General features: G+C 65.2%; 102 protein-coding genes, 5 tRNA genes, 1 pseudogene and 1 riboswitch (1 of these 109 only partly in view). Of the genes and pseudogenes, 29 read left to right on the forward strand and 79 right to left on the reverse strand.

Annotation, left to right across the window (positions count from 1 at the left end; translation table 11 throughout):
• The first annotated feature begins 207 nt into the window (after positions 1-207).
• Positions 208-663, forward strand: a complete 456-nt coding sequence (locus tag WMN78_RS18280; protein WP_340535157.1) for a DUF5956 family protein — start codon at positions 208-210, stop codon at positions 661-663.
• A gap of 751 nt (positions 664-1414) precedes the next feature.
• Here WMN78_RS18280 and WMN78_RS18285 read toward each other — a convergent pair.
• A complete protein-coding gene (locus WMN78_RS18285) occupies positions 1415-2125 on the reverse strand; it encodes a DUF998 domain-containing protein (RefSeq protein ID WP_340535158.1) in 711 nt (236 codons plus the stop codon).
• 237 nt (positions 2126-2362) lie between these two features.
• On the opposite strand from WMN78_RS18285, the gene WMN78_RS18290 reads away from it, so the two are divergent.
• Positions 2363-2770 (forward strand): VOC family protein, encoded by a 408-nt coding sequence (locus tag WMN78_RS18290; RefSeq protein ID WP_340535304.1) that lies wholly within the window; start codon positions 2363-2365, stop codon positions 2768-2770.
• 75 nt (positions 2771-2845) lie between these two features.
• On the opposite strand, the gene WMN78_RS18295 is transcribed toward WMN78_RS18290, so the two are convergent.
• Together WMN78_RS18295 and WMN78_RS18300 are read right to left on the reverse strand one after the other, a co-directional pair.
• The gene (locus tag WMN78_RS18295; protein WP_340535159.1) at positions 2846-3850 is read right to left on the reverse strand and encodes a CU044_5270 family protein; all 1005 of its coding nucleotides are present in this window, start codon (positions 3848-3850) and stop codon (positions 2846-2848) included.
• A complete protein-coding gene (locus tag WMN78_RS18300; RefSeq protein ID WP_340535160.1) occupies positions 3847-4458 on the reverse strand; it encodes an RNA polymerase sigma factor in 612 nt (203 codons plus the stop codon). The genes WMN78_RS18295 and WMN78_RS18300 overlap by 4 nt, the downstream gene beginning before the upstream one ends.
• A 96-nt stretch (positions 4459-4554) precedes the next feature.
• Here WMN78_RS18300 and WMN78_RS18305 point away from each other — a divergent pair, with 96 nt between their 5' ends.
• The 3 genes from WMN78_RS18305 to WMN78_RS18315 all read left to right on the forward strand — a co-directional run bounded on the left by WMN78_RS18305 (position 4555) and on the right by WMN78_RS18315 (position 7254).
• The gene (locus WMN78_RS18305) at positions 4555-4953 is read left to right on the forward strand and encodes a nuclear transport factor 2 family protein (RefSeq protein ID WP_340535161.1); all 399 of its coding nucleotides are present in this window, start codon (positions 4555-4557) and stop codon (positions 4951-4953) included.
• 60 nt (positions 4954-5013) lie between these two features.
• Positions 5014-5538: a DUF2087 domain-containing protein gene (locus WMN78_RS18310; protein ID WP_340535162.1), complete on the forward strand. Its 525-nt coding sequence runs from the start codon at positions 5014-5016 to the stop codon at positions 5536-5538.
• Positions 5539-5616: 78 nt separating this feature from the next.
• Entirely contained in the window at positions 5617-7254 is a 1638-nt protein-coding gene (locus tag WMN78_RS18315) for an HNH endonuclease signature motif containing protein (RefSeq protein WP_340535163.1), read from the forward strand.
• A gap of 179 nt (positions 7255-7433) precedes the next feature.
• On the opposite strand, the gene nrdF is transcribed toward WMN78_RS18315, so the two are convergent.
• From nrdF to WMN78_RS18350, 7 genes are all read right to left on the reverse strand, one after another.
• The gene (gene nrdF, locus WMN78_RS18320; RefSeq protein ID WP_340535164.1) at positions 7434-8408 is read right to left on the reverse strand and encodes a class 1b ribonucleoside-diphosphate reductase subunit beta; all 975 of its coding nucleotides are present in this window, start codon (positions 8406-8408) and stop codon (positions 7434-7436) included.
• Positions 8409-8499: 91 nt separating this feature from the next.
• Positions 8500-10656, reverse strand: a complete 2157-nt coding sequence (gene nrdE / locus WMN78_RS18325; RefSeq protein ID WP_340535305.1) for a class 1b ribonucleoside-diphosphate reductase subunit alpha — start codon at positions 10654-10656, stop codon at positions 8500-8502.
• A 2-nt stretch (positions 10657-10658) separates the two neighbouring features.
• Positions 10659-11087, reverse strand: a complete 429-nt coding sequence (gene nrdI, locus WMN78_RS18330) for a class Ib ribonucleoside-diphosphate reductase assembly flavoprotein NrdI (RefSeq protein ID WP_340535307.1) — start codon at positions 11085-11087, stop codon at positions 10659-10661.
• Between the two features lie 111 nt (positions 11088-11198).
• The gene (nrdH, locus tag WMN78_RS18335) at positions 11199-11444 is read right to left on the reverse strand and encodes a glutaredoxin-like protein NrdH (RefSeq protein ID WP_340535165.1); all 246 of its coding nucleotides are present in this window, start codon (positions 11442-11444) and stop codon (positions 11199-11201) included.
• A 405-nt stretch (positions 11445-11849) separates the two neighbouring features.
• Positions 11850-13286 carry a class I SAM-dependent methyltransferase gene (locus tag WMN78_RS18340; protein WP_425341170.1) on the reverse strand — a complete coding sequence of 479 codons (1437 nt, stop codon included), beginning with the start codon at positions 13284-13286 and terminating at the stop codon, positions 11850-11852.
• Positions 13283-14014, reverse strand: a complete 732-nt coding sequence (locus tag WMN78_RS18345) for a DUF1365 domain-containing protein (protein WP_340535166.1) — start codon at positions 14012-14014, stop codon at positions 13283-13285. Before WMN78_RS18345 ends, WMN78_RS18340 begins: the two co-directional genes overlap by 4 nt.
• Positions 14011-15396, reverse strand: a complete 1386-nt coding sequence (locus WMN78_RS18350) for an NAD(P)/FAD-dependent oxidoreductase (RefSeq protein WP_340535167.1) — start codon at positions 15394-15396, stop codon at positions 14011-14013. The genes WMN78_RS18345 and WMN78_RS18350 overlap by 4 nt, the downstream gene beginning before the upstream one ends.
• Before the next feature lie 210 nt (positions 15397-15606).
• On the opposite strand from WMN78_RS18350, the gene WMN78_RS18355 reads away from it, so the two are divergent.
• Complete coding sequence (locus WMN78_RS18355) at positions 15607-16527, forward strand: LysR family transcriptional regulator (protein WP_340535169.1); 921 nt, start codon at positions 15607-15609, stop codon at positions 16525-16527.
• Here WMN78_RS18355 and WMN78_RS18360 read toward each other — a convergent pair.
• Both WMN78_RS18360 and WMN78_RS18365 read right to left on the reverse strand, forming a co-directional pair.
• Positions 16524-17957, reverse strand: coding sequence for an aldehyde dehydrogenase family protein (locus WMN78_RS18360; RefSeq protein ID WP_340535170.1), 1434 nt, complete (start codon positions 17955-17957; stop codon positions 16524-16526). The genes WMN78_RS18355 and WMN78_RS18360 overlap by 4 nt on opposite strands.
• A gap of 188 nt (positions 17958-18145) precedes the next feature.
• Positions 18146-19525: a glycosyltransferase gene (locus tag WMN78_RS18365; protein ID WP_340535171.1), complete on the reverse strand. Its 1380-nt coding sequence runs from the start codon at positions 19523-19525 to the stop codon at positions 18146-18148.
• 503 nt (positions 19526-20028) lie between these two features.
• Here WMN78_RS18365 and WMN78_RS18370 point away from each other — a divergent pair.
• The gene (locus WMN78_RS18370; protein ID WP_340535172.1) at positions 20029-21039 is read left to right on the forward strand and encodes a beta-1,6-N-acetylglucosaminyltransferase; all 1011 of its coding nucleotides are present in this window, start codon (positions 20029-20031) and stop codon (positions 21037-21039) included.
• A 94-nt stretch (positions 21040-21133) separates the two neighbouring features.
• Here WMN78_RS18370 and WMN78_RS18375 read toward each other — a convergent pair whose 3' ends face one another.
• From WMN78_RS18375 to WMN78_RS18405, 7 genes are all read right to left on the reverse strand, one after another.
• Complete coding sequence (locus WMN78_RS18375) at positions 21134-21919, reverse strand: glycoside hydrolase family 16 protein (protein ID WP_340535173.1); 786 nt, start codon at positions 21917-21919, stop codon at positions 21134-21136.
• Between the two features lie 149 nt (positions 21920-22068).
• Positions 22069-24261, reverse strand: coding sequence for a hypothetical protein (locus WMN78_RS18380; protein WP_340535174.1), 2193 nt, complete (start codon positions 24259-24261; stop codon positions 22069-22071).
• Positions 24258-25769: an oligosaccharide flippase family protein gene (locus WMN78_RS18385; protein WP_340535175.1), complete on the reverse strand. Its 1512-nt coding sequence runs from the start codon at positions 25767-25769 to the stop codon at positions 24258-24260. The genes WMN78_RS18380 and WMN78_RS18385 overlap by 4 nt, the downstream gene beginning before the upstream one ends.
• Complete coding sequence (locus WMN78_RS18390) at positions 25766-26689, reverse strand: beta-1,6-N-acetylglucosaminyltransferase (RefSeq protein ID WP_340535176.1); 924 nt, start codon at positions 26687-26689, stop codon at positions 25766-25768. Before WMN78_RS18390 ends, WMN78_RS18385 begins: the two co-directional genes overlap by 4 nt.
• Complete coding sequence (locus tag WMN78_RS18395) at positions 26686-27981, reverse strand: glycosyltransferase family 2 protein (RefSeq protein ID WP_340535177.1); 1296 nt, start codon at positions 27979-27981, stop codon at positions 26686-26688. The genes WMN78_RS18390 and WMN78_RS18395 overlap by 4 nt, the downstream gene beginning before the upstream one ends.
• Positions 27982-28006: 25 nt before the next feature.
• On the reverse strand, positions 28007-28987 hold the full coding sequence (locus WMN78_RS18400; RefSeq protein ID WP_340535178.1) for a glycosyltransferase family 2 protein: 981 nt from the start codon (positions 28985-28987) through the stop codon (positions 28007-28009).
• A 1-nt stretch (position 28988) separates the two neighbouring features.
• Complete coding sequence (locus WMN78_RS18405; protein WP_340535179.1) at positions 28989-29966, reverse strand: glycosyltransferase family 2 protein; 978 nt, start codon at positions 29964-29966, stop codon at positions 28989-28991.
• A 558-nt stretch (positions 29967-30524) separates the two neighbouring features.
• Here WMN78_RS18405 and WMN78_RS18410 point away from each other — a divergent pair.
• Both WMN78_RS18410 and WMN78_RS18415 read left to right on the forward strand, forming a co-directional pair.
• Positions 30525-31289, forward strand: a complete 765-nt coding sequence (locus tag WMN78_RS18410) for a hypothetical protein (RefSeq protein WP_340535181.1) — start codon at positions 30525-30527, stop codon at positions 31287-31289.
• 476 nt (positions 31290-31765) lie between these two features.
• Complete coding sequence (locus tag WMN78_RS18415) at positions 31766-32272, forward strand: DUF2004 domain-containing protein (protein WP_340535309.1); 507 nt, start codon at positions 31766-31768, stop codon at positions 32270-32272.
• 84 nt (positions 32273-32356) lie between these two features.
• Here the strand turns inward: WMN78_RS18415 and metE are convergent, their stop codons facing one another.
• The 9 genes from metE to WMN78_RS18460 form a co-directional block, all read right to left on the reverse strand.
• Entirely contained in the window at positions 32357-34702 is a 2346-nt protein-coding gene (metE, locus tag WMN78_RS18420; protein WP_340535182.1) for a 5-methyltetrahydropteroyltriglutamate--homocysteine S-methyltransferase, read from the reverse strand.
• A 138-nt stretch (positions 34703-34840) separates the two neighbouring features.
• Positions 34841-35812 (reverse strand): methylenetetrahydrofolate reductase, encoded by a 972-nt coding sequence (locus WMN78_RS18425; RefSeq protein ID WP_340535183.1) that lies wholly within the window; start codon positions 35810-35812, stop codon positions 34841-34843.
• 362 nt (positions 35813-36174) lie between these two features.
• The gene (locus WMN78_RS18430; RefSeq protein ID WP_340535184.1) at positions 36175-37068 is read right to left on the reverse strand and encodes a CPBP family intramembrane glutamic endopeptidase; all 894 of its coding nucleotides are present in this window, start codon (positions 37066-37068) and stop codon (positions 36175-36177) included.
• Between the two features lie 128 nt (positions 37069-37196).
• On the reverse strand, positions 37197-37919 hold the full coding sequence (locus tag WMN78_RS18435) for a hypothetical protein (RefSeq protein ID WP_340535185.1): 723 nt from the start codon (positions 37917-37919) through the stop codon (positions 37197-37199).
• 65 nt (positions 37920-37984) lie between these two features.
• Positions 37985-38995 carry a vWA domain-containing protein gene (locus tag WMN78_RS18440; RefSeq protein WP_340535186.1) on the reverse strand — a complete coding sequence of 337 codons (1011 nt, stop codon included), beginning with the start codon at positions 38993-38995 and terminating at the stop codon, positions 37985-37987.
• The gene (locus WMN78_RS18445; RefSeq protein WP_340535187.1) at positions 38992-40035 is read right to left on the reverse strand and encodes a vWA domain-containing protein; all 1044 of its coding nucleotides are present in this window, start codon (positions 40033-40035) and stop codon (positions 38992-38994) included. Before WMN78_RS18445 ends, WMN78_RS18440 begins: the two co-directional genes overlap by 4 nt.
• Positions 40026-40586 (reverse strand): hypothetical protein, encoded by a 561-nt coding sequence (locus tag WMN78_RS18450; protein WP_340535188.1) that lies wholly within the window; start codon positions 40584-40586, stop codon positions 40026-40028. Before WMN78_RS18450 ends, WMN78_RS18445 begins: the two co-directional genes overlap by 10 nt.
• Positions 40576-41484, reverse strand: a complete 909-nt coding sequence (locus tag WMN78_RS18455; protein WP_340535190.1) for a DUF58 domain-containing protein — start codon at positions 41482-41484, stop codon at positions 40576-40578. The genes WMN78_RS18450 and WMN78_RS18455 overlap by 11 nt, the downstream gene beginning before the upstream one ends.
• Before the next feature lie 8 nt (positions 41485-41492).
• A complete protein-coding gene (locus WMN78_RS18460; protein ID WP_340535192.1) occupies positions 41493-42500 on the reverse strand; it encodes a MoxR family ATPase in 1008 nt (335 codons plus the stop codon).
• A 162-nt stretch (positions 42501-42662) separates the two neighbouring features.
• Between WMN78_RS18460 and WMN78_RS18465 the strand changes: the two genes are divergently transcribed.
• The gene (locus WMN78_RS18465) at positions 42663-42860 is read left to right on the forward strand and encodes a hypothetical protein (RefSeq protein WP_340535194.1); all 198 of its coding nucleotides are present in this window, start codon (positions 42663-42665) and stop codon (positions 42858-42860) included.
• An 8-nt stretch (positions 42861-42868) separates the two neighbouring features.
• On the opposite strand, the gene WMN78_RS18470 is transcribed toward WMN78_RS18465, so the two are convergent.
• From WMN78_RS18470 to WMN78_RS18565, 20 genes are all read right to left on the reverse strand, one after another.
• Complete coding sequence (locus WMN78_RS18470; RefSeq protein ID WP_340535195.1) at positions 42869-43759, reverse strand: carbohydrate ABC transporter permease; 891 nt, start codon at positions 43757-43759, stop codon at positions 42869-42871.
• Positions 43756-44634: a sugar ABC transporter permease gene (locus tag WMN78_RS18475; protein WP_340535196.1), complete on the reverse strand. Its 879-nt coding sequence runs from the start codon at positions 44632-44634 to the stop codon at positions 43756-43758. The genes WMN78_RS18470 and WMN78_RS18475 overlap by 4 nt, the downstream gene beginning before the upstream one ends.
• 3 nt (positions 44635-44637) lie before the next feature.
• Positions 44638-45993 (reverse strand): extracellular solute-binding protein, encoded by a 1356-nt coding sequence (locus WMN78_RS18480; protein ID WP_340535197.1) that lies wholly within the window; start codon positions 45991-45993, stop codon positions 44638-44640.
• A 115-nt stretch (positions 45994-46108) separates the two neighbouring features.
• Positions 46109-47311: an ROK family transcriptional regulator gene (locus tag WMN78_RS18485; protein ID WP_340535198.1), complete on the reverse strand. Its 1203-nt coding sequence runs from the start codon at positions 47309-47311 to the stop codon at positions 46109-46111.
• Between the two features lie 138 nt (positions 47312-47449).
• Positions 47450-48625, reverse strand: coding sequence for a class I SAM-dependent methyltransferase (locus tag WMN78_RS18490; RefSeq protein WP_340535199.1), 1176 nt, complete (start codon positions 48623-48625; stop codon positions 47450-47452).
• Positions 48626-48717: 92 nt separating this feature from the next.
• Positions 48718-49887, reverse strand: coding sequence for an NAD(P)-binding domain-containing protein (locus tag WMN78_RS18495; RefSeq protein WP_340535310.1), 1170 nt, complete (start codon positions 49885-49887; stop codon positions 48718-48720).
• A gap of 9 nt (positions 49888-49896) precedes the next feature.
• Positions 49897-50247 (reverse strand): zinc ribbon domain-containing protein YjdM, encoded by a 351-nt coding sequence (locus WMN78_RS18500; protein WP_340535200.1) that lies wholly within the window; start codon positions 50245-50247, stop codon positions 49897-49899.
• 83 nt (positions 50248-50330) lie between these two features.
• Positions 50331-50403: transfer RNA gene (locus WMN78_RS18505), tRNA-Ala, on the reverse strand.
• A gap of 186 nt (positions 50404-50589) precedes the next feature.
• Positions 50590-50662: transfer RNA gene (locus tag WMN78_RS18510), tRNA-Ala, on the reverse strand.
• Between the two features lie 138 nt (positions 50663-50800).
• On the reverse strand, positions 50801-51202 hold the full coding sequence (gene rsfS, locus WMN78_RS18515; RefSeq protein ID WP_340535201.1) for a ribosome silencing factor: 402 nt from the start codon (positions 51200-51202) through the stop codon (positions 50801-50803).
• A gap of 105 nt (positions 51203-51307) precedes the next feature.
• A complete protein-coding gene (locus tag WMN78_RS18520; protein ID WP_340535203.1) occupies positions 51308-52627 on the reverse strand; it encodes a hypothetical protein in 1320 nt (439 codons plus the stop codon).
• 8 nt (positions 52628-52635) lie between these two features.
• The gene (nadD, locus tag WMN78_RS18525) at positions 52636-53253 is read right to left on the reverse strand and encodes a nicotinate-nucleotide adenylyltransferase (RefSeq protein ID WP_425341179.1); all 618 of its coding nucleotides are present in this window, start codon (positions 53251-53253) and stop codon (positions 52636-52638) included.
• Positions 53254-53308: 55 nt separating this feature from the next.
• Entirely contained in the window at positions 53309-53533 is a 225-nt protein-coding gene (locus tag WMN78_RS18530; RefSeq protein WP_305941291.1) for a hypothetical protein, read from the reverse strand.
• An 80-nt stretch (positions 53534-53613) separates the two neighbouring features.
• Positions 53614-54963, reverse strand: coding sequence for a glutamate-5-semialdehyde dehydrogenase (locus WMN78_RS18535; RefSeq protein ID WP_340535204.1), 1350 nt, complete (start codon positions 54961-54963; stop codon positions 53614-53616).
• 26 nt (positions 54964-54989) lie between these two features.
• Complete coding sequence (gene proB, locus WMN78_RS18540; protein ID WP_340535312.1) at positions 54990-56087, reverse strand: glutamate 5-kinase; 1098 nt, start codon at positions 56085-56087, stop codon at positions 54990-54992.
• Positions 56088-56151: 64 nt separating this feature from the next.
• Positions 56152-57741 (reverse strand): GTPase ObgE, encoded by a 1590-nt coding sequence (gene obgE / locus WMN78_RS18545; RefSeq protein ID WP_340535205.1) that lies wholly within the window; start codon positions 57739-57741, stop codon positions 56152-56154.
• Between the two features lie 116 nt (positions 57742-57857).
• Positions 57858-58121, reverse strand: a complete 264-nt coding sequence (gene rpmA, locus WMN78_RS18550) for a 50S ribosomal protein L27 (protein WP_009372867.1) — start codon at positions 58119-58121, stop codon at positions 57858-57860.
• Positions 58122-58182: 61 nt separating this feature from the next.
• Positions 58183-58491: a 50S ribosomal protein L21 gene (gene rplU / locus WMN78_RS18555; RefSeq protein WP_011692233.1), complete on the reverse strand. Its 309-nt coding sequence runs from the start codon at positions 58489-58491 to the stop codon at positions 58183-58185.
• Between the two features lie 321 nt (positions 58492-58812).
• Positions 58813-60405, reverse strand: a complete 1593-nt coding sequence (locus WMN78_RS18560) for a bifunctional hydroxymethylpyrimidine kinase/phosphomethylpyrimidine kinase (protein WP_340535213.1) — start codon at positions 60403-60405, stop codon at positions 58813-58815.
• Positions 60388-60485, reverse strand: a riboswitch (TPP riboswitch). It overlaps the preceding gene by 18 nt.
• A 112-nt stretch (positions 60486-60597) precedes the next feature.
• Positions 60598-64020 carry an Rne/Rng family ribonuclease gene (locus tag WMN78_RS18565; protein ID WP_340535214.1) on the reverse strand — a complete coding sequence of 1141 codons (3423 nt, stop codon included), beginning with the start codon at positions 64018-64020 and terminating at the stop codon, positions 60598-60600.
• A 471-nt stretch (positions 64021-64491) separates the two neighbouring features.
• Here WMN78_RS18565 and WMN78_RS18570 point away from each other — a divergent pair, with 471 nt between their 5' ends.
• Positions 64492-65163 carry a vitamin K epoxide reductase family protein gene (locus WMN78_RS18570; protein WP_425341171.1) on the forward strand — a complete coding sequence of 224 codons (672 nt, stop codon included), beginning with the start codon at positions 64492-64494 and terminating at the stop codon, positions 65161-65163.
• A 123-nt stretch (positions 65164-65286) separates the two neighbouring features.
• On the opposite strand, the gene ndk is transcribed toward WMN78_RS18570, so the two are convergent.
• The 4 genes from ndk to ileS are packed head-to-tail and all read right to left on the reverse strand — an operon-like array spanning position 65287 to position 70976.
• Entirely contained in the window at positions 65287-65706 is a 420-nt protein-coding gene (gene ndk / locus WMN78_RS18575; protein WP_137323025.1) for a nucleoside-diphosphate kinase, read from the reverse strand.
• A gap of 39 nt (positions 65707-65745) precedes the next feature.
• On the reverse strand, positions 65746-66189 hold the full coding sequence (locus WMN78_RS18580) for a DUF4233 domain-containing protein (protein ID WP_340535215.1): 444 nt from the start codon (positions 66187-66189) through the stop codon (positions 65746-65748).
• Between the two features lie 2 nt (positions 66190-66191).
• The gene (locus tag WMN78_RS18585; protein ID WP_340535216.1) at positions 66192-67550 is read right to left on the reverse strand and encodes a folylpolyglutamate synthase/dihydrofolate synthase family protein; all 1359 of its coding nucleotides are present in this window, start codon (positions 67548-67550) and stop codon (positions 66192-66194) included.
• 3 nt (positions 67551-67553) lie between these two features.
• On the reverse strand, positions 67554-70976 hold the full coding sequence (gene ileS, locus WMN78_RS18590) for an isoleucine--tRNA ligase (RefSeq protein ID WP_340535217.1): 3423 nt from the start codon (positions 70974-70976) through the stop codon (positions 67554-67556).
• A 339-nt stretch (positions 70977-71315) separates the two neighbouring features.
• Between ileS and WMN78_RS18595 the strand changes: the two genes are divergently transcribed.
• A complete protein-coding gene (locus tag WMN78_RS18595; protein ID WP_340535219.1) occupies positions 71316-72359 on the forward strand; it encodes an endonuclease/exonuclease/phosphatase family protein in 1044 nt (347 codons plus the stop codon).
• On the opposite strand, the gene WMN78_RS18600 is transcribed toward WMN78_RS18595, so the two are convergent.
• Positions 72356-73429: a glycerophosphodiester phosphodiesterase gene (locus WMN78_RS18600; protein WP_340535221.1), complete on the reverse strand. Its 1074-nt coding sequence runs from the start codon at positions 73427-73429 to the stop codon at positions 72356-72358. The two genes, WMN78_RS18595 and WMN78_RS18600, sit on opposite strands and share 4 nt — an antisense overlap.
• 215 nt (positions 73430-73644) lie before the next feature.
• The gene (locus WMN78_RS18605) at positions 73645-74406 is read right to left on the reverse strand and encodes an SDR family oxidoreductase (RefSeq protein WP_340535222.1); all 762 of its coding nucleotides are present in this window, start codon (positions 74404-74406) and stop codon (positions 73645-73647) included.
• 105 nt (positions 74407-74511) lie between these two features.
• On the opposite strand from WMN78_RS18605, the gene valS reads away from it, so the two are divergent.
• On the forward strand, positions 74512-77133 hold the full coding sequence (gene valS / locus WMN78_RS18610) for a valine--tRNA ligase (protein ID WP_340535223.1): 2622 nt from the start codon (positions 74512-74514) through the stop codon (positions 77131-77133).
• A gap of 306 nt (positions 77134-77439) precedes the next feature.
• Here the strand turns inward: valS and WMN78_RS18615 are convergent, their stop codons facing one another.
• From WMN78_RS18615 to WMN78_RS18640, 6 genes are all read right to left on the reverse strand, one after another.
• Positions 77440-78054 carry a DsbA family protein gene (locus tag WMN78_RS18615; RefSeq protein WP_340535224.1) on the reverse strand — a complete coding sequence of 205 codons (615 nt, stop codon included), beginning with the start codon at positions 78052-78054 and terminating at the stop codon, positions 77440-77442.
• Between the two features lie 67 nt (positions 78055-78121).
• Complete coding sequence (clpX, locus tag WMN78_RS18620) at positions 78122-79411, reverse strand: ATP-dependent Clp protease ATP-binding subunit ClpX (protein WP_340535225.1); 1290 nt, start codon at positions 79409-79411, stop codon at positions 78122-78124.
• A gap of 197 nt (positions 79412-79608) precedes the next feature.
• Entirely contained in the window at positions 79609-80268 is a 660-nt protein-coding gene (locus WMN78_RS18625; protein WP_309980128.1) for an ATP-dependent Clp protease proteolytic subunit, read from the reverse strand.
• 36 nt (positions 80269-80304) lie between these two features.
• Complete coding sequence (locus WMN78_RS18630) at positions 80305-80916, reverse strand: ATP-dependent Clp protease proteolytic subunit (RefSeq protein ID WP_340535228.1); 612 nt, start codon at positions 80914-80916, stop codon at positions 80305-80307.
• A gap of 284 nt (positions 80917-81200) precedes the next feature.
• Positions 81201-82613, reverse strand: a complete 1413-nt coding sequence (gene tig, locus WMN78_RS18635; RefSeq protein WP_340535229.1) for a trigger factor — start codon at positions 82611-82613, stop codon at positions 81201-81203.
• A gap of 66 nt (positions 82614-82679) precedes the next feature.
• Positions 82680-82754: transfer RNA gene (locus tag WMN78_RS18640), tRNA-Pro, on the reverse strand.
• Between the two features lie 130 nt (positions 82755-82884).
• Here WMN78_RS18640 and WMN78_RS18645 point away from each other — a divergent pair.
• Positions 82885-82958 (forward strand) — tRNA-Gly (locus tag WMN78_RS18645).
• Between the two features lie 80 nt (positions 82959-83038).
• Here WMN78_RS18645 and WMN78_RS18650 read toward each other — a convergent pair.
• From WMN78_RS18650 to WMN78_RS18660, 3 genes are all read right to left on the reverse strand, one after another.
• The gene (locus WMN78_RS18650; protein ID WP_340535230.1) at positions 83039-83983 is read right to left on the reverse strand and encodes an Fpg/Nei family DNA glycosylase; all 945 of its coding nucleotides are present in this window, start codon (positions 83981-83983) and stop codon (positions 83039-83041) included.
• The gene (locus tag WMN78_RS18655; RefSeq protein WP_305941307.1) at positions 83983-84477 is read right to left on the reverse strand and encodes a ribose-5-phosphate isomerase; all 495 of its coding nucleotides are present in this window, start codon (positions 84475-84477) and stop codon (positions 83983-83985) included. Before WMN78_RS18655 ends, WMN78_RS18650 begins: the two co-directional genes overlap by 1 nt.
• 125 nt (positions 84478-84602) lie before the next feature.
• Positions 84603-85604 carry a hypothetical protein gene (locus WMN78_RS18660; RefSeq protein ID WP_340535231.1) on the reverse strand — a complete coding sequence of 334 codons (1002 nt, stop codon included), beginning with the start codon at positions 85602-85604 and terminating at the stop codon, positions 84603-84605.
• 145 nt (positions 85605-85749) lie between these two features.
• Between WMN78_RS18660 and pepN the strand changes: the two genes are divergently transcribed.
• Together pepN and WMN78_RS18670 are read left to right on the forward strand one after the other, a co-directional pair.
• On the forward strand, positions 85750-88302 hold the full coding sequence (pepN, locus tag WMN78_RS18665; protein ID WP_340535232.1) for an aminopeptidase N: 2553 nt from the start codon (positions 85750-85752) through the stop codon (positions 88300-88302).
• A gap of 11 nt (positions 88303-88313) precedes the next feature.
• Positions 88314-88793, forward strand: a complete 480-nt coding sequence (locus WMN78_RS18670; RefSeq protein ID WP_340535233.1) for an OsmC family protein — start codon at positions 88314-88316, stop codon at positions 88791-88793.
• Here the strand turns inward: WMN78_RS18670 and WMN78_RS18675 are convergent.
• Positions 88790-89797, reverse strand: a complete 1008-nt coding sequence (locus WMN78_RS18675) for an NAD-dependent epimerase/dehydratase family protein (protein ID WP_340535234.1) — start codon at positions 89795-89797, stop codon at positions 88790-88792. The two genes, WMN78_RS18670 and WMN78_RS18675, sit on opposite strands and share 4 nt — an antisense overlap.
• Positions 89798-89911: 114 nt before the next feature.
• On the opposite strand from WMN78_RS18675, the gene WMN78_RS18680 reads away from it, so the two are divergent.
• Together WMN78_RS18680 and WMN78_RS18685 are read left to right on the forward strand one after the other, a co-directional pair.
• On the forward strand, positions 89912-90580 hold the full coding sequence (locus tag WMN78_RS18680; protein ID WP_340535235.1) for a mechanosensitive ion channel family protein: 669 nt from the start codon (positions 89912-89914) through the stop codon (positions 90578-90580).
• Positions 90581-90582: 2 nt separating this feature from the next.
• Positions 90583-91038: a globin gene (locus tag WMN78_RS18685; protein ID WP_340535237.1), complete on the forward strand. Its 456-nt coding sequence runs from the start codon at positions 90583-90585 to the stop codon at positions 91036-91038.
• Between the two features lie 13 nt (positions 91039-91051).
• On the opposite strand, the gene WMN78_RS18690 is transcribed toward WMN78_RS18685, so the two are convergent.
• Together WMN78_RS18690 and WMN78_RS18695 are read right to left on the reverse strand one after the other, a co-directional pair.
• Positions 91052-91759, reverse strand: coding sequence for a Pr6Pr family membrane protein (locus tag WMN78_RS18690; protein ID WP_340535238.1), 708 nt, complete (start codon positions 91757-91759; stop codon positions 91052-91054).
• A 39-nt stretch (positions 91760-91798) separates the two neighbouring features.
• Complete coding sequence (locus WMN78_RS18695) at positions 91799-92458, reverse strand: hypothetical protein (protein ID WP_340535240.1); 660 nt, start codon at positions 92456-92458, stop codon at positions 91799-91801.
• A gap of 63 nt (positions 92459-92521) precedes the next feature.
• On the opposite strand from WMN78_RS18695, the gene WMN78_RS18700 reads away from it, so the two are divergent.
• Positions 92522-93502, forward strand: a complete 981-nt coding sequence (locus WMN78_RS18700) for an acyl-CoA thioesterase II (protein ID WP_340535242.1) — start codon at positions 92522-92524, stop codon at positions 93500-93502.
• 241 nt (positions 93503-93743) lie between these two features.
• The gene (locus WMN78_RS18705) at positions 93744-94445 is read left to right on the forward strand and encodes an alpha/beta hydrolase (RefSeq protein WP_340535244.1); all 702 of its coding nucleotides are present in this window, start codon (positions 93744-93746) and stop codon (positions 94443-94445) included.
• Positions 94446-94480: 35 nt separating this feature from the next.
• Here WMN78_RS18705 and WMN78_RS18710 read toward each other — a convergent pair whose 3' ends face one another.
• The 5 genes from WMN78_RS18710 to WMN78_RS18730 all read right to left on the reverse strand — a co-directional run bounded on the left by WMN78_RS18710 (position 94481) and on the right by WMN78_RS18730 (position 98249).
• Positions 94481-94843, reverse strand: coding sequence for a hypothetical protein (locus WMN78_RS18710; protein ID WP_340535246.1), 363 nt, complete (start codon positions 94841-94843; stop codon positions 94481-94483).
• Positions 94840-95151 (reverse strand): hypothetical protein, encoded by a 312-nt coding sequence (locus WMN78_RS18715; protein WP_340535248.1) that lies wholly within the window; start codon positions 95149-95151, stop codon positions 94840-94842. Before WMN78_RS18715 ends, WMN78_RS18710 begins: the two co-directional genes overlap by 4 nt.
• 138 nt (positions 95152-95289) lie before the next feature.
• A complete protein-coding gene (ettA, locus tag WMN78_RS18720; protein ID WP_305941317.1) occupies positions 95290-96972 on the reverse strand; it encodes an energy-dependent translational throttle protein EttA in 1683 nt (560 codons plus the stop codon).
• Between the two features lie 73 nt (positions 96973-97045).
• Positions 97046-97606: a DUF6993 domain-containing protein gene (locus WMN78_RS18725; RefSeq protein ID WP_340535249.1), complete on the reverse strand. Its 561-nt coding sequence runs from the start codon at positions 97604-97606 to the stop codon at positions 97046-97048.
• A gap of 64 nt (positions 97607-97670) precedes the next feature.
• A complete protein-coding gene (locus WMN78_RS18730) occupies positions 97671-98249 on the reverse strand; it encodes a single-stranded DNA-binding protein (RefSeq protein ID WP_340535251.1) in 579 nt (192 codons plus the stop codon).
• 223 nt (positions 98250-98472) lie between these two features.
• Between WMN78_RS18730 and WMN78_RS18735 the strand changes: the two genes are divergently transcribed.
• Both WMN78_RS18735 and WMN78_RS18740 read left to right on the forward strand, forming a co-directional pair.
• Positions 98473-98545: transfer RNA gene (locus tag WMN78_RS18735), tRNA-Arg, on the forward strand.
• Positions 98546-98841: 296 nt separating this feature from the next.
• A complete protein-coding gene (locus WMN78_RS18740; protein ID WP_340535252.1) occupies positions 98842-99273 on the forward strand; it encodes a LapA family protein in 432 nt (143 codons plus the stop codon).
• A gap of 41 nt (positions 99274-99314) precedes the next feature.
• On the opposite strand, the gene WMN78_RS18745 is transcribed toward WMN78_RS18740, so the two are convergent.
• The 5 genes from WMN78_RS18745 to WMN78_RS18765 form a co-directional block, all read right to left on the reverse strand.
• Entirely contained in the window at positions 99315-99491 is a 177-nt protein-coding gene (locus WMN78_RS18745; protein ID WP_340535253.1) for a hypothetical protein, read from the reverse strand.
• An 81-nt stretch (positions 99492-99572) separates the two neighbouring features.
• Positions 99573-100004 (reverse strand): SRPBCC domain-containing protein, encoded by a 432-nt coding sequence (locus tag WMN78_RS18750; RefSeq protein WP_340535254.1) that lies wholly within the window; start codon positions 100002-100004, stop codon positions 99573-99575.
• Positions 100005-100107: 103 nt separating this feature from the next.
• A complete protein-coding gene (locus tag WMN78_RS18755) occupies positions 100108-100950 on the reverse strand; it encodes a sugar phosphate isomerase/epimerase family protein (protein WP_340535256.1) in 843 nt (280 codons plus the stop codon).
• The gene (locus WMN78_RS18760; protein ID WP_340535257.1) at positions 100947-102161 is read right to left on the reverse strand and encodes a dihydrodipicolinate synthase family protein; all 1215 of its coding nucleotides are present in this window, start codon (positions 102159-102161) and stop codon (positions 100947-100949) included. Before WMN78_RS18760 ends, WMN78_RS18755 begins: the two co-directional genes overlap by 4 nt.
• Entirely contained in the window at positions 102161-103330 is a 1170-nt protein-coding gene (locus WMN78_RS18765; RefSeq protein WP_340535258.1) for a Gfo/Idh/MocA family oxidoreductase, read from the reverse strand. The genes WMN78_RS18760 and WMN78_RS18765 overlap by 1 nt, the downstream gene beginning before the upstream one ends.
• A gap of 162 nt (positions 103331-103492) precedes the next feature.
• Between WMN78_RS18765 and WMN78_RS18770 the strand changes: the two genes are divergently transcribed.
• From WMN78_RS18770 to WMN78_RS18780, 3 genes and pseudogenes are all read left to right on the forward strand, one after another.
• A complete protein-coding gene (locus WMN78_RS18770) occupies positions 103493-104590 on the forward strand; it encodes a LacI family DNA-binding transcriptional regulator (protein ID WP_340535259.1) in 1098 nt (365 codons plus the stop codon).
• Positions 104587-105357, forward strand: a complete 771-nt coding sequence (locus WMN78_RS18775; RefSeq protein WP_340535314.1) for an alpha/beta hydrolase — start codon at positions 104587-104589, stop codon at positions 105355-105357. Before WMN78_RS18770 ends, WMN78_RS18775 begins: the two co-directional genes overlap by 4 nt.
• Positions 105245-105592 (forward strand): annotated as a pseudogene (locus WMN78_RS18780) (hypothetical protein); the annotation flags it as partial. The gene WMN78_RS18775 and the pseudogene WMN78_RS18780, both read left to right, overlap by 113 nt.
• 237 nt (positions 105593-105829) lie before the next feature.
• On the opposite strand, the gene WMN78_RS18785 reads toward WMN78_RS18780, so the two are convergent.
• A complete protein-coding gene (locus tag WMN78_RS18785; RefSeq protein ID WP_340535260.1) occupies positions 105830-107068 on the reverse strand; it encodes an ROK family transcriptional regulator in 1239 nt (412 codons plus the stop codon).
• 126 nt (positions 107069-107194) lie between these two features.
• Here WMN78_RS18785 and xylA point away from each other — a divergent pair, with 126 nt between their 5' ends.
• Together xylA and xylB are read left to right on the forward strand one after the other, a co-directional pair.
• On the forward strand, positions 107195-108382 hold the full coding sequence (gene xylA, locus WMN78_RS18790; RefSeq protein ID WP_340535261.1) for a xylose isomerase: 1188 nt from the start codon (positions 107195-107197) through the stop codon (positions 108380-108382).
• A gap of 9 nt (positions 108383-108391) precedes the next feature.
• Positions 108392-109819 carry a xylulokinase gene (gene xylB / locus WMN78_RS18795; RefSeq protein WP_340535262.1) on the forward strand — a complete coding sequence of 476 codons (1428 nt, stop codon included), beginning with the start codon at positions 108392-108394 and terminating at the stop codon, positions 109817-109819.
• A 30-nt stretch (positions 109820-109849) separates the two neighbouring features.
• Here the strand turns inward: xylB and WMN78_RS18800 are convergent, their stop codons facing one another.
• Positions 109850-110755 carry an aldose 1-epimerase family protein gene (locus tag WMN78_RS18800; RefSeq protein WP_340535263.1) on the reverse strand — a complete coding sequence of 302 codons (906 nt, stop codon included), beginning with the start codon at positions 110753-110755 and terminating at the stop codon, positions 109850-109852.
• Positions 110756-110850: 95 nt separating this feature from the next.
• Between WMN78_RS18800 and WMN78_RS18805 the strand changes: the two genes are divergently transcribed.
• Entirely contained in the window at positions 110851-111537 is a 687-nt protein-coding gene (locus WMN78_RS18805) for a DNA alkylation repair protein (protein WP_340535264.1), read from the forward strand.
• On the opposite strand, the gene mptB is transcribed toward WMN78_RS18805, so the two are convergent.
• Positions 111530-113086: a polyprenol phosphomannose-dependent alpha 1,6 mannosyltransferase MptB gene (gene mptB / locus WMN78_RS18810; protein ID WP_340535265.1), complete on the reverse strand. Its 1557-nt coding sequence runs from the start codon at positions 113084-113086 to the stop codon at positions 111530-111532. The genes WMN78_RS18805 and mptB overlap by 8 nt on opposite strands.
• A gap of 157 nt (positions 113087-113243) precedes the next feature.
• On the opposite strand from mptB, the gene orn reads away from it, so the two are divergent.
• Positions 113244-113753 carry the 5' portion of an oligoribonuclease gene (orn, locus tag WMN78_RS18815; RefSeq protein WP_340535266.1) on the forward strand. It continues 126 nt past the right edge of the window, so the window shows 510 of its 636 coding nt (coding positions 1-510); the start codon lies at positions 113244-113246; the stop codon falls past the right edge of the window.

Consider the following 113753-nt stretch of genomic DNA (forward strand, 5'->3'; position numbering starts at 1 on the left):
CCCGTCGCGTTTCGGTGGCCTAACTACCCTAGCGGTTGCCGGAATATAGGCTCGCGCCATGGATGCCGGCCTTATAAACTCGATTATCTTGTCCCTCATTAACGCGGTCATGTTCTTTTATGCGCTCTACGGAGTCGTGCGTGCGGCCCGGTACAAGGCTTCCGGGTGGGATTTCCTGACTGCCTTCCGCGATGGAGAATGTCGGGTATGAACACGGACCCTTGGGCATCGCCGGAACTCACCGAAGCACCCGCCGGTTGGATCCTCGCAACAGAAAATGGTTGGGGCGCCCTGGTGCTGTGGGCAGCAGGGCAAGGCAACTTTGTGAGGGTCCCTCTCGCTGACCGTGATCGCCACGGCATCATCGTCCAGAAGTTTCCGGACGGCAGCGAACGCCGTGCCCCGTTCGTGCTCACGGAAGCCGACCTGCAGTCGATCGACGACGACATCGACACTTACCTCGCCGACGCCGAGCTCCCTCCCAGGCCCAGGGGCTATGACTGGTTCATCCGTCCCCCGGACACAGGGCTGGGAGCGGACGCCTTCTGGAGCTCTGTTTGGGCCGCTACCACCGCCGCAGTACCTGATGATGCAGTGCGTCCCTCAACAATGAAAGACCCCGTAAGAGAGGTACTGACCCGCATGTATGTCGGTGGATTTTGACCGAGGTTTGGAAAGCGGTGCTGTAAGAACAGCCCGCGAACACGTAGTGTTCGCTTCATGGCTGCGTCTGGGGGAATCACTCGTAATGGAGTTTGCAGCGGAGCGCTGCTTTCGGTGGCCTGCCTCGCCCTAGCCACCGTGACGGCGGCGTGTGGACCGGCGCCGTCCCCAACCGGAGCGGGCCAACCAATCGACGAACCGGCTGCCACCACAACCGCCTCCTCTTCGGCCGCCGTACTGTCGCCGGGTATGACTCTCGCGCCTGTTCCGACGGCGCCACCTGCCCCTGCCAGCCAGGGTGACGATGACTGTTTAGGTCAAGGGCCAAAGGACGCTCGGCCCAGCGGAGTGCTGGAGTGCCAGTACTTCACGTCGGGTTCCCTGATCCCCGCCACCGTGCCCAGGAGTCAGGGGGTGAGCTCTGGTGACTACGCCGTAAGGTTTGGCAGCGTGGGCGGCAGGCCCTGGATGACCGTACGGATCCCGTGCGCGTCCTATGCTCTCCGGGTCAACATTGTCGGCCAAACAATCACGCCTGATCCGGCGACCATGGAAAGTTCTGTCGGGACCTGCGCTTTCCCGTGGGACCAGGAACAGAAGCGGATGGCAAAGTATGTCCAAGAGCCGCTCCAGTTTGTGGAAAAGAATGCCGGCATCGCGCTGCACAACTCTGAGTGGGGAGTCACTCTCTTCCGGACGCCATATGAGACCCATTAGATCTGATCGGCATCAGAGGGGTGACGATCAGACGTCAGCTGCTACCAGCGTCAGCGGAACGCCGCCGATCGGCGTTGCGGCGCAGCAAGACGAGGGCCAGCACCACCATCCAGGCGAAGGTGACGTAGGCGTTGACGCGCTCGAACGCGCCGAGCCAGGGCGTGGGCAGGTTGTTCGCGAGGCCACTCATGAGGGGCCCCGTCAGCCCGCCAAACGTCATGATGACCGCCAGAGATGCGATCGCGTAGAGCCGGAACCACCCCCGGAGCGCGACGGCCGAGGTGGCCACCGCGGCGAACACGAGCAGGCCGAACACCATTGTCACGACGAGGTGCATCGTGTCGTTGAAGCCGGGCTCCATCCCGCGCGAGCTCATGGGGAAGAAGGGGTGCAGCGGTGCAGTGACCACGCCGTTGGCGAGCGACAGGCCCGCTGTCCACCGCAACGCCCTGTTTCCCTCTGCCGACCGCCAGATACCCCCGGCGAACGCGATCCCGAGCAGGTTGTGCAGGGCGATCCACGATACCGCCAGAGGCCGCACCGGCGAGCCGTAAGCGGACAACTCGCTGATCGCCTGGTCTCTGAAACTGTAGCCGTCGTAAAACAAACCCGACACCAGGTCGCCGATTGCGTAAACCATCACCGCGGCAATGCCGGAGACCACCAGCAGGTCCCGCAGCTTCTGCCCGTGCCAGGCTCGCTGGACGGCCTGCGCCCAGGGCCCTGCACGCATGCGTGTCGCCATGGCACACCTCCCCCTGTCCCGGAGATCAAGCTTCCCGCCGCTGACAGAGCCCGCACAAGGGACGAAGGTCCCACGGCGGCTCACTGTCGACCATCACTGTCAGAAGTTTGCAGGCGCCGTTCGGATTTGAGGGAATTGACTCACTTTGGGCTGCGCGGCCCGGGCGGCCAGTTTGAGTTCGGTGGCATAGTTGTTGCAGCCGAAACGAAAGGCGGCTCTGTGTCCTACTCGTTCCAAGTGACCTTTGACTGCCATGACATCCAGGCGATGACTCGGTTCTGGGCGGTGGCCCTGAACTACTGCCTCCAGCCGCCGCCGGAGGGATTTGCCAGCTGGCTGGAATTTGCCGTGGCACAAGGCATCCCGAAGGAGCTTTGGCATGGAGCTGTCATTGACCCTGCCGGGCTGGGACCCCGCCTGTTCTTTCAGCCGGTCCCCGAGGGGAAGACGGCAAAGAACCGCGTGCACTTGGACATCAATGTCACCGAGGGCGCCGAGTCGAAGGCGGACGGACGCCTCCTGGCCCTTGCCCACGTTGATCGCTGCGTTGAGGCCGGGGCCACGCTCGTCGGGGTATTCGACGGCCATGACGGCTGGCACATCTCGATGCTCGACCCCGAGGGGAACGAGTTCTGCATCCAGTGACGGCTCGGCTGCTGTCTCGTCTCGAGGTTGGTGCTGGGCGGTTCCTGGCCTCTAGGTGATGGGACCGAGAAAGTCTTATCGGGGTGCTGAGTCAACGATTCGGTAGTCGACGGCCGTGTGGCCGACCACTTCATTCGAGCCGAAGCCGAAGGCTGCGTAGGTCATGATGGTTCGTTCGCCGATGACCTGCCCGGTATCGGGATCGATGATCATTTCTGCCCTTTGGCCGGCGCGCAGGGGTTCTGTCCGTCCGATTGCAAGGCCGACCTTGCCGTCGAAGTTGGCTTGTTCGCTGGCGGTGACACCGGGAATCAGGGCCAGTGCCTCGTAGAGACCTGCACGCAGGTCAGCAGGTATGAGTCCCATCCTCAGGATGTCGGTGATGCGGACGAAGTTGTTCTCATCCCGTGAGGCTGATCCTCCCTGGTATTGGGAGTCGAAGTGGTCGTATAACGCCTGCCCGTCACGGGGCAGGGCGTCCAGCTCAGCGTCGGTCATCAGGGTCCATGGGCCGCCATAGAAGTATCCGTCCTTGGCACGGATGACCTCTATTTCCATGGGCACCGGGTGGGCGTCGCCCCAGTCGCGCTCGAGCACCCAGTCCTCGTCGGGATTGCCTGGACGGTAAACGTCGATGGTCTGGACGTTCATGCTGTTTTTCATATTTCCCGCTTGATCGACTCCGGAGACGAGCCAGTTGGCGTGCGTGTGGACCAGCAGGTATTGGCCCGGGGCTGGTACGGGATCGACGAAGCTCATGGACTGGTCCGCCACTGCACGCAGGACGCCTGCTGCGTGCGCGCTTTGCGCCGTGATGCCTATCTGACCCACAGCCAGCGCACCGACGGTTACGGCCGCTGCTGTGAGCAGGACCCGTCGGGTTGGGCGGGGGCGGGCCGGGGTGCCGGGTTTCAGTGCCACCAGGGAATCATTGTTGTGGCGGCTCCGGGGGCCGCGACCGTGCGTATTCTTCCCGGGCCGATACCTGACTGGATCCTCTGCGCCGGCCAGGGTTGGCAGCTCCACGAGCTGCCTGCGCAGAGCTTCACGCCTGTCGTCCTGGAACTGGGATGTGTTCATGATGTTCTCCGTCCAAGAATTGCCTGAGCGTCAGGCTCTTGTTCATGCACTACTCGGCTGTACAGGGTCCCGAGCCTGGATTTGGCCCGGTGCAGGCGTGATTTCACGGTTCCGTCCGCGACGCCGAGGGCCGCACCGGCCTCTTTGGCTCCCAAACCTTCGATGACGCACAAGGTCAACACATCGCGCTCTTGTGGCTTTAGTTGAGTGAACGCTTGCCGGAGGGCAGAGGTTTTGAAACGGGCTTCGTCGGCTTCGGCAATGTCGTCGGCAATGTCGGTTGCATCCGCGGGCGGCGGAAGTTGGCCAAGGAAGTGCCTGTAGCGGCGTTGCTGGCGGACGTGGTTTCGAAGGGTGTTGTTCGTCGTGACCAGCAGCCAGGGCAGTATCGAGTCATTCACCATCCGGACATTGGCCCGCCGGCGCCACGCTTCGAAGAATACGACGGCGGTGACGTCCTCAGCCACGTGCGGCAGGCCCAGCACTTTGAGTGCGTGGCGCCAGACCCGGTCATGGTGGCGGTCGAAAAGGATACCGAACGCGTCCCCGTCCCCGTTGACAACCTGGCACCACAACACCTCGTCCGAGACACCCGATTCTTCGCCCATACCTCATAGTGTCCGGTCCTCCGCACCGGTTCCATGATTCAGCCGACCAATTTCGGCGGCCCTGTGCAACGCTCTGAGCCAGAGCCATACTGAAGTATGAGCGACGCCGACGACTTCATAGCCTGGGTCAAGTCTTCGCTGCGCCAGGCGGAAGTCGCGCTTCATGACGGCGACTCGGCGCCGCGCCGGGCGCTTTGGTCCCGCCACGAGCCTGTGAGCATTCTGGGCGCGTGGCGGAATGCATTTGGGCAGCAGGAGGTCGACGAGGCCTTCGCTGTCCTCGAGAGGGCCTTCTCCAACTGCACGTCCTACATTTTCGAGCTGCAGGCCTATGACGTGGTCGGTGCCATGGCCTACACCGCCGGCCTGGAGCATATATCGACCTCCGTCGACGGTCAGCCGCGCAGCTACACCCTGCGCGCCACCCAGGTCTATCGCCGCGAAGACGGCGAATGGAAGGTGGCGCATCGGCACGCCGATACCGTGACCGATTGACGACGACGTGTTTCTTTGTTGCCTTGGACCGCTGCCTGCACACAGGGTGAGGAGAAGGCTGTGACCGGACGAACGAGGTATAGCGGCCCGCACTGGCGGCGAGTTATGGCTGCCCTCGCCAACAACGACACGCGGACCGCTTACGCCCGGATAGTGCTCGGTGCCAAACTCCCCGAAGCGGTCGCTGGTCTAAAGGATCACCGACGAAACCGTGCCGTCGACGCCCTACTGGAGTCCGGGCTCGTTGACCGGAACGCCGCCGGCGAACTGGTGGCGTCCGAGGCGGTCTTCCGTGATCTTCTCACGCAGCAACCCCGGCGGCAGCCGCAGGAGGGCGTGGCCCGGTTCATGCGCTTGGGCAGGATCGACAGGTATCCGGCCAACAAGACGGAGCGACGGGAGCTCCTGGCCTGGATCGTCAGTGATGCCATAAAAGCCGACGAGGACCTCACGGAAAAGCAGGTCAATGAACGGCTCCTCAGTTATACCGACGACGTCGTGTTACTTCGTCGCTACCTGGTCGACTTCGGCCTGCTGGAACGGACCCGCTCCGGATCCTCATATTCCCGGCCGAAAGAGACATAGTGCCCCATGCGGCCGGAGGAACCGCCGATTCCAGCAACTGCATCAAAGAATGTCAGAGCCCCCTGAGATGCTGTGGGTATGGACAGCAGCGCAGCTTGGAGTGCGGAGAGCAGGGAGGCCATGGCGGCCGTCTCCAAGTCCGCTGCCGTGCTGGCGGGGTTTCTCGGCGCCGGCGGGCACAACGCTGAAGTGCCCGACGGCGGCCTGCCGCCGGATGCCGATCCGCTGCGGGGTCTAGCGGATGACTGCCTGGACGCCCTGGCCGAATTGGCCCGGCACGAAGCCCGGACTGCCGCCCTGAAGGTGAGGCTAACTGCCGAATACGTGGAGGCAAGCAGGTCGTTGGCATCACCAGCGGCATCCCCGCAGGACTGCACCGCCCGGGAAATGGCCATAGTCGCCGAGGTCGCCTGTGTCTTGACCATAAGCGAACGCACCGCCGGTGCCCTGCTGTCCGATTCTCTGGCCCTGACCACGGCGCTGCCGCTCACCATGGCTGCCCTGCAGGCCGGGACGATCTCTTGGCAGCACGCCCGGATCGTGGTCGATGAAACCGCGGGCCTGGACCGGGCCGGGGCGGCCGCGCTGGAAGCGCACTTCCTGGACCCCGATGCCCCAAACCTTGCCCGCGGGTGCCCGGCCGGGGACCTCGCCCCGGGCCGCTTCCGTGCCAAAGCCCGCATTTGGCGGGAACGCCACCACCCGGTCAACATCGAAAAACGCCACCGCCGCAGCCTCGCGGACCGGCGCGTGGAGTACGCCCCGGACCGTGATGGCATGGCCTGGCTCTCCGCCTACCTCCCGGCCGACACCGCCGCAGGGATCTGGGAGCGGACCACCTCCGCCGCCCGCGCCCTCCAACACCCGGACGAAGCACGGACCCTCACCCAGCTCCGCGCCGATGTCGCCGCCACCTGGCTGCTCACCGACACCACCGGCGTCACAGGCACCTCCGGCAGGGCCGACGGCGGAACGGGCGCGGACGGGGATACAGCAGGAGGCGTCCCGTCGCCGCGGGCGCAGGTCCTGATCACCGTCCCGGTGCTGTCCCTCTTGGGTGCCACGGATGAACCAGCCATCCTGGACGGGTACGGGCCGATCCCAACGTCCATGGCCCGCCGGCTGATCGCCGACGGCGCCGACTCTTTCTACCGCGTCCTGGTTGACCCACGTGACGGGGCACCATTGGAAATCGGACGGACAAGCTACCGCGTCACCAAGGCCCAGCGGCAATGGCTTCGACTTCGCGACGGGAAATGCCCCTTCCCCGGCTGCAACAACCACTCACTGGACAACGAAGCAGACCACCTCCTGGCCTGGGCCGACGGAGGGACCACCGGCATCACCAATTTGGGGCAACCCTGCCCCAGACACCACCGCCTCAAACACAGGTCCGCCTGGACACCAACCGGAGCCAGCAAGGACCACCCGCCGGGGTGGACATCCCCGTCAGGCCGGCACTACCCCAGCGAGCACCAGGACTGGGAACCACCCCACCGGCCAGACCACATCGTGATCGAAGACGCATACCCGGACCTGGGACCGCCCGCAGATCCAGGGCCCTACCCCGAACCGGAGCTACCCCCGGACCCCTTCCCGGACTGGCACCATTTCTTACCGGGGCATCGATTTCCCTCCGCGGACGTTGACGGCCCGCCCTTGCAGGCACCCCTGGACGACTTCCTCCCGGAAGCGTTCATGCTTCAAAGCGTCTGATCAATATACGGATGTTCAAAAAAGGCTGGACGAAGGGCAAACGGGATGGCCACCGCAGGGCGAATCGATCGTGGTCGGGACCCATCCCTCAGCGCGATCCTGACACGATGATTAATCAACTCAACCCTCCCGCGCTCGTGCGTGAGAGGGGTGAGTTGACGACGGATGGCCTGAGAAGACTAGAAGTCCCAGTCCTCATCTTCAGTATTGACAGCCTTGCCAATGACATAAGACGAACCCGAACCCGAGAAGAAGTCGTGGTTCTCGTCAGCGTTTGGCGACAGGGCCGAGAGGATGGCCGGGTTCACGTCGGTGACGGAAGCCGGGAACATGGCCTCGTAGCCCAGGTTCATCAGCGCCTTGTTGGCGTTGTAGTGCAGGAACTTCTTGACGTCCTCGGCCAGGCCGACGGAGTCATAGAGGTCGTGCGTGTACTGGACTTCGTTCTCGTACAGCTCGAAGAGCAGCTCGAACGTGTAGTCCTTGATCTCCTGGCGCTTCTCTTCGGAGACCCTCTCCAGGCCCTTCTGGAACTTGTAGCCGATGTAGTAGCCGTGCACGGCCTCATCGCGGATGATGAGGCGGATCAGGTCGGCCGTGTTCGTCAGTTTGGCCCGTGAGGACCAGTACATCGGCAGGTAGAAGCCCGAGTAGAACAGGAAGCTCTCCAGCAGCGTGGAGGCCACCTTGCGCTTCAGCGGATCGTCGCCCTGGTAGTAGTCCATGACGATCTGGGCCTTCTTCTGAAGGTTCTCGTTCTCGGTGGACCAGCGGAACGCCTCGTCGATCTCCTTGGTGGAGGCCAGCGTGGAGAAAATGGAGGAGTAGCTCTTGGCGTGCACGGACTCCATGAACGCGATGTTCGTGTACACAGCCTCTTCATGCGGGGTGAGAGCGTCCGGAATCAAGGAAACCGCGCCGACGGTGCCCTGGATGGTGTCCAGCAGGGTCAGGCCGGTGAACACGCGCATGGTGAGCTGCTGCTCGTCCGGCGTCAGCGTCGCCCACGACTGCACGTCGTTGGACAGCGGCACCTTCTCCGGCAGCCAGAAGTTGTTGACCAGGCGGTTCCAGACATCCACGTCCTTGTCGTCCTGGATGCGGTTCCAGTTGATCGCCTCGACGTGGCTAAGCAGCTTGACCTTCTCGGTCATGTCATCCCCTAAACGTTGGGTGGTTTCTCTAAGTTAAAGCGTACGACGGCGGGCGGGCGCCCGCCGTCGTACTCTCACGATTTGGTTGAAGCTACAGCATGCAGCTGACGCAACCCTCAACCTCGGTCCCTTCCAGCGCGAGCTGGCGGAGACGGATGTAGTAGATGGTCTTGATGCCCTTCTTCCAGGCGTAGATCTGGGCCTTGTTGATGTCGCGCGTGGTGGCGGTGTCCTTGAAGAACAGCGTCAGGGACAGGCCCTGGTCCACGTGCTGCGTGGCAGCGGCGTAGGTGTCGATGACCTTCTCGTAGCCGATCTCGTACGCATCCTGGTAGTACTCCAGGTTGTCGTTCGTCAGGTACGGCGCCGGGTAGTACACGCGGCCCAGCTTGCCTTCCTTGCGGATCTCGATCTTGGACGCCACCGGGTGGATCGAGGAGGTGGAGTTGTTGATGTAGCTGATCGAGCCCGTCGGCGGTACGGCCTGCAGGTTCTGGTTGTAGATGCCGTGCTCCATGACGGAAGCCTTCAGCTCGCGCCAGTCATCCTGGGTGGGGATGTGGATGTTCTTGAACAGCTCCGCGACCTTCTCGGTCTGCGGCACCCACTCCTGCTCCGTGTACTTGTCGAAGAACTCGCCCGAGGCGTACTTGGACCTCTCGAAGCCCCCGAAGGTCTGCCCGGTCTGGATGGCCAGCTTATTGGAGGCGCGGACAGCGTGGTACACCACCGAGTAGAAGTAGATGTTGGTGAAGTCCAGGCCCTCTTCGGAACCGTAGTGGACCCGCTCGCGGGCCAGGTAGCCGTGCAGGTTCATCTGGCCAAGGCCAATGGCGTGGCTCTGGTCGTTGCCGCGTGCAATGGAGGGCACCGAGGTGATGTTGGACATGTCCGACACTGCCGACAGGGAGCGGATGGCCGTCTCGATGGTCAGGCCGAAGTCCGGCGAATCCATGGTCTTCGCGATGTTCAGCGAGCCCAGGTTGCAGGAGATGTCCTTGCCGGTCTGGTCGTAGGACAGGTCATCGTGGTAGGTCGTGGGCTGCGAAACCTGGAGGATCTCGGAGCACAGGTTGGACATGATGATCTTGCCGTCGATCGGGTTTTCCCGGTTTACGGTGTCCTCGAACATGATGTACGGGTAGCCGGACTCGAACTGGATCTCGGCGAGGGTCTGGAAGAACTCGCGCGCCTTGATCTTGGTCTTCTTGATCCGGGAATCGTCCACCATCTCGTAGTACTTCTCGGTGACCGAGACGTCGGAGAACGGCATGCCGTAGACGCGTTCGACGTCGTACGGGGAGAACAGGTACATGTCCTCGTCCCGCTTGGCCAGCTCAAAAGTGATGTCCGGGATCACGACGCCGAGTGAGAGGGTCTTGATGCGGATCTTTTCGTCCGCGTTTTCCCGCTTGGTGTCCAGGAACCGGTAGATGTCCGGGTGGTGGGCGTGCAGGTACACGGCGCCTGCACCCTGGCGGGCACCGAGCTGGTTGGCGTAGGAGAAGCTGTCCTCGAGGAGCTTCATCACGGGGATGACGCCGGAGGACTGATTTTCGATCTGCTTGATCGGCGCGCCGACTTCGCGGATGTTGGTCAGCGCGAACGCCACACCGCCGCCGCGCTTGGACAGCTGCAGGGCGGAGTTGATGGACCGGCCGATCGACTCCATGTTGTCTTCGATGCGAAGCAGGAAGCAGGAGACCAGCTCGCCGCGCTGCTTCTTGCCGGCGTTCAGGAACGTGGGCGTGGCCGGCTGGAAGCGGCCCTCGATGATCTCGTCCACCATCTGCAGGGCAAGCTGCTCGTCGCCGCGGGCCAGATGCAGGGCAACCATGCACACGCGGTCCTCGTAGCGCTCCAGGAACCGCTTGCCGTCAAAGGTCTTCAGCGTGTAGGACGTGTAGAACTTGAAGGCGCCCAGGAAGGTCTCGAAGCGGAACTTCTTCTTATACGCGCGGTTGAAGAGCTCGCGGATGAAGTTCATCGTGTACTGATCGAGGGTCTCGCGCTCGTAGTACTGGTTCTTCACCAGGTAGTCGAGCTTCTCTTCCAGGTCGTGGAAGAACACGGTGTTGTTGTTCACGTGCTGCAGGAAGTACTGGTGCGCGGCCTCGCGGTCCGCTTCGAACTGGATCTCGCCGTTCGGTCCGTACAGGTTCAGCATGGCGTTCAGCTCGTGGTAGCCCAGCCCCTTGTAGGCGGCCGGCAGTGCGGGCTTCTCTGCGGTCTTCTCGACGGCGGGCATGGTTACTTCTGTGTCTGCGACAGTAGTGTCCAAAACTTGTCCAATCCTTGATTTACCAGGCGGACGTCTTCCGGCGTCCCCATGAGTTCGAAGCGGTAGAGGTGGGGTATCTGGCATTTGAAGGCGATGATGTCTCCCGCCATGCAGTAGTTGTCCCCGAAATTCGTGTTTCCTGCGCCGATCACCCCGCGGATCAGATCCCTGTTCTGCGGGTTGTTGAGGAACCGGATCACCTGTTTCGGCACTGAGCCCTCTCCGCCGGTCCCGCCGTAGGTGGGAACCACCAGCACGAAGGGCTCGGAGGCCACGAGCTCAGCTTCACGCTGATGCACCGGAATCCTGGCCGCATCCCGGCCCAGCTTCTCAACGAAGCGCCGGGTGTTCTCGGAGGCCGAGGAAAAATAGATGAGGTGACTGGTGGTCCGGGTCATGGGCGTCGTCTTCGCAGCCTCCGCTGCGAGCGGCGCATCGGCAAGTGCCGGCGCTGCCATGTGAGTCACCTCATCTACGTAAAGTTCTTTGCCGGTAGCGGCGGATGCAGCCTAGGCCACGGAAACGGCCGCGCTCAGCGCCAGCTCTTCGATCTTGTCCGGGCGGAAGCCTGACCAGTGGTCCTGGTCCGTGACCACAACGGGGGCCTGCATGTAGCCGAGGGCCTTCAGGCGCTCAAGGGCGTCCGCGTCCTGGGAGATGTCGACGCTCTGGTAGGTGATGCCCTTCTTGTCCAGCGCGCGGTACGTTGCGTTGCACTGAACACAGGCCGGCTTCGTGTAAACCGTAACGGTCATGGTTCCTGTCCCCTTTTGTTGAAGTCACTGCTTTGAAGTCTCTGGTACATCGTTGCGGTAGACACTGCCCGGAACTGAAACCCCTCATCCGATGCCGGTCCTGCGTCCCGCTCAATCTGTATGTCGATACTACATGTAGTGCACGGCCCCGATGAGGACCCCAACATGATGTATTACAAGTATGTCATTTAATGCACTGTTAATCCACAGGCCGGCAGGTGAAAAATGTCCGTGTTTCAGCTGTTTTCACGGACGAAATCCACACCCTGTGGAGTAGTTAGCCACAATTAATCGCCCCGCGTGTCGCCTGGCAGACGGCGTGTCGCCGCTATACGACGGGCGTGTCGGAGGGCACACAAAAGGGGCCCTGAACACTGATTCAGGGCCCCGATGTGACGAACGGAACTATGCGGCTCCGCCAGCCGAACGCTTTGATGCCGCGTGGTCCAGGACAATCTGCTGGACGTCAAGGTAGCCCGTCTCAAAGCCTGCCCTGGAGTAGCAAAGGTAGAACAGCCACATCCGCTGGAAGACCGGGTCGAAGCCCATGGCCGCCACCTCGTCGGCGCGGGACATGAAGCGCTCCTCCCAGAGGCGCAGGGTCTGCGCATAATGTTCACCCATGGCGAGGCGTTCGCGGACCCGGAGCCCCGTCTGCTTCTCGGTGATTTCCTCGATGGCGCGGACAGACGGAATGACGCCGCCGGGGAAGATGTACTTGTGCACCCACGTGTAGCTGGTCCGGGTGGCGATCAGCCGGTCGTGCGCGATGGTGATGGCCTGGATGGCCACTTTGCCGCCGGGAGCCAGGACACGCTCGATCGTCTGGAAGTACGTGGCCCAGTATTCGTACCCGACGGCCTCGATCATTTCCACCGAGACCACGGCGTCGTACTCCCCTTCCACCGCGCGGTAGTCCTTGAGTTCAATGGTGACGGCGTCGGCGTAGCCGGCCTCGGCCACGCGCTGGCGGGCGAGCTCCTGCTGCTCGCTGGACAGGGTGACCGAGTAGACCGTGGCGCCCCTGGCAGCTGCACGCAGGGCAAGTTCGCCCCAGCCGGTGCCGATTTCCAGCACGCGCGTTCCCTCGCCGACGCCGGCTTTATCCAACAGACGGTCGATCTTTGCCTGCTGCGCGTCAGCGAGTCCGTCCCAGGCAACGGTCCGCAGCGCCTCGCCCCGCTCCGGGAAAAGCGCGCTGGAGTAGGTCATGGTGCTGTCCAGGAATGAGGAAAAGAGCTCGTTGGAGAGGTCGTAGTGCCGGGAGATGTTGGAACGGGTGTTCTGCTCGGTGTTGCGTTCCCGGCGCGGCTGGCGCGGGAGGTAGAGGGCGCGCAGTTTCTGCAGCGGCTCGGGCACGAGGCTCCCCACCCTGGCCGCGAAGACTTCCATGACGGCGGTGAGGTCGTCCGCGTCCCAGTCTCCGGCCATGTAGGACTCGCCCAGGCCGATCAGTCCGCCGTCACCGAGCCGGGCAGCGAAAGCCTCGGGGCGGTTCAGGGTCATCACCGGGTACGGATGGCCGGGCTCGGCTGCCGGGCCGGTCGCTGCCTTTCCAAGGACGGTGCCGTCCGGGTAGCGGACTTCAAGGGGAAGCGTGCGCACGGCGGCCTTGAAGATTGCGTCCGCAATGCGTCCCGCCACCCGGGCCTTGAGGCTGTCCGGCGTGGTGGCGATGCTGGGCCAGATGGTGGCATCGATCACGGCAGGGGGCCGCGGAACGCTGTAGGGAACGGTGCTGTAGGGAACGGCGCTGTCGACGGCGTGGCCGGTCCGGGCCGAGGTGGGACGCGAGTTCGCAGGCTGGCCCGCAGCGGATCCGGTAGCTTCGGTGATGGTCACTGTACTGCCTCCTGTGAGGGGTGGTGCGGTCTTTTGATGATGGGCAGCCTGCGTGCCCACAGCTTGATGCCCTGCCAGCGGATCTGCGCGGCGACACGCAGCGGCGCCAGGGGGACGGCGAGCGCGGCGGAGAGGATGGCCGGCACGGACGCCTCGTGGCGTTCGCCGTCGACGGTGGCGATGAATGGCTTCTGCCCTTCGCGCTCCAGCACGATCGATACGGCCAGCCGCTCCCCCGGTTCCGGGAGTTTCATCCGGTATTGGCCTTCGACGTCGTTGAACGGGGAAACATAGAACGCTTTGGGAACACTGGCCCGGCCGGCGTGATCCGTCTCGAGCAGATAGCAGTGCCGTTCACCGTAGGTGTTGTGCACCTCGGCGACAACGCAGCGCAGGCCGCCGTCGGCACCGTGGCACCAGAACAGGCTGAGCGGGTTGAATACGTGGCCCAACACCCGGGCACTGGCCAGCATGGTGATCCGCCCGCCGTCGAGCTCTATCCCCCGGGTCCGCAGGAACCGTTCCACGTTGCCGCGCAGCGAGCCTTCCGGGTCGCCGAGGTGGTCCGAAGCGCGGAAATCCGCGAACGGCCGGAGCAGCCGGGGCAGGGACGGCAACCGGTCGACGTCGACGTACCAGCTGTAGCTCCGGTACGTGAACGCGTTATGCAAGGGGGTACGCCGTACGTGTGCGATGGAGGTGCGGTAGATGGCAGCCTGCGTTTTCATCCGGCGCCCTCCGCGGCGGCGCTCTGCAGACCGGCACGCGACGGTGCGGCCTGTAGCTCCCAGTCCCGGCCAAGCCGGGCGGCCGCTTTGACTCCGGAGAGGGCCCCGTCCTCGTGGAACCCCCACCCGTGGTAGGCGCCGGCAAAGGCCAGGCGCCCGTCCCCCAGGCCCAGGATCAGCTGCTGGGCCCGGAGCGAACCGGGCGTGTACTGCGGATGCTCGTAGACCATCCGGTCCAGCACGGTTCCGTCGGCGATGAGTTCTGACTCCCCCAGGCTCACGATGTAGCGGCCGCCGTCGGCAGGCTTGAGGCGCTGCAGGCGTGTCATGTCGTAGCTGACAAGCACCGTGTCCGGGCGTGCGTCGCAGGACGGCAGGCGGTAGTTCCAGGACGCCTGCGCGTTGGCGCTGCGGGGCAGGACGGCGTCGTCGCGGTGGAACAGTGTCTGGTTGACCGAGTACGGCATCCCGCCGAGCGCCTCACGTTCCTCCGCGGAGGCATCGGCGAGCATGTGCAGCGCCTGTGCGGGGTGCGTGGCAATGACGACGGCGTCGAAGGTCTCCGTACCTTGCGGTGTGGTCAGTTCCACGCCGTCCGCACGGCGGCGCACCGCTGTGACCGGGCTGGACAGCCGGACGTCCGGCAGCGTCGCAGCGAGCTTATCCACGTAAGTGCGGGAACCCCCCTTGACCGTCCGCCACTGCGGCGAGCCGGACACTCCCAGCAGGCCGTGGTGGGCCAGGAAGGTGAACAGATAGCGGGCCGGGTAGGCAAGCGCCGTGGCGGGGTCGCAGGACCAGACGGCGCTCACGACGGGGGTCATGAAGTGCGAGATGAAGTAGCTGCTGAATTTCTCCCGGGCAAGGAACTCCCCCAGCGTCAGCTCGGGTTCGCCTACGCCGGCCACGTCCTGGGACCCCCCGGCAGGTGCAGCCGCGGCCAGCAGGGCGCGCGCCCGGCGGTGGAAGCGCGTCACTTCGAGCAGCATCAGAAGGTACCGGCCGCGCAGCAAGGTGGAGGGCCGGGGAATGATGCCGCGGCCTTTGGCACGGGCACCGGCATATTCGAGGCCGCAACCGTCGCAGCGGACCGACATGCTCATTTCGGAGTCCTGCGTCTCAACGCCCAGCTCCGCGAAGAGCCGCAGGAGCGTGGGGTAGGTGCGTTCGTTGTGCACGATGAATCCCGTGTCCACGCCAAGGGTCGGCCCCTCCGCCTGCGTCACGTCATGGGTGTGGGCATGTCCGCCCAGCCGGGAATCCGCCTCGAAGAGGGTGACGTTGTCCCGCTGGTTCAGGACATAGGCCGCGGTCAGTCCTGCCACGCCGCTGCCAATGACGGCTACCCGCCTGCCGTCCGGAATCGTTGCTGCTTGCGACACTGATCTGCTCCTGTTGGCTTCGCCTGAATCGTCCTGATGAATCGTCTTATGGGCAATTCGTCACCGAAGGGCACCCGGATGACTATGAATTCCAGCCGGGCGCCTTGACGCGATTCTCCTGCATGAGGGCGGCCCGTCCATGGCGACATTCCGGGGCCGCGCGGCGATATGCCACAATGAAGCGGGATTTTCCGAGGCGAAGGGCAACCATTGATCAACCCTGTTCATCTGCGGACGCTCGTGGAAGTCACCCGTTTGGGCTCATTCGCCGCGGCCGCCAACCGGCTGGGCTATACGGCCTCCGCCGTTTCCCAGCAGATGTCCGCGCTGGAGCGGGACACCGGCGTGGATCTCTTCCAGCGCTCGGCCCGGAGCATCCAGCCCACTGAAGCCGCCCTGGTGATGACCCGGCATGCCGCCAAGGTCCTCACGGACATCGAGGCCCTGATGGCCGCGGCCTCCCGGACGCACAACGCCACGCACCAGGAGCTCAGGCTGGGCATCTTTCCCAGCCTGGCCACGTATGTGCTGCCCCGGATCCTGCAGAACCCGAAGTGGAAAGAACTGGGCATCGACCTCAGGGTGTCCGTGGCGGAGCCGTCCCAGACCATTCAGGGGCTCCGCACCGGCGGCGAACTCGATGTGGCCCTGGTCTACCAGGTGGGCCAGTCCGGTCTGGCCTGGCCCCACACCGTCAACCGGCAATGGATCGGCGACGACGAATTCCGCGTGGTGCTGCCGGCGGCCTGGGGTTTCCGCGCCGAAGCCAAAGTGGCGGCGGACCACCTCTCCGACATGCCCTGGATCGTCCATCACCCGGGCACCAGCGACGCAACGGTTATTGAGCGGCTGTTCGCCAGCTGCAACCTCCACCCGCGGGTGGTGGCGTACAGCGACGACTTCCACGCGAGCCTCGAAATGGCCGCGGCGGGGCTTGGCGCCGCGCTGGTTCCCGAACTGGCCCTGCGGCACCGTCCTGCCGGCGTGGTGGTCCTTGATGTTCCGGAGATCAGGCTTGCCAGGAACGTGTTCGCCCTGCTGATCAATGACAAGCAGACGGCACAGGTTCAACTGTTCGTGGAGCTCCTGGCCGACACGCTCCACAGCCTGGGTACCACCCGCAAGAATTAGCTGGCTTCGGGTCGGGCCTTGCGGCGGCGGGCTTTGGAACGGCCAGGCGCCCGCCCGGCAAACGACAGGAGGGCGGCCACCAGGCCGTCCTTCGCCGTTCCGTACGGAGGATAGGCCAGGCGGAGGGTGTCAGGCCGCATCGGTTTGTCCAGGCTGGCCCGTTCGTGCGAAAACGTCCGCACTGAATGTTCGCCGTGGTAAGCCCCCATGCCGCTGCCGCCAACCCCGCCGAACGGGAGGCCCGGGACGGAGACGTGCGCCGCCGGCGCTCCGTACGCGAGGGCCCCTGAGGAGGTCTCCGCCGCAAAGGATCCGCGGACGCCGTCGTCTGCACTGAAGACATACACAGCCAGGGGCTTGCCGCCTGCGTTGATCATCCGGATCGCTTCGTCCGGTCCGGATACGGGGACCAGCGGGAGCAACGGGCCGAAGATTTCTTCATCCAGGACGGCATCTCCGGACGCCGGCCGCAGCAGGGTTGGTGCGAAGTACCGGCTTTCGGAATCCCGCTGGCCGCCATGGACCACGGTGCTGCCGTCCGCCAGTTCTGCCAGCCGCTCGAAGTGCCGGTCATCAACGATCCGGCCGTAGGAAGCGCTGCCTGCCGGGTCCTTGCCGAACATGGAGGTAGTGGCGTCCACGATCAGCGGTTGGAGGGCGTCCAGTATCTCTGGCGTTCCCAGCACATAGTCCGGTGCCACGCACGTCTGCCCGGCGTTCACGAACCGGCCCCACGCAATGCGACTGGCCGTGGTGGCCAGGTCCGCGGTTCCATCGACGTAGGCCGGGCATCTGCCTCCCAGCTCAAGGGTCACCGGCGTCAGGTGTTCGGCTGCCGCCCGCATCACCACGCGGGCGGCGTTTTGCCCGCCTGTGAAGAAGATGTGGTCGAACCGTTCCGCCAGCAGCGCCGTGGTCGCCGGGATGCCGCCGGCCACCACCTCGGCGGCGCCGCCCAGGTAGTCCGGCACCCAGCGGACAAGGGCCGCTGATGTGGCGGGCGCGTGCTCGCTCGGCTTGATGACCACGGTGTTTCCGGCCGCAAGGGCTCCGGCAAGCGGAGCGAGGGCCAGCTGCACCGGGTAGTTCCACGTGCCGATCACCAGCACCACTCCGAGCGGTGTCAGCTCGGTCCAGGCCCGGGCCGGCTGCACGGCAAGCGGAACATCCACCCGGCGGGGCCTCAGCCAGGCCTCCAGATGCCGCTCCAGGTGGGCCACTTCCGCGGTCACAAAGCCGATCTCGGTCAGCTGGGACTCGCTGCGGTGCTTGCCCAGATCGCTGAGCAGGGCAGCGGCAAAATCCTCCCGGTGTTCGGTGAGCATCCTGCGCAGATTGCCCAGCTGTTCGAGGCGCCAGGCCAGCGGGCGGCTCACCCCGCTGTCGAACAGTTCTCGGGATCGGGCGACGGCGGCAGCGGCAGTATGCATCCGATCAATGTACCGGCACCGGGCCTGGTATCCGTCAGGTATAGAGGTATTCGGTTGTGCCGCCTGGCTTCAGTGCGCAGCCAGAGGCGCCGCCACGCCCGGCGGGTCCACCAATCGAGCTGACCAGCGTGTAGTGGCCGGCCCGCTCCACGTCTTGGCGCAGCTGGGGGGCTTGTTGTCAGCTGCTGCTATCGATCGTCTTGTCCGCGCGTGGTCTCGTGGTGAAGGTTCTGCACAAGATCCCGTGGAACTTTCGGTGCCGGTGCAATCCATGCCTTCATCTGCTTGCGGCTGCGCAGATAAGCCAGTGGCCCCTTCGGGTAGCCGCTAAGCTCATTGACGACCAACCCGCGCGGGTACAAATCGGCACTCGCGTGGCCGGCTGTCCCGGCCGCCCCGACCTTCTGTCCGCGGATCCTCGCGAGGCTCTGCCGGAGCATCCGCCAGCCGGCGAGCGGCAATTGCGATCCCAGCCCCAGCAGATGCCGCCGGTCGGCCAGGATCAGCGAGGTGAGCATTGCGGTGAAGCCCAACCCGTTGCCGCGCAGCTGATGCAGCAGCTCTTCGACCTCGCGGCGGTGCCGATGGCGGGCGACTGCCGCCGGTTCGTATCCGATCGCGCCGCCGGTCCACAGGATCCGGATCAGCATGGCAAGGTCCTCTCCGCCGCGGGCCGGGGTGCCGGTTCCCAGGGCCAGATCGAAGCTGCCGAGCTTCAGTAGCGTCGATCGGCGGAACGACATGTTAGCGCCGGCGCCGTAGGCTCCCAAGCCGTAAACAGCAAACTCCCGCACATCGCTGCCCGCCGCGTCGCGGACGATGACCCGAGACCCGCGCAAGCATTTCGGGCCAAGCGCGGCCCTCAGCGTCAGCGGGGCGAACGAGCGCTCACCACTGAATCCACCGTAGTACCGCTCGTACCAGATCTGCGCCGAGGTCTCCATCTCGGTCGGCAGGACGAGACCGGTGACGGCGTCCAGCGTGGGATCAGTGGCGAACCGACTCCCGATGGCACGCAGCCATTCCGGCTCCACCAGGACGTCATCGTCCGTGAACGCTATGACATCACCGGAGGCCGCAGTGATTCCGGCGTTCCGGGCAGCAGAGATTCCCGGCCGGAGCTCCCGGACCACTCGGATCCGGCTGCGGCCAGCGATCAGGTCTGGGAGGGGATCGTCTTCGGGGAGCGTCCGGCGGTTGTCAACCAGGAGGAACTCGACATCCGGGTAATCGACGAGCGCAAAACCATCCAGCAGCAGCTGCAGGTCCTCGCTGCGCCCGACGATGGTGGGAACAACCACTGTGATGCTGGGCAGATCTGCGTCGGGTACTGCCACTGCCGCCAAGTCACCGACCGCCGCGGTGAAAAGGGGGGCCAGTTGGTCGGAGAATGCGGGCGCGGTCGGTCCGAGGTCCACGTCGACAGCGCCGCGAGGGACGCCGTCCCTGGTGCCGACGACCATCGCCGACTGATACCGATCGTCGCCCGTGAATTCGGGCAGCGGCTGGTCGAGATCGACCACCAGCACCTTAGTCGGACAGGGTTCTACCTTCGCGGTGCCTTTCAATGATTCTCCTAGGCTGGAAGAACGAATCGTTTGGGGCTGCATTTGTTCCTGACCGTACCCGATGGCTGCCGGTTCTGTAACACTTGGGAAAATAACATCTTGTTTCATCAGGATGTCGTTCCTGATGACCCCGGTGGCGGCGAGTGAGGCCGTGACGCTCCGGTAGTTAAAACAAGTAGGAGCTACTCGTTACACCCGTTGGGCTCGATCATAGGCTGAGTAACTCGTGGCAAAGTCAGGCACAAGAATGGGAACAGCCACGCGTGCGAGTAGTTTCCAGTGCCGCCTCATCATCCTTGCCGGCGCAGAATCATGCCTCCAGAATCCATAAAATTCAATGAAATGGAGAGACTTGTGTCCATTCCGAATCGAGTTTCAAGTTCCTCCTCCGGGACCCTGAACGCGACAGTGAGGGCATCGGTAAGCGTTGGTGTCCCGGCCCAGGGTATCCGCCAAGCGTCCGATCGGAGAGCGTCGATGTATGACCGGGACAGGAACATCAGGTGACTCCCCCAGCTGCTGATCTTCGGATCGCATACTTCATCACGTCATACGGCCCGGGAGACCAGTTGTTGCGCCTGGTTCAGACACTCCGTGCAGCGGAGCCGGCGTCACCGGTGGTTATCCATCATGACTCCTTCCAGCGGCCACTGGACCCTTCGTTGTTTGACGACATTCCCCACGTACATTTCCTCACCAGCGAGGAGCCCATTATTTGGGGCGACATGACCCTTGAAGCCGCCCGCTGGCGGGTATTCAGGTGGATCCTGAAAAACCTGGACGTCGACTGGGTGATGCTGCTGTCAGAGCAGGACTATCCTGTTGCTCCGCTACGTGACTTGCGCCTACGGCTGGCAGCGAGCGGGGCCGACGCCGTTATAAGGGGGCAGCGTATCGAAGAAATAGCAGACGCCCATCTCCGCCACGAATGCGACATTCGGTACAGGTACAAATATTATTCCGTGCCTAATCTCGGAATCGAACGGCGCCTGCCCGCAAAGTGGCAGGCCCGGATCGCTCACCGCCGCGGCCAATTCATCACGGTCCTAACGAGATATCAGCGCTGGCTCTCGATATACACGACGCCTGCCGTCCTGGCACTCCCAGCGCGAATTGGCATCAGGCAATGGAGGTCTCCCTTCTCGCACAGCTTTCCTTGCTGGTACAACGACTGTTGGTTCGCGCTTTCGAAGAACGCGATGCAGCACGTTGTGGATTACATCGACCAGCACCCGGGGTTCGCGCGCTACTACAGTCGCACCGTGATTCCCTTGGAATCGGCTACGGCCACGATCCTTTTTAATGATCAGAAAATCGTCGTGGAGAATTCCGCACTGCACGCCATCCGATGGTCGGACGCACAATCCGGCCGACCGGATGTCTTCACGTCTGCAGATTTGGACTACCTGACTTCCTCCGGCGCGGTGTTTGCCAGAAAGTTCGGCGCGCAGGACACCGATGTGTTGGACCAGTTGGACCCCATCATCATGAATGACACTGAGGAGAAAGTATGAAGCGGCACCAGTCCGTCCTGATCCCAGGCGGTGCAGGTTTCATAGGCTGAGAACTGGCCCCGGGGCTCACTCAACCGATTCACCCCAACTCTCGCTAACCCGTCGGCGTGTAGGCGTACTGAACAGCCCAATCGATCTGGAGGTGTCCTGCAGTCCGGGGATTCGGTACGGTGGCGCCTTCACCGATCTCGGTCTCGGCTTGCAAGGTCCACCGGAAATTGGTGGCGGGGACCCCGGACGCAACTGTGGTTTCGCCAACAAGCACGCCGTCCCAGAACCATTTGACTTTCCCTGGAGTCCATTCCGTTGTTGCCACGTGCCAGTCCGAGGAGTCAGTCGGCGAGTAGGCATGGGTCGGGGGGTCGAACGTCATCGCACCGTCATCGTAGGACCCCTTGATGGCAGAGGCTGGAAACATCTGCCCGTTTAGTCCGCCCTCCGGCCAGTCAATCTCTCCTTCGTTCCAATTTCCGCTGGATGGCCAGAGCATGAAGGCAATTTTGTAGCCGGGCAGGGGGTCGGATCGAAACCGGATGGAAAAGCGACCGTATGTCTGTCCCTTGTAGCCGAAAGGGACCGTGCTTGCCACTCTCGGTTCACCCCCGGCGGTATGGAGGAAATAGTCGAGTTTGCCCGCAGATACGGTGAGAACCGAATCTGGCGTGTAGGTACCGTTGCCCGATGTGTCCAGGAAACCGGAATAGCCGCGAATGTCTTCACCATAAACGCGGGCTATTTCACCTAGCCCGGCGGGGGTGTTGAAGTCCTGCGCGAATGTCTGCTTCCACCCAGGCAGGTCACCGGTCGGCATACTTGTTGTCGGCTCGTCCGAGGCGGCCATGAGGGCCGTTCCGATCGCACAGATTGCTACTACGGCCATAAAGTTTGAGTTCCTGCGGACCATGACTGACTCTCCTGACACTAGCCCCTCGCTCAACTTGCAACCAGTTGTTCAACTGGTCGGACTCTCGGCACCGCGAAGACAGCGGCCGTCAGGATCGCAGGTCATTCGGGGACGCAGGGCGTGGATCACATGCCTGTATTCACGAACTGATAGATGCGGGAAGACCCGTTGTCGAAGACCTTCTCCGTGATGCCCGTTGTAGCCAATTGACTTTCAATCCTGGGCAGAACGGTCGCTTCAGCCAATCCCGACTGGACTACATACTGCTCTTGTCCGTCCGAGAAAACCACGTAAATTTCACCGGTGTTCCCTACGCTGCGGATGCTATATTCGACGTCGCCGGCGGTTACGGTGTCCTGAAAATACCCCAGCAGCCCCTCCAGGGTGTTCAGTTTTCCGGCCCGGAGGTAGTAGGGATAGTTTGGACCGATTAAGCCAGGGAAAGCGCCGGCTGACAGGACGACCAGGTCAGCGTTTTCTACTCTTGAGTCCAGCCATTGAGCCGCAATCACATCACCCTCTGGAACTCGATATCTCGATTCAGCCTGGAAATAGGTCGCCGTGAAGAGCAGAGCCATCGCCAAGAGCGACGCGCTCGCCCCGAGAACCGCTTTACGCGTACGGAGTGGCCCCGACCCAAAGAGCCAAGCTACACCGATGGCTAACCACGGCAGTGCAAAGAGATAGACACGAAGACGCCCCTCCCCTCCGTACGATTGCCCGACTAAGGTGAACGCGGGCGCGAGACCGAGCCAGGCAACCAGCAGCGCCGTCCGCGCGTCACCTTTCAGAAACTGCCGCACGAACCCCATGCAGGCGAGTACGAGAGTCAAGCCGGAGAGAACCCTTACTCCAAATTCCTGCCACTGTACTGCCTCGGGGACGGGACCACTGGGCGATAGCTGGGCACTGGCGTTGCCAACTGGATCCAAATTAGTGAACAACCCATGAGTGCTTTCAACATAGGCCAGATTGGGAAGAAGGTAGGCGACAGCGATCCCCAGCAGGAGCGGGCCAACCCATCTGGGCCTGAAGAATCCACCAACAAACAGCGGGAGCAGTCCAAGCACAGCCATATAGGGCGACAGCTGGTGACTTACGACGATGACCGCTTGAAGCACAATGATGGCGATGGTGGCCACGATACGTACGGCATGGCCGGAAGGGCCACCACTCACGTCCTCGGCCAGCAGGGTCTGACTCGTCGGCCAGCGTTCAATGGACTTGACGTGCTTCACTGGCGTGCCGCGAAGGAATGTGAGTGCCGTGAGGCACATGGTCAGGTACAGCGTGAATGCGAATGCTTGTGGGGCAAAATAGTTCTGGCCCACCCAGTTGGTCAGGGCAAATACGAGCGCGGCCATCCAGTACACCCGCGGGTTTCTTGAGATTGCTCGGGCGATGGCCAGCACGATAAGCACATCGATCAGGGCGAAGCCGACCTCCGCCCACGACGCGTACTCCGCGGCGTCATGGTATCCCACGATCTCGCCCATGAAGGCGCTGCCGGCGAAGAACCCCGGCCACCTGTTATAAATGTCGATCGAAGGATCAATGCGACCCGCGGCGGCGATGAAGTCCGTCACTGCAATGTGTTTGTACACCCAGGGCAATCGGGGCACGCTCGTGAGTAGGCTCGCAGACGCGTAGAGCATTACCACTAGGACCGTGAGCGAGGCGCCCATAATCCACATTGAACTGGCCCGTCGGCTTACGACCCCCCAAATGCATTGTGCCAAGACGAGGCCGACGGCCACAAACCAGGCGAGAGGATACGCCGCAAGCAAACCCCAGTCACCGAGTGGCCCGGCATAGGTGGCCCTCAGAGCCGCACCCCACATCAGCACCGCGGAGAAAAGGATCAGCCACGGAACCAAGCCGATAAAACCACGCTGGCGTACCGACTCTATCCACGACCGCGCAGCGCCGGAACCTCGCCTTGCATCGCGGGAAGCGCGGAAGATGAGGGCGGCTGCTGCTACGAGCGTGACCATTGCGACTGGACGGGGATGCCACCACCCCGTCCAGGCCATTATCAGCCCCAGTACAGTTGCAAGCACAACGCTTGTCAGCACCGTCCAGACCACGCGGGCAACGGGGTCGGCCACGGGAAGCCAACGCAGAAGCACCCAGCCCGGGACAATCAACCACACTGTGAAATTGAACGCGGCGATGATTGGGGTACCAATATCAGCCACAATGCAGGCGGCAGCTATCACTCCGCAAACGGAGAGAACACGCTCGTTGACCCGAAACGGCCCGTAAATAGGTTGCGCCGGCTCGCGTGACACCGAACTTTTTTCGGCCAAAGTGCTCATGATAAAAAAGCCTTCCTTAGCGCGCGGGGATCGGCGCGGTGCCTGACCTTGGAAGCGTGGTTTCCAGGGGCGTCGCCGCCCGCACGTGCGCGCCCAAGGGCTCTGATGAACCACGGCAGGCACCCCAAAGCCAGGACGAGGCGAATGACGTTCCATTCGAAGGATTCGGGAAGGAGGACGGAGCCTCCCGAGGCCGAGATGACGGCCGCCACGCTGGTAACAAGGCGGCCCGGTGACCCCTTCAGGATCATTTGCGCCGGAAGCGCCATCCGCTGCAGTTTCGCCAATAATAAATATGCGAAAACGGTTGCCACCGCCGCCCCCATGATTCCAAGGAGCGGCACCAGCACGAAGTTGAGGATGACGTTAGCGGCGGCGGCGGCGGCCGTGACTATACCAATGACGTTGCCCCTCCGCTGCGTGAACAGCAGTTGGCCGGTAGCGCCGCTGGCCGCGACCGGGAAAGCTGACAACGCGACTAGCAAGACGACTATCGTGAGGGATTCGGGTCTAAAGCTCGGAGGTGCCACGACCCTGAGGGCGACGGGGGCAGCCAGGGTTAGGCCCAAAACCACCGGCATCAGCACCCGGTACAGTTCGTCACGCGAGTGTGCTGCCAGCTCCGTACGCTTTTCTTCGTCGCGAACAGCGGCGAAGCGCGGCGCCCATGCGCCGCTCGTGGCAGAGAGGAGGAGAATCACGGCGGAGCCCACGATGTAGGCCACTTGGTAGCGGCCGGCTTCTTCCGCTCCCAAGAGCGCCTGAATAATGATGCGGTCACCTGCGCTGAGCAGGAAGATAGCAAGTCCACCCATCGCGAGGGGAAAGCCGAGCCTGACTGCCCGCTCAATGACGGACCAGTTGAACAGTCCCCGGATGGATGGCCGCGTGAGGGCCATGCCGAGGACCGTTGCCACCAATTGGCTTGCAACCCCGCCCCAGGCGTAGGTCGCGGGATCTTTGTGGACCGTAACCAGTAGGACGAGGCCGACGATGGGTCCTCCAGTTGCGGACATAATACTCAGAGTCGCGAAGGCGCGGAAACGATCCTCCGATAGCAACAGCGACAGCATCACTTGGATCGCGGCCGCGGGGACAGTCCAGAGAAGGACCGGGAGTAAGAGATCGGGATTTGCGCTGAATCCGAGGGCGGACCCCCAGAGTTGAGCGGTCGCACCCAAGGTGAGAGTGACTAGTGCAGCAATGAGGATGGATACAGTTATAAGACCCCGGGATGCGTGGTCGGTCCCGTCCTCTGCTCGTTGGAGCACCAGTGCCCTATCGATCCCCAGCAAGGCGAGAATACTGATCAGCTGGTGGAGGGCTATGCCAGTCGCAAGCGCTCCGAAGTCGGCCGGCGGCAGCATATGTGCGAGGACCGGCGACACGATGACTCCCGCGATGAGCTGGAACGACCACACCACGACATAAAGCAATCCTCGCCCAAAAAGCTTCGAAGCTTCCGGGTCTTCCGTGTCACGTTTGCTCTCCCGGCTAAACATCCTCATCTGTGGAGCACCTCCTCCGGGCCAATTGAATGCGAATGCAGAGAGACGTGAGCGTCGATCGCGTCAAGGACCGGCGTGCTGAGCTCGGAACAGAATTTCCTCGCAAAGAGATGCGGCATATTGGGGTCTGAGTACTTCTCCCGGTTCAACAACACGTCCGTGTGAACCGTATCCAGCCAGGGCGGGCTCTTGCGGCGAAGGCCGTCCCAGGCAATCAGCCATAGGTTCGACGGCACCAACTGCGCCTTCCAACCCGGCACAAATCGCGGTGAGTTAAGTATCGAGTAGACAAAGGTCTCATCGGGCACCCACGTCCGCCGCCAAAAACGAATGAGCTCATGGTGCTCATCTGCGACCTCGACTACGGCTCTTGCATGGTCACGTGCAAGTATTTTCATTTGCGGTCCGCCGGTGAGGACGATGTCCCGGGGCAGGCGTCTCGGAATGGGAAGGCGCAGCATCCGTTTGCCTATGCCCCAGTGCCTATACCGAAAGCGGGCAAGGCCGCCGCTCCGGCCCCACTGCTCGTAAGGCAACTCGTGCACTTTGGCAAATGAATGACCAGGGTGCCTTTCGAGAAGATCGACAATTTCCTTTGCGGGGGCCAACGGATAATCAGAGCCACTCAAAAGCGCAAAATGTGTTGCGTCCGACGTTTCGAGCGCTGCCCGATACCCGTCGAGTTCGGCCCCGACCAGGCCCCATCGAGCCCAGGCGGTGGTAGTTCGCCCTAGGACGGTACAGCGCTCAGGCAGATCGGCGGTCATGGCGGCAAAAGTGGTATCGGGCGTTCTGGCATCGACGTGAAGAAAGACCGGGAAGGGTTCGAGGGCCTCGATCAACCGATGCAAGTGCACCGGATCGGCATGGGCAAGGATCACACATGCAAGTCGCGGCGTCAGGAGGGAAGCGGCGTTCACCTGATCACTCCTTCACCTGATAGGCGTTGGAGGAAGTATTTGAGCGGTCCGCGCGCAACCGATGCCATTTCAATGCGCAAAACCTCCGCGATCTGGGGATCCCGCTCCTGCGGCAGCACTGACGACCCGCTCGGGCGCGCGGCTTTCCCGAAAAGGATTCGCAACGCGCGAGGGCTTCGGGCAAGAGCGAGGCGGGCAGTTCGAGGGTTCAAGAGAACTTTCGTTATCCATGCACCAAGCGCAGTGCCGTACCCGCGCGCCTGAAGCCGCAACGTGTCCAGGTCATCACGGTGGCGGTGCCAGACAATCGCTGAGGGCTGGACGACGAGTGAGTACCCGTCGAGAATCACCCTGGTGAACATGTCCAGGTCTTCGGCGCCACCGGTGCGCGTCCCCACGCCGAAGGCGGTATCAAAGGCGCCCATACTGAGGGCGATTCGGCGGTTTAGGGCGAAATTGGCGCCCGTCCCGAATTCACCGACGCAGAATGGAAATGTTGGCAGGTCTGCCGGCGGCTCTGCGAGCGTGAAGATCTTTGGCTCGACTACCCTGGACCAACTGACCCGGTCCTCGAAAAACCCCTGGAAGCGCGAGCGCAGTTCACCACCGGGGACCAGCCCCGTGACGCAGGCGACGTCCGAGGCACGGTCAAAGCCCGCGGCGATCTCCCTCAGCCAAGCCGGGTCAACCACGGTATCGTCGTCAGTGAACGCGACAATTTCACCGCGTGCGTGGCGAAGCCCCGTGTTGCGTGCCCGGGACAGCCCCGGGACAGGCTCGGCGATCAACCTCACGCGCGGGTCGCCAAACTCGGCACGCACGACGTCCTCAGTCTCGGTCGTCTTGGCGGCATTGTCGATCACGAGAACATCGAAGCTTGGGTAGTCGAGCCGCAGTATGGCGGCAAGAGACCCCCGAAGGTGTGACGCCCGATCCCTCGTACACACAACCACCGTAATGAACGGCGTCGATGCAGAAGAAGCTGAGCTCACGGCAGCTGGAAGGGCCGAGACAACAGCCTCAAGAACGCTGGTGTCCACCAGCCCTCCCGGAGCCACGACATCTATGAAACCCCGCACGGAGGTACCCTCACGTACCAGCAACCTGGCGCGTTCGTACCCGTCAAAAACTAGCAGTTTCAGCCTGGAGTGTTCTGTGAGACTACTGGCATCAATGGAACCTATCCATCGCGCCCCTGCCCAATCGGGCGGACAATTGCTGTCCATCGCCGGGGCCACCTCGAGGTCCGTGGCGTCAAAGTACTGCGTCGGCTGCGATATAGGCAAATTCATTGCGGTCCCCCCTTGGTCGCTGCGGTCAGACGTGCTGCGGGCGTGATATCGCCCGTGACGGCTGCGCGCCATGGGCGAGCTGGCGTCCGCGTGCGTATCCGGCGGCGGTAAAGGCCAGCACGGAGACGATGGCTCCGGCGCGGGCCAATCCCTGCGGCTCGGATCCCCCGGCCCAGCCGCTTATCGCGCTGAATACGGCCCGCGGCAAGACGCTGCGGACATAGCGCCGTTCTGGTCCCAATGCCCGTTTGTGGCCCACCACGTGGCTGACCTGGGCTTTCGAGATCCCCTCGGACCAAGACCGCCCCAGCATGTACCGGAAAGTACCCCTGTGTGGCGGAACATGGTGACGGACCAGGGCGGCCGGTTCGTAGACAATCCGGGCCCCCGGTTCCCCCATGGATGCCCGGATGCAGATCTCGGTCTCCTCGCAGCCGAGCGGTGTGGCCCCCTTACGTCCGAGCGCGTTGTTGAAGCCGCCGACGTGCTGAAGAACTTTAAGCCGGAAAGACATGTTCGCGCCGATGACATTTCGTACCTCGGAGGCAACGCTGGGAAGTCCGCGGTGGCTACACCCGACTATCCAGTCAAGCTCCTCACCGAAGTGGCCCGGGCGCCCGGTTTGCCAGACCGGTTCGACCCGCCCACCCACAGCCAGCACGTCAGTGTCGTCATAGAGAGCCGTGAGCCGTTGAAGCCAGTCCGGAGCTGCCACAGCATCGTCGTCCAGAAAAGCCACGATGTCCGAGGTTGCCAGGCCTACGCCGGTATTACGAGCCCCCGAGAGGCCTCGTGGCCCCGTGCTCTCGACAAGCGTCACGTCCCGGACAGCGGCCACGAGACGCTTGTAAAGGTCCACGTTGTGGTCAACCACCACGATGACTTGGCGGGCAGCGAGAGTCTGGGCATTGACGGAGGCGATGACATTCAGGAGGAGGTCCCAGCGCTCCTCGGTATAGGAACAAATGACGACTGAGGTAGAGGGATACTGAATGGAATTGGACACGTTAAGCTCCTTCTGCCATGGCCAGGACTGAATGTGGATCCGTAGGTGTGCGGGAAAAGCGGACGTCGGGGTACCTGTATTTCAAGCGCCGGAGGGCTTCAGGCCGGGCGCCGGCCGTCGGGGCCTCCCAGGTGCTTTCGCGTGCAAGAGTACGCAAGACCCGCCACCCGTCGCGGAAGGTCTGAAGGTTCGATGTGCCCGAGATGCGGTCTAGTTCGATGCTGGGCACCTCGGCGATCCGAAGGCCGGCCCTGGCTGCCCGGACAATCAGCTCCGTTTCGATTTCGAAACCGTCTGACTCCAGTTGTAGAACATCCAGGCATTCCCGGCGCAACGCGATGTACCCGTAGCAAAGGTCGGAATAGTTGCTGCGCAGCGCAGCGTTTGCCAGCTCCGTGAGGACCTTGTTGCCCACGTTCCGCAACCAGGTCAAGTCTTCGGATCCCCCTCCGGTGACGTAACGCGATCCCTTGACAAAGTCGAAGTCGTGCTGAAGCGGAGAGAGGAACCAGCCAATCTCCTGGGGGTCCATGCTCCCGTCCGCATCCAGCATGACGATGATGTCCCCGGACGCCGCGGAGAAGCCGGAACGAACGGCAATTCCTTTCCCCTTGCGCGGCTCGTTGACGACAACGACATCCATACGAAGAGCCCGGGCAACATCCACCGTACGGTCGTGCGACCGACCGTCTACGATCACAACCTCGTCTACATATGAGGGCATACGGCGAAGTACCCACGGCAAATTCATGGCCTCATTCAGTGTTGGGATAACCACACTAATTGAAGCCTTTGCTGATGAATCATTAGTCACGGAGTAGGAATTCGAAACATGATTGGGAATAGACACAAGCCTCACCACTTCAATACATATATGGGGAATCTGGAGAGGTGCCGTGATACCTAAACTCACGAAAGCCAAGGCGGCACTGGTCACATAACCGGAGATGTGTGAGCGGCCCAAATTTCTGGTTTTCACCGACCATGCCCGGAGTGGTAGAGCCTATGAGTAGCTTTATCGGGAGGAACGAGTAGCGTCTACTTGTTTTATCGCGACAAGTAGAGTGGCCGCACTCGGAAGTACCGGTCGGTTCTCGCGGACCCACTCTGCGGAAACCATCCTTGCAGGGGACTTAGCAACGGAGCGGCGAGCCCTAATCTAAAGGCGATTAGCCGTGCTGGCGCCAATGCCAAGGCCGACTAAAACGTCAGGCGGCCGCGGCCCTGGGTTGGTGAGAGGCGCATCCACTGGACCTGCCACCGAAAGCCGGTTGGCTCACCCACTGAGGAAAGTTAATTTGTTGGTAATAATCCCGTATTCAGCATTTAATATTTAACGCAAGAGGCGATATTTGTGACGGTTCGTTGTGCCAAAGTCGCGGAGTCCCGCCTTAGTCCTTTCGCGTCCAGAAAAAAGTATCTCTTGCTCTTTGCCGGCATGCCTTTGTAGACTCCGAGCGATAACCTCGCAGGAGAAGACGCAAATGCAGGCGCCCTTTTTACCTCCGCTCGCACTTATTCCCATCGGAGAGCACACATGAGCATTGCAGTTGTCACCACCGTGAGCCGGAACTATTTGCACCTGGCAAATGTGCTGATGAATTCCGTCGCCGCGCACCACCCCGAGTCCCAGCGCTATGTGCTCGTGATCGATGAGGGGCCCGGCGATAGCGAGTCGATGGCGAACGCCGAGGTCCTGCGCCCCGAGGATTTGATTCCAGACCAGTTGGAGCGCACCGTCCAACAGGCCATGTACAAGCCAATCGAGTACGCGACAGCATTCAAGCCGAAACTGCTAATGCGGGCTCTCGAGTCCGCCGACCGGGTCATCTTCCTCGATCCTGACATGCAAGTCTTTCAGCCGCTCAACGCTGCGATTGACGCGTTGGACATGAGCGCCGGAGTCCTCCTTACGCCGCACCGCGTTACCGCTCCCGCATACGATGACCGCGAGATCTTCGAATGGGTGTTACACGCGTACGGCGCTTACAATACTGGCTTCGTGGGGGTGACGACCGCGGCCAAGCCGTTTCTCGACTGGTGGGACTCTCGCCTGCGCCGGGACTGCCTCATCGATCCCGATCGTCTCATTTGGGTAGATCAGCGAATCATCGATCTTGCCCCTGGCTTCTTTGACGTAGACCTATTCAAGGATTTGGGCTACAACGTGGGGTGGTGGAACCTTTCCGAACGCCCCTCCGAAGGGAAAACGATACCTGGTACACCGGACCGGAGCCCTTGGTGCTCATGCATTTCTCGGGCGTACGATCCACCAACGAACTCCGCCAATATCCACAACTGATTCACTCGCCCAAGAACCCCATCGCCTCGGACCGACGGCATTTGGACTGCATCCAGGAATTGGAAGACCAATACATTAGGGACCTTCAGGCCCAGGGCTTCGCCCGGTATGCAAAAATCCCCTATGGCTGGAACGAGACCCCGGGAGGGCGGCGACTTTCCGACAGCGACCGCCGCGGCTATCGCGACGCGGTCCTCCGGGCGGAGGCGGCCGGCGCACTCCCCCCGCTGCCCGACGACATCCCGTGGGGCCTCCCGGTCCGGGTTACCCAATCGGTGAAGACCATGGAATTCCCGCGCGGTCTTTTGCGCGATCTTCGGCGTGCGCGCAAGGCGCTCAAAGTTCGACGCTGAAACGAAAAGGTCCGGCTCAGCGGGGCCATGCCGCCATCGGGCAAACCAACACGCGACCCAACCGGCGCCAGATAAAAATCCCTGATGCTGGAATGGACTGCCGGAGAGGACTATGTTGAACATATGAACAAGGTAGCGAGCCGGCTCTTTGGTGAGATCGAGCTTAACCACGGCCGGGACCACAACATTGCAGCGAAGCATGAATTGGGCGGGCAGCCGGTTGAGCTGGACCTCAACATCAATGCGCACGACCACTTCGACGAGGCGGCCATGCACAAAGTGGACTACCGGCTGCGGTACCTGCCCGAGCTCGTGGACCAGGTGCGGGACATGATCGCCGAGGAGCTGGAACAGGAGGGCACCAGCCCCCAGGAGTACCGGCACTTCCACTGCAACGCCATCAAGGATGAGCACCTCAAGAAGGTCTTCGGCGTCGAGGACAAAAGCCAGCTGACGAATGCCGTCTTCCTGAAGGCCCTGAAACTTGGCCACGTGGGAATCTTCCCCGGCCAGCCCGAACGCTACTTCGTCCTGGACTTCACCCTGGGCGAGCACTTCACCGACGAAGTCCTGGTGGCGTCCGCGGACGAGGACGGTGTGGTGGACGACGAGATCGTCTGGGAGTCCTGACGCAGTCTGCCAGAGGAGATGACGACGACGGCGCCCGGTCACCGAAAAGGTGACCGGGCGCCGTCGTGCTCCAAGCAGTTGCGGTTACTTTGCTGCTTCCAGCAGTTCGGCGCGGACCGTCTTGGTGGCCGCGACCAGATTGCGCAGGGACTCTTCGGTCTCGGCGTAGCCGCGGGTCTTCAGGCCGCAGTCCGGGTTGACCCAGAGCTGGCGGGACGGGACGTGCTTCACAGCGGTGCTGAGCAACTCAGTGACTTCCTGCTCGCCCGGAACGCGCGGCGAGTGGATGTCGTAGACGCCCGGGCCGACGCCGCGGCCGAAGCCGTGGGACTCGAGGTCGTGGACAACCTCCATGCGTGAACGCGCGGCCTCGATGGAGGTGACGTCCGCGTCCAGTCCGTCGATCGCGTCGATGATGGCGCCGAACTCGGAGTAGCACAGGTGGGTGTGGATCTGGGTGGAATCGGCGGCACCGGCGGTGGCGAGGCGGAACGAGTTCACGGACCAGTCCAGGTAGGCGGCCTGGTCGGCCTTGCGCAGGGGAAGGAGTTCGCGCAGGGCGGGCTCGTCCACCTGGATGACCTTGATGCCGGCAGCTTCGAGGTCGGCGATCTCGTCGCGCAATGCCAGGCCCACCTGGTTGGCGGTCTCGCCCAGCGGCTGGTCGTCGCGGACGAAGGACCAGGCCAGGATGGTGACCGGACCGGTGAGCATGCCCTTCATCGGCTTGTTGGTCAGGGACTGTGCGTACTCGGCCCACTTCACCGTGATAGGGGCGCTGCGGGTGACGTCGCCCCACAGGATGGAGGGACGGGTGCAGCGTGAGCCGTAGGACTGGACCCAGCCGTGGACCGTGACGTCGAAGCCTTCCAGGTTCTCGGCGAAGTACTGGACCATGTCGTTGCGCTCGGGCTCGCCGTGGACCAGGACGTCGTAGCCGAGCTCTTCCTGCAGCTGCACAACGCGCTTGATCTCGTCCTTCATGAGCTGCTCGTACTGCTCGTTGGTCAGGTCGCCCTTGTTGTTGCGGGCGCGGGCCGAACGGATCTCGGAGGTCTGCGGGAAGGACCCGATGGTGGTGGTGGGCAGCGGCGGCAGGTGCAGGGCTTCTTCCTGGGCGGCTTCGCGGACCGAGTACTCGGAGCGGTTGAAGTCCGCCGGGGTCAGGGCGGCGGTGCGTGCCCGGACGTCGGAGCGCCGGACGCCCTCGGCTGCGGCGCGGGAGGCGATGATCCTTGTGGCCTCGTCGATGGCCGGCTGCACGGCGGCGGCATCGGTCAGCAGGCCGGCGAGGGTAACAACCTCAACGGCCTTCTGGTCGGCGAATGCCAGCCAGCTGCGGAGCTGCTCGGACAGCTGGGCCTCTTCCTCGACGTCGTGCGGGACGTGCTGGGTGGAGGTGGACGTGCTGACGGCCAGCTTGGCCACGGACTTCTTCAGTTCGGCGATCTTCTCCGCAGAGGCGGCAAGGTCGTTCCGCCAGATGTTGTGGCCATCCACGACGCCGGCAACCAGGGTCTTGTTGCCCAGCGCAGCGAGTGCCGCTGCCGAGGGAACAGCGCCCTTGAAGACGTCGATGTGCAGGGCGTCGATGTTGGTGGCGGCGAGGGTGCCCAGCTGGCCGTTCAGCGCACCGTACGGGGTGGAGACGAACAGCTGCGGGCGCTGCGCAACAGCGGAAAGGGCCTCGTAGGAGCGGGCAACCGCGGCCTGGATCTCTTCGGCTGAGGTGTCCTGGTCAACCACCAGGGCGGGCTCGTCCAGCTGGACCCAGATGGCGCCGGCGGCAGCGAGCTTCTCGAGCAGCGCGGCGTAGACCGGCAGGACGTCCTCGAGGCGGGACAGCGGGCTGAAGCCGGCCGGGGCGTCGTCGGAAGCCTTGCTCAGCAGCAGGAAGGTGACCGGGCCCACGATGTACGGGCGGGTCTCCACGCCGTTGGCCAGCGCGTATTCGAATTCTTCGACGATGCGGTTGGAAGTGAGCGCGAAGTTGCTCTCCGGGCCGATTTCCGGCACGAGGTAGTGGTAGTTGGTGTCAAACCACTTGGTCATTTCCAGCGGCTGCTCTTCCTTGTTGCCGCGGGCCAGCGTGAAGTAGCCGTCGATGTCCAGCTGTCCCTCGGCGTTGAGGAGGTTGCCGAAACGGGCCGGAACGGCGCCGAGGTGGGCGGCGGCGTCGAGCACCTGGTCGTAGAAGGAGAAGGTGCCCGGAACGGCGGCGGCTTCGGTCAGGCCCAGGCCCTGCAGGCGCTTGGCGGTGCCCAGCTGGATCTCCTTCGCGGCGGCGTCAAGCGCTGCGGCGTCGATCTTGCCGGCCCAGTATGCCTCGACGGCCTTCTTCAGTTCGCGGCGGCGGCCGATGCGCGGGTAGCCCAGGATCGAGGCGGACGGGAAGGGAGTGGTCACGGCCGGGGTGTTCTGCTCAGTCATGTGGAATTCCTTGGAAGTGTTGGTGAAAATCAGGGGTAATTGCTGTTCGGATGCGATGGTGCCGACGCCAAAGGCACGCGCGCTAAAAAGTGCGGCGGCGTCGGGCAGTAACGAAGCGGGCGGAGCGGAAGCGGCGTTTCAGCTCGCCATTTCCTTGTGGCGGCGGGCAATGGCGTTGAGCCTGCTCGCCGGACGGGCAGGCCGGGGCAAGGCCAGCTTGTCCAGGACCTCCAGAGCACAGGCGTGTTCGTTGAAGGTGTAGAGGTGGATTCCCGGCGCCCCGGCGTCCAGGGCGGCGTTGGCCAGGTCCACTGTTGCCCGGACGCCGATCAGCCGGCGTTCGACGTCAGTGTCCGCAGCAGCCAGGCGCGCCATCAGTTCCGGAGAGGGTTCGACGCCGGTCAGCTCACCCAGGCGGTTCAGCCTGCGCACGCTGGTCAGCGGCATCACACCCGGGATGATGGGGATGGTAACCCCCGCCCGGCGTGCCCTGGTGATGAGGTCGGCGTATTGCTCGGTCTGGAAGAACACCTGCGTGATGGCGAAGTCCGCACCGGAGCGCTGCTTGGCCAGCAGCACCTCGACGTCGTGGGCCTCGGTAGGTGACTCCGGGTGCCTGGTGGGGTAGGCTGCCACGCCGACCGCCACCTTGCCCGCGCACAGCAGGGCCGAACGGCGCTGCTCCACGCGGCGGATCAGTTCGATGAGGTCCTGGGCATAGCGCAGGGAACCGTTCGCCGGTGCTCCGCCGTCCTTGGGCTGGTCACCGCGAAGGGCCAGGATACCGCGGACGCCGACGTCAAGCAGCTCACCGATGATGCCGGACAATTCCTCGGGCGTGTTGCCCACGCAGGTCAGGTGGGCCAGCGGACGGAGCGTGGTCTCCAGCAGCAGCCGGTTAATGAGTTCGACGGCGGTGTCCCGGTTGGAGCCGCTGGCCCCGTACGTCACGGAAACGTAGTCCGGGTCCGTGGCCTCCAGCTCGCCGATGGTGGTCCAGAGCGATTCGGCGGCAGCCGGGGAACGCGGCGGGAACAGCTCATAGGAAAGCGCCACCGGAGCGGCGTCGGAGAGAGTCGGGTGTGTGTCAATAAGGCTAGGTGGAGACATTTGCGTCCTTGGCTTTGGGCCATTGCCGGCAGCTGCGCCGCAGTCCATGGGACTGTGTAAACGCCGAACCGTCAATGAATTTGAGTTTGGGAACACGGAGTGAACTTCGGCAGGGCGCAGCCGCGACTGTTACGCCTGACAAGAAGTTGTCCGTGAGCAAATGTCAGGCCCACATGGGGGCACCCACACCCTCCTGGCGGAGGATCGCTGACACGTTACCTCGGTAACTTGTATAAGACTCTAGGGCCCGGCTCCGCGGCGTTCAAGCTGGCCACCGAATTAAGACGCACCTTTACGCTCTGTTGCGTCGGCGGACAGAATATTGTTCGCCCGGAGGCCCCGCTTTCACCATCCGGTGTCCGTCAGTTCCGCCGCCTCGCCGCCTGCCGCGCCTTTCGGAGCCGCCGCTTCCCCCACCAGACTGCTGCGGCCATGAGACCCAGGACGTCGGCGAATCCCAGGATCGCCTCCCACGGCAGCTCGATCTCGCCGCTGTTGAGGTTGTTGAAAAATGACCCCAGCGGAGTGAGCAACGGCCACAGGACCAAGACGTTCCGGACCAGGGCAAAGGCGACTGCGTACACCACGCCGAGCCCGAACAGGAAGGCCATTCCTTCCCCGCCCATCCCGTAGCCAACGTGGTACAGGGTGTACAGGCCTGCTGCCAGCGCGATGCCGGGGATTCTGCCCAGGCTCGCGCAAAGGCGCGTTTGCACGAAACCACGGAAGAAGACCGTTTCGAAGGCGCCGACGGTCAGCGACATCACGAGCAGTGGAACCCAGTCCGCGGGGGCCGGCAAGGTATAGCCCATGAGCGTGATCGAGAACTGGATTGCGGCCAGGACAAGGCCCAACGCGGCAGCCTCTTTCCAGTTCCCCAGCCACAGGCCCAGGTCGGACAAAGGCCGTCCCCGTTGGACCGTGTAGAACACCGGCCCGGCGACGCCCAGGACAAGTCCGGCGCCGAAGCACAGGAAGAGGCCAAGGACATTGGCAGGGGTGAACACCGTGAAGGCAAGGCGGAAGAGCACGACGACAGCGACGTACAGCGCCGCTACGACAGCCAGGTCACGTTTATCAACTCTCCGTCGGTTGCCCTGCCCCCGAATTTTGGGACCTGACAGGATGGCAAGCAGGAGACCTGACGCGGGGATGACGACGCCGTACACAGTCAGGTCCAGGACCGCCAGCGACAGCATCGCCGCAACAAGCCAGAATGCCCAGATCCAGTTGAGCCGGCCTTCAGTTCCTGCCATCCTCATGTCGAGCCGCCGCTCTATCCTTCGGCCTCCCCTGTAATCAGCTTGGGATGCGTCGAGGCGGGCCGCTAGGGTATTTTGCCCCGTGACCGTCCGGACCCGCAGCGGCGGATCGGCAGGGCCTGTCACCAGGGCTTGTCGGTGCCAAGCTCGGCGTCGGCGTTGTTCAGGTACTCATCCCGTTGCATGCCGCCGTTCCGTTCCCGCTGCGCGGACTTGGCTGACTCCTCCAGCTTGTCGAGCTGGCTCTGCTGCGATTCCGGATCGGACTGCGGCTGTTGACCGCCGTCTTTGCCCGGTTTGGCATCAGCCCCGCCGTTTCCGAACTGCTCCGCCTTGGACTGGAGCCGTCCTTCGGCTTCCCGGAGGCGTTCGCCCTCGCCGTCCGCCCCGCTGGGGCCGTCCCGGCTGTCTTCCGGGCTGAAGCACCCCGGCGGAGCGGCCCTGACCGCAGCGAGGGCGTCGTCGTACAGCCCGGCTGCTTCGGCGGCGGAGGCCGGGGGGTTCCCGGATGCCGCAGCTTCCGCTGCCTCGTCGGCCAGCCGTTCGATGCTCAGGACCAGGTTGACGCGCACCTTGCACTCGTCGGCCGGCGCGGCGTCAGCGAGCGATGCCTCAAAGAGGGACCGGGCGCCTGCGTAGTCCCCGGCGAGGACCAGCGCGTCGGCGGCGGCAAAGGGCGCTTTGTGCCGTTCCACGATGTTGGCCACACCCAGGCCGTACGCCGCTGAATGCAGGGCAGCCTGATCGCCCCGGGTGAACGAGCCGGCCGCCTCGCCGCCCAGGTAGCCGACGCTCAGCAGCTTGACGGCGAGCGCGACGGCAAGGAGGACGGGCGCTGCAGACATCAGCAGCAATCGTCGTCGCCGCTGCCTGTGCCCGGCGGGCACGGGTGGCAGAGCCGATTGCCGGCTCATGAGCGGGCCTCCGTCTTTCCGGGACGGAGCTGCCTCAGCCGGCGGAGCACCCGCAGGCTTTCCCACAGCGCAAGGACGAATGCGGCCAGTGCAGGTGCCCAGTACAGTTCCGTCCTTCCCTCCAGTGAGTCGGACGTTTCCTTGAGCGCTCCCGGTTTGGCCGCCTGCAGCATCGGGGCCACTTCATCCCCGGCCGCGCGGTGGACGTAGGGCACGCCGAGTTGCTCCGCGATCCCGCGCAGCGTGTCCTCGTCGATTCGGGACACGGCATCGCCGGCGCTTCCGCCGCTGCGGTCCTGGATGTATACAGCCGCTTCTTCGGACGAATAGCTGGATTTCTCCTTCATGCGCCCGCCTTGCGCCGTGCCGTAACCGAGAACGGCACCGCCGCTGACCAGCGAAGCATCCAGCCGCATGGACTCAGGCGCCTTGCCGCTGGTCTGCTCGCCGTCGCCGAGGTAGTAAACAATCCGTGCCCGCTCGGGATGGCTGTCCCTGGCTGCCCTCAGCCGGTCGTTGAGCACAGTCCTGGCCACGCTCACGCTGCTGCCCGTCGAATACTGGGTGATCTGGGGTTCCAGCACACCGGTCAGTGTGTCCAGGGCCGATGTGTCCGTAGTCAGTGGCATCCGGACCACCGCCCGGGAGTCGAACGTAATCAGGGAAAACCTCGCCCCGGCCAGCTCCCCGGCGATGGCCATGATGTCCTTGCGGACGCCTTCCAGCCTGGGACTGCCGTTTCCGTAGTCCTCGGCCGCGATGCTGCTGGTGGTATCCACGACGAAGAACACGTTTAAGTCGGCAGTGGCCTCACGGACGCTGCCGCCCGGCACACCCGGCCGGAGCGCCGCCAGCAGGAGCAGGAGCACGAGAGCGGCCGGCACCAGCCGGACCCCGGGTTCAGCGCCGCGGCCCCGGCTTCGCACGGCCGTCCACCCTAGGAAACCGAGGGCGGCAAGCGCGACCGGAAGCATAATCCACCACGGCCAGACGGGATGCAAGGTCATGATCTCAGCCGCCACATCGCGCCCGCCAGCACCAGTCCGGACACCAAAGCCACGCCCAGCGGGATTTCGGCGCGGTCCGCAACGGCAGCCTGAGGGGCGGCTTTGAAGGCGGTGGCCTCTGTGGACTCCACCTTGCGGAGGATGTCGGGTACCGCGTCCGGGCTGTCCAGCGGGTAGTACGCGCCGCCTGTTCCTTCCGCGGCCGACCGCAGCTGGGCCCCTGGTTGTTCGGAGTCTGTGCCGTAGTCGAAATCCCCGGGGTTGAGGGCAAAGACGCGGACGTCCCTGGTCCTGGCCAGCGCCGCAGCTTCCTGCAGGGTGAAAATGGGTTCGCCCGAGATGAAGTTATCCGTGGCCAGGATGACCGACCGGGACCGTTCCTCCGTGCCGCCAGTGCCAGTGCCGCCAATGCCAGTGCCGCCGCTTCCCGTGTGGGATCCGGCGGCGGTTGCGGGGAAGCCCTGCACGCAGGAGGCCAATCCGTCCCCGATCAGCGAGGAGCCTGCGCCGTTCCAGGTGCCGTCCAGGAAGCCGGCACTGCCGGGCGCGCCGTCAAACGCCTCCCGGGCCGCTTCAAGCTGTTCCTGCACGAAGTCGTAGTCGTCCGTCAGCGGAAAGACCTGCACGGCGCTGCTGTCGAAGACCGTCAGCCCCAGCCGTTCGCCGTCGAACCCCCGGGCCAGCCGGGCAAAGACGTCCACCACCGCCGCATCAGCGCTGCTCATGGATCCGGAGGCATCGAGGCACAGGATGATGTCGCGGTTGCGCAGCTCGGGGCTGACGGTGGTTCGTTCGGCGGGCCGGGCTGCTGCCACCACGGACGCTGCCATCAGGACCGCCCCGGCGACGGCGGCCACGGTAAGCCAGCGGCGGTGCTGCCGCACCGCAGCCTGGTACTCCGGCAGTGCGGTGAGTCGCTGGCTGTGGGCCACGGGCAGACGGGAAGCGTCGTCGCCCCGCGCCCGTTTCCGGGCCACCCAGTAAGTTCCCGCGCCCAGGAGAACGGCGGCCGGAATCATCCACCAGAAGATCAGTTCCATGTCCGGACCACCTCCCGGGCCGTTTCCGCAGCAAGGGCGACAGCGTCGCAGGGCTCAGTGTCGCAGGGCTGAGGGTCGCAGGGCTCAGTGCCCCGGAGTTCAGAGTTCCGGGGTTCAGAGTTCCGGGGTTCAGAGTCGCGCGGTTCAGTGCCGAACTCGGCCGGGTAGAAGCTGCCAACGGCACGGGCGGCTGCCGGAATGCCCTGCTCGTGGAGCTCGGCCAGGGTCATCCGCGGTGCGTCGATCCCGGCGATGTCGCGGACAAAACTCCTGATCAGCAGGCTGAGTTCCTGGTGCGAACCCCGTGAGGTCAACCGGCCGGCCGCGGCGTCGGCCGCCACGGCATCGATCCGGCGCAGGTAGTCCCGCTTCAGGCTGGACGGATCCGACGACGGTCCGGCCGGAGCTGCGGGCAGGGGTTCCTTCCGCTGCCGGGTGCTTAGGAAGATGTAGGACAGCCAGGCGGCGATGAGCAGCAGCAAGCCCAGGCCGGCCCACGGCAACCAGGCGCTGTACTCCAGCGGTGCGTAGAAGCCGGCGTCACCTGCCACGGCGGTGCCGTTCCAGCAGGGTGAAGACCGCGGGCATCACATCATGGCTGCTGCCCGCGTGGACGTGGGCGATGCCCAGCCGCCGCAGCGCGGCCTCCCGCGCCGCGTCGCGCTGCTCCTGCGCCGCGGCATAGGCTCGCGCGACGGCCCCGGATGCTGCGAGGCGGCCGGGAAGGAAGCCGGAATCCGCAACGTCGTAGCGGTCGCCGGGCCGGGCCGCGGCTGACAGTGTCCCGGCCGGGTCGGGCCCGGCCAGCTGCGCGTCGCGGACGGTCAGCCAGAGGACCTCGTGCTGGGCGCGCAAACGGCGCAGCAGCCGCTCCATTCCGGCATCCGGCACCAGTTCGTCGGCCACGACGAAGAGCAGCATGCGCTGGCTGAAGTTGCGTGCCACATAGGAGAGCTGTTCGCCGATGCCGCTGCGGGGCGAAGTTAAGCCGGTGCGGTCGTTGACTTCACGCAGGAGCCGTTCCAGGTGCGCTTCGCCCGCCTTTGCGGGCAAGGACCGCGACGCCGTCCCGTCGCCGCACACGAGTCCCACCGCGTCGCCGTGGCGGTGGGCCAGGTAGCCCACAACGCCCAGGGCCATCACGGCAATGTCCTTCTTTTCTTCTCCCCCGAGCGACGCAGCCGCCATGTTGCGTCCGGTGTCGGTGACCAGCAGCACGGTCTGCCGCCTCACGGCAACGTAGCGCTTGATGAGCGGGGAACCGTGCCGGGCGGAGGCTTTCCAGTCGATGTCGCGGACTTCGTCCCCGGGGATGTAGGCCCGGAGGTCGTCAAAGTCCAGGCTGCGGCCCTTGAAGACGGAACCGTATTCGCCGTCGAGCATTCCCCGGGCCTTGCGGTGGGCGAAGATGGACATCTTCGATTTCACCCGGTTCAGGAGGCTGGACATGCCCGCGCTCAGGGAGTCTGGACGGATGCCACAACGGCATCGATGACTGCCTCGACCGGAACCTGTTCCGCCACCGCTTCGAAACCGAGGATGATCCGGTGTCTGAACACGCGGTGGGCCAGCGCCTTCACGTCCTCGGGAATGACATGGTCCCGGCCGTTGAGGAGCGCAACCGCTCGTGCGGCCTGGCTGAAGGCGATGCTGGCACGCGGGCTGGCCCCGAACTCGATGAAGCCTGCCAGGCGGGCGTCGATGTACTGCGCGGCATTCCGGGTGACAAACACCAGGCCCACGATGTACCTGACAATCGCAGGATCGATGTAGACACGCTTAACCAGGTCCTGAACCTCCGTGACCGCCTCCAGGGACGCGGCGGCGGCGGGGCGCTGTTCGTCGGTGAAGACGCCGGAATCGATCCTGCGGATGATCTCAGCCTCTTCGGCGGGCGTCGGATAGTCCAGGACGTCTTTGAGCATAAAGCGGTCCATCTGCGCCTCGGGCAGCAGGTACGTGCCCTCCTGCTCGATGGGGTTCTGCGTCGCCAGCACCAGGAACGGGGTGGGCAGCCGGTGCACTACTCCCCCGATGGACGTCTGCCTCTCCTGCATCGCTTCGAGCATGGCGCTCTGCGTTTTCGCACTGGAACGGTTGATCTCATCCAGGAGCACGATGTTCGCATGGACCGGTCCCAGCTGCGTGACGAACGTGCCCTTGGCGGCGTCGTAGATCTGCGTTCCCACGATGTCGCTGGGCAGCAGGTCCGGGGTGCACTGAATCCGCCGGAATTCCGCACTGACGGCCTCCGCAACGGTCTGCGCGGCGGTGGTCTTCGCCAGGCCGGGGACGCTCTCGAGCAGGATGTGGCCGCCGGTCATGAGCCCGACCAGCAGCGATTCCCGCAGCCGCGCCTGCCCCACCACCTTCGCGTCGAAGCTGCGCGAGATGCCGGCCATGACCTGCTGCGCCCGGGCCAGTTCCGCCGCTTCGATCCGGACTGCGGCCGTCGTCTGAAGCACTCGAAATCCCCCTGGTTGCTGTATCTGGCCGGCGGCTGCTGCTGCCGGATTTGCCGGCGGTCATAACGCGCCCGCCACGGGCCATCCTATCCAAGCCGTCGTCCGAAGATTCCACAATGGGGAGCCCTCCCCATGCGGGCCGTGCAGGACTATCCTGATGGCATGATTCAGCTTCCAGCCAGTTACCAGGAGTATCTCGCCGGCAAGAGCGAGAGTTTCATCAACACCGTCCGGCCGATCCTCATGCAGTCGGCGGCGGAGAAGTTGCATGGCGTCCGAGTCGTGACGCATCCCCATGACCACCAGGCCCATCTGGATGACACGATCCCGTTCGGAACGGTTGTCGAAGACATCGACTGACGGCGGCCTCAGCCCTTCACCGCCCCGGACAGAGCAAAGGATCCGCCGGCCCCCCGCGCCACGAGTACGTAGAGGACCAGGACCGGAACCGAATAAAGGATCGAGAAGGCGGCCAGCTGGCCGTAGGCAATCGCGCCGTGCTGTCCGAAGAAGCTGAAGATTGAAACCGATGCGGGCTGCTTCGACGGCGACAACAGCAGGATGAAGGGCACAAAGAAGTTGCCCCAGGTCTGGATGAAAACGAAGATGAACACCACCCCGAGGCCCTGGCGCATGAGCGGCAGCACCACCGCACGCAGGGCCGTGAGTCCGGAAGCGCCGTCCACCCAGGCTGCTTCCTCCAGCGAAACGGGAACCGCGTCCATGAAGTTCTTGGTCATCCAGATGGCCATGGGCAGCGCCGTTGCTGCCATGAAGAGCACCGTGGCCGGCAGGGAATCAAGCAGCCGCAACTGGACGAACAGGCCGTAGACGGGCACCATGATGGCGGTTATTGGCAGGCAGGTTCCGCACAGGATCGAATACATGAACGGCCGGTTGAACCTCGACTGGAAACGGGACAGCGGGTAGGCGGCAAGTACGGCGGCTGCCACGGTCGCCGTCGCCGTCCCGCCCGAGAGCAACAGGCTGTTCCACAGCGGCCCGAGCAACAGCTCAGGGGTGAGGACGGCTGAATAGTTTGTTAGCGAGGGGCTGGCCGGAAGCCGGGTCTCGTACCCCGCCTCCGTGTCCAGCGAACCAAACACCAGCCACAGCAGCGGCAGGAGGAAGCAGGCGCCGATCAGCAGCAGCGCCGCATCTGCGGGACCCCGTGCCCGGCGTCCTCCCGCCGACGTCGCGTCGCCGTGCCGGGCACGCCGCGATGCTTCGTCGAGAGACTGCCGGCCCGCCGTCGTCATCGTTTGTCCTTGAGCAGCCGGACGTAGGCAATGCCGAACACCAGGCCGAGCACAATGAGCACCGAGGCAATGGCGGTGCCGTAGCCAATGTCGCCAAACTTGAAGGCCTCCTGGTAGGCAAGGACCGGCAAGGTGGTGCTGGCGTTGGATGGTCCGCCGGCCGTCATCACCCAGATCAGCGTGAAGACTGCCAGGGTCTGCAGCGTCACCAGCATCAGGTTGGTGGCGATGCTTGACCTGATCAGCGGCAGGGTGATGAAGACCAGCCGCTGCCAGCCTGCGGCTCCGTCCATGAGCGCGGCTTCGGAGATGTCCTGCGGCACGTCGGCGAGGGCCGCCCGGTACACCAGCATGGAGAACGCGGTGCCGCGCCAGATGTTCGCCAGCACCACGGCCATCATGGGGTAGGCGTAGAGCCAGTCTGCCCCCGCCACGCCCGCCCCGCCAAGCAACTGGTTCAACGTCCCGTCCTTGCTGAAATACGCGTAGGCGGCGAAGGCGGCGACAATCTCGGGGAGCACCCAGGCCGCCACCACGGCAGTACCCACCACAGCGGAGACGGGCTTCCGGGCGCGTGTCATCAGGCCGGCGATCAGAAGTCCCAGCAGGTTCTGGCCCACCACCGCGGATGCCACGACAAAGACAATTGTCAGGACCACTGAGACCGGGAACGCTGAGTCGCTGAGCAGCCGCGCGTAATTCTCGACGCCGATCCAGGCCGGGTTCCTGGCGGAGCGGCCGGTGAGGGCCGCGTTGGTGAAGGAGGCGTGGAATGACCACAGGACCGGGGCCGCCAGGAAAAGGAGGATCAGCAGGACTGACGGCACAACCGGCAGCAGCCGGAGCTGCCGCCGGACCGTTTTTCGTTCACCCATGCGTTATTTCTGCACGACCTTGGCGTCACCCACCTGGTCCCTCACGGTCTGGTCGTACTGCGCGGCTGCCTCCTCCGGCGAGAGGGAACCGGTGATCACGGCTTCCGTGGCAACCTGTACTGCGACGGAGATCCGCGGATAGTCCGCTGTGGCGGGGCGGTAATGGGTGACGGAGACGAGCTCGGATACATCCTTGACGAACGGGTTGGCCGCCAGGTACTCGGGTTCGGCCGCGACGTCCGTCCGGACCGCGATCTGGGAACCGGACACGGTGAACGCCAGTGAGTTTTTCTTGCTCAGGGCCTCGGTCAGGAACTTGAACGCCAGCTCGGGGTTCTTTGAGTCCGCCCCGACGGCCAGCGTCCAGCCGCCGGACATGCTGACGCCGCCCGGTTCCTGGCCCCGCTGGGTGGGAAACTTCGCCACGCCCATGTCCTCCCCGTAGCCGGCCCATTCGTAGTTGCCGCCCTTCTGCCAGAATGACGGCGTGTAGGAACCCTCCACGGTTGCCCCCATTTTGCCCTGAGGCAACCATTCTCCGAAAACCTTCTTCCAGACGTTGGCGTCCAGCGCCTCGGCGGGCGTGACGGCGAGTCCTTCGTCGTAGAGGGTCTTCAGGAACGTCAGGGAATCCTTGAACCCTTGCGAGCCAATCACCCACTTCTTCTCCTGCTGGTCATACAGTTCGCTGTCCGTGCCATAGAGCAGTTCGTAGAAACTCTGCATCACCGTGCCCTCACCGGTGGCCTTGCCGGCATACATGTGGAACGGGACCAGCGACGGGTCCGCGGCCTTCATCTTGCGGGCGGCGTCGAGGATTTCGTCCCAGCTCCGGGGTTGCCACGGAACGGCAATGCCTGCCTTCTGCAGTACTTTCTTGTTGTACCAGATGGCGCGCGTGTCAGTGCCGAGGGGCACCGCGTAGATGCCGCCGTCGTCCCCGGTGCCGGCAGCCTTGGCGGCCTCGTTGTACAGCTTCCAGTCGTCCCATTTTTCGAGGTAACTGTCCAGTTTCAGGAGGTACCCGGCGTCGACGTCGGACCGTACTTTGAACGTATCCTCGTAAAAGACGTCGGGGGCTGTCTCCGGCGACCTCAGGGCCAGCGCCAGCTTGGTGCCGTAGTCGTCGTCGTTGGCCTCCATGGGTTGCAACTCCACCGTGGTGCCTTGGTTGGCGGCTTCGAAGTCCTTCTTGGCGTCCTGGAACAGGGTGTCAAGGGCAGTGAATGAATCGGTCTTTTGGTAGACGATCTTCAGCGTCCGGTTTTCGGCAGCGGGCTGTTCCGCGGAACAGGCTGTTGTCGCCAGCAGCGCTGCCGCCGACAACAGCGCTGCAAGGATTTTGGCAGGGCGGTGCATGACGCTCCATTCTTCGAGCGGCTGCAGCCCCCAATGTCCTCCAGCTGGCCCCAGCCTTGGCCGATATGCAATTTCAGGTTAGTGCTTCCCGCTGACAATGCGGCGGGACGCGGCTTCAGCCTTCCAGCAGCAGCCGCTGGGCGCGCGGCGCCAACGTATGCTCGAGCACCAGGCAGGCAGCTCCGATGGCACCCACGTCCTCCCCCACGCCGGTTCCAACAACTTCTACGTCATGGATCTGGCGGGCCGCACTGTTCTCCGCCAGCAGCTGGGGAACGCGGTCCAGGTACCTCCGTGAGAGGAGCGTCCAGAAGGGGCCGCCGAAGACCACCCTCTCGACGTCGAGGGTATTGGTGACCACGGCCACCGCCCGCGCCACCAGCACGGCGGAGTGGTCAAGGATCTCCCCCGCCTTACTGTTGCCGGCGTCGGCTTCCCCGCTGAGTCTCGCGAAGCTTTCCTGGATATCCAGGGCTCCGGAAGGATGGCGGACAACGTCAAGTACGCCGGCGGCTTCGGCCTGCGCCACGAGGACCTGCGGGATGGCGCTTGATTTCACGCATCCCCGCAGCCCGCAGTCGCAGGGCGGACCGTCCGGGTCCACGATGATGTGCCCGATCTCGCCGGCGTTGCCCGAGGTTCCGCGGACCACCTCGTCGTTCAGGACGATGCCGCAGCCGATGCCGGTGCCCATGTACATAAAGACAAAACTTCCGGAGCCGCTCGGACCGCCCGCCCAGGTTTCCGCGACCGCGGCGCTGGTGACGTCCTTGTCCACCAGGGTGGACAGCCCGGTGGCCTCCGCAAGAGCGTCACGCAGCGGCACACGGTCCCAGCCGAGCAGGAGGGGCGGATCAACAACGGTGCCCTCATCCAGGTTGATAGGGCCGGGGGCGGCCACGCCAAGTCCGGCAATCTTGTCCGGGTCCACTCCGGAGGCTGCCACGAGGTCCTTGATTTCGGCGGCAATGGTGGCGATGATTCCGTCGGGGTCACTGGCGCCGGGCGTATTAATCCGTGAGTGCCGGACAACGGACCCCACGAGGTCAAGGACAACGAACGTGGTGACGGCGGGATCCAGATGCACGCCAACCGCGTACATTCCGGCCGGGTTGAGCCTGAGGATGGTGCGGGGCTTGCCTGGCCCGCTCCCTTCCTTCCCGGCTTCGACTATGAGGTTTTGGTCGAGCAGCCGGCGCGAGATGTTGGAGATGGTCTGAGGGGAAAGCCCGACGATCTGGGCGAGTTCCACCCGGCTGAGTCCCCCCGAAGAACGCCTGATGGCGTCCAGAATCACCGTGAGATTGAAGTCCCCCATTCGGGGCAAATTTGTTCCGCGCCTCGGCGATGGCGTGCGGATCTCAGTCACGGATTCCCCTAAACATCTTCGGTTATGCACTGCTGATGGTTGAATCGTACGTTACCTGCGGGTTCGGCGGTACGCCCACACGCGGACTTAAGGCACGGCACGTTCGCTGCGTCCGGTGCTGACCGCAACCGTGAACTTGGCGTTCCTGCCCGCGACGCGGGTGGGACCGACAAAGCGTTCCAGGGCCGGAAGATACTGCAGGTGGCTGTTGTACACGGTCCAGAGCTCTCCGCCCGGCATCAGCACCCGCCCGGCGGCCCGGAACATCTTGATCCCCGCCCCGGCATGGACGCTGGCACCGAGATGAAAGGGCGGATTCAGCAGGATGAGGCCGGCGCTTCGGTCCGGCAGGGAGCCCATGGCATCGTCCTGGAGAACGGTGATCCGGCCGGCAAGTCCGTTGGCCTCCGCAGTGGCCCTGGCGGAGTCGACGGCGGCCGCTGACTGGTCCGTGGCCGTCACCTTCGATTCCGGATGGCTTCTGGCGTACATGGCGGCCAGGATGCCGGTCCCGCATCCGAGGTCCACCACGTTCCCGGCCGCCGGCATGTCCGGCAGGTACCTCAACAGGAACCTTGTCCCGATGTCGAGTTTGGTGCCGGCGAAGACAGCGCCCCGCGCGCAGACGGTCAGGTCAAGTTCGCTGCTGCGGTCGGCCACCGGGAAGGGTGCCGGGCCAGTGACGGTCCGTGCGTCCCGGGCGATCAGGATCCTGGATTTCTGCCGGGCAAGCTGGGGCTGGACGTCGGCGAAGTGCCGTTGCAGCACGGTGTTCATTCCCAGGCTCATGTGCTTGACCCGGCCGCCCGCAAGCAGGACTGTGTGCGGCGCCGCGTAGCGGGCTACGGCATCGGCTGCTTCCTCCAGTTCCGCGAGGGTTTTGGGCAGCTGCAGCAGCACCACGTCGACGTCGTCGAACAGGGCTGCACCGAGCGGCAGCTGGGCAAACCCGGAGTCGATCTTGAGGACTGCGGCGTTATTGCGGAGTGCGCGCTCCCCCGTGATGAGGTCCTGGTGGACCTTCACGTTCCGGACCCCGTAGGCGGCAAGTGCCCCCAGCGTTAGGGCCCCGTAGCGGTCCCCGATGACCGCTATGCGGCTGTCCGGTGTCAGCAGTTCGGACGCCGTTTCGAGGAGGAGCTTGTCGGTAGCATCCCAGGCCTGAAGGTTGGGGGCTTCAACATCCGGGAAGCGGCGCAGGCCGGAGAGGATGATGTCCAAGCTGTTGTCCGCCACGCGCAAGCTGCCGCCTTCTTTGTCCATGTCATTTCGCTGACCGTAAAGGGTCCTCGGGCGAAAAGTTACCCAGCAAACCTACCGCGAAACGGCCCCGTCCGCGGCCGCCGGCACCCCCTTCAGGCCGGCAGTGCTCCTCCGGGCCTGCGGCTCTCGAGCATTCGCAGGATGCCCGCCACTGCGGCCCTGCCCGCCCGGTTGGCTCCGATGGTGGACGACGACGGCCCGTAACCCACCAGGTGCACCCGTTCCTCCGCTGCCACCTGGGTGCCGTCCATGGCGATGCCCCCTCCACTGCCGCGCAAGTGCAACGGGGCGAGATGCTCCAACTCGGCGCGGAATCCGGTGGCCCAGAGGATCACGCCGGCCGCCAGGAAGCTTCCGTCAGCCAGCCGGACCCCGCCGGGTTCTATCTCCGTGAACATCTCCCGACGGGCCAAGGCGCCGCGCGCGGCAGCTGCACGCAGCGCGGGGCTCCAGATCAGTCCCGTCACCGACACCACGCTCTGCGGCGGAAGTCCCTGCCGGACCCGCTCTTCAACGAGGGCGACGGCGTCGTGCCCCGCTTTCTGGTCAAAGCCTGCTTCGCGCCACACAGGTTCCCGGCGCGTGAACCAGCTTGTGGTGGTGACCTGGGATATCTCATCAAGCAGGCCAACGGCCGATATGCCGCCGCCCACCACAATGACGTGCTGTCCGCGGAAATCTTCTGCCGCCTCGTAGTCGGCCACATGCAGCTGACGGCCCCGGAAGGTGGACTGACCCGGGTAAATCGGCCAGAACGGCCTGGTCCAGGTGCCCGTGGCGTTGATGACCGCCCGTGCGGACCAGCTGCCCGCTGGGGATTCGATCCTCAGGCGTCCCGACGGGTCGTCGTCCTCCCGGGAAACCGAGCGGACCTTCACCGGCCGCACGATGTTGAGCCCGAGCCCGTCCTCGTAGTCCCCGAAGTATCGTGAAAGGAACCCTGAACTTGGCTCAGCCGGGTCGACGTCCGGCTTGGGAATGCCCGGCAGGTCGCTGATGCCGTTGACTGTGGCCATCCGGAGGCTTTTCCAGCGGTGGCGCCACGCGCCGCCGGGTCCGGCTTCGGCGTCCAGCACAACGTAGGAGCCCGGCGCGTCCTGCACATCCGCTGCAGCATCGGCAGAGCCGGATTCTCCAGCGGGGCGGAAGCCGCGACGCTGCAAATGGTAAGCCGCCGACAAGCCGGCCTGGCCCGCGCCAATCACGACTACGTCCGCGGCCTGCAGCTCCACCGCCCTGTCCACCGCCCCGGCATCAGGGATTCTCCCCACCTAGACTTTCTTGACCACGCTGGATTTGAGCTGCATTGGACCGACGCCGTCCACCTTGCAGTCAATGTCATGGTCTCCCACGCCGTCCATGAGCCGGATGCCCCGGACCTTCGTCCCCACCTTGATCACTGTGGAGCTTCCCTTGATCTTGAGGTCCTTGATCACGGTCACGGTGTCACCGTCGGAGAGGACGTTTCCCACTGCGTCCTTGATGACTGCCGCCGCTGCTCCTGAAGTTTCCGCGGCATCGGCGGACCACTCGTGGGCGCACTCGGGGCAAACCAGCAATGCTCCCATCTCATAGGTGTACTCGCTGGCGCACTCAGGGCAAGGGGGAAGGGATTCGTTCACGCTCCCATATTAGTCGAGCGTTAAACAGCAGAAGCCGCGCTGGCCCGTCAGGGGCTGCGCGGCTTCTGCTGTTGAGATATCGGTGGAGCTGAGGGGACTCGAACCCCTGACCCCCTGCATGCCATGCAGGTGCGCTACCAGCTGCGCCACAGCCCCGAACTCATGTTTCCTTCGGAGCGAGCTCCGTAAGCAACTTGATTATCTTAAACCACAATCGTGTAAGACGCCAACTCGACCGCGGTGCGCGGCGGACCATCCGCCGTCGTTCGCTGCAACTGTACAAAAACAGCGCGGGAAACAAAAAAGTCCGCCGAAACCTTTCGATTTCGGCGGACCATCCGGTGGAGCTGAGGGGACTCGAACCCCTGACCCCCTGCATGCCATGCAGGTGCGCTACCAGCTGCGCCACAGCCCCGAATTTTCATTGCTCCGGCACCTTCAGTCTTCACCGTAGGGCCCGGTTCTGCGTCCGGATCTCTCCGAAGCAACTCAAATATCTTAGAACAGCCGTTCCGAAAATTCCAAATCGGGCATATTCGGTGGGGTCTCCGCGCTACTCGCTTTCGGAGGAGACGGCTGTCTTGGCCGAGGCGTCATCCCCGAGCTGGAGGTCCACCACGGGGCAGTCCTTCCAGAGACGTTCAAGCGCGTAGAACACACGGTCTTCCTCGTGCTGGACGTGGATAACGACGTCCGAGTAGTCCAGCAGGACCCAGCGTCCGCCGGAGCGGCCCTCGCGGCGAACAGGACGAAGATCCTGCTTGCCCAGTTCCTCTTCGATGCCGTCGACAATGGCATTGACCTGGCGCTCACTGGGCGCCGAAGCGATCAGGAATACATCGGCCAGGGCCAAACGCTCGCTGACGTCCAGGCCAACGATGTCCTGGGCTATTTTGTCCGCAGCGGCACGCGCAGCTACGCGGGCTATGGCGATGGATGAATCTGTTGCAGTCACGGGACTCCTTGTAGTGTTTTAAAGCTATGTTCGTCCGGCGCTAAAGGAATCAGCGCCGTAGTGTCGGAAGGGCAGCCGCGCAGGGTGATGCGCTGGTGCGTTGGATCAGGGGGCCAGGCCGCTGATGATCATGGTGACGCCGGCAATCAGCGCGACAATCCCCAGTGCAAGGACTGCCAACTGCAGCAGCCGGATACGGTGGGCCCGGCCCAGCCCGGCGGTGACAGCGTCCAGCGGCTCCAGGCCGTAGGCGGTATTGGCGGCCACACGCGGCCGGTCAACGAAATTCTCGCCGGCTTCGGCAGACCAGGAATCAGCGGGTGCCGAGGCCGCTGCCGGGGCTGCCGCAGGATCAGCAGCGGCCTTGGCTGCCGCCTCCGCGCGGGCAAGGACGCCGGCACGGCCTGTCACCGGCCCGGCAGTCCGCCTCGTCGGGCCGGATTTGCGTGCACCCTTGGCGCCGGGCGGCTGCAAGCGCGGGCCGGGATTGGTGACCACAGGCACATACGTCGTGGCAGGCTTTTTCATCACCGGCCGGTCAATGCCCGGTACCTTCTCGAACTCCAGCGGAGTGACCATCGCAAGGTTGCTGACGGCCGACGGCTCGGTCTTGGGGTGGGCAGGCTGACTGGCCTGTTCGGCCAGCTTCTGCTTGGCCAAGGCCCGTTTGTTCAGGATCGCGGCGCGCTCGGCCAGGGCGATCTGCTCCGCGAGGATTTCCGGGTCGACCGCTTCGGGATCGTTCGCCGCGATGTGCTCCATCTTGGCAATCTGGTTCCTGGCCTGTTCGGCGATAAGGGAACGCGCCGCGAGAGCCTGTTCGACGGTCATGCCGTCAGGAAGCTTGCTGTCCGCGTTCACCTGCGGGGAACCGGACCCTGGCGCTTCCGCCCCCTGAGTGGCCGCCTGCGGCGCCGGCTGACCCGGACGCGCCTGAGGCGCCGGCTGACCCGGACGCGCCTGAGGCGCCGGCTGCCCGGGACGTGCCTGCGGCACGATGCGCTGGGCTGCGGTGCGGGCCGGCGGAACTATCGGGTTCGCGGCCGTGGCCGGTGCGGCCTCCGCCTGGAGCTGCTGGAGGCGGAGCTGGCGGCGTGTGGGCGGACCTCCGCCGGACAGCCGCTCTTCCTTTTGCGCCAGTTCCTTGATGGTGCGAAGGGCAGCACGGTCCCTCGCCCGGCTCTGCGAGGAGCGTTCCGATCCCGAGGGGGTCCGGACGGAGTCCACGGGACCCGGAGCGACCCGGCGGATCCGGCCTGTGCCGTCCTCCCGGGAAGCAGCCGGCGTCCCGTCTCCGGGCAGTTTGGAGGCAGGGGGAACGGGACCCGGTGCCGAGGGCCCCGTATCCTGGTGCGATTCCGCGCGCTCAACTCGGGCCTGCCGCAATTCGCGGCGGCTACGGAGGGGAGGCTGTTCCTGGCTCATCTAACAACTCACTCGGTACTGGCTGGTTCGTGTAACTCGGTAGGTGCGGCCTTGCTGTCCGGGTCGGACTGCCCGGCATACAGGCCGTATTTCGCAATATACTGGACCACCCCGTCGGGCACGAGGTACCACACGGGGTTGCCGGCCGCGACGCGCGTCCGGCAATCAGTGGACGAAATTGCCATGGCGGGCACTTCGAGGAGGCTGACGTCCTTCCGGCCCATCCCGTCGAGGACGTGCCCCGGCCGGGTCACACCGACGAAATGCGCCAGCGACCACAGTTCATCGATGTTCTTCCAGGACAGGATCTGTGCCATGGCGTCTGCGCCGGTGATGAAGAACAGGTCTGCATCCGGCCGTTGCGTCCGGAGGTCCCGCAGGGTGTCGATGGTGTAGGTGGGGCCTGGACGGTCCACATCGACCCTGCTGACCGTAAACCTGGGGTTGGATGCTGTGGCAATGACGGTCATCAGGTACCGGTGCTCCGGTTCGCTGACTTGTTTGTGCGTCTTTTGCCACGGCTGCCCGGTGGGTACGAACACCACTTCGTCGAGGCCGAACTTGGCCGCAACTTCGCTGGCCGCGACAAGGTGGCCGTGATGAATGGGATCGAACGTCCCACCCATCACACCCAAACGCAGGCGGCGCTTGGCGCCGCGCCGCTTCAGGACCGCAGTGATGTTAGTGGCCTTGGCCGTGATCGTGCTTGTTCGGGTGCTGGCGGTGGGGGTCCGAGTGCTCCTCGACGGCTTCGTGCCGGTTGCCGAGGTTGCTGTAGGACAGCGTCACGAACATCATGACGAGCATGATCGCAAAGATGGCCACGCCGAAAACCCACGGTTCGGCCCACAGCGGAGCCAGTTCTTCATGTTCGGCGACGGACGCGCCCACCTGCTGCAGCAGCATTTTCTCCCCTAAAGAGTTCACACAATGACGACGGCGGTCATTCCCGCCGTTCCGGACTTCTGTTCCATGTTACAGCGTTGCTAGCTGCGGATCTGGCCCTCGCCCTGGACGATCCACTTCGTGGTCGTGAGCTCGGTGAGCCCCATGGGGCCGCGCGCGTGGAGCTTTTGGGTGGAAATGCCCACCTCGGCGCCCAGTCCCAGTTCCCCGCCGTCCGTGAACCGGGTGGAGGCGTTGACGATGACCGCTGCCGAGTCGATTTCGGAGATGAAGCGTTCGGCGTTGGCGAGGTCGTTGGTGATGATGGCCTCCGTGTGTCCGGTTGACCACTTGCGGATGTGCTGCACCGCCTCGTCAAGGCTGTCCACCATGCCGACCGCGAGGTCCAGGTCCATGTACTCGGTGGCCCAGTCCTCGTCAGTGGCCGGCACTGATTCCACTGACGCAGGCAGCGCTGCGCGGATCCGCTCGTCGGCGTGCAGGGTGACTCCGGCCTTCCGGAGCGCCGCGGCGACGGCGGGCAGGACTGTGGACCCGGAATGAACCAGGAGGGTCTCCACCGTGTTGCAGACGCTGGGCCGCTGGGTCTTGGCGTTGAGCAGGATGTCCACTGCCATATCTTCACTGGCGGATTCGTCAATAAAGATATGGACGTTGCCCTCGCCGGTCTCGATGACCGGGACGGAGGAATTAGTGACGACCGTCTGGATCAGGTCCCTGCCGCCGCGGGGAATGAGGACGTCCACCCGGCCGCGCGCCCGCATCAGCACGTTGGCTCCTTCACGGCCGAACTCGTCGACCGTCTGGACGGCGTCTGCGGGCAGGCCGACGGAATCGAGGGCATCGCGGAGGACCCTGATCAGGGCCTCGTTGGTGGATGCGGCGGCTGTGCCTCCGCGAAGGATGACCGCGTTGCCGCTTTTCAGCGCCAGCCCGGCAATGTCCACCGTCACGTTGGGGCGGGCCTCGTAAATGGCGGCGACGACGCCCATGGGGACGTTGACCTGGCGCAGGCGCAGGCCGTTGGGCAGCGTCTGGCCGCGGACAACGTTCCCTACAGGGTCAGGGAGGCCCGCGAGATTCTCCAGCGCGGCTGCCAGGGCGTCGATCCGTGCGTCATTCAACGTCAGGCGGTCCAGCAGGGCCGCGGACGTTCCGTTCGCGCGGCCGGCCTCCACATCCTTGGCGTTGGCGGCCAGGATCCGGGCCTTGCCCGCGAGCAGTGCCGCGCCGATGGCGCGGAGGCCCTTGTCCTTCCAGGCGCGGTTCGCGCGTGCCATGCTGCGGGCAGCGTGGCGGGATCGGTCAGCGATGGCGTGCACGGCAGCCTCGACCTCAGCCGGGGACAGTTGGGCATTTTCCGGCGCGGCAGATACGTCCGTGGAGTCGTTGGATTTCTCGGCGGCTTGGTGAATCAGTGCCTCAGTCATCATTCCAGTCTAGGCGAATCAGTCCGCTAGACCAGAACCAGGTCGTCAACGTGAACAACCTCACGGTCGAATCCGCGGCCGAGGGACTCCCCCAGTTCCACTGTGGAACGCCCCAGCATTTGCGGCAGTTCGTCGGAGGAATAGTTGACCAGCCCCCGGGCGATGACCGTACCGTCCGGCGAAACCATTTCGACGGCGTCGCCGGATTCAAAGGTGCCCTCAACGGCCGTGATACCGGCCGGGAGCAGCGAAAAGTGCTGGTCCCGGACAGCCCTGACGGCGCCGTCGTCGAGAATCAGCCGGCCCTGCACGTGCGCGAGGTGCGCGAGCCACATCATGCGCACCGACTTGCGGCCGCTATTGACGGAGAACCACGTTCCCACGTCCTCGCCGTTCAGGGCGGCGGCGGCGTTCGCAGTGGACGTGACCAGTGCGGGGATGCCCGAATCGGCGGCCATCGTGGCGGCCTCCACCTTAGTCTGCATGCCGCCGGTTCCGACACCGGCCTGACCGGGCTTGCCGATGTTGACGCCCTCGAGGTCCTGGGGGCCGTCAACCTGCGGAATCCGCTTGGCTCCCTTCGAGGGAGGCCCGTCATAGAGCGAGTCGACGTCGGAGAGCAGCACCAGGGCATCAGCCCGGACCAGGTGCGCCACCAGGGCGGACAGCCGGTCGTTGTCACCGAAGCGGATCTTGTGCGTTGCCACAGTGTCGTTTTCGTTGACCACGGGCACGACGCCGAGGTTCAGGAGACGGTTCAGGGCGCGGAATGCGTTCATGTGGTGGCTGCGCCGCATGAGGTCGTCCGCCGTCAGCAGGACCTGGCTGACCGTCACGCCGTGCGCTCCGAAGGCGTGCGTGTAGCGGGCCATGAGGAGCCCCTGGCCCACGCTGGCGGCTGCCTGCTGGGTGGCGAGGTCCCGGGGGCGCTTTACAAGGCCCAGCGGGGCCAGTCCTGCCGAGATGGCGCCGGAGGAAACGAGGATGATCTCGGTTCCGCCGTTGTGCTTGGCAGCCAGCGCGTCGGACAGTTCAATCAGTGCCTCTTCGGAGATCCCACCTTTGAGGCTGGTGAGTGACGACGATCCGACCTTGACGACGATGCGGCGTGCCCTGGCGAGCATGCGGCGGTCGTCGGTCCTGGGTTCCTCGATGACAATTGCGGAATTATCGGTCACGTGTGCGGGTTCACTCCTCATTTTCGGTGGTCAGTCCGCTCTCCTTGAGCGGCCGTGCGGCACGGCGCCCGCTGACTGATTCGGTCCAGATCCCGGCCTTGCGCTCGGCTTCCAGCTCGGCCCGGGCCGCAGCCTTGGCGTCGCGGCGCTCCTGCTGCTCGTCGCGCTTCTGCCCGCGGGTGGGGCGGTCGCCGATGTCGGCGAAGCGGACATCCGTGCCGCGGGGCGAGGCGAGCAGTTCGGCGCCGGCCATCATGGTGGGCTCCCAGTCGAACACCACGCCGTCGTCTTCACCGATCACTACGGTGTCGCCGGGCTTGGCGCCCTGCTTGAACAGCTCGTTTTCCACGCCCAGTTTGGCCAGGCGGTCGGCGAGGTAGCCAATCGCTTCCTCGTTGGTGAAGTCGGTCTGCTTGACCCAGCGCACGGGCTTGTCGCCCAGCACGCGGAACAGCGGCTCCAGGTTCTTTTCCTCGCGGCGGATCTTGAAGCCGGACTCGTTGACTGCCCGCGGGCGCAGCACGGGTGCGTGCACCTTGGGAGGCGTAGCTGCCACCGCGTCACGGGCGGCCTTGACGATCTCCGCCATAGCGAAGCCGAGCTGGCGGAGGCCTTCATGGCTCGTAGCGGAGATCTCGAATACCCGGTAGCCGCGGGACTCCAGCTCGGGACGGACGAACTCGGCCATGTCCTTGCCGTCAGGCAGGTCGACCTTGTTCAGGGCCACCAGGCGGGGCCGGTGGTTCAGCGGGACAACCTCGCCGTCGGAGCCGGCGTAGCTCATGTCAACCGCGTATTTTTCGAGTTCGGCTTCGATGATGGCCAGGTCGGAGAGCGGATCGCGGTCAGCTTCGAGCGTACCGCAGTCCAAAACGTGGACCAAAGCTGCGCAGCGCTCGACGTGTCGCAGGAAGTGATGGCCGAGCCCCTTGCCTTCGCTGGCTCCTTCGATGAGTCCGGGGACGTCGGCGATGGTGAAGCGTACGTCACCCGCCTGGACGACGCCCAGGTTGGGGATCAGTGTGGTGAAGGGGTAATCGGCGATCTTGGGGCGTGCCGCGGACATGGCGGCGATGAGGCTGGACTTGCCGGCGGACGGGAATCCCACCAGGGCGATGTCCGCGATGGACTTCAGTTCCAGGACGATGTCGCTGGACTCGCCTTCGATGCCGAGCAGGGCGAAGCCGGGAGCACGGCGCTTCTGCGATGACAGTGCGGCGTTGCCCAATCCGCCCGGACCGCCGGCGGCGGCGACGAACTCGGTGCCTTCGCCGACGAGGTCAGCCAGGACACGGCCGTCCTTGGACTTGACGACGGTGCCTTCCGGAACGGGAAGGATCAGGGTTTCGCCGTTCTTTCCGCCGCGCCAGTCGCCCATGCCGGGTCCGCCGTTGGTGGCATGGCGGTGGGGTGCGTGGTGGTAGTCCAGCAGCGTGGTGGTCTGGGGGTCAACGCGCAGGATGACGTCGCCGCCGTCGCCGCCGTTGCCGCCGTCGGGACCGCCCAGGGGCTTGAACTTCTCGCGATGGACGGAGACACAGCCGTGACCGCCGCTACCGCCGGATACGTGCAGTACTACCCGGTCTACAAAGCTCGCCACGTGAATCTCCTCTGTGCTTAACCTGACCGTCTTGGACGCCCAAATTGATTGTAATGCGGTTAAAAGAACAGTGGAGCGGGCCATCATGGCCCGCTCCACCGGTTTAGATCTTGTTGTTACTCTGCAGCTGCAGCAGCAACGATGTTCACGACTCGACGTCCGCGGCGGGTGCCGAATTCGACGGCGCCGGGGGTCAGTGCGAACAGGGTGTCGTCGCCGCCGCGGCCTACGCCGGCACCCGGGTGGAAGTGGGTGCCACGCTGGCGGACGATGATTTCGCCTGCGGAAACTACCTGGCCGCCGAAGCGCTTGACGCCGAGGTACTGGGCGTTGGAGTCACGACCGTTGCGAGTGGAGCTCGCGCCTTTTTTATGTGCCATTTGAAATGCCTGCCTTAAAAATTCTGGGGAATCTGCTGAAAACCTGAAAAGTAACGGAAGGTTACTTGATACCGGTGATCTTGACCTTGGTCAGTTCCTGACGGTGACCCTGGCGCTTCTTGTACCCGGTCTTGTTCTTGAACTTCTGGATGACGATCTTCGGACCACGAAGGTCCTGGAGGATCTCAGCCGTAACCGTTACCTTGGCCAGGTCCGCAGCGGCAGACGTGACTTTGTCACCGTCTACCAGGAGCAGTGCGGGCAACTCAATGGTGCTGCCGGCTCCACCGGGGACGCGGTTCAGGGTAACGAAGTCTCCAACGGAAACCTTCTCTTGGCGGCCGCCTGCGCGGACAATCGCGTACACCACTGGGGAACTCACTTCTCTCGACGTTTATTACTAGATTTGCGTGCGGAACCTGGGTCCAAATTGTTTGGCCTGGTTCACGCTGTGCCTCAACGCCGGTGGATTCCCCGGGGGAACCCATGAGTTATCCACGAACAATGCGTTTGGAATCCAAACGGACCGTCCTGAGGTTATAACCCAAGTGTTGGCGTAAGCACCGAAGATCTAGAATACGCTAATTTTGCCTTCGGTCGCAAATGAGGCTGGCTCCGGTGGCAGTACGTGATAGGCGCCACTCTGTGTAATACAGGCTGGTGCTGCAACGACTTCCGGAACCGTGCCCCACTATCCTACCGGCTTCGGAACCCTCTGAGGTGCAGCGTGCAGCCGCGGCGCGTCGAAGAAGTCCACCTCGTAGCGGCATGACTGCCGGAAGGCCACCCGCATGGCCTGGCGTTGCGTTTCAGATGCAGCACGGGCGGCAGCGTCAGCGATGCGAACCGCCTCCCGGGTGGCCGCGGCGAAGTCCTCGTCAGCGTAGGTACGGAGCCACTCGGCGTAAGGGTGGCCTGCCGGCGAGCCGGCCGCCAGGAACTGTCCGTGCAGGGTTGTGCCCACCTCGGCGTAGAGCCAGAAGCACGGAAGCACCGCGGCGACGAGCACTCCATAGCTTCCGGAAACGGAGGACGCCAGCAGGTGGTCCACGTAGGACTTGGTCACTGGCCCCAGGCCGTCGTCCACGTTCCGGGTGCTGAGCCAGGTCCTGTGCAGTTCCGACTCGACTTCAAGGCATTGTTGGGCCGCGCGCGCCCAGAACAGCTGCTCGGCCTCGGCGGGGGCAATGGCGGCGGCGCGGGACAGCACCCTGGAATAGCCGTTCAGGTAAATGGCGTCCTGGGCGAGGTAATACGCAAAGTGCTGCTCGGTGAGGGTGCCGTCGGCCAGGCCGCGGATGAAGTCCAGCCCGTAGATGTCGTCCAGGTCCGGCCCGGCGTCCTGCCGGAGCGCCGCAGCGAACTGCCCTTCGGCCGGTGCGTCCGGGTCTTTGGGTGCCAGATGGTGGAAATGATGGACCGGACCGTTGCCCGTTCCCACCTCCAGCCCTTCAGCCTCCCGGAGCGCTCCCTGCAGCCACGGCTTCACTTCCCGCAGCGATGCCTCCCAGTCCCCCAGCCTTGCCTGCGCGGTGGCCATCGCCGAGGACAGCGAACAGCCGGTGCCGTGGCTGTTCCGGGTGGTGATCCGCTCGCCGGGGACAACCACAACGTCCTGGGCGAGCAGGCCTTCGGTGTTGACGAGCGCGTCGGGGCAGGCACCGCCGTCGAGGTGTCCGCCCTTGACCAGGACCGTGGTGCCCGCCTGGGCGGCGAGGCGCTTGCCCTGGCCGAGTGCCTCCTCCCAGTCGCAGGCGAGGGGTTCGTTGAGGAGCATCGCCAGTTCTGCCAGGTTCGGCGTGACGAGGTCGGCAAGGGGCAGGAGTTCACGCAGTTCCGCCTCGGCCGCCTCCTGCAGGAGGCGGTCCCCGCTGGTGGCGACCATGACGGGATCAAGAACCACGACGGCGGGACGCGCCTTCGCCAGCCAGCTGCGGACGGCGGCAATCACCGCAGAGTCGCCGAGCATGCCGATCTTGACTGCGTCGACGCTGATGTCATCGCTGATGGCCTCCAGCTGGGCGGTCAGGAATTCCGCCGGGGGTACGTGGACGGCGCGGACGCCGTGGGTGTTCTGCGCCGTCAAGGCAGTGATGGCGGCCATGCCGTAACCGCCGTTGGCCGCAATGCTCTTGAGGTCCGCCTGGATCCCGGCCCCGCCTGACGGATCGGAACCGGCGATGGCCAGCACCCGCGGGGTTCTGCGCACGGGGGCGCCGTTGGACCCTTCGGGGGCTGCCGTGGAGGCAGGGGTGGGCAGGAATGATATTGCCAAAGGAGACATCCCTTCGCCGGTGCTAACCGGACAGGTTCAACGGGTGTGGATCTCAGCCGGCCCTGTGCGCGGCACCCCGTGTCAGTCCCCTAGCCTACTGTTTCCCCGCAACGAACTCGCGGGTGCGGCCCGAAACCGGCGTATTGCTACGCCTGCCTCGGGCCGCACCCGCGATGTCAGCCTGTGGAACCTGCCTGCGGCTCAGAGCTCGGAGGCGGGAACACCCACGCCGAGGATGATCGGCTCGTTAGCGGGCGCCTTGGCGGGCGCGTCCTTCTGCGCCGGCTCGGGTGCCTTTGCTTCGTGGGTGTGACCTGACGCCGCCACCGGAGCAGTCTCATGGTGTTCCACCGACGTCTGGTTCGCTGCGCCCTGGGCACGGCTGGCGCTCCGGTTGCGGCGGGGACGGCGCGCCCGGCCCTGCACCGCAGTGTGGTCGGTGTAGTCGGCTTCAGCATGTGCAGCCGGTGCCTGGACGGGTTCTTGAGCCGCCGGCTGAGCCGAAACCTGCTGTTCGGGCGCTGCCGCCGGTGCCTCAGCCGGAGCAGGCTCACCAAGGTGCGCGAAGGCCTCAGCCAGCCGGTCAAGCGTCAGGGCCGCGCCCGAGGCAGGTGCTTCCCCGGCATGCTCGACAAACGGCAATGCCACCTTTTCGCCCCCGAAGGTCAGGACCGCAGCCGGACGTCCCGAAGCAGCCACCTCCGTTTCGGATGCCTTGGCAGGCCGGGCCACGGCCGGAGCTGGCTGGCTCGTTGAGGGTCGGGTCGCGGAGGGCAGCGCTTGAGCGGGCTGGCCCGTAGCGGGCTGTGCGGCCCCTCCCCGGATCGGCGTGCCCGCCTGCCCGGAGGGTGCCTGTCCGGAAGGTCCCTGGGCTGCCAGCGCCTGCCCTACTGCCTGTGCCGCGGCGGCTGCAGCGGGGGCAGCGTGGCCGGCTTCGGCGTCGTGCAGGTGGGCTGCGTGAGCAGCGGCAGCGATGTTCGCCAGCGCCACGCGGGTGGCCTCGGCCTTGGCGTGGCGCTCGGCCTCGGTGGGCTCATGATGCGCCGGAGCCGGCGTCGACGGAGCAGCCTCGGAAACCGGCTGGCCGCCCTTGCCGCGGCGGCGGCTCTTGCGCTCCGTCCGTGGAGGCTGCTGGGCTTCGGTGCGCTGTACGTGGTGCTCGGCGGCAACGGTGTTGGCGCGGCGGTGCTCCACGGGCTCGTCGTGGGTGACGATGCCGCGGCCGGCGCAGGCCTCGCACTGCTCGCCGAAAACTTCCAGCAGCCCGGTGCCCATGCGCTTGCGGGTCATCTGGACCAGGCCCAGCGATGTCACTTCGGCAACCTGGTGCTTGGTCCGGTCGCGTCCGAGGCATTCCACCATGCGGCGCAGCACGAGGTCGCGGTTCGATTCCAGCACCATGTCGATGAAGTCGATGACGATGATGCCGCCGATGTCGCGCAGCCGCAGCTGGCGCACCACTTCCTCGGCCGCTTCAAGGTTGTTCTTGGTGACGGTTTCCTCGAGGTTGCCGCCGCTGCCGGTGAATTTGCCGGTGTTGACGTCCACCACGGTCATGGCTTCGGTGCGGTCAATCACCAGCGAGCCGCCGGAGGGCAGGAAGACCTTGCGGTCCAGGGCCTTGTGGATCTGCTCATCGATCCTCCAGGCCGCAAAGATATCCGTGTCCTTGGTCCACTTTTCGAGCCGGCCCACCAGGTCCGGAGCCACGTACGTCACGTACGCCTCGATGGTGTCCCAGGCTTCCTCGCCGGAGACGATCAGCTTGGAGAAGTCCTCGTTGAAGACGTCGCGGACAACCTTGATGGTGAGGTCCGGTTCGCCGTAGAGGAGCTCCGGGGCGAGGATCTTGGTGGACGTGGCCTGGCTTTCAATGCCTTCCCACTGGGCCCGCAGGCGGTTGATGTCGTGGGTCAGCTCCTCCTCGGACGCGCCCTCGGCAGCGGTGCGGACGATGACGCCGGCGTCTTCCGGGAGCCGGTCCTTGAGGATCCGCTTGAGGCGGTTGCGTTCGACGTCGGGCAGCTTCCGCGAGATTCCGGTCATGGAACCGCCGGGAACGTAGACGAGGTAGCGGCCGGGCAGGGAAACCTGGCTGGTAAGGCGGGCGCCCTTGTGGCCTACGGGGTCTTTGGTGACCTGGACCAGCACGGAGTCGCCGGATTTCAGCGCATTCTCGATGCGGCGCTGCTTGCCCTCGAGGTTGACGGCGTCCCAGTTCACTTCACCGGCGTAGAGCACGGCGTTGCGGCCACGCCCGATGTCCACGAAGGCGGCTTCCATGGACGGCAGCACGTTCTGGACCTTACCCAGGTAAACGTTGCCGATCAGGGAGTCCTGTTGGGTCTTGGAGACGAAGTGCTCTGCGAGGACGCCGTCTTCCAGGACGCCGATCTGGATTCTGTCGTCGCGCTGGCGGACGATCATCTGGCGGTCCACGGATTCGCGGCGGGCCAGGAACTCTGCCTCGGTGATGACGGTGCGGCGGCGGCCGGTGTCGCGGGATTCGCGGCGGCGCTGCTTCTTGGCCTCCAACCGGGTGGAGCCCTTGACGGAGGTAACGCGGTTGTTGACCGGCGCCTCGCTGACAGCGCGCGGCGCACGGACTCGGGTCACCGTGTTGGGCGGGTCGTCGTCTCCCCCGCCTGTCAGCTCAAGGTCCTGGTCGCCGCGGCGGCGGCGGCGGCGACGGCGGGAGGTCACGCCGTCGTCCGTGGTCCTGGGGGACTCCTCATCGGTGTCCTCGTCTTCGGCAGCACCTTCGGCAGGTTCCGACTCGCCGCCTGCTTCCCGGTCAGTCACACGGCTGCGGCCGCGGCGTCCGCGGCTGCGGCGGCGGCGGGAGCCTCCGGCCTCGCCTTCCTCGCCGTCGTCTTCTGTGCCTTCCTCTTCGTTTTCCTTGGCTACGGCAGGGGCGGCTGCCGGCCGGATCACGGTGCTCAGGTCCGGTGCCTGGAAAATCATGGAAGTGACCGCGCCGGGCTCAAGGAAGAGCGCACCGACGGGGCTGGCCGCTTCGGCTGCTGCGGGCTGCTCAGGCTCCGCACCGACGGCTGCTGCGGGCTGCTCAGGCTCCGCACCGACGGCTGCGGCGGGTGCCTGCGACGTGGCCGGCTCCTGGATGGGAGTTTCCTCGGGTGCAGCTTCCGGGGTTACATTTTCCGGGCCGGCGGCGGCCACTTCTTCTTCAGCTGCTTCGGCTTCCGCAACGGGCGCTGCGGGCGCCTTGGCGCGTGAGGCGCGGCGACGGACCGGCTTTTCAACGACGGCGGCTTCGGCCGGGGCTGAGGGCACGGCTTCCTCGGCCGAAGCCGCCTCACCCTGCACGTCAACCTGCGCGGCGGCGTCGTCGGCGAAGACCGGAAGCGGCTCGGCAGGTTCCACCTTCTTGCGGGAGCGGCTGCGGCGGGCCGGGACCTTCTCCTCCACAGCTTCGGTCGCACCGGCTTCTGCTGCGACTGTCTCGGCCGCCGGGGCTGCCTCTGATGCGCCGGCTTCGGCAGACTCCGCCTTGGGGACGGCTTTGCGCCTTGTCCGGACGGCCCTCCTGGGCGCTTGGGGCGCTGCTGCCTCTTCGCTTGCAGCGGATTCTTCGTTAACGGCTAGAACCTGATCATTATCCATATGTAGCGACACTCCTGCCCCTGACGCACCGCCACATCCGGCACCCATTGGGGCACATATTGTCAAAACCCGCAGGCGTTGACAGAAGTCAATTGGATACCCTCAGGTTCGCACCGGCAGTGGGGTGCGGCAGCCCTGGAGGGCCGGCGGCATTGTTCTGAAACCCGTTGTTCCTGAAAGCCACAACCAGGTGCCGTCCAATGGCATTGCGGGGAGGCCGGGATCTGTCATGGATCCGGAGCGTGCCCTGCTCATCATTGGCGGTCTTACAAACAAGCCACCGGACCGGAATTCGAATGTGGATCGTATTCCAGCCAGCTTCATTCTCTCATACGGACACTCAAACACGGTGGAAGCAGGGACATCCCGCACACAATCAGGGCGCTGCCGGCCGGAGCCTGTGCTTGCCTTCCAGCCTCCGGCGTTACAATCAGGGGCGAGGAGCCCTCGAGAAAAAGGACGCGACATCCCATGCCCAGCATCTCCAATTCCATGCAGCACAACTTGATGGACGGCGACCGCCGCGAGCATGCAGCGGCCGGGGAGAGCCTGCCCGCCATGACCAGGGACAAGCCGTTCGGCTGGCTGCTGGTCATCACCGGGGTGATCGGCTGGCTCGCATCAGGCGCCCTGGTCCTGGAAAAGCTGGCGGTCCTCAAGGATCCGAACCATGTCACCGCCTGCGACGTCAACCCGTGGGTCTCCTGCGGCGCCGTGATGCAGACGTGGCAAAGTTCCGTCTTCGGCTTCCCCAACATGTTTATCGGCATCGTGGCCTTCGCCGTCGTGATCACCACCGGCATGGCCGTACTCTCCGGCGCCAGGTTTGCCCGGTGGTACTGGCTCGGCCTGCAGGCCGGCGTGACCCTTGGCTTTGCCTTCGTGGTGTGGCTGTGGTCGCAGGCGCTGTACTCCATCCACATCTTGTGCCCGTTCTGCATGGTGGTCTGGGCCGCGATGATTCCGCTCTTTGTGTGGGTCACGGTCCGGAACATCACGCACGGGGTGATCAAGGTTCCGGCCGGCGCGGCGAAGATCGCTGGCGACTCCGGCTGGATCGTCACCGCCCTGCTCTACGTGGCCGTCATCGCCACGATCTTCTTTGCCTTCATCCAGGTGTTCATCGGGACCTCCGGCTACTAGGCCCAAAGTGCGAGCGTACAGTTGAGGCCCCCGTTTCTTCGGAAACGGCGGCCTCAACTGTACGCTCGCGCTTAAGGCAGGGTGCCTAAGTGTCCGCTCGCGCTGGTTGCGCGCTGGTGGCGGCTAGTCCTGGAACCAGATCTTGATCTCGCGCTCGGCGGACTCGACGGAGTCGGAACCGTGGACCAGGTTCTGCTGCACCTTCAGGCCCCAGTCGCGGCCGAAGTCGCCGCGGATGGTGCCGGGCGCCGCCGTCGTGGGGTCGGTGGTGCCGGCGAGCGAACGGAAGCCCTCGATCACGCGGTGGCCCTCGAAGATTGCCGCGACGACCGGTCCGCTGAGCATGAACTCGACGAGCGGCTCGTAGAACGGCTTGCCCACGTGCTCCTCGTAGTGCTGCTCCAGCAGTTCGCGGCTGGCGTCGACCTTCTTGAGCTCGGCCAGGGTGTAGCCCTTGGCTTCAACCCGGCCGAGGATGGCGCCGGTCAGGTTGCGGGTCACGCCGTCGGGCTTGATCAGGACGAGGGTGCGCTCAATGCTCACAGCTGCTCCAATGTGTTGGGGTGGGATTCGGAAATAAGTCTAGTTGCTTTGGTCTTCGGGGTGCGCGGCTTCCCATTCGGCCTGTTCGCGTTCGCGCTGCGCGGCCTCGCGGTCAATCCGGATGCCGGTCCGGATCCCGTACCACCAGGCCACGGCGAAGAGGATTCCCACGACGAACATCATGGGTTCGATGAATCCTGCGAAGATCAGGACGAGCTGCAGGATCCAGCCCAGGGCCACACCCCACGGCTTGGACAGCACGGCGCAGGTGAACACCAGCAGCAGGCTCAGGCCAATGCCGACGGAGAGGATCACTGCCGGCGGGAACTCGTCGCGGCGGAGACCGAAGACCGCCAGCGTGGCGAAGAAGGCAACGAACCCTTCGAGCACCAGGACCGTGGAGGCGAACATGACTTTGGTGGAGCGACGCTTCCTGGGCATGCCCGGCCGCCACTCCCGCTGCGCCTTTGTAAGTCTGGCCATGGTCAGGCGTCCGCCTTTCCGAGCAGGATCCGGGCTTCCGCCACGAGCGTGATGGAGCCGGTCACCAGGACGCCGCCGGCGAGGTCCTCGTTGGCTTCGGCATGCTCCACGGCCCACTCCAGGGCGTCGTCGAGCTTCTCGGCAACATGGATGTTGTCCTCGCCGAAGCCCAGGTCCAGCGCGATTTCCGCGAGGTCCTCGGCCGGGACTGCCCGGGGCGAGTTGGACTGGGTGAAGCAGTATTCGGCGGCGAGGTCACCCAGGGACTCCTTGAGCTGGCGCAGGATCTCCTCGGCGTCCTTCTCCTTCAGGACACCCACAACCACCACCAGCCTGGTGAAGCTGAAGGCCTCGTGGATTGCCTCGGCCGAAACCCGGATGCCCTCGGGGTTGTGGGCGGCATCCACGATGATGGTCGGGGCGGTCCGGAGCACTTCCAGGCGGCCCGGGGACGTGACCGTAGCAAACGCCTCCTGGAGGACGTCGGCGTCGAGCGCCTTCTCCCCGCCGAAGAAGGCTTCCAGCGCAGCGACGGCGACGGCGGCATTCTCCGCCTGGTGCGCTCCGTGCAGCGGCACCAGCAGCTCCTCGTACCGCCCGGCCAAACCCTGGATGGTCACCACCTGCCCGCCGACGGCGACGGTCCGGGATTCAACGCCGAACTCCACGCCTTCGAAACGGTATGGTGCCTGGACTTCGCGGGCCTTTTCGAGCAGCACCTGGGCGGCGCCGACCGGCTGTGCGGCACTGACCAGGAAACCGCCCGGCTTGATGATGCCCGCCTTTTCGTAGGCGATGTCTTCGGTGGTGTCGCCCAAGAGGTCAGTGTGGTCCAGCGAAATGGGGGTCACCACAGCCACCTGGCCGTCGCCGACGTTTGTGGCATCGGTGATGCCGCCCAGACCCACCTCCATGACGGCCACATTGACCGGCTGGTCGGCGAAGACGGCGAAGGCAAGGATGGTAAGGCACTCGAAGTAGGTCAGCCGGGGCTGGCCCTCGGCTTCGAGCTCGCTGTCCACGATCTGCAGGTACGGCCGGATCTCGTCCCAAATGCGGACGAAGGTCGCATCCGGTACCGGTGCGCCGTCGATGCTGATCCGTTCGGTCACCTTGGAGAGGTGCGGGCTCGTGTAGCGGCCGGTGCTCAGGCCGTGGGCACGGAGCCCGGCTTCGATCATCCGGGCGGTGGACGTTTTGCCGTTGGTGCCGGTCACGTGGATGATCGGGAAGGCCTTGTTGGGCTCCCCCAGGACATCCATGGCCCGGAACAGCGGCGCGAGGCGCGGCTCCATTTTGTTTTCCGGGGCCCTGCCCAGCAGCTCGGCGTAGACGCTCTCCACGGAGAATTCGTCGGTCATTGTTTAGGCCTCTACTTTGTCTGCCGCGGTCTTGACAACGCTGACCTGCGGTTCCTTGACGTCGTCCGCTACGGTGTCCAGCTGGATCGTGAGCGTTTCGGTCTTAACGAGCTCCGCGTTGGCCAGCAGGGCATCGACGACGTCCTGCTTGGCTGTGACCGTGGTGCGGATCCGGTCGCTCACGTTGAGTCCGGCGTCCTTGCGGGCCTGCTGGATGGCGCGGACCATGTCGCGGGCCGCACCTTCGGCTTCCAGCTCAGGAGTGACTTCGGTGTTGAGTACCACGAACCCGCCGCCGGGCAGGACGGCCGCCGCACGCGATCCTTCGCCCTCCGCGGCTTCCGCCACGACGGTTTCCAGCGTGTATTCCTGCGGTTCCAGTTCCAGCCCGCCAGAAACAACGACACCGGCGACGCCGTTTATTTCCTGCACGGACCAGTCGCCGGACTTGGAGCCCTTGATGGCCTGCTGGACGTTCTTGCCCAGGCGCGGGCCGGCGGCCCGGGCGTTGACCACGAGCTTCTGCTCGATGCCGAATTCCTCCGGGGAGGCGCTCTCGGCGTCGAGCAGGCGGACGGACCGCAGGTTCAGTTCATCGGCGACGACGGCGGCGAAGCCTTCCAGCGCGCCCGCGCCGGGTGCCACCACAGTGAGCTCCTGTAGCGGCAGGCGGACGCGCAGGTTCGCGGCCTTGCGCAGCGAGGATCCGGTGGAGCAGATCTGCTGGACCCGGTCCATGGCTTCCACCAGAGATGCGTTGGCCGGGAACAGGTCCGCGTCCGGCCAGTCGGCCAGGTGCACGGAGCGGCCGCCGGTGAGGCCGCGCCAGATCTCCTCGGAGACCAGCGGCAGCAGGGACGCGGCCACGCGGGTGACGGTCTCCAGCGCGGTGTAGAGCGCGTCGAAGGCGTCAACGCTCTCGTCGAAGAAACGCTGGCGGCTGCGGCGCACGTACCAGTTGGTGAGCATGTCCAGGTAGCTGCGGAGTTCGTCGCAGGCGCCGGAGATGTCGTAGCTGTCCAGCTGGGCGGTCATGTTGCGGACCAGGTCGCCGGTGTTGGCCATCAGGTACTGGTCCAGCGTGTCCGCGTAGCCGTCGTAGCGCAGCTTCGCATCGTAGCCCGACTCTGTTCCACCGGCTCCACCGGCCGCGTTCGTGTACAGCGTGAAGAAGCTGTACACGTTCCACAGCGGCAGGATGACCTGGCGCACGCCGTCGCGGATTCCCTGCTCGGTGACCACGAGGTTGCCGCCGCGCAGGATGGGGCTGGACATCAGGAACCAGCGCATGGCGTCGGAACCGTCGCGGTCCAGGACCTCGGAGACGTCCGGGTAGTTGCGCAGGCTCTTGGACATCTTCTGCCCGTCCGAACCCAGCACGATGCCGTGGCTGATGACGTTGCGGAAGGCCGGACGGTCGAACAGCGCGGTGGAGAGGATGTGCAGCATGTAGAACCAGCCGCGGGTCTGGCCGATGTACTCCACGATGAAGTCCGCCGGGTTGTGGGTGTCGAACCATTCCTCGTTCTGGAACGGGTAGTGGACCTGGCCGTAGGGCATGGACCCGGAGTCGAACCAGACATCCAGGACGTCCTCGACGCGCCGCATCACGGACTGGCCTTCTTCCGGGGTGCGGGGGTCGTCCGGGTTCGGGCGCGTCAGTTCGTCGATGAACGGCCGGTGCAGGTCAACCTGCCCGTCCTTGTTCAGCGGGAGCCGGCCGAAGTCTGCTTCGATCTCGGCGAGCGAGCCGTAGACGTCTGTGCGCGGGTATTCCGGGTCGCTGGACTGCCACACCGGGATGGGACTGCCCCAGTAGCGGTTGCGGCTGATGGACCAGTCACGGGCGTTGGCGAGCCACTTGCCAAACTGGCCGTCCTTGACGTTCCCCGGGATCCAGTTGATCTCCTGGTTCAGCTCGGACATCCGATCCTTGAACTTGGTGACCTCCACGTACCAGGAGGACACCGCGCGGTAGATCAGCGGGTTGCGGCAGCGCCAGCAGTGCGGGTAGCTGTGCTCATAGCTGGCCTGGCGGACCAGGCGGCCCTGGGCGCGCAGCACCTGGGTGATGGGCTTGTTGGCCTCGAACACCTGCAGGCCAACGATGTCGTGCAGGTCGCCGTGTGAGAAGAGCGGCAGGAACTTGGCGCCCTCGTCCACGGACAGCACCACGGGGATGCCGGCTTCTTCACAGACCTTCTGGTCGTCTTCACCGTAGGCGGGCGCCTGGTGGACGATGCCGGTGCCGCCGGTGGTGGTCACGTAGTCGGCCACAAGGAAACGCCAGGCGTTCTCCGTGCCGTACTTTTCGGCGTCGCTGAAGTCGTTCCAGAGCGGCTGGTACTGCAGGCCGGCCAGCTCGGCGCCGCTGTAGGTGGCGGTGACCGCAGCCTCGGCGGCCTCAACGCCGGCCGTGCCGTCGCCGTAGCCAAGGTCCTTGGCGTAAGCGCCCAGGAGGTCGGCCGCGAGGAGGAAGCTGCCCGAGACCGGAGCCTCCGGGGACGCCGCCTTGATGCCGTTGGGTCCGGCAGGCAGCACAGCGTAAGTGATGGAAGGCCCGACGGCGAGCGCCAGGTTGGTGGGCAGGGTCCAGGGGGTGGTGGTCCAGGCGAGTGCCTGTACGCCGGCGAGCTGCCGGGACAACTCCGACTCCCCCGCAGTGATGGGGAACGTGACCGTGACCGTCTGGTCCTGGCGGTTCTTGTAGACGTCGTCGTCCATGCGCAGCTCATGGTTGGACAGTGGCGTCTCGTCCTTCCAGCAGTACGGCAGGACGCGGTAGCCGTTGTACGTCAGGCCCTTTTCGTGCAGCTGCTTGAAAGCCCAGAGCACGGACTCCATGTACTCGACGTTGAGCGTCTTGTAATCGTTGTCGAAGTCCACCCAGCGCGCCTGGCGCGTGACGTAGCTCTTCCACTCGTCGGCGTACTTCATGACGGAGGCGCGGCAGGCGTCATTGAACTTGTCGATGCCCATGGCCTCGATCTGGGTCTTGTCCGTCATGCCCAACTGCTTCATGGCTTCCAGCTCCGCGGGGAGGCCGTGGGTGTCCCAGCCGAAGCGGCGCTCAACGCGGCGGCCGCGCTGGGTCTGGTACCGGCCCACCAGGTCCTTGGCGTAGCCGGTCAGGAGGTGGCCGTAGTGCGGCAGTCCATTGGCGAAGGGAGGGCCGTCGTAGAAGACGAATTCATTGCTGCCGGGGGCACCGCCGGGCGCGTCTGCGCTGCGCTGGTCGATGCTGGCCTGGAACGTGCCGTCCTGGTCCCAGTACTTGAGGATGCGCTCTTCGATCTCCGGGAACTTCACGGAGGCCGATACACCAGAGGTGTTGGAAGCAGTGGTGTTTGAGGCGGAGGTATTGGAAGGAGAGCTGGTGGAACCGGGGCCTGACGGTGCGGCTGAGGCCTTGGGGTAATAGGTCATCTCGACATCCTGGGTTGAGCTAGTGAACAAGTGGATCATTCAGGATGCGAGGACGGCCCCGTGCGCTGCTTTCCAACAACACCGGCACCGCGGTACCACCTCACTTACCGTCGCCGGACCCTGTGACAGGGGGAGCACCGGCGTCGGCCGCTCATTTGCTGCTGTGACGGGCTTACCCGTCCGGTTCTACTGCTCCGGGTTCCTGCGTGGCAGGAGTCCGAAGGTTCTTCCGGAAGCTCACCGGTGATGGCCGGGTCAACGCTGATACCCGATTCTACCCAGAATTACCCGAAGTTACTGTATTGGCGGGGCAATCCCGGGCACAAACAGGCTCAAGGAATGCATAGACTCGAGGCCATGACCATCCGTGCCACGACGTCCGCGGCCGCCGTGCCGCCCCGTCGGCGCCCGTCCGCCGCCTGGCCGGTGCTCGCGCTGCTGGTGAGCCTGCCGCTGGCGGTCCTCTCCGTATTCCGCGCCATCCCGGCGGGGTGGCCAACCGTCGTCGTCCAACTCCTGGCCTTCACTCCCTGGCTGGTGATCCCTGCCGGAGTCGCCTTGGCTTTGTCCGTCATCGGCAGAAGGGCGTGGCTGGCCTGGCTGACGGCTGCCCTCGCGGCCGCGCAGCTCTTCTGGCTGTTCCCCCTGGATTACGGGAGGGGCGCTCCGGAGGCCGGCGCAGGGACGGTGCCGCTCACGGTGATGAATATAAATTCTGAGTTCGGCCAGGCGGAGGCCGCGGAAATCGTCCGGCTGGTGCGGGAGAACGGCGTGGGACTGCTCACGGTCCAGGAGCATTCCCAGGCTCTCGAAGACAGGCTTGCCGCCGCGGGGCTGCCTGAACTGCTGCCGAACCGGCACAGCGATCCCACGGACGACGCCGGCGGCAGCGCGATCTACTCGGCGCACCGTATCGAAGCGGTCGGCGTCCTGCCCGATACACCGTTCCAGATGCCGATCGTCCGGCTCACCGTTGAAGGCACCGCAGCGCCCGCCGTCCTCGAAGTCGCGAACGTCCATGCCCTGGCACCAGTGGACGTGCGCGTTGACCAGTGGCGGAGCGATCTCGCCGCCCTGACCCGGCTGGCGGCGCGCCCCGGCAACCGCCTCCTGGTCGGTGATTTCAACGCCACGTACGACCACTCCGAATTTCGCGCGCTGCTCGACGGCGGCCCTGACGGCCGGAAGATGGTGGACATCGGGACCTCCGCGGGAATGCGGCTCATTCCTACCTGGCCGATGGAGGGGCAGTGGCTGCCCGGTATCGCCATCGACCATCTGGTTACCAGCCCGGGTATTACCGGTTCCGGGTACGCGGTCCACCGCGTACCCGGAACCGACCACGCCGCGATTCTGGCGACGCTGAGACTGCCTGCAGGCTAGCGCCCGGTTTTCGGCTGCTCGAACTGTTGCGGCAGCTTCATGCCGGTCTCGGCCATGACGGCGCGGAGCCTGTCAGGGTAGTCCGTGATGATGCCGTCCACGCCGGCGGCGATCAGCGAGCGCATGGTGGGCTTATCGTCCACGGTCCACGGGATGACCTGCATGCCCTCTGCATGGGCGCGCTGCACCATGTCGGCCGTGACATAGGGGACATAGCCGGGATCGGCCACCGAACCGTTCTGGGGCGAGCCATGCACCGGGGAGATGGCGTCGAAGCCCAGGTGGGAGGCCGCAGAGACGAGGTCTCCGCCAAAGTCGTCCGAATCAATGCCGCCGAGCCAGGGTGAGCTGCCGGGCTGTCCGGCCTGGAGGAAGTCCTTGTTCGTCAGGGCCACGGTGCGGATCTGCGGATCACGCTGCTGGACCAAGCGCAGGGCGCCCCAGTCAAAGCTCTGAATGGAAACCCGGTGCTGCATGTTGGCAGCCTTGATTTCCCTCAGTGCTATGTCCACGAACTGCTCACGTGGCGCCGTCTGCTCCGGGGCGCCGGCTTCAACCTTGGTCTCGATGTTGAACTTCACCCGGCTTGCCCGGTAGGAGTCCGCCAAAGCGAAGACTTCCGCCAGAGTGGGCATGTGTGCACCCGGGGAGGCGGCCTGTCCGGGGAACTGGGGAAGGGTGAGGGTCCCGCAGTCCAGGCTCCGGACCTGGGCAAAGGTCAGATCCTTGACGTACTTGCCCACATAGGGGAACTGCGGATCGCCAGCCTCCACCGGAGCCGTGTCCCGGCACTTGGCCGGGCTGATCTTGCGATCATGCGTGACGACCTCGCGGCCGTCCTTGGTGATCTGAAGGTCAAGCTCGAGCGTGGTGACGCCGGTCTCGATTCCCGTGGCGAAGGAGGCGAGCGTGGACTCGACCGTGAGTCCGATACCGCCCCGGTGTGCCTGGAGGTCGAAGTGGTTGTCGCCTCCCTGCGGGTTGGTGTCGGCTGCCACGGCTTGGGACGGGAGCGCGAGGAGCAGGGCTGCGCTGAGTATGGCAGCGCCGAGCGTCTTCGGGTGGTGCATGGTGTGGTCTCCACTCTGGTGGTGTGCAGGTGCACGTGCCACCGTTACCGCCGAGGGCCAACAACGTGCCACAGCCGCACAACGCGCACACCAACCGGAGATGAACCTCGGGTTGCTGGGGAGACCCGGGTTGCTGGGAAGTCCCGGCAAGCAGGTCACCCGGCCCCCTTGGGCCCGGGGGCCCGGGCCCTGAACCGTGGGCCCCGGGCCCCTTCTCAGCCCTGCTTGCGGATCAGTTTGTAGTTGGCGGCCTGTGCCACCGGCCGGATCACGATCTGGTCCAGGTTGACGTGATGCGGTGCCGTCACGGCGTAGCGGACCACATCTGCCACGTCCTCAGCCGTGAGCGGCTTCTCCACGCCCTGGTACACCTTCCCGGCCGCCTCCTGGTCGCCCAGCCTGTTGAGGGCGAACTCCTCTGTCTGCACGAGGCCCGGGGCAACTTCGATGACACGGAGATTGTTTTCCACCTCTTCCAGCCGGAGCGCTCCGGTCATGGCGTGCTGGGCGAACTTGGCCGCGTTGTAGCCGGCACCGCCCTCATAGGCGGCGAGTCCCGCCGTCGATGTCAGGTTCAGGACCGTCCCTTCCCCGCAGGCCCTCAGCATGGGAAGGAAAGCCCGGGTCAGTTTCATGGTGCCCAGGACGTTCACGTCGAACATCCATTCCCAGTCCTCGGTTTTGGCTTCGGCTATCCGGTCCGCGCCCCTGGCGCCGCCGGCAATGTTGATCAGTGTGTCGATACCGCCGGCCCGGGTCACCTCGGCCAGGAGCCGTTCCACGTCGTCGTCGTCGGCGATGTCCGCCGAAACCGCCGCCGCCCCGGTGGCCTCGGCCAGCGCCGCCAGCCGGTCCGCCCGGCGGGCGACTGCGAAGACAGTCCACCCCTCGGCCCTCAGCGCGCGGACTGTGGCTTCGCCAATTCCCGTGCTTGCTCCCGTTACTACTGCTGCCTTTGTGCGCTTTTCCTCAGTCATGGCACCACCCTAGCGCCGGAGCAACTCCGGCAGCACGCGGGCGTCACGGGGTGCCACGGCAGGGGGTCGCGCAGGCGATGGAAGAGATCATGAAACAATTGCCCCATGGCTGAAGACACTCAGGGTACAGACACGCCCACCACCGCCCCCATCAACGTTCCGGACAAGCCCGCCCTCGAGGGGCTGGAAGACGCCCTCACCCGGCGCTGGCTTGACGAAGGGACCTACAAGTTCAACCCGGACACCACGCGGGAGCAGGTGTACTCGATCGACACTCCCCCGCCCACTGCGTCGGGATCCCTGCACGTGGGGCACATGTTCTCCTACACCCAGACCGACGTCCTGGCGCGATACCAGCGCATGACCGGCAAGAACGTCTTCTACCCGATGGGCTGGGACGACAACGGCCTGCCCACAGAACGCCGCGTCCAGAACTATTACGGCGTGCGCTGCGATCCGGCCATCCATTACGACGCCGGCTACCGCCCGCCCGCTGAGCCCGCCAAGAACCAGCGCGACTTTGATGTCATCTCGCGCCGGAACTTCATCGAGCTGTGCGAGGAACTCGCCGTCGAGGATGAGAAGGTCTTCGAGAACCTGTTCCAGACGCTGGGCCTGTCCGTTGACTGGGACCTGACCTACCGGACCATCGACGACAAGTCCCGTGCCATCTCCCAGCGCGCCTTCCTTGCGAACCTCGCCGCCGGCGACGCCTACATGGCAGAAGCCCCCACGTTGTGGGACGTCACCTTCCGCACAGCTGTTGCGCAGGCCGAGCTCGAGGACCGCGAGGTCGCCGGGGCCTACTACCGCTACCCGTTCTTCACCGAAGACGGCGAGAAGATCTACATCGAGACCACCCGCCCTGAACTGCTGGCCGCCTGCGCCGCCCTGGTGGCAAACCCCGACGACGAACGGTACCAGCCGCTGTTCGGCAAGAAGGTCACCTCTCCCCTGTTCGGCGTCGAGGTGGAGGTGAAGGCGCACCACCTCGCCAAGGCGGACAAGGGCTCCGGCATCGCCATGGTCTGCACCTTCGGCGACCTCACCGACGTGACCTGGTGGCGCGAGCTCCAGCTGCCCACCCGTGCCATCGTGGGCCGCGACGGCCGCATCGTCGGCGAGACCCCGGAGTGGATCACCACCGAGGAAGGCCGTGCAGCCTTTGCCGCCATCGCCGGCAAGACGGTGTTCAGCGCCAAGGAAGCAGTGGTAGAGCAGTTGACCGCTGGCGACCTCCTCGACGGCGAGCCCAAGAAGATCATGCACCCGGTCAACTTTTTCGAGAAGGGCGACAAGCCCCTCGAAGTGGTGACCTCACGCCAGTGGTACATCCGTAACGGCGGCCGGGATGAGGACCGTCGCGAACGCCTGATCGGACGCGGCAAGGAGATCGAATTCCACCCTGCTTTCATGCGCTCCCGCTACGAAAACTGGATCTCCGGGCTGAACGGTGACTGGCTGGTGTCCCGCCAGCGCTTCTTCGGTGTGCCGGTGCCGGTCTGGTATCCCCTCGACGCCGACGGGAACCCGGACTACGACGCCCCGGTCCTGCCGACAGACGAGCAGCTCCCGGTCGATCCGGCTGCTGACGCCGCTCCCGGATACGAGGAAGCCCAGCGCGACGTGCCGGGCGGCTTTACCGGTGACGCCGACGTCCTCGACACGTGGGCCACGTCCTCGCTGACGCCCCAGATCGTGGGCGGCTGGAGCACGGACGAGGCGCTTTTCGCCAAGGTCTACCCGTTCGACGTGCGCCCGCAGGCCCACGACATCATCCGGACGTGGCTGTTCTCCACGGCCGTGCGTGCCGACGCGCTGCAGGACGCGGCACCCTGGAAGCACGCAGCCATCTCGGGCTGGATCCTCGACCCGGACCGCAAGAAGATGTCAAAGTCCAAGGGCAACGTGATCGTTCCCACCGACGTGCTCGAGGAGTATGGCTCCGACGCGGTCCGCTACTGGGCGGCGTCTGCCAAGCTCGGCGCGGACACCGCCTATGAGATCGCGCAGATGAAAATCGGCCGCCGCCTGGCCATCAAGCTCCTCAACGCCTCGAAGTTCGTCCTGAACCTGGGCGCCACGGAGAACTCAGTGGTTTCCACGGACCTGTCCGTGCTGACCAACCCGCTGGACCGTGCCGTGCTGGCCCAGCTTTCGGACGTCGTGGCCCAGGCCACCAAGGCGTTCGAGAACTACGACTACGCCCGCGCGCTGCAGATCAGCGAGAGCTTCTTCTGGCAGTTCACGGACGACTACGTGGAACTCATCAAGGACCGCGCCTACGGTGCGGCCGGCGAACCCGAGAAGGCGTCGGTGCTGGCGGCGCTGGCCACCACGCTGGACACGCTGCTGCGGCTGTTCGCACCGTTCCTGCCGTTCGCCACCGAAGAGGTCTGGGGCTGGTGGCGCAGCGGATCAGTGCACCGCGCCGAGTGGCCGGCCGTCCTGGAGGTCTCCGACGGCGACACCACCATGCTCGCGACTGTCGGGGTGGCGCTGAGCGGCATCCGCAAGGCCAAGTCCGAGGCGAAGGTCAAGCAGCGCACTGAGGTGCTGTCCGCCACCATCACAGCCACGGAGTCGATCACCACCCAGCTGAAGGCAGGCCTCGCCGACCTGAAAGCCGCCTCCAATGCGCGCGAGCTGACACTCGTGGCTGGCGAAGGCGAACTGACGGTCAGCGATGTGGTCCTGGCCCAGCCGGAGGACGCGCCGGGCGCCTAGCCGGCAGTTTCAGGGCAAAGGGGAAGCCCCATCAGCGTTTTGCCGTTGGTGGGGCTTCGACTTTTTCGATTGTCTCGTGACGTCTGTGACAATCTGGCGGAATCCTCGGAATTTCAGGTCTTCCTACCTCGTCACTGGTAGCCAGCTTCTGACTTTGCCGAAGGCTGCGTCAGATGCGTGTCACTGAATCTTTGGTTTCCGTGTCCCTCTTCTTTCGAAGTGGGTAAGAACTATTGTTGTCCTCCTCCGGGGCATCCGCAAGGGTCCCCGGCGAATTACAGGACAGTAATTCTCATGGGCCTGACGTTAGTTGAATTCGGGCCGCTCGGTGCGGCTTCGCTTAATTTCGAAGAAGTGCGGGCAAGCGGCCAGTGTCACTGCGGCGTCCCACAGGCGGCCGGCTTCCTCGCCCCTGGGAATGCGCGTCAGCACCGGACCAAAGAACGCCGTGCCGTTGAAGGCCACCACCGGCGTTCCCACATCCTGCCCCACAAGGGAGATGCCCTCTTCATGGCTGGCGCGCAGCTGCTCGTCGAAGGCGTCCGAGGAGGCTGCGGCGGCGAGCCCGGCGGGCAGGCCGCATTCGGCCAGGGCCTTACTGATGACGACGCCGAAATCCTGCTCGCCGCCGTCGTGGATCAGGCTGCCCATTGCGTCATAGAGCGGCTTGATGACGTGGTCACCATGCTGCTCACGAGCGGCGATGATCACGCGGACGGGTCCCCAGGCTTTGTCCATCGCTTTCCGGTAGTCAGGGTCGAGCTCCCGGCCCTCGTTCAGCACCGAAAGGCTCATCACGTGCCATTCGGTTTCGATGTCACGGACCTCCTCCACCTCGCCCACCCAGCGGGACGTGATCCAAGCGAAGGGGCACAGGGGGTCGAACCAGAAGTCGGCTTTGCTCACGGTGGTTTCAGGCACGGTGGTCTCCTTGGAAAGGTCATCAGGGCATGGCGCACTCAGGCGCGCATCTACCAAGAGCAAAGAACTAAGCAGATTTATTCCGCCGCTTCGCCACGACATCGTGGGCGATCATGGTGGGCTGGGCCTTCTTGGCCACCACGTCAGCCGTGATCACAACGCTGGCGATATCGTCCCGGCTCGGGAGGTCGAACATGACGGGGAGGAGTACTTCCTCCATGATGGCGCGGAGCCCGCGGGCACCGGTCCCCCGCTCGAGTGCCTGGTCCGCGATCATGTTCAGTGCTTCGTCGTCAAACAGCAGCTCCACGCCATCCAGCTGGAACATCTTCTGGTACTGCTTCACCAGGGCGTTCTTCGGCGTGGACAGAATCTGGATCAGGGCAGGCCGGTCCAGGTTGGAAACCGTGGTGATGACCGGAAGCCGGCCGATGAATTCCGGGATCAGCCCGAACTTCAGCAGGTCCTCCGGCATGACCTCGCCGTAGGAGTCGGCGTTGTTTTTGACTTCATTCAGCGGAGCACCGAAGCCGATGCCCTTGCGTCCGGACCGCGAGCCGATGATCTCTTCGAGGCCGGCGAACGCCCCGGCAACGATGAACAGCACGTTGGTGGTGTCAATCTGGATGAATTCCTGGTGCGGGTGCTTCCGTCCGCCCTGCGGGGGAACCGAGGCAACCGTCCCTTCCAGGATCTTCAGCAGCGCTTGCTGCACGCCCTCGCCGGAGACATCCCGGGTGATGGAAGGATTCTCGCTCTTGCGGGAGATCTTGTCGATCTCGTCGATGTAGATAATGCCCTGTTCGGCCTTCTTGACGTCATAGTCGGCGGCCTGGATGAGCTTCAGGAGAATGTTCTCGACGTCTTCACCCACGTAGCCGGCCTCGGTCAGCGCCGTGGCGTCCGCGACGGCGAAAGGAACGTTGAGGCGCCGGGCCAGGGTCTGGGCCAGGTAGGTCTTCCCGCAACCGGTGGGGCCGATCAGGAGGATGTTCGACTTGGCGATTTCGACGTCGTCGTGATGGACGCCTTCGGCGAGGCTGCCGCTCTTGGGGGCGTGGCCGGCCTGAATCCGCTTGTAATGGTTGTACACCGCGACGGCGAGGGAGCGCTTGGCCGGCTCCTGGCCGATGACGTATTCCTGCAGGAAGTCGAAGATCTCCCGCGGCTTGGGCAGTTCGAAGCTGCCGAGGTCCGCTACTTCCGCGAGCTCCTCTTCAATGATCTCGTTGCAGAGTTCAATGCACTCGTCGCAGATGTACACGCCGGGCCCGGCAATGAGCTTTCGCACCTGCTTTTGGCTCTTTCCGCAGAAAGAGCACTTCAGCAGATCCGTGCTCTCGCCAATCCGAGCCATATGTGAACCCCTTAGTATCTTGCTGCCACCGCAGCACTGCACCGGTTGCTGGAATCACGGTGGGTCCGGAAGGTCCGGCCGTGACATGTTCCACTCTAGGTCACATTCGGCCTGAGGGGTGGAACCTTACGTATTGAAAACGAAAGCCGGTGCGGTCCATTTTTCATGAACCGCACCGGCTCCGCGTGTCGTGCCAGTTACCTGGCGATCGCCTGCGGCTTGATCTTGCGGGAGTCAAGGACCTGGTCGATGAGCCCGTAGGACTGCGCCTCAGCGGCTGTGAGGATCTTGTCACGTTCGATGTCGTTGTTGACCTGCTCGGACGTGCGGCCCGAGTGCTTGGCCAGCGTGTCTTCGAGCCAGGAGCGCATGCGCATCACTTCAGCAGCCTGGATTTCGAGGTCCGAAGCCTGGCCGCCCTGGCCGCCGGACAGGGCCGGCTGGTGGATCAGCACGCGCGCGTTGGGCAGTGCCAGGCGCTTGCCCGGTGTCCCGGCTGCGAGCAGGACAGCGGCGGCGCTTGCCGCCTGGCCCAGGCACACAGTCTGGATCTCGGGACGGATGTACTGCATGGTGTCGTAAATGGCCGTCATGGCGGTAAAGGAGCCACCCGGGGAGTTGATGTACAGCGTGATGTCGCGGTCCGGGTCGGTGGACTCAAGCACCAGCAGCTGGGCCATAACGTCGTCGGCGGAAGCGTCGTCCACCTGCACACCGAGGAAGATGATCCGGTCCTCGAAGAGCTTGGTGTACGGGTCCTGGCGCTTGAAGCCGTAGGGGGTGCGCTCCTCGAACTGCGGCAGCACATAGCGGCTGGTGGGCAGGTTCCCGGCAGACGATCCGAAATTGTAGTTCATGTTCATTTCTCCTGGAATCATTTCTGTCTAAGCCGGTTACTTTTCCGAGCCGCTGGCGTTTTGTGTTCCGCCGCCGCCGGCCACCGATCCCGCGTGAGCGGCGATCTTGTCGAAGAAGCCGTACTCGAGGGCTTCCGTTGCCGTGAACCACTTGTCGCGGTCATTGTCCTTGAGAATGGTCTCCACGGACTGGCCGGTCTGGTCGGCGGTGAGTTCCGCCATGACCTTCTTCATGTGGAGGATGAGCTCGGCCTGGATCTTGATGTCCGACGCCGTGCCGCCGATGCCGCCGGACGGCTGGTGCATCAGGATACGCGCGTTCGGGGTGGCGTAGCGCTTGCCCTTGGTGCCGGAGGAGAGCAGGAACTGGCCCATCGACGCAGCCAGGCCGGTGGCGACGGTGACGACGTCGTTGGGGATGAACTGCATGGTGTCGTAGATGGCCATGCCTGCCGTCACGGAACCGCCCGGCGAGTTGATGTAAAGGTAGATATCCTTATCCGGGTTTTCCGCGGACAGGAGCAGCAACTGCGAGCAGATCGCATTGGCGTTTTCATCGCGGACCTCGGAGCCAAGCCAGATGATTCGCTCTTTCAGCAGGCGGTTGTAGATGTAGTTGTCCTGGGCTGCCGGATCGACAGTAGCCATCCGGGGGCCCCCTGCTTGCTGTGACATATGTACTTACCTCTCGCTGGCGACGGTGACGTCACGGGACGACGCCACTGAAAATCACTACTTGGACACTAACCGGTTTCGCGGCCTTTTTGTTCTCACGGATCGCACTGTTCGCTGACGGCGCACGATTGGCGCAACGGCAACGCACAGCACGGCACAGCCGCCATTCCGGCCCTGGAAATTCCGGGCTTAACCATTCCGGGCTTAACGGGGGAAGCCCCCGGATCAGGGATCCGGGGGCTTCCGTGCAACGGGTGTTAGAACTTCACTGCTGCCGGGTCATCACTCGGCGTGGCTTCCTCAGCGGAAGCTTCACCTTCAACGGCTTCGCTCTCAGCGGCCGGAGCTTCTTCAGCCTCAGCGGTTGCAGCTTCTTCGCCGCCGGGGCGGACGAAGTCGCTCAGGTCAACCTTGTTGCCTTCGGAGTCCGTGACGTCGGCCTGGCCCAGGACTACGGCCAGCGCCTTGCGGCGGCGGACCTCGGAAACCATCATGGGAACCTGGCCGGACTGGTCGATGATCTGGGCGAACTGGTTCGGGTCCATGCCGTACTGGCTGGCGGTGGTCACGATGTAGTCGATCAGCTCGTTCTGGCTGACGCCGACCTCTTCCTTGTCAGCGATGGCGTCAAGGATGATCTCGTTCTGGAAGGCACGCTCGGTGTTGGCCTTGACCTCCGCGCGGTGCTCTTCGGTGTCGTGCTCGCCCTCGCCGTGGGAGTTCTCGGCCTTGAAGTGCTGCTCCAGCTGCTCTTCGACAACCGAAGCGGGGACCGGAACCTCAACGAGCTCAACGAGCTTGTCCAGGACCTTGTCGCGCGCCTCGACACCCTGTTCGACAACCTTCGATTCGGCAGCCTGCTTGGCGAGGTCCTCGCGCAGTTCGGCCAGCGTGTCGAACTCGGATGCCAGCTGGGCGAAGTCGTCGTCGGCCTCGGGAAGCTCGCGCTCCTTGACGGACTTGACCACTACCTTGACCTGGGCGGCTTCACCGGCGTGGTCGCCGCCAACGAGGGTGGTCTCGAAGATGGCGTCTTCGTCGGCGCTGAGGCCGGTAACGGCCTCGTCCAGGCCCTCGAGCATGGTGCCGGCGCCGACCTGGTAGGACAGGCCGGAAGCGGAGTCAACTTCAGCGCCGTCGATCGAGGCGGTGATGTCGATAGTCAGGAAGTCACCGTCCGCGGCGGGGCGGTCCACGGACTTCAGCGTGCCGAAGCGGCCGCGGAGTTCGTCGAGTGCCTTGTCAACGTCTGCTTCGGAAGACTCGGCAGCCGAAACCTCGACCTTGATGCCGGCGTAGTCCGGCAGTTCGATCTCGGGACGGATGTCGACTTCAGCGTGGAACTTGAGTTCGCCGTCGGTCGCGGTGGGGTCCGGAACTTCGGTGATTTCAACCTCGGGACGGCTCAGCGGGCGGATTCCAGTTTCCTGGACGGCCTCCTGGTACCAGCCGTTGAGGCCTTCGTTGATGGCGGTCTCCAGCACGTAGCCGCGGCCGACACGCTGGTCGATCAGCTTTGCGGGGACCTTGCCCTTGCGGAAGCCAGGGACCTGGATCTGCGAAGCAACAGTCTTGTATGCCTCTTCGATGCTGGGCTTCAATTCCTCAAAAGGGACCTCAACATTGAGCTTGACCCGCGTGGGGGTGAGGTTCTCGACAGCGCTCTTCACAGTCTAAGTACTCCTGGTTTTGTGGGATGGGGTTCTGCAAACGCAATGATCTGACAAGCTGCAGAGTCGGGGTGACAGGATTTGAACCTGCGACTTCCTGCTCCCAAAGCAGGCGCTCTAGCCAAGCTGAGCTACACCCCGTAAGTGCACAGAACAGTCTACGGTCATAACGGCCGGATATGCACATTTGACACCGGGGCCCTGAATTAGGTTTAGTTGTATCCGGCTCGAGCAGCCGACCGGAAGAAATGCAGCAGTAACGCATCTCCACGGGGACGTAGCTTAATGGTAAAGCCTCAGTCTTCCAAACTGATTACGCGGGTTCGATTCCCGTCGTCCCCTCCAGGACAAGTCGTCCCCTCCAGGACAACAAGTCTTCTCCAAGACACCAAACAGCCCCTCTCCGGAGGGGCTTTTTTGTTGCCTCAGGACGCCTGCTGGCACACGGGGCACCAATAGAGCTTGCGGGCCGCAAGGTCCGTCAGCGCCACGGGGGTTCCGCAGTCGCGGCAGTCGAGGCCGTGCCGCCGGTAGACGAAGTGCGACTCCTCCGGCGCCGGAAGTCCGGCAGCGGGCTCGGTCCAGTAACCGGGAGGCGTGGTGATGATCCTGCCGTCGCGGACGCCGTCGGACATCACGCGGACAGTGTCTTCCCACAGTGCGCCGGCCGCGTCCGTGTCCAGGGAGCGTCCGGGGAGCCAGGGGTCCAGGGCCTGGCGGAAGAGCAGTTCGGCGCGGTAGACATTCCCGACGCCGGCTATCACCTTCTGGTCCATCAGCAGCGCGGCAAGGGGCGTCTTCCGGGCGCGTACCCCCGCGATGAAGCCTTCCTTGTCCCCGGGAAGGTTCCGCAGCGGGTCCGGACCCAGCCGGCCCAGTACGGTGCCGGCCTCCTCCTCCGTGATGGCGTGGCACGTCGTGGCGCCCCTGAGGTCCGCCCAGCCGTGGCCGCCGGCAAGCCGGACGCGGACGGCGCCGACGGGCGCCGGCGGGCCCGCGTACGCCGTATCGCCGTCGACACTGCTGCCGGTGCTGCCGTCAAGGGCAGCGGCGCCCGTCACGCCATCGTCGAACACTTCCCGCTCCCCCACCTTGCGGGGCGCGCCGATGCTGGACGCGCCCCGGAACGTGGCATCGCCGCCGAAGTCCCAGGCGCCGTAGAGGCCGAGGTGCACGTGCAGGACGAGCCCGTGCTCGAAACGCAGGAAAAGGTGCTTGCCGTGGGCCATCGTGCCAACGAGGGTGCGCCCGTCCAGCAGCGCCGCGCCATCGGCGAACCGGCCCTGCGGACTCGAAACGGCCAGGCACTGGCCGGAGAACACGTCCGCGAACTGGCGGGCCAGCCGGTGGACCGAATGCCCTTCGGGCACTAGGCGATTACCTCGCCCGTGTTTTCGTAGGCCGCGATCTTGCCGATGCGGCGGACGTGGCGCTCATCGTTGCTGAACGGCTCCTGGAGGAAGGCCTCGATGATTTCCGTCGCCTCGTCCACGCTGTGCTGGCGGCCGCCGACCGCGACGACGTTGGCGTCATTGTGCTCGCGGGCCAGTGTTGCCGTGGACAGGTTCCAGGCCAGTGCGGCACGGACGCCCTTGACCTTGTTGGCGGCGATCTGCTCGCCGTTCCCCGAACCGCCGAGCACGATGCCGAGGGCGTGGACGCCAGCAGCCTGGTCCGCGACGACAGCCAGGGCCGCGTTGATGCAGAAGGACGGGTAGTCGTCCAGCGCATCGTATTCCTTGGGTCCGTGGTCCACTACGGTGTAACCCTTGGCCGTGAGGTGGGCGACCAGGTGGGCGCTGAGCTCCATGCCCGCGTGGTCGGTGGCGATGTGGACGCGCGGAAAGTCGGAAGAAGTGGTCACGGCATTGTCCGTTCAGTCGTTAGCACCGGTAGGCTTCCGGGCTGCTTCGGGGGTCGGATCCAAGCGTACTAGGGTGCGGGCCCCGGCTGCCTGCCCTGAACACTCCGCGGACAGCGCTGCGGACCTCACGGCTGCGGCGGGCGCTTCTCGCCGCGGGCCCGGGCGGCCACGCGGGACAGGACGGCGGCCACCTTTTCAGCGGATGCGGTGCTGCCGCCGCTGACGGCCACCTTCTTGCCGTCGGCACGGTTGACGACGACGGCGGGGCCGCTGCTGACCAGCATGGCGGTGGTCCCGCCGTGGTGGCGGTAGCCCCAGCCGCCGTAGTCTGCGGCACGGACATCCGCCGGCGCCGCCGAGGAAATCGCCGATGCCGGAATCTCCATGACGCGGACGAATCCTGCAACGAACACCCGCAACCCGCTGCGGTCAACGATGATCCGGGCGAAGAGGAAAGCCGCCGCCAGCACGGCCAGTACCACCAGGAGGGCGCCCAGCCACGGGACGGCAATGGCGATCAGCGCAGCAGGGAAGAGCGAGGCGATGCCCAGCATCACAAACACCGAACTGCGCGCGTGGACCCACAGCCGCACTGAATCCGCGGCAAGATCAGGGTCCAGTTCACGCTCCAGCGCCTCCTGCAACGCCCGCTCATCATCCACCGACCACCGCTCGTCGGCCTTGAAAACGAAACACATGATGATGCCGAGGGGCAGCGCCGCCCCGCTTCCCAGGGCGAGAACGGACATGTCGACCCGTGCTTCGCGGACGTCGGCGATTCCAGCCTGCCCCACGAGCACTGCAGCCAGCACCGTCGTGACAAAAAGGCTGACGCTGAGTCCCGCGCCCATCATCAGACGCCGCATTATGGCGGGCCGGTTCAACGGCACGGCCTGCCCCAGGACGAGCCAGCCCACCACCACGATGATCAGGCCACCGAAGGTCACGAAGGCGGAAAACGGCGCGAACCCGGCCGGGCCGGCGTCGGACCAGCGCACCGCCATGGGGTCCGGCACGTCCGGCCTGAGCAAAAGTGCGCAGACAACGAAGGCGGCGGCCAGCAACACAGGGAATACCGCCGCGAACCGCAATGCCCTGACGTCCACCGAATCCCTGATCTTTCCCATACCTCAACGCTACTCCGCGCCGCCGCCGCGTGATCCACCTAACTTGCCATCGCCCCTTGGAGTGAAAGAATGACGTCAGAGTGCCGGCGATGACCGTTGCCGGCCGGTATACGCAACCCTTTCTGGAGGCCACACCTTGCCAGGCATGAACCTGACGCGCGCCGAAGCCCGCGAGCGCGCCAACCTCATCTCCGTTGAGTCCTACGACGTCAGCCTGGACCTGACCCGGGGCGACAAAGTCTTCGGGACCACCACCGCCGTAAAGTTCAGCGCGCGGCCCGGGTCCTCCACCTTCATCGACGCGGTAACCGACAAGGTCCTCAGCGTGATGCTCAACGGCGAGGAACTCGACCCCAAGGAAGTGTCCGACGGTGTACGCATCCAGCTCCCGTACCTGGCCGCGGAAAACGACCTGCTGGTAGTCGCCGAAGCGCCGTACATGAACACCGGCGAAGGGCTCCACCGTTTCGTGGACCCGGTGGACAACGAGGTCTACCTGTACACGCAGTTCGAGGTTCCGGATTCCCGCCGGATGTTCGCAGTGTTCGAGCAGCCCGATCTGAAGGCGAGCTTTACGTTCACCGTCACCGCGCCGTCGCACTGGGACCTGGTGTCCAACTCCCCCACGCCTGTCCCCATCGAAACCATTCCCGGCGAGGACGGCGGCGCCCGCTCCGTCTGGGAATTCGCCGCCACCCCGCGGCTGTCCTCCTACGTCACGGCGCTGGTCGCCGGCCCGTACCAGTCCGTGCGCAGCGAGGTGAAGTGCGCCGACGGGCGCGTTGTTCCGCTGGGCGTGTTCGCTCGCAAGTCGCTCATGCAGTACCTGGATGCGGACAACATTTTTGAGCTCACCCGGCAGGGATTCGAGTTCTTTGAGGCGCAGTTCGGCTGCCCCTACCCGTTCGAGAAGTACGACCAGCTCTTCGTTCCCGAGTTCAATGCCGGCGCAATGGAAAACGCCGGCGCCGTGACCATCCTGGAAGGTTACGTGTTCCGCGGCAAGGTCACTGGCGCGCAGGTTGAACGCCGTGCCATCACCGTGCTGCACGAGCTCGCACACATGTGGTTCGGGGATCTCGTGACCATGCGCTGGTGGAACGACCTCTGGCTGAACGAATCGTTCGCCGAATACATGTCCCACCTGGCCGCGGTGGAGAACACCGAGTTTGGCCACGCCTGGACCACGTTCGCCTCGGTGGAGAAGTCCTGGGCCTACCGCCAGGACCAGCTGCCCACCACGCACCCGATCTTCGCCGAGATCAACGACCTGCAGGACGTTGAGGTGAACTTCGACGGCATCACGTACGCCAAGGGCGCCTCGGTGCTGCGCCAGCTGGTTGCCTGGGTGGGTCCGGAGCAGTTCATGGCCGGGGTCCGCGAGTACTTCAGCAAGCACGCCTGGCAGAACACGGAGCTCAGCGACCTCATGGTGGAGCTGGAAAAAGCCAGCGGCCGTGACCTGGACCAGTGGGGGCGGCTGTGGCTGGAAACGGCCGGCGTCAACACGCTGTCTCCGGACGTGGCCGTGGATTACGCAGGAGTCATCACGTCCTTCGCCATCGTGCAGTCCGCCGTTGCCGAGCAGCCCACCATTAGGCCGCACCGCCTCGCCGTCGGCTTCTACAACGTCACCGACGGGCAGCTTGTCCGGGTTCACCGCGAGGAACTGGACGTCGACGGCGAACGCACCGACGTGCCTGCCCTCGCCGGCCTGCAGCAGCCCGACCTGATCCTGATCAATGATGACGACCTCGCCTACGCCAAGGTCCGGCTTGACCCGAAGTCGCTCGCTACCGCCACGGCCCACCTGAAGGACTTCCGCGAGAGCCTGCCGCGGACGCTCGTCTGGGGCTCAGCCTGGGACGCCGCGCGCGACGGCGAAACCCCGGCCCGCGGCTACGTTCAACTGATCCTCGCCAACATCGCCTCCGAATCCGATTCTTCGGTGATCCTGGTCCAGCTCCGCCAGCTGGCCACAACGCTCAGCTTTTACGTCGCCGAAGAGCACCGTGAAGAGACGTCCGTGGCCGCCGCGGACACGCTGTGGGACCTCGCCGGCGCAGTTCCGGCGGGATCAGACTCACAGCTGCAGTTCGTGAAGTCCTTCGCCCTGCTGGCCCGCAGCGAAAGCCAGCTGGATAGAGTCTCGGCGCTGCTGGACGGCTCCGAGTCCCTGGCCGGCCTCACCGTCGATCAGGACCTCCGGTGGGAGCTGCTCGCGTCGCTGGTGGCCGGCGGCCGGTCCGGCCAGGAGCAGATCGACGCCGAACTTGAGCGGGACAACACCGCCAACGGCCAGAACGCTGCCGCACTGGCCAAGGCAGCCATCCCCACGGCCGAGGCCAAGGCTGCGGCCTGGGAGTCCATCGTGGTGAAGGGCGAGCTCTCCAACGCCCTCCAGGCGTCCGCGGTGGCAGGTTTCACCCGGGTGCTGGACCCGGCCCTGCTGGCGCCTTATACGGAGAAGTACTTCGACGCCGTTCCCGGCATCGTCGCCAACCGCACCCACGCGCTCGCCCAGCAGATCGTCGTCGGGCTGTACCCGGCACAGCAGACCACCCAGGCCACCGTGGACCGGACCGACGAGTTCCTGGCTACGCTGCCTGAAGACAGCGCCGCCCTGCGGCGCATGATGCTGGAAAACCGCGACGGCGTGGCGCGCGCGCTGCGGGCCCGCCAGGCCGACGTTGGGTGAGGAGCGGTTTCATGGCCCTTGATGAGCACCGCTACGCCGTGACCGTCCGCTGGACCGGGAACCGGGGAGACGGAACGTCGACGTACCGGGGATACTCCCGCGACCACGATATCGAAATCCCCGGACTTCCCGTCCTCAAAGGTTCCGCGGATCCCACCTTCCACGGGGACAGGACGCGGTACAACCCCGAACAGCTGCTGCTGGCCGCCCTGTCGCAGTGCCACATGCTCTCCTTCCTCCACGTGGCCGTGAAGCACGGCGTGGTGGTGACGGCCTATGAGGACCGCGCCGAAGCCCTGATGCGGACCAACCGCGACGGCAGCGGCCAGTTCGAGTCCGCCACGCTCCGGCCCGAGGTGACCGTTGCGGCCGCCGTGGACGCCGCCCTCATGGACCAGCTGCACGAGGAGGCGAACAAGGTCTGCTTTATTGCCCGGAGCGTGAACTTTCCCGTCCTTCACGAACCCGCGGCCAAGGTGCAGGAGGCCTAACTGCGGGCAGGAATTGTTCCGCGAAGGAATTCGTCGAGGAGCCGCCGCTCGGTTTCGGGACTGAGTCCGGCCTTCCGGTCCCTGTCCAGGCCGCGGCGGCGTTCGTCGTCGAGCGTGTCCCGGAGCGTGTCCTGCCACGGGCGCAGCCTGAGGCCTGCCGCCAAGGCGGCGTCGTTGGAGCGGGCGGCAAAACCGTCACGCCCCGGCGGGAGCCAGAGGGGCAGTGAATCCGGGCCCGCCCAGTAACCGATCCCCCGGGCAACCAGCCAGTCTTCCGGCACTGCCAGTGCGCGGCCAACGTAGTTAGCCTGCCGCTGGGATTCAGCCAGGTAGTCATCGAACCCTACACCGCCTCCCACCGCGTTCAGGGCGCCGGTAATCCCCCGTCCGGCGGCTGTGAGCACCCATGCGGCGAGGTCCCGGACGTCGATGACCTGCGTGGCACTGGGGCCGATGGCCGGAACAATGACCGGCTCCGCGTCACGGGAGAACCGGGCCGGCCAGTAGCCGTAGCGGTCCGAACCGTCTCCGGGACCGCCGATCAGTCCGGCCCGGCAGAGGTGAGCTTTCCCGCCGGCAATGGATGTGGCGTACTGTTCGATCGCCGATTTCGCCTCGCCGTAGTTCTCCGGGGACAGGGCAGTGCCCCGTGCGAGCGGACGTAACAAAGCTGCGTCCTCGTCCGCTCCCGTCAACGAATGATCGGCATACACTGAGCAGCTCGACACCACGGTCCAGTGCGCGGTCCTCGGCGACAGCGCCTCCAGCGCTTCCCTGGCCTGCTCCGGGTCACGGGCCACATCGACGACGGCGTCCCAGTCCCCTTCCGCTTCTTCATAGGCCTGGTGCCCGGTGGTGCGATCCGCGCGCAGCCAGGTGCTTCCTTCAGGCGGAGGGACCGCCAACCCCCGGGCAAGACAGGTCACTTCGTGGCCCGCGGCGGCTGCCTGCCGGGCAATTTCGGCTGACAGGAAGGCTGTGCCGCCAAGAACCAGGATGCGCATGCAGCCACGCTACGGCGCTAGTGTTGAAGGTGAACAGAGTGTTATGCGCCCGGCGAACGAGAACGCCCGGCAGCTCCGGCGGAAGCCGATAAGCAGTAAGGAGCATCCCAGCCGATGTACATCATGTCGACGATCACCACACCCGCGGCACCAGACGTCTCTGACATCAACGCCGCCGGAATCGTGATCAGCATCGGAGTGGGCGTCACGATCTGGCTCATAGCTTCCTTTGTGATTGTTGGAATCACCAAGAGCGTGGCCGCGGGCACTACGTTCTTCAAGAAACCGCACTTCCGCTGGGTGGCACCTGCCCTTCGCGCCCTGGACCACGAGCGCCGCGTCCAGCGGGCCAGGACCATCGGTTCCCTGCTGAACAGCGTGGCGGGTGTCCTCATCGCCGTGATCACCATCATGTACGTCCTCAAGAACCTGGACGTGGACATCGCGCCGCTCCTGACCAGCGTGGGCATCCTGGGTGTCGCCATCGGCTTCGGCGCGCAGCAGCTCATCCGCGACTTCTTGGCCGGCATCTTCATCACGATCGAGGACCAGTACGGAATCGGGGATGTCATTGAGACCAGCGAGGTGGTGGGCACGGTGGAGTCCATGGGACTCCGCATCACCCGCGTCCGCTCGGACGACGGCGCCATCTGGTACCTGCGCAACGGTGAGATCCTGCGGGTGGGCAACCGCTCCCAGGGAAACTACGTGGCGCCGGTGGACGACGACGCCACGGTTGTGGCCGAGCCCCAATCCGCACCCCAGCAGAAGGCCGGAGAGTAACCATGAGCATGCCAACCCCTGAACAGCGCCAGCCCAAGATGCTGATGCAGAACGATCCCTTCACGCAGCCCGGGTACACGGACAACTTCTATGACGCCGTGGGCGGCCACGAGACCTTCGTGAAGCTCATCGATGTCTTTTACGACGGCGTGGCCGCAGACCCGCTGCTGCGGCCGATGTACCCGGAAGAGGACCTGGGACCGGCCAAGCGGCGTTTCCTGATGTTCCTTGAGCAGTATTGGGGAGGCCCCACGACCTACGGGGAGGAACGCGGACACCCCCGCCTGCGCATGCGCCACATGCCGTTCCGCGTCACTCCCGAGGCGAAGGACCGGTGGCTGCACCACATGCGCACGGCAGTGGACGCGCTGGAACTGCCGCCACTTTACGAGGGCACCCTCTGGGATTACATGGAGCGCGCTGCGCTGTCCATGGTGAACAGCCCCTCGGACGCCTGAGGACTATCCCCAATCAGCGCCGCTTCCGCCGCGTCGCGAGCGCGGCGCGGGCGTTGCCGCCAAAATGCACCAGCACGGCAATCAGAAGGAAAGCCACAAGCACCTGCGCCGTCGTCATCAACGCGGCCGGCCAGCCGCCCTCGAGCGTCGGATCGAGGAAGTCGTACACGTACCAGCCATCGATCGCCCCGCGTATCCAGGAGTAGATGAGGAAGGCGGACGGGTAGATGAGCCATGCGAGGGGCCGCCACCCTTTGCCGGGGACGGTCTTTGTAACCAGGAGCCAGTCGAACGCCATGAACAGCGGAGCCAGGCGGTGGTGTGCCAGCTGGGGCCAGTACATGTCCCAGCTCCACCACGGCTCGTCCGGCGGGGCGACGAGGACTGCGTAGATGATTCCTGTCATCAGCAGATAGAACGTGAGTGCGCCCAGCAGGTGGTCCCACCACTCCGGCAGCCGCGCCCGCGTCCGTGCCGCGGAAACGACAAGGACCAGCCCCAGGACGAGGTTCGACTGGACCGTGAATTCCGAATAGAGCTGGCCGATGTCCACATCGCTGCCCGGAAGGGTGGCGTCGTACGTCTTCCGGACAAGGGCGACCAGCACGAAGACGCCGACCGCAAGGCGGAGCAGGCGGATCCAGGCGCGGTCGGGATGCAGCGCATCGTTGAAGCCGGGGTGGCGCTCGATCGGGGGAACCAGAGTAGCGACGACGCTCATGCGCTCACTATGTCAGCCCGTAACGGCCGGCGGGAGGTCCTAAAGTCCCGACCCGGTGCGGACAAGGACGTGTCCGCGGGATCCGCTGAGCCGGAACCAGCGCCCCGCCCGGTAGAGCTGCTGTTCGCCGTCGGCGAGGAATCCGAGGGTAAGGGCCGCGAAGGCCGCGCCCAGCGGGAGCCCCGCAGCTCCGGGGAGTTCCCGGCCCCAGACTGTGGCCCGGGCGTTGTTGACGATCAGGGCGCCGGGTTTGTCCGGGATGATGGCGGCGATCTCCGTGATGCCTGCTTCTGCGGCCTGGCGCAGCGCAGCGTCGGGCAGCGTGGCGACGGGCTCCCAGCCTGTGCGCGGCGCGCCGACGCCGGCCCACGATTCGGTGACAGTCATGGGCGGCAGCGGCAGTTCGACGTCGTTCTCCCCTGCCCGGGCGAGCCGGTCCAGCACCGCCGAAATGGGGACGGTGACGTCGGTCTCCGCCGGCTGCGCCAGGGCCATGGTCCGCAGCCCGAGGATCGTCGGCGTGGCCTCCCCCAGCAGACGGGGGCGCAGCACGCAGACGTAGGCGGCGAGCACCGGGCCGGACGCTTGGAGGCGGATGGCGCCGTCGTCGACTGCCTTGGCGCGCGTGGCAAAGGTGCGCAGATCCGCAAGGTCGCGGGGATCGGTAAATTGCAGGGGCTGGGTTAGGACGTCAGACACAATATCGACTCTACCGGCTGTGCCTCTTTGGGACGGCGCCGGAGGGACGTCTAGAGTCGAACCATGACTGAAGCCGATGCCGGACTGCAGGGGCCACCGACGCAGGACCCCACCTCCTCCCTCATTGAACTCCTGGATCTCGGTGAGCTTGAGGGTGCCCGGACCGACGAGGACATCTTCATGGGTCCTTCCCAGCGCCAGCCGCGCCAGCGCGTCTTTGGCGGCCAGGTCCTGGCGCAATCACTCATCGCCGCAAACCGGACCGTTGATCCCGCGCGCAGCGTGCATTCCATGCATGGATACTTCCTCCGCCCGGGCGACGCCAACAAGCCCATCACGTTCGGTGTCCAGCGGTTGCGGGACGGCCGTTCTTTCTCGGCGCGCCGCGTCCACGCGTACCAGGACGGAATGCCGATCCTGTCCATGATTGCCTCCTTCCAGGAGGAAGATGAGGGAATCGACCACCAGTCCCCCATGCCCGAGGGCATACCCGATCCCGAGTCGCTGCCCAGCACGGCGGACCTCCTGGGCAAGTTCGACCACCCGGTGGCCCGGCACTGGGCCTACGAGCGTCCCTTCGATATCCGGCACGTGGACCCGCCGCTGTACGTTTCGGCCAACGGTGAGAGGGAATCCCGCAATGCCGTCTGGATGAAGACCTTCGGACCGATGCCGGACGACCCCAACACGCACCGCGCGGCCCTGGCCTATGCCAGTGACTACACGCTGCTGGAATCCATCCTGCGCAAACACGGACTGAGCTGGATCACGCCCGGCATGAGCGTCGCAAGCCTCGACCACGCCATGTGGTGGCACCGGCCGGTGCGCGTCGATGAATGGCTGCTATACGTGCAGGAATCCCCGAGTGCCCAGGGCGCCCGCGGGCTGGCCACCGGAAAAATCTTCAGCCGGGACGGGCACCACGTCGCGACGGTGGCCCAGGAGGGCATGGTCCGGGTTCCGACCGACCTCAAGAACAAGGTGGTGGGCGCCTTCCAGACGAAGGTCCTCCAGCACCAGATGCGCAAAGCCGGGAAGGACTAGCCGGGTCCCGCGAGTTTTCCATGGGTGCATCTGCGGCGAACTCTCGGTTCAGCAGGTTCGGGGCACGAGTGCCTTGGCCGCCTTGGTAAGAGTTGCGGTGGGCCCGTTCATTCCGCCGAGCGCCCCTTTCTCGTCCGTGCCGATGAACCGGATTTCGCTGCCCTTCTCCCAGCCGCCCGATCTTACTGCCGGGGGACGTGGCCGGGACAGGCGTAGAGACGGATGAAGTAGGGTACTGCCCATGGACATCATCCTGGTTCCCGGTTTCTGGTTGGACGCCTCCTCCTGGTCTGAGGTCACCCCGCCGCTCGCCGCCGCCGGACATCGGCCACTCCCCCTGACGCTGCCGGGCCTGGAGTCGCCCGACGCGCCGCGCGCAGGCATCGGGCTGCGCGAGCACATCGACGCCGTCGTCTCCGTCCTCGACGGCCTGGATCAGCCGGCGGTTCTTGTCGGCCACTCCGGCGGCGGGGCCATCATCCACGGTGCCGTTGACGCGCGGCCGGACCGCGTCGTCCGCGCGATCTACGTTGACAGCGGACCCCTCGGCGAGGGCGGCGTCATCAACAACGAGCTTCCCGCGGACGGCGACGAGGTGCCGCTGCCGCCGTGGGACGTTTTCGACGACGCCGACCTTACGGACCTGGACGACGGGCTTCGGACCATGTTCCGCGAACGCGCCGTCCCGCAGCCGAAAGGCGTCGCCTACGACCCGCAGCATCTCCACGATGAGCGCCGCTACGACGTCCCGGCCACGGTCATTGCCTGCGAGTTCCCTGTTTCCTTGCTGAAGGAGTGGATTGCGGCCGGCCACCCCTACGTCGCGGAGCTGGCGCGCATCCGCGACGTGGAATACGTCGACCTACCCACCGGGCACTGGCCGCAGTTCACCAGGCCCGCCGACCTCAGCGCGGCGATCCTCGCCGCCGTCGACCGTCACTAGGCCATCGTCAGCGGAAAGATCCTGCCCGGCCGGCGTCACCGGAGCGGTGTAAGGACCGCTATCTGGTAGCCGCCCGCCTTTTCGACGAGCTGATAGCAAAACCGCTCCCGGGGCTCGCCGCCGTTATAGGACCAGGTGACATCAGCCCACACGCTTCCCGGCCCCTCGGCCATGATGTCGACTCTCTTCTCCACGGATTCAACGCCCTCATACTGGCCCCACGCCGACGCGAAGAACGCCTCGGTCTGCCCGGCGTCGCTGACAGGGATCGACTCGCCGGGAAACAGAATGAGCGACGGAACGGCGTACATTCCTGCGATTGCCTTGGCGTCGCGGGCCAGCAGGGCGGCTGCATAGCGGTCGAAAAAACGGTCAACATTGTCCGTAGCTTCTGTCATGCCAGAATTATACGAAGTCTGGAAGCAGCCGGCTCAAGGGCGAACGGGTTAGAACGTATCGCGTCGATCACCTTGACCCGGACAGCCACGAAGGTGCGCCGTGACGTTGCCCCGAAGCTTCGCAGCTGCACCTTCGGGGTTGGTGACCAGGTCCGGGCGGCCGGCGGCATTGTAGAAGCCCTCCGAACGACGACCGCCGGCGCGAGGCGCCGCTCGTCGTCGTCCGCAAACCAGCTTCCCTGGCTGACCTCCACACGGTGGATGACGCCGTAACCCGGACCCACCACGTTCAGCAGGACCTGCTGCACGCCCGGCGGAGACTGAAACTCCAGCTGCGTGCATAAAACTGCTCCCCGAGAGTCAGAACTGATTTCTCAGTCCAACTTTCGGGGAGCAGTTCATTTCGCGGAACCGGCCTTTAGCGTGGCCCGGGTTGGCGCTGGAGCCTAGTCGCGGGTCAGGCGGCGGTGCGTGACGCGGTGCGGCTTGGCCGCATCCGGGCCGAGGCGCTCCACCTTGTTTTCTTCGTACGACTCGAAGTTGCCTTCGAACCAGTACCACTTGGACGGGTTTTCCTCGTCACCTTCGTAGGCAAGGATGTGGGTGGCTACCCGGTCCAGGAACCAGCGGTCGTGCGACACCACGACGGCGCAGCCGGGGAATTCCAGCAGTGCGTTTTCGAGGCTGCTGAGCGTCTCGACGTCCAGGTCGTTGGTTGGTTCGTCAAGGAGGAGCAAGTTGCCGCCCTGCTTGAGGGTCAGCGCCAGGTTCAGGCGGTTGCGCTCACCGCCGGAGAGGACACCTGCCTTCTTCTGCTGGTCCGGGCCCTTGAATCCGAACGCCGCTACGTAGGCACGGGACGGCATTTCGACGTGGCCCACCTGGATGTAGTCGAGGCCGTCCGAGACAACCTCCCACAAGGACTTGTTGGGATCGATGCCCCCGCGGCTCTGGTCGGCGTAGGAGATCTTGACCGAGTCGCCGATCTTCAGGTCGCCGCCGTCGAGCGGTTCCAGGCCCACGATCGTCTTGAACAGGGTGGTCTTGCCGACGCCGTTGGGGCCGATCACGCCGACGATGCCGTTGCGCGGAAGCGTGAAGGAGAGTCCGTCGATGAGGGTCCGGTCCTCGAAGCCCTTCTGCAGGTTCTTGGCTTCGAGCACCAGGCCTCCGAGCCGGGGTCCCGGCGGAATCTGGATCTCTTCGAAGTCGAGCTTCCGGGTGCGGTCAGCCTCTGCGGCCATTTCCTCGTAGCGTGCGAGGCGGGCCTTGGACTTGGTCTGGCGGCCTTTGGCGTTGGAGCGGACCCACTCGAGTTCTTCAGTGAGTCGCTTTGCCTGCTTGGCGTCCTTCTTGCCCTGGATTTCAAGGCGGGCGCGCTTCTTCTCCAGGTACGTGGAGTAATTGCCCTCGTACGGGTAGAGGTGGCCGCGGTCCACTTCCGCGATCCACTCGGCCACGTGATCCAGGAAGTACCGGTCGTGAGTGACGGCCAGGACGGCGCCCGCGTAGCTGGACAGGTGCTGCTCCAGCCAGAGAACGCTTTCGGCATCGAGGTGGTTGGTGGGCTCGTCGAGAAGCAGAAGGTCCGGCTTCTGCAGCAGGAGCTTGCACAGCGCAACACGGCGGCGCTCACCACCGGAGAGGAGGGTGACGTCAGCATCGGCCGGCGGGCAGCGTAGGGCATCCATTGCCTGCTCAAGCTGGGAGTCGAGGTCCCAGGCGTCGGCGGCGTCGATGGCTTCCTGGAGGTGGCCCATTTCCTCCAGAAGGGTGTCGTAGTCAGCATCGGGGCTGGCCATTTCCTCGGAGATCTCGTTGAAGCGCTGGATCTTCCCGTAAATCTCGCCCACGCCTTCCTGGACGTTGCCCAGGACAGTCTTCTCCTCGTTCAGCGGCGGCTCCTGGAGGAGGATGCCTACCGTGTAGCCAGGGCTGAGCCGTGCCTCACCGTTGGAGGGAGTGTCCAGGCCGGCCATGATCTTGAGGATGGTGGACTTACCGGCACCGTTGGGGCCAACAACACCAATCTTGGCCCCCGGAAAGAAGGACATGCTTACGTCGTCGAGAATAAGTTTTTCGCCAACGGCCTTTCGGGCCTTGGTCATTGTGTAGATAAATTCCGCCATGGTTCCAAATCTAGTGGGTCGGCGGGCTTAACTCACATTCGCGACCGGCATTCGACGATGGTCCGGTTCAGGGTCAGCCGCCCACGAAGCACTGCCCGGTTGCGAGGACGGGAAGGACGGTGACCACTACAGTTCCTTCGCGGATCTGGCCGATTACGCAATCCTCACCCTGCAGGGCGGCCGCCTCAATGGCGTCGACCTCCAGGCCGGTGGGCGTGCGGCCCGCCGACACCTGCAGTGAACCGGCGGGTATTCCGGCCCCCGTCAGCGCCGCCGCCACCTGTTCCTGCCCCGGCTTAGGGTTGGCTGCGGCGACTCCGCGGAGAGCATTACCAACGGTTTCACTTAAGCGGGCAGTCGCGGCGTCAAGTTCCGGCTGCCCCGCGGCCGGAGCGGCAGAGGACCCGGCCGGTGCTGCCGGCTGCGCCGAGGGTGATCCGGGCACAGCGGCCACAGGCTGTGAAGAGGGCACCCAGGATCCGGAGCCCGTTCCGGTGCAGCCGGCGAGGCCGGCCGCGATCACGGACGCCGCCATGAGCAGGGCGGAGGCGCCGCGTACACGCTGTCCGATTCCGCGGTACCGCGTTCCGGACTGGCGACCGTACTGTTGCTGGGGAGTCTCTGCTCGGATCACTGTGCCATTCTGCCATGCGGCACCGCAGGGGGACGGTGCCGCACTCGCGGCATAGCGGGTATGTTCAGGCGGCGGCCCCGGTAAGTTCGCCGGTCACCGGATCGAGCTCCAACACGTCGCCGTTTTCGTCGTCAACGAAGGTGCCGTCAGCTGCGGGGTCGTCGCTTTCGTCTTCCTCGCGGCCGTCTCCGGCGTCCTCCGGGTCTTCAGTACCCGGCCCGATGCCGTCCTGTGTCCCGGACACGGAGCCTTGCTGTCCCTGCCCCATACCGGGCTGGGCGGAGTTTCCGGCCATGCGGATGAAGTTGGCGGAGCCCCACATGAGGTCATGGCCCACTGACTCGGCGTTGATCTCGGCAACATAGTGGATCCGGCCGTCTTTTTCCCAGCTCCGCATCTTGAGCCGGCCCACGATGATGACGCGCTGGCCTTTCTTGATGCTGCAGCCCATATTGCCGGCCAGCTGTCGGTAGCCCTGCACGGTGAACCAGTTCGTGTTGCCGTCCACCCACGTGCCGGACGCGCGGTCGTAACGCCGGTCGGTGGAGCCAAGCCGAAACGATGCGGTGGGCACTCCGCCGGGTGTGGTGGAACTTTTGATCTCCGTGGCAACGAAGCCCCGGACAGTGATGGTGTCAGTCATCTTGGTTTCCTGTCTCGAAAATGATGGTGCCCTAGCAGGCATCTTCAGCTTTACGCCGCCAGGGCCAGGGAGCGAGGAGCGGCTTTCGTTATGTGCAAAACTCCCGATGAAGTCCGGATGTTGGGGACGAGTCAAAACGCCCGGAAACAGGCTGACTGACCGAAGGGGCGTGGCACTGTAAACTTTTCTAGGCGCCGCCGGAATGGACCGGACGCGCCCACGTGCCCCAGTAGCTCAGGGGATAGAGCAGCGGCCTTCTAATCCGCCGGTCGGGGGTTCGATTCCCTCCTGGGGCACACAACAGGAAGCGGCTCCCGCCTGCGCACAGCAGCGGGGGCCGCTTTGTCCATCCTGCCGACGGCCAGGTTCGAGGCCTCCAACGGAGGCGGGACGTGCCATGCCGCCTCCTCCTTTCCAGGCGACAGTCTCCGGAGGACAGTGTTAACTGACATGCCGGAGGCGGGACAGCACCCTTCTGCAAGCTATTCACGATAAGCATGCTTATGATTTGAGGGCGGCGCCGACTCATTTTGAAGTGGCGTTGGCGCCGCACCTTCCGCCACGGTGGATCACCTCGGAGAGGATGGACCGAATGACTCAGCAATCACCGGACTACGAGCCGCACGAAACAGACGCGTCAGCACCCCACCCCGGACCGGCCCAGGCGATGCCTGCCCAAGGCGTACCGACTCAGCCTGCTGCACCGGCACCGGCACCAGCGGCACCGGCTCCAACTGCGACGACGTCGCCCGATGACCGGCATGTGACACGTGCGGGCATGGTCTGGGCGGCCGTAGCCACCGCGCTGGCGGTGATGGTGCTCCTGATCGTCTTCATCCTGCAGAACCAGGATTACGTCCAGGTCAGGTACTTCGGGCTCGAGGGCGCGGTGCCGCTGGGCATCGCACTGTTCATCGCGGCTGTGGGTGGCGGGGTGCTCGTGGCTGTCGCCGGGGCCGCAAGGATTATCCAACTGCGTGCCGCGGCCCACCGCCGCCGCGTCCTGGCGCAGCGGGTCCGCTAAGCACCAACAGCGCCGTCGGCGCCAGGCTGCGTCAGGCTGCGTCAGCCGTGGTCTACGTCGCCCCGGTGCCCTTCGGGGGTGTCATCCATCCCGGCGATATCGGGTTCGATCGTTGCGGCCAGGTCGCCGGCGACTGTGTCCCGTCCTGCCTCATCCGCCGGCCGCGTCGTCCCGTCGTCGCCGCGCGCGGTGCCGTCTTCATCTGGAATCTCAGTCATGTGCCCAAGCTAGTCGCGAACGACTCGCTTGTCGACGACTCGCACGGCGGCGCCCGCGGCCGTGCCAACAGGCTAGGAACCTCAGCGCTCCAACAGTTCCTTGAGGTTCCCCAGCACCATGTCCCAGAGCTTCGCAGACTCCTCAGCCTCTGAGTCGCTCTTGTTGTTCCCCTGAGTGATGGTGACCCGGGTGCCGTCCGCGCTTTCGTCCAGCCGGTACTCCACGGTGTGATAGTTCTCCGGCTCATCCGGCAGCCCCGTCAGCGGGCTGTAGTGGCTGATGCGCAGCAGTTCTTCGTGCCGGTTTTCCAGCACGATGCCCTTGTCCCTATAGCTCTTGCCTTTCCACTCCCCGGCGAAGGTTACGGGCTCGCCTACCCGCCACGAAGTGGCCACCTCCGTGCCGAGGAAATATTGCCTGACGATGTCCGGATCGGTCAGCGCCTGCCACACCCGGCTCCGCGGTGCCGCCACGAGCACCGATGCCTGGGCGTCCTTGATCTGATCTTCCATGTGAGTGCCTCCTTGGCACGACACTACGCGCGGCCACCGGTTGTGTTAAGGAAAGGCAAAGGCCCGGCGCCGCGATGCGGTGCCGGGCCGTTGCCGTCAGCGGTCAGGCGTACGGCAGGACGAGTCCCGCGTAGCGCTCCTTCATGGTCGCCAGGACGCTGTCGCCGTCGGCGTCCCAGATTTCCTGGTTGAAGATTTCCACTTCGATGTCGCCGGTGTAGCCGGCGTCCCGGACCCAGGTGCCAATGGTCGCGAAGTCAATGACGCCGTCGCCCATCATGCCCCGGGACAGCAGGGCGTCGGCCGCGATGGGCAGGTTGAAGTCGCAGACCTGGTAGGACGCGATGCGGTTCTCCCGGCCGGCCCGCTCGATCTGGGACTTCAGCTCCGGGTCCCACCACACGTGGAAGGTGTCGACGGCGACGCCGACGGCCTTCGCGTCATACGGCGCCGCCAGGTCCAGGGCCTGGCCCAGGGTCGAGATCAGGGCACGATCCGCGGCGTACATCGGGTGCAGCGGCTCAAGTACCAGCCGCACGCCGTTCCCGACGGCGAACGGAACCAGGTCCGCGAGGCGGTCGGCGACGCGCTGGCGGGCAGCCACCACGTCCTTCTCCCCCGGGGCGAGGCCGCCGACCACCAGGAACAGCTCCCGGGTATCCAGCGCCACGGCTTCCAGGATTGCGTCACGGTTGTCGGCAAGTGCCGCAGCCTGTCCTTCGGCGTCTGCTGCCGTGAGGAAGCCGCCGCGGCACAGCGAGGACACCCGCAGGCCTGCGTCCTTGATGAGCTTGGCAGCTTTGTCCACGCCGGCTTCATGCACGCGGTCGCGCCACGGGCCGATCGCGGGGATGCCTGCGCGGGCGCAGCCGTCAACGGCCTCGGCCAGGGTCCATCTCTTGGTGGTGGCGCTGTTAAGGGACAGCCTTGAGAAGTCGTTGCTCATACTCCCACTCCGTTGATGCGCAGGTAGTCCGACATCCGGAACGCGGCCAGGGCCGGGTCCTTCAAGAGTCCGGCCTGGTCCGCCAGTTCGAAGGTCTTCGCCAGGTGCACCACGGAACGGCCGGAGTGCAGTCCGCCCACCATCTGGAAACCGGGCTGCTTGCCGTTGAGCCAGGACATGAACGCGATACCGGTCTTGTAATAGAAGGTGGGCGCGCTGAAGATGTGCTTCCCCAGTTCCCGGGTGGAGTCCAGGATGGCCCGCGCCTTGACGGCATCGCCGGCGTCATAGCTTTGCAGCGCTGCCGATGCTGCCGGGTAGATGGCGGCGAAGATGCCCAGCAGGGCGTCCGAATGATGGGTGCCGTCGCCGTCGATCAGTTCCGGGTAGTTGAAGTCGTCTCCGGTGTAGAGGCGGACACCCTCGGGGAGGGCAGACCGCAGCGCCACCTCGTGACTGGCGTCCAGGAGCGAAACCTTGACGCCGTCCACCTTGTCCGCATGCTCGCGGATCAGGGAGAGGAACGTGTCCGTCGCCGTGGGGACGTCGTCGGAGCCCCAGTAGCCGGCCAGGGCGGGATCGAACATGGTGCCCAGCCAGTGCAGAATGACCGGCTGGTCCGCTTCCTGCAGCAGGGTGGAGTAGACGTGAAGGTAATCGTCCGGACCGCTGGCCACCTTCGCCAACGCGCGTGAGGCCATCAGGATGACCTTGGGCCCGGACTCGGAGACGACGGCGACCTGCTCGCGGTAGGCGTCCAGGACAGCCCTGATTCCGGCGGCGCCGGTCGGCAGGGCGGCCAGGTCCAGCTGGTCGGTGCCGGCGCCGCAGGACACCAGGTCGCGGACGGACTTGCCGGCGGTGGCGGCGTTACGGGAGGAGACCACCGATGCGGCCTCCACGCCGGTGCGCTTGATCAGCTGCTGCGTGGCAGCCCAGTCCAGGCCCATTCCGCGCTGTGCGGTGTCCATGGCGTCGGCCACCCCGAGGCCATAGGACCAGAGCTCATGCCGGTAGGCCATGGTGGCGTCCCAGTCGAGCCTGGCCGGCGCGCCCGGAGTGTTATCCGCGGTGACTTCCGGGATGACGTGGGCCGCGGCGTAGGCGTGCCGCGAGGTAATGGGGGCCGAGGGCTTTGCCCAGGCGGGCGCGGACTTCAGACGGTATTCGCGGGTTCCACCGTCGTCGGTGGGAAGGATCAGGGATGTCATCAGAGCGAGATCTCCGGGATGTCGATGGTGCGGCGCTCGTCATTGGACTGCAGGCCGAGCTCGGCCAGCTGGACGCCACGGGCGGCGGACAGCAGGCCGAAGCGGTGCTCGCGGCCGGCAACGACGTCGCGCAGGAATTCTTCCCACTGCAGCTTGAAGCCGTTGTCCAGCTCGGCATTGGCGGGGACTTCCTGCCACTGGCTGCGGAAGGACTCGGTCACGGGCAGGTCCGGGTTCCAGACGGGCTTGGGGGTGTGGGCACGCTGCTGCGCGACGCACTTGTTCAGGCCTGCGACCGCTGAACCGTGAGTGCCGTCGATCTGGAATTCCACCAGTTCGTCGCGGTAGACGCGGACGGCCCAGGAGGAGTTGATCTGGCCGACCACCTGGTCGCCGCCCGGGGTTTCCAGTTCAAAGATGCCGTAGGAGGCGTCGTCGGCCGTGGCCTTGTATTCCTTGCCGGCTTCGTCCCAGCGTGCCGGGATGTGGGTGGCGGTCTTGGCGTTGACGCTCTTGACCTTGCCGATGATGCCTTCAAGGACGTAGTTCCAGTGGCAGAACATGTCCGTGGTCATGCCGCCGCCGTCTTCCTTGCGGTAGTTCCAGGACGGGCGCTGGGCTGCCTGGACGTCGCCTTCGAAGACCCAGTAGCCGAACTCGCCGCGGATGGACAGGATGCGGCCGAAGAAGCCTTCGTCAACGAGGCGGCGCAGCTTGACCAGGCCGGGCAGGTACAGCTTGTCATGCACGACGCCGGCGGTCACTCCGGCTTCCTTGCCGATCCGGGCCAGTTCGATGGCCTCCTCCAGCGTTTCCGCGGTGGGCTTCTCGGTGAAGATGTGCTTCCCGGCAGACATGGCCTTCTTCAGGGTGGCCGCGCGGAGGCTGGTCATGGATGCATCGAAGACGACGTCGACGGTGGGGTCGTTGATCACGGCGTCCAGGTCGGTGCTCCACTCGGAAACCTTGTGCAGTTCGGCAAGCTCGCGGATCTTCGCTTCGTTGCGGCCAACCAGGATGGGCTCGACCTGGACCCTGGTGCCGTCCTCGAGGGTGAAGCCGCCGGCGTCGCGGATGGGAAGGATGGAGCGCAGCAGGTGCTGGCGGTAGCCCATCCGGCCGGTAATGCCGTTCATGGCGATACGGATCGTCTTTGTTTCGAAGCCCATGTGTCCTCCACAGTTCGTTAGCTCAGTACAAGGTGCTGGGAAAGCGCATTCCCACTGCATTTATGATGCATCTTCCTGCGCAGCATGGCAAGCGCTTTCCCGAAACTCTCCCGAACTGCCATAATGGCCATGACGCGCACGTTTGCTGAACAGGAGATATCGGTGGCTGCAAGTACCCTCACCGAGGTGGCACGATTGGCCGGAGTCTCACCGGCCACTGCATCACGGGTCCTCAACGGTTCTGCCCGTAAGCCGGGCCCGGGAGTCTCTGAACGGGTGCGGCAGGCAGCCGAAACCCTCGGCTACATCCCCAACGCACAGGCCCAGGCCCTCGCGAAGTCCAGCTCGGGACTCGTGGGCCTGATTGTGCATGACATCGCGGATCCTTATTTCTCGGCCATAGCCCGCGGCGTGCAGGAAGTGGCGCGTGAGCAGCACAAGATGGTGCTGCTGGCCACCACGGCCGGGACCCCTGCCGACGAGAGGGAAGCTGTGGCCGCCTTCGCCGCCAGGCGGGCCGACGCCATTGTGATTGCCGGGTCACGGTCATCCCGGCCTGAAGACGAGCAAGGAAACGCTGAACTTGCCGCTGAACTGGACCGCTACTGCCGCAACGGCGGCCACGTGGGTGTGGTGGGGCAGGCCATCGTCGGAGCAGGTGCGCTGGACGGATACCACCTCGTGGAAGTGCCGAACGAACAGCTGGCTGCGGAACTTGCCGGCAAGCTGGCGTCCAGCCATTCGCGCGACTTCGTGATCATCGGCGGCCCCGAAGGGCTCATCACTTCCGATGACCGGATCCGCGGCTTTCAGTCCGGCCTGGCCGCGGCCGGCCGCCCGGCCGCCGAGGTCCTCCGCGCCTCCTTCAACCGTGCCGGCGGCTATGAAGCCGGACTCGTGCTGGCCGAACGCATCAGGGACGCCAGGAAAGCCGAACCGGGAAACGAGGGCGCGAAACCGGCGCTGTGCATCTTCGCCGCGAACGACGTCATGGCAATCGGCGCCACCGCGGGGCTCCGTTCGCAGGGGTTCCGGGTTCCCCGCGATGCCCTGATGGCAGGATTTGACGACATCGAGACCCTCCGGGATTTCCGCCCCGGGCTCTCAACGGTCCGCCTTCCACTGGAGGAGATCGGCCGCCTGGCCACCCTGAGCACCGTGGGCCCTGAAGTTCACGGCGGACTGGATATGGACCACGACGGCGGCGCGGCCGTCACGGGTCAGGTGACGCTCCGGCGGAGTACCGAGTGGACCCCCTGACAGCCCTTGCCAGTAAGCCGCCGGGCCTCAGTCTCGTCCCCGCCCGCCGCGGTGCGGACGCGCCACCGGCGGACGCACGCCGGCAGTCCCCGGCCATTTTGATCCTTCCCGGTGGCGGCTACGAACGCCACGCGGACCACGAGGCCGAGCCGGTTGCCGAGTGGCTTTCGTCGCTGGGCATCCATGCCTTCGTGCTGCGCTACCGGGTGGCTCCGCACCGCCACCCGGCGCCGCTGGCGGACGCAAAGGCCGCCCTGGCCTGGATCCGGAGCGGCGGCCACGGACTCGCTGTGGACGGTTCACGGGTGGGGGTCCTTGGATTCTCCGCGGGCGGGCACCTGGCTGCCACACTGGCGGCCGGCATTCCCACCGGCGACGACGCACTTGACGTGCCGGATTCCCGTCCGGACCTCGCCATTCTGTGCTATCCGGTGGTGTCCTTCGAAAGGACCGTCCACCAGGGCAGCATCGATAACCTGCTCGGCGCCTCTCCGTCCAAGGATCTCCTTGCAGGGCTGTCTGCCGAGCTGACCGTGACCGGCCGGACTCCCCCGGCCTTCATCTGGCACACCTTCGACGACGGTGCCGTTGATGTCCAGCACAGCTTGCGCTATGCCTTGGCGCTCCGGCAGGCTGCCGTGCCGGCCGAGCTGCATGTGTTTCCGGAGGGACGGCACGGGCTGGGCCTCGCTGCCGGAGTGGCCGGCGTGGAGCGGTGGACTGAGCTGTGTGCCGCGTGGCTTGACGGACACGGGTGGCGCGCGTGAACACCGCGCCCTTAACCACAGCACCGGCGGCCCGGCACCGGGGGTCCTGGCCTTCCGTAGCGGATTGCCGGTGGGCTGGTGTGCCGTCGAGCCGCGCGACTGCTACCCGCGGATTCTCCGTTCGCAGGTGGTGAAGGCATCAGCGCCAGCCGTTCACGACCGGCCCGCGGACGGCGCTGAAGGACCAGTCTGGTCGGTGACCTGCTTCGTCGTCGCACCGGGCCACCGACGCAGTGGTGTGGCTGCGGCGCTCCTTCGCGCCGCCGTCGGCCATGCCGTTGGCCATGGCGCCGGCATCGTGGAGGGCTACCCCGTGGATCCTGAGCAGCGGCCGAAAGCAGGCCCGGCGGACCTGTACCAGGGAACGCTGAAGCTCTTCCTGGCGGCCGGGTTCGAGGTGGTCAGCGATGCGGTGCCTGGCCGGGCGGTGGTCCGGCTCATCGTCCGGGCTGAAAACTTGCCGGGCCTGAACTTACCTTGCCGGTGTCAGGCTGTACGGGGAGGCCAGGACCGAGCGCAAGGCACTGCCTGCTGCGCCCAGGAGGGCAGCCGACTGGCCGAGCTCCGAGACCGCCACCCTCGCGGGGCTGACGACGCCGGGCGCATAGTCAGCCAGGCTCCGTACTACCGCCGGTGCAATCCACGGCCCCATCCGGGTGAAATGGCCGCCCAGGACCACAGCGGAGAGGTTCATCAACCGGGCCGTGGAGGCCGCTGCAATGCCCAGGTAGTGGCCTGCCCGCTCAATCGCTGCCGTTGCAGCCGCATCTCCGGCGTCAAGCCGTTCGGCGAGGTGCGAGAGGCGTGCCGACGCCGTGCCCGGGGGAATGCCCGCGGCGGAGAAGATGGCCTCCTGGCCCGCGAACGTTTCCAGGCAGCCGCGGCCGCTGCACGAGCAGGCCGGACCAGAAGGTTCCACCACCACGTGGCCCACCTCGCCCGCCTGTCCGTGGGGTCCCGAGAAGAGCCGGGATCCGATGACCAGGCCGCCACCGACGCCCACCTCACCGGAAACAAACAGGTAGTCGCGGAAGTCCAGCCCGTGCCCGTACCAGAGCTCGCCCAGCGCGGCGCAGTTTGCCTCGTTATGCAGCACGGTGCCCAGCGGCGCAGCGGGCAGCAACGCGTCCAGCTCAAGGGCCACCCCCTGCCAATGCAGGTTGGGAGCGCTGGCAACAGTTCCGGATGCCGTGTCCACCAGGCCGGGAACGGCCAATCCGCCGCCAAGGATCTCGATCCCGGCGAGGGACGCCTCCGCAGCAACCTCACTGACGAGTCCGGCCAGACGGGCCATCACGGACCCAGGCGGCTGGCCGCGGTTGCCGCATTCCAGTGTCCGGTGGGTGCGGAGTGTTCCGCCGAGGTCCAGGACGCCTGCCGAGATGTAATCGACGTTAATTTCCATGCCCACTACGCCGCGGCGGGTGCTGAGCTCGAGGCCTACGCCCGGGCGTCCGCGTTCACCATCCCGCGTGGCGCCGGATTCCATGACCAGCCCGGAGTCCGCCAACTCCGCCACCAGGCTGGACACTGACGCCTTGGTCAAGCCCGTCAGGGAGGCCAGGTCGGCGCGCGTCGGATAGCGCTGCGGATCCGTCCTCGCCCGCGCAATGGCAGCAAGGACCCGGACCAGGTTGCCGCGCCGGACATCCTCAACCCGGCCCGGCGCCGGACGTGGCCCGCCGCCGTCGGCATCTTTTTCCAGTGACATTTCCGCCGCCTTTTTCATTGACCCAAGTCAATCATGACGCATATAGTTCAGATTGAAAACTAATTCGGCGGCCGGCACTCGAACTCTGGCCGACAGCCGGCACCACCTCTGAACCAAGGACGCTTCATGACTCTTCAGCCCACCCCTGCAGACCGCTTCACCTTCGGCCTTTGGACCGTCGGCTGGACCGGAGCGGACCCCTTCGGAGTCGCCACCCGCCCCGCCCTGGACCCCGTCGAGGCCGTCCACAAGCTCAGTGAACTCGGTGCCTACGGCATCACCTTCCACGACAACGACCTGGTCCCGTTCAATGCCACGACCTCCGAGCGCGACCTGATCCTCAAGAACTTCAAGGCAGCCCTGGCCGAGACCGGCCTGAAGACACCCATGGTGACCACCAATCTGTTCAGCCACCCGGTCTTCAAGGACGGCGGCTTCACCTCCAACGACCGCTCTGTCCGCCGGTTCGCGCTCAGCAAGGTCCTGCAGAACATCGACCTCGCAGCCGAGCTGGGTGCAGAGACGTTCGTGATGTGGGGCGGACGCGAAGGCAGCGAATACGACGGTTCCAAGGACCTCTTGGCCGCCCTGGACCGGATGAAGGAAGGCGTTGACACGGCCGCGGCCTACATCAAGGACAAGGGCTACGGCCTGCGGATCGCCCTGGAACCGAAGCCCAACGAGCCCCGCGGCGACATCTTCCTGCCCACCGTGGGCCACGGACTGGCCTTCATTGCCCAGCTGGAACACGGCGACATCGTCGGCCTCAACCCGGAAACCGGGCACGAGCAGATGGCGGGACTGAACTTCACGCACGGCATCGCCCAGGCGCTGTGGGCCGGCAAGCTCTTCCACATCGACCTCAACGGCCAGCGCGGCATCAAGTACGACCAGGACCTCGTCTTCGGCCACGGCGACCTCACCAGTGCCTTCTTCACCGTGGACCTCCTCGAAAACGGCTTCCCCAACGGCGGCCCGAAGTACGACGGCCCGCGCCACTTCGACTACAAGCCCTCACGCACCGACGGCTACGACGGCGTCTGGGAATCCGCGAAGTCCAACATGGCCATGTACCTCCTGCTGAAGGAGCGTGCCCTCGCCTTCCGTGCCGACCCCGAGGTGCAGGAAGCACTGCGGACATCCGGCGTCTTCGAACTCGGCGAGCCGACGCTCGCCGCCGGAGAGACCACCGCGGACCTGCTGGCGGACGCTTCCGCTTTCGCGGAGTTCGACGCCGATGCTGCCGGCCAGCGGTCGTTCGCCTTTGTCCGCCTCAACCAGCTGGCCATCGAGCACCTGCTCGGCGCCCGCTAGGCTTCCCCCATGCCCTTGGTAGCAGGAATCGACAGTTCCACGCAGTCATGCAAAGTGGTGATCCGGGATGCGCAGACTGGCGTCCTGGTCCGCCAGGGCCGCGCCGCCCACCCCGACGGCAGCGAGATACACCCCGACCACTGGTGGACCGCCCTGCAGGGTGCCATCGAACAGGCCGGCGGCCTGGACGATGTGGCCGCCGTCGCCGTGGGCGGCCAGCAGCACGGCATGGTGTGCCTTGATGCCTCCGGTGCAGTGGTGCGCCCGGCCTTGCTCTGGAACGACACACGCTCCGCGGAGGATGCGGAACAGCTGATTGCCGAGGCAGGTGACGGCGACGCCGGGACGGGAGCGGCCTTCTGGGCGGAGGCGACGGGCACCGTCCCGGTGGCATCCCTCACCATCACCAAGCTCCGCTGGCTGGCACGCAATGAACCGGACAACGCCCGCCGCGTTGCGGCTGTCTGCCTGCCGCATGACTGGCTGAGCTGGCGGCTCGCGGGCCACGGTCCGGGAACGGGCCCCTCGTCGCTGGAGCTGCTCCGGACGGACAGGTCCGATGCCTCCGGAACGGGATACTTCTCCACGGCATTGGGGACCTATCTCCCTGAAGTCGTCGAAAAGGTGCTGGGCCACGTGCCGGTGCTTCCCGCCGTCGCCGGTTCCCTGGAGCCGGCAGGCAGAACGCCGGCCGGCGCAATCATCGGCCCCGGCGCCGGTGACAATGCGGCTGCAGCCCTCGGCGTCGATGCCCGTCCCGGCGACGTTGTGGTGTCGCTGGGGACATCAGGAACGGTTTTTGCCGTCTCAGAGAGACCGGCCGCCGATGCCAGCGGGCTCGTCGCCGGCTTCGCGGACGCCACCGGCAATTTCCTCCCGCTGGCCTGCACGTTGAACGCCACCCGGATCTTCGATTCCACGGCCGCGCTGCTTGGCGTGACGCTGGCGGGGCTCACTGAACTGGCCCTTGCCGCCCCGGCAGGGTCCGGCGGGCTCACACTCGTCCCGTATTTCGAGGGTGAGCGCACGCCCAACCTGCCGCTGGCCACAGGATCCCTCCACGGCGCCACGCTGGCCAGCTACACGCGCCCCAACCTGGCCCGGGCCGCCGTCGAAGGGGTGGTCTGCTCCCTCGCGGACGGCCTGGCCGCCCTGCAGGCCCAGGGCGTGACGGCCGGCCGGATCATCCTGGTGGGTGGCGGGGCGCAGTCCGCCGCCGTGCAGCAGGTTGCCGCGTCTGTTTTCGGCCTGCCCGTGGTGGTGCCCGAGCCCGGGGAATACGTGGCCGACGGCGCCGCCCGGCAGGCGGCGGCCGTCCGCACGGGACGGTGGCCGGCGTGGGTGTCTGCCAGAACCGAAGTAACAGCGGCCGACGGCGGTGCACCGGAGGTCCTCGAACAGTACCGGCGGTATGCCAGTAGCTACCTCAACGGCTGACGCCCGCCTCACGCGGCTCGGGACCGCGCGTCACCGGCTGATCGCGCGGATGGTCCAGCCGGCCTCGTGGGACTCCCCCGGTGCCAGCCGCACCACGCGAGTTCCGCTGTTGAAGGCATCAGGCGGGCATGTCATGGGTTCCACCGCGAGGCCCAGCCGGGACGGTCCCGCCGGCTTGTCGGCGGTATGGATCTGCAGCCAGGGCCACGCCGTGTCCCATTCCAGTTCCACCCCGGTGCCCGAGGGATCATGGATCCGTACGGCAGCCAGTCCGTCCGCGCCGGTGACCAGGCCCGTAAAGGCGTGGTCGATTTCCACCGCCCCGAGGACTTTTTCCGTCCGGAAGTCAAAGGAGTGGCCCTCTACGCACGCCATGCCTTCCGGGAGCAACCGGTCTTCCGAGACCTCCATGAACTCTGTGGCCGGGATCTGTACCGTCCACTCATCGAGCGGGGCAGTCCCGGCCACTAGGTACGGATGCGGGCACACGCCGTAGGGCGCCGCGTCCACACCAACATTTTCTGCGCGTACGGTGCTGTGCAGACCGTCGGCCCGCAGGTCGTATTCGACGGAGACGTCAAGGCGGCCCGGATAGCCCTCACTCGGTTCAATGCGCGTTCCGAGGCGTACGGAGGACGCGGTGTGCTCCTGCAGCTGCCATTCCGCCCCGAACACCAGGCCGTGCAGGGCAGTCCCCCGTTCCTCCTCGTTGACCACGGCGTGGAATTCCTTCCCGTCGAAGCTGTACCGGCCGTCAGCCAGGCGGTTCGGCCAGGGCGCGCAGATGACACCGCGGTAGTCCGGAATGCTGCCAGAGCCGCCGAACCCGACCACCAGATCGCGGCCATGGTGCTGCAGTTCCCGGAGCGCGCCTCCCCGGGCGGTGGCGATGGCCGTGTACGGGCCGAAACTGATCTGGTGCTCGGTGCGGGTCATAGGAGGTCCATAACTGCCGGAATAGCGGATGTTAGCGCTCACCATCATAATCCACGCGTCTCGTTGCCGGGCGGGACGACAGTAGAGTGGCCACCATGGCCAACCAGGACCTGATTGCCGGAATCCGCAGCCGGCTGAATGCGGCGGCTGACCCCGTCCGGGCGGCCGGAAGCCAGGCCTACATGAAATCGGACATGCCCTCGCTGGGTGTCCGGGTGCCCGAGGTCCGGAGAATCACCTCCGGCGCCGCCGCGCAGTGGCCATGCGGCTCATTCGAGGAACTGCGCGGAACTGTCCTGGACCTTTGGCGCTCTGCGTCGTTCAGGGAAGAGCGGTACGCCGCCATTGACCTGACCGGTTCCCGGTTGGCCAGGGGTCGGCTGGAGATGCTTCCGGTCTATGAGGAAATCATCCGGACCGGGGCCTGGTGGGATCTTGTGGACGGAGTGCCACACCGGATCTGCGCCCTGCTGCAGGCCCGCCGTCCGGAGGTTGAGCGGCTGCTCCGCATCTGGAGCAAAGACCCCGACATGTGGATCCGCAGAGCTGCCATCACGGCCCAGCTCGGGGCGAAGGGCACCACCGATACTGCGCTGCTTGCCTCCGTCCTCGAGGCCAACCTGGCGGACCGGGAGTTCTTCATCCGCAAGGCCATTGGCTGGGCGTTGCGCGAGTACGCAAAGACCGATCCGGAGTGGGTCAGGCAGTTCGCGGCCCGCCACGAAAACGGACTCAGCCCGCTCTCGCGCCGGGAGGCCCTCAGGAACCTCCCGGTCAGATGACCGGGCGGGTGGTCACCGGCTCATCCGGCTTGCTGAAAAGCTGCTTGGTTTTGGGATCCAGAAAGATCAGGTAGAGCGCGAACATCAGTGCGATGATGGCCGCCGCGTTGCGCGCCAGTGCCAGGGGAAGGCCCAGGTCCTCGGTCTGCAGGTAGGGGAAGACTTCAAGCTGATCGGAGATGGCGTAGACCATGAAGAACGACACGATGAAGTAGAGGGCCTTCACCTGCCAGTCGTCCCGGATGCCGGTGACGGCGAACAGCGGGATGAGCCAGACCACATACCAGGACTGGATCATGGGTGCGAGCAGGACCACTGCCGCGAATCCCAGGGTGAGCCTGCGCATCAGGCGGTCGTGGTCGCCGCGGAAGATCAGCCAGGCGACAAGCCCGACGGCGAGCAGCTTGCCGGCGTCGTAAACCCATTTGGCCAGTCCCCACCCATCCAGCCCGAAGGCGTTGGAGATCGAGGCCACCACCAGCCCCAGCAGGCCTACGGGCGCATACCAGATCCAGATGCTGCCGGGAGCGGACAGGCCGTTCACCCAGCCGAAGCCAAAGCCGTTGACCATGCTCATCGCGTACAGGATTGCCAGGCTGATGCCGGCCGTGAGTCCCCAGAAAACAAACTTCCGCGGCCAGCTGGCGTTCTTACCGGCCCAGAGGAGTCCGATGAATGGCAGGAACACAATGGTGATCGGCTTGACGGATATCGACAGCGTCACCAGGAGCAGCCCGAACAGCACGCGCCTGGTGGCGCAATAATAGAGCCCGGCCAGGGCGAGTCCGATCATGAGCGCATCGTTGTGGACACTTGCGATGAAGTTGGTCAGGAACAGCGGGTTGGCAGCCGTCAGCCACAGTGCCCGGTGCGGATTTACGCCGTGCAGCTCCGCCAGCTTCGGGACGTACACGATGCACAGCACCACACCGATCAGGGCAGCGGCGCGGAACAGCATGATGCTGGCTTCGGGATGCACGTTGGTTGACCACACCACCAGTTGTTCGATCCACAGGAACAGCTGGCCGTAGGGAACGGGCGCTTCGGTCCACATCTTGTCGGCACCGAGCTGGAAATAGTTGGACAGCGCAGAAATCCCGTTTTCGTACGGATTGAAGCCCTCGACCATCAGGCGCCCCTGCCCGATATAGGCGTAGACGTCACGGCTGAAAAGCGGCACTGAGAACATCATGGGCAGCCCCCACAATGCAACAGCCTGCAGGGTGGCCTTGCGGGCGCCGTGGCCCCAGACCCTGACCCGCTGGCCGAGGCGAAGCCAGGCCCGGACCAGAAGCATGCCGCCCACAGCAAGCAGCACGATCGAGAGTGCCACTCCTAGTGCTTCGGTTCGCATCCAGATGAACAGCGGCAGGCGGCGAAGCTCGGACACAGGCGCCAGCCAGCCGACCCCCAGCGAACCGATGGCCATGAACATCGAACCGGCGAACCCTGAGAGGAGGGGCGAAAGCGGATTGTCCACTTCAGCTTCAGCCGTCCCCGGTGATGTACCGGCAGCCACATTTCCCGCCGCAGGCACAGGCGCCGTCATCTCAGGACCGTCCAATCTGTTGTGGGGCATTTTCCACCCGGTGTCGGCCGGACAGGCCGGCGGAGGTGGGGCCGCAGCGGTGCAAAGAAGGCACAGCCACGTACACGAAATCCTAGCATCGGACAGCTCTGCGGCAGCGGAACGGTAGGCTGGTCGGGTGCCTATAACTAACGAACGCATTGTCTGGATCGACTGCGAGATGACCGGCCTGGACCCCAAGAACGACGCCCTCATTGAGGTGGCCGCCCTGGTGACGGACTCCGAACTCAACATCCTCGGCGACGGCGTGGATGTCGTCATCCGGCCGGACGATGCCGCCCTGGCCCAGATGAACGATTTCGTCCGCGACATGCACACGCGCTCCGGGCTCCTCGAAGAACTGCCGCACGGGAAGACCATGGCAGAAGCCGAGGCAGTGATCATGGAGTACATCGCGAAGTGGGTTCCGGATCCCCGCAAGGCTCCGCTGGGAGGCAATTCCGTGGGCACGGACCGTGTATTCCTCGTCCGGGACATGCCCGCCGTGGTGGAGCACCTGCACTACCGGGTCATCGACGTCAGCACCATCAAGGAACTGTCCCGGCGCTGGTTCGCCCGGGCCTACTTCCAGGCCCCGGCCAAGCACGGCGGGCACCGGGCACTCGGGGACATCAAGGATTCCATCGAC

Origin of the sequence: Arthrobacter oryzae (assembly GCF_037911235.1) — a bacterium.
Lineage (GTDB): Bacteria > Actinomycetota > Actinomycetes > Actinomycetales > Micrococcaceae > Arthrobacter > Arthrobacter oryzae_E.

What these genes read in the sequence shown, in the direction of transcription:
- WMN78_RS18280 (WP_340535157.1), top strand. Translation starts at nt 208, where the DNA reads ATGAACACGGACCCTTGGGCATCGCCGGAACTCACCGAAGCACCCGCC.
- WMN78_RS18285 (WP_340535158.1), bottom strand. Translation starts at nt 2,125, where the DNA reads ATGGCGACACGCATGCGTGCAGGGCCCTGGGCGCAGGCCGTCCAGCGA.
- WMN78_RS18295 (WP_340535159.1), bottom strand. Translation starts at nt 3,850, where the DNA reads ATGAACACATCCCAGTTCCAGGACGACAGGCGTGAAGCTCTGCGCAGG.
- WMN78_RS18300 (WP_340535160.1), bottom strand. Translation starts at nt 4,458, where the DNA reads ATGGGCGAAGAATCGGGTGTCTCGGACGAGGTGTTGTGGTGCCAGGTT.
- WMN78_RS18305 (WP_340535161.1), top strand. Translation starts at nt 4,555, where the DNA reads ATGAGCGACGCCGACGACTTCATAGCCTGGGTCAAGTCTTCGCTGCGC.
- WMN78_RS18315 (WP_340535163.1), top strand. Translation starts at nt 5,617, where the DNA reads ATGGACAGCAGCGCAGCTTGGAGTGCGGAGAGCAGGGAGGCCATGGCG.
- nrdF (WP_340535164.1), bottom strand. Translation starts at nt 8,408, where the DNA reads ATGACCGAGAAGGTCAAGCTGCTTAGCCACGTCGAGGCGATCAACTGG.
- nrdE (WP_340535305.1), bottom strand. Translation starts at nt 10,656, where the DNA reads ATGCCCGCCGTCGAGAAGACCGCAGAGAAGCCCGCACTGCCGGCCGCC.
- nrdI (WP_340535307.1), bottom strand. Translation starts at nt 11,087, where the DNA reads ATGACCCGGACCACCAGTCACCTCATCTATTTTTCCTCGGCCTCCGAG.
- nrdH (WP_340535165.1), bottom strand. Translation starts at nt 11,444, where the DNA reads ATGACCGTTACGGTTTACACGAAGCCGGCCTGTGTTCAGTGCAACGCA.
- WMN78_RS18345 (WP_340535166.1), bottom strand. Translation starts at nt 14,014, where the DNA reads ATGAAAACGCAGGCTGCCATCTACCGCACCTCCATCGCACACGTACGG.
- WMN78_RS18360 (WP_340535170.1), bottom strand. Translation starts at nt 17,957, where the DNA reads ATGCATACTGCCGCTGCCGCCGTCGCCCGATCCCGAGAACTGTTCGAC.
- WMN78_RS18375 (WP_340535173.1), bottom strand. Translation starts at nt 21,919, where the DNA reads ATGGCCGTAGTAGCAATCTGTGCGATCGGAACGGCCCTCATGGCCGCC.
- WMN78_RS18380 (WP_340535174.1), bottom strand. Translation starts at nt 24,261, where the DNA reads ATGAGCACTTTGGCCGAAAAAAGTTCGGTGTCACGCGAGCCGGCGCAA.
- WMN78_RS18385 (WP_340535175.1), bottom strand. Translation starts at nt 25,769, where the DNA reads ATGAGGATGTTTAGCCGGGAGAGCAAACGTGACACGGAAGACCCGGAA.
- WMN78_RS18395 (WP_340535177.1), bottom strand. Translation starts at nt 27,981, where the DNA reads ATGAATTTGCCTATATCGCAGCCGACGCAGTACTTTGACGCCACGGAC.
- WMN78_RS18410 (WP_340535181.1), top strand. Translation starts at nt 30,525, where the DNA reads ATGAGCATTGCAGTTGTCACCACCGTGAGCCGGAACTATTTGCACCTG.
- WMN78_RS18415 (WP_340535309.1), top strand. Translation starts at nt 31,766, where the DNA reads ATGAACAAGGTAGCGAGCCGGCTCTTTGGTGAGATCGAGCTTAACCAC.
- metE (WP_340535182.1), bottom strand. Translation starts at nt 34,702, where the DNA reads ATGACTGAGCAGAACACCCCGGCCGTGACCACTCCCTTCCCGTCCGCC.
- WMN78_RS18425 (WP_340535183.1), bottom strand. Translation starts at nt 35,812, where the DNA reads ATGTCTCCACCTAGCCTTATTGACACACACCCGACTCTCTCCGACGCC.
- WMN78_RS18430 (WP_340535184.1), bottom strand. Translation starts at nt 37,068, where the DNA reads ATGGCAGGAACTGAAGGCCGGCTCAACTGGATCTGGGCATTCTGGCTT.
- WMN78_RS18435 (WP_340535185.1), bottom strand. Translation starts at nt 37,919, where the DNA reads ATGTCTGCAGCGCCCGTCCTCCTTGCCGTCGCGCTCGCCGTCAAGCTG.
- WMN78_RS18440 (WP_340535186.1), bottom strand. Translation starts at nt 38,995, where the DNA reads ATGACCTTGCATCCCGTCTGGCCGTGGTGGATTATGCTTCCGGTCGCG.
- WMN78_RS18445 (WP_340535187.1), bottom strand. Translation starts at nt 40,035, where the DNA reads ATGGAACTGATCTTCTGGTGGATGATTCCGGCCGCCGTTCTCCTGGGC.
- WMN78_RS18455 (WP_340535190.1), bottom strand. Translation starts at nt 41,484, where the DNA reads ATGTCCAGCCTCCTGAACCGGGTGAAATCGAAGATGTCCATCTTCGCC.
- WMN78_RS18465 (WP_340535194.1), top strand. Translation starts at nt 42,663, where the DNA reads ATGATTCAGCTTCCAGCCAGTTACCAGGAGTATCTCGCCGGCAAGAGC.
- WMN78_RS18470 (WP_340535195.1), bottom strand. Translation starts at nt 43,759, where the DNA reads ATGACGACGGCGGGCCGGCAGTCTCTCGACGAAGCATCGCGGCGTGCC.
- WMN78_RS18475 (WP_340535196.1), bottom strand. Translation starts at nt 44,634, where the DNA reads ATGGGTGAACGAAAAACGGTCCGGCGGCAGCTCCGGCTGCTGCCGGTT.
- WMN78_RS18480 (WP_340535197.1), bottom strand. Translation starts at nt 45,993, where the DNA reads ATGCACCGCCCTGCCAAAATCCTTGCAGCGCTGTTGTCGGCGGCAGCG.
- WMN78_RS18485 (WP_340535198.1), bottom strand. Translation starts at nt 47,311, where the DNA reads ATGGGGGACTTCAATCTCACGGTGATTCTGGACGCCATCAGGCGTTCT.
- WMN78_RS18490 (WP_340535199.1), bottom strand. Translation starts at nt 48,625, where the DNA reads ATGGACAAAGAAGGCGGCAGCTTGCGCGTGGCGGACAACAGCTTGGAC.
- WMN78_RS18520 (WP_340535203.1), bottom strand. Translation starts at nt 52,627, where the DNA reads ATGAGCCAGGAACAGCCTCCCCTCCGTAGCCGCCGCGAATTGCGGCAG.
- nadD (WP_425341179.1), bottom strand. Translation starts at nt 53,253, where the DNA reads ATGGGTGGGACGTTCGATCCCATTCATCACGGCCACCTTGTCGCGGCC.
- WMN78_RS18530 (WP_305941291.1), bottom strand. Translation starts at nt 53,533, where the DNA reads ATGCTGCTGCAGCAGGTGGGCGCGTCCGTCGCCGAACATGAAGAACTG.
- WMN78_RS18535 (WP_340535204.1), bottom strand. Translation starts at nt 54,963, where the DNA reads ATGACTGAGGCACTGATTCACCAAGCCGCCGAGAAATCCAACGACTCC.
- proB (WP_340535312.1), bottom strand. Translation starts at nt 56,087, where the DNA reads ATGCTCGCCAGGGCACGCCGCATCGTCGTCAAGGTCGGATCGTCGTCA.
- rpmA (WP_009372867.1), bottom strand. Translation starts at nt 58,121, where the DNA reads ATGGCACATAAAAAAGGCGCGAGCTCCACTCGCAACGGTCGTGACTCC.
- WMN78_RS18560 (WP_340535213.1), bottom strand. Translation starts at nt 60,405, where the DNA reads ATGTCTCCTTTGGCAATATCATTCCTGCCCACCCCTGCCTCCACGGCA.
- WMN78_RS18565 (WP_340535214.1), bottom strand. Translation starts at nt 64,020, where the DNA reads ATGGATAATGATCAGGTTCTAGCCGTTAACGAAGAATCCGCTGCAAGC.
- WMN78_RS18570 (WP_425341171.1), top strand. Translation starts at nt 64,492, where the DNA reads ATGCCCAGCATCTCCAATTCCATGCAGCACAACTTGATGGACGGCGAC.
- WMN78_RS18580 (WP_340535215.1), bottom strand. Translation starts at nt 66,189, where the DNA reads ATGGCCAGACTTACAAAGGCGCAGCGGGAGTGGCGGCCGGGCATGCCC.
- WMN78_RS18585 (WP_340535216.1), bottom strand. Translation starts at nt 67,550, where the DNA reads ATGACCGACGAATTCTCCGTGGAGAGCGTCTACGCCGAGCTGCTGGGC.
- ileS (WP_340535217.1), bottom strand. Translation starts at nt 70,976, where the DNA reads ATGACCTATTACCCCAAGGCCTCAGCCGCACCGTCAGGCCCCGGTTCC.
- WMN78_RS18595 (WP_340535219.1), top strand. Translation starts at nt 71,316, where the DNA reads ATGCATAGACTCGAGGCCATGACCATCCGTGCCACGACGTCCGCGGCC.
- WMN78_RS18600 (WP_340535221.1), bottom strand. Translation starts at nt 73,429, where the DNA reads ATGCACCACCCGAAGACGCTCGGCGCTGCCATACTCAGCGCAGCCCTG.
- WMN78_RS18605 (WP_340535222.1), bottom strand. Translation starts at nt 74,406, where the DNA reads ATGACTGAGGAAAAGCGCACAAAGGCAGCAGTAGTAACGGGAGCAAGC.
- valS (WP_340535223.1), top strand. Translation starts at nt 74,512, where the DNA reads ATGGCTGAAGACACTCAGGGTACAGACACGCCCACCACCGCCCCCATC.
- clpX (WP_340535225.1), bottom strand. Translation starts at nt 79,411, where the DNA reads ATGGCTCGGATTGGCGAGAGCACGGATCTGCTGAAGTGCTCTTTCTGC.
- WMN78_RS18625 (WP_309980128.1), bottom strand. Translation starts at nt 80,268, where the DNA reads ATGAACTACAATTTCGGATCGTCTGCCGGGAACCTGCCCACCAGCCGC.
- WMN78_RS18630 (WP_340535228.1), bottom strand. Translation starts at nt 80,916, where the DNA reads ATGGCTACTGTCGATCCGGCAGCCCAGGACAACTACATCTACAACCGC.
- WMN78_RS18660 (WP_340535231.1), bottom strand. Translation starts at nt 85,604, where the DNA reads ATGGGAAAGATCAGGGATTCGGTGGACGTCAGGGCATTGCGGTTCGCG.
- pepN (WP_340535232.1), top strand. Translation starts at nt 85,750, where the DNA reads ATGAACCTGACGCGCGCCGAAGCCCGCGAGCGCGCCAACCTCATCTCC.
- WMN78_RS18670 (WP_340535233.1), top strand. Translation starts at nt 88,314, where the DNA reads ATGGCCCTTGATGAGCACCGCTACGCCGTGACCGTCCGCTGGACCGGG.
- WMN78_RS18675 (WP_340535234.1), bottom strand. Translation starts at nt 89,797, where the DNA reads ATGCGCATCCTGGTTCTTGGCGGCACAGCCTTCCTGTCAGCCGAAATT.
- WMN78_RS18680 (WP_340535235.1), top strand. Translation starts at nt 89,912, where the DNA reads ATGTACATCATGTCGACGATCACCACACCCGCGGCACCAGACGTCTCT.
- WMN78_RS18685 (WP_340535237.1), top strand. Translation starts at nt 90,583, where the DNA reads ATGAGCATGCCAACCCCTGAACAGCGCCAGCCCAAGATGCTGATGCAG.
- WMN78_RS18690 (WP_340535238.1), bottom strand. Translation starts at nt 91,759, where the DNA reads ATGAGCGTCGTCGCTACTCTGGTTCCCCCGATCGAGCGCCACCCCGGC.
- WMN78_RS18700 (WP_340535242.1), top strand. Translation starts at nt 92,522, where the DNA reads ATGACTGAAGCCGATGCCGGACTGCAGGGGCCACCGACGCAGGACCCC.
- WMN78_RS18705 (WP_340535244.1), top strand. Translation starts at nt 93,744, where the DNA reads ATGGACATCATCCTGGTTCCCGGTTTCTGGTTGGACGCCTCCTCCTGG.
- WMN78_RS18710 (WP_340535246.1), bottom strand. Translation starts at nt 94,843, where the DNA reads ATGACAGAAGCTACGGACAATGTTGACCGTTTTTTCGACCGCTATGCA.
- ettA (WP_305941317.1), bottom strand. Translation starts at nt 96,972, where the DNA reads ATGGCGGAATTTATCTACACAATGACCAAGGCCCGAAAGGCCGTTGGC.
- WMN78_RS18730 (WP_340535251.1), bottom strand. Translation starts at nt 98,249, where the DNA reads ATGACTGACACCATCACTGTCCGGGGCTTCGTTGCCACGGAGATCAAA.
- WMN78_RS18740 (WP_340535252.1), top strand. Translation starts at nt 98,842, where the DNA reads ATGACTCAGCAATCACCGGACTACGAGCCGCACGAAACAGACGCGTCA.
- WMN78_RS18745 (WP_340535253.1), bottom strand. Translation starts at nt 99,491, where the DNA reads ATGACTGAGATTCCAGATGAAGACGGCACCGCGCGCGGCGACGACGGG.
- WMN78_RS18750 (WP_340535254.1), bottom strand. Translation starts at nt 100,004, where the DNA reads ATGGAAGATCAGATCAAGGACGCCCAGGCATCGGTGCTCGTGGCGGCA.
- WMN78_RS18755 (WP_340535256.1), bottom strand. Translation starts at nt 100,950, where the DNA reads ATGAGCAACGACTTCTCAAGGCTGTCCCTTAACAGCGCCACCACCAAG.
- WMN78_RS18760 (WP_340535257.1), bottom strand. Translation starts at nt 102,161, where the DNA reads ATGACATCCCTGATCCTTCCCACCGACGACGGTGGAACCCGCGAATAC.
- WMN78_RS18765 (WP_340535258.1), bottom strand. Translation starts at nt 103,330, where the DNA reads ATGGGCTTCGAAACAAAGACGATCCGTATCGCCATGAACGGCATTACC.
- WMN78_RS18785 (WP_340535260.1), bottom strand. Translation starts at nt 107,068, where the DNA reads ATGTCACTGGAAAAAGATGCCGACGGCGGCGGGCCACGTCCGGCGCCG.
- xylA (WP_340535261.1), top strand. Translation starts at nt 107,195, where the DNA reads ATGACTCTTCAGCCCACCCCTGCAGACCGCTTCACCTTCGGCCTTTGG.
- xylB (WP_340535262.1), top strand. Translation starts at nt 108,392, where the DNA reads ATGCCCTTGGTAGCAGGAATCGACAGTTCCACGCAGTCATGCAAAGTG.
- WMN78_RS18800 (WP_340535263.1), bottom strand. Translation starts at nt 110,755, where the DNA reads ATGACCCGCACCGAGCACCAGATCAGTTTCGGCCCGTACACGGCCATC.
- WMN78_RS18805 (WP_340535264.1), top strand. Translation starts at nt 110,851, where the DNA reads ATGGCCAACCAGGACCTGATTGCCGGAATCCGCAGCCGGCTGAATGCG.
- mptB (WP_340535265.1), bottom strand. Translation starts at nt 113,086, where the DNA reads ATGACGGCGCCTGTGCCTGCGGCGGGAAATGTGGCTGCCGGTACATCA.